Source organism: Phycobacter sedimenti (assembly GCF_038148855.1).
GTDB classification, from domain to species: Bacteria; Pseudomonadota; Alphaproteobacteria; order Rhodobacterales; family Rhodobacteraceae; genus Phycobacter; species Phycobacter sedimenti.
On sequence record NZ_JBBVGR010000001.1, the window covers coordinates 1 to 114535 of the forward strand.

104 protein-coding genes and 3 tRNA genes (1 of these 107 cut by a window edge) are annotated in these 114535 nt (G+C 60.4%); 58 read left to right on the forward strand and 49 right to left on the reverse strand.

From position 1 onward, the window contains the following. Positions 1-48 precede the first annotated feature (48 nt). Positions 49-138 (reverse strand) — tRNA-Ser (locus AADA15_RS00005). 119 nt (positions 139-257) lie between these two features. Between AADA15_RS00005 and AADA15_RS00010 the strand changes: the two genes are divergently transcribed. From AADA15_RS00010 to AADA15_RS00040, 7 genes are all read left to right on the forward strand, one after another. After that, positions 258-1109, forward strand: coding sequence for a DUF2059 domain-containing protein (locus AADA15_RS00010; RefSeq protein ID WP_341639493.1), 852 nt, complete (start codon positions 258-260; stop codon positions 1107-1109). A gap of 258 nt (positions 1110-1367) precedes the next feature. Further along, entirely contained in the window at positions 1368-1928 is a 561-nt protein-coding gene (rplU, locus tag AADA15_RS00015; protein ID WP_341639494.1) for a 50S ribosomal protein L21, read from the forward strand. Positions 1929-1939: 11 nt separating this feature from the next. Further along, positions 1940-2209: a 50S ribosomal protein L27 gene (gene rpmA / locus AADA15_RS00020; protein ID WP_341639495.1), complete on the forward strand. Its 270-nt coding sequence runs from the start codon at positions 1940-1942 to the stop codon at positions 2207-2209. Positions 2210-2455: 246 nt separating this feature from the next. Then, positions 2456-2998 carry a GNAT family N-acetyltransferase gene (locus tag AADA15_RS00025; RefSeq protein WP_341639496.1) on the forward strand — a complete coding sequence of 181 codons (543 nt, stop codon included), beginning with the start codon at positions 2456-2458 and terminating at the stop codon, positions 2996-2998. A 128-nt stretch (positions 2999-3126) separates the two neighbouring features. Continuing rightward, on the forward strand, positions 3127-4167 hold the full coding sequence (gene obgE, locus AADA15_RS00030) for a GTPase ObgE (RefSeq protein ID WP_341639497.1): 1041 nt from the start codon (positions 3127-3129) through the stop codon (positions 4165-4167). After that, positions 4155-5261: a glutamate 5-kinase gene (gene proB, locus AADA15_RS00035; protein ID WP_341639498.1), complete on the forward strand. Its 1107-nt coding sequence runs from the start codon at positions 4155-4157 to the stop codon at positions 5259-5261. The genes obgE and proB overlap by 13 nt, the downstream gene beginning before the upstream one ends. A gap of 70 nt (positions 5262-5331) precedes the next feature. Next, on the forward strand, positions 5332-6597 hold the full coding sequence (locus AADA15_RS00040) for a glutamate-5-semialdehyde dehydrogenase (protein WP_341639499.1): 1266 nt from the start codon (positions 5332-5334) through the stop codon (positions 6595-6597). Between the two features lie 66 nt (positions 6598-6663). On the opposite strand, the gene AADA15_RS00045 is transcribed toward AADA15_RS00040, so the two are convergent. Then, positions 6664-7260, reverse strand: a complete 597-nt coding sequence (locus AADA15_RS00045) for a histidine phosphotransferase family protein (protein WP_341639500.1) — start codon at positions 7258-7260, stop codon at positions 6664-6666. Positions 7261-7288: 28 nt separating this feature from the next. Between AADA15_RS00045 and AADA15_RS00050 the strand changes: the two genes are divergently transcribed. The 5 genes from AADA15_RS00050 to tsf all read left to right on the forward strand — a co-directional run bounded on the left by AADA15_RS00050 (position 7289) and on the right by tsf (position 11058). Beyond that, positions 7289-7471, forward strand: a complete 183-nt coding sequence (locus AADA15_RS00050; protein WP_341639501.1) for a DUF3553 domain-containing protein — start codon at positions 7289-7291, stop codon at positions 7469-7471. A gap of 104 nt (positions 7472-7575) precedes the next feature. Beyond that, positions 7576-8334 (forward strand): L-ornithine N(alpha)-acyltransferase, encoded by a 759-nt coding sequence (gene olsB / locus AADA15_RS00055; RefSeq protein WP_341639502.1) that lies wholly within the window; start codon positions 7576-7578, stop codon positions 8332-8334. A gap of 7 nt (positions 8335-8341) precedes the next feature. Continuing rightward, positions 8342-9181, forward strand: coding sequence for a lyso-ornithine lipid O-acyltransferase (gene olsA / locus AADA15_RS00060; RefSeq protein WP_341640055.1), 840 nt, complete (start codon positions 8342-8344; stop codon positions 9179-9181). A 155-nt stretch (positions 9182-9336) separates the two neighbouring features. Continuing rightward, complete coding sequence (gene rpsB, locus AADA15_RS00065) at positions 9337-10104, forward strand: 30S ribosomal protein S2 (protein ID WP_341639503.1); 768 nt, start codon at positions 9337-9339, stop codon at positions 10102-10104. A gap of 78 nt (positions 10105-10182) precedes the next feature. Next, on the forward strand, positions 10183-11058 hold the full coding sequence (gene tsf / locus AADA15_RS00070; RefSeq protein WP_341639504.1) for a translation elongation factor Ts: 876 nt from the start codon (positions 10183-10185) through the stop codon (positions 11056-11058). A gap of 457 nt (positions 11059-11515) precedes the next feature. Here tsf and AADA15_RS00075 read toward each other — a convergent pair whose 3' ends face one another. The 3 genes from AADA15_RS00075 to AADA15_RS00085 all read right to left on the reverse strand — a co-directional run bounded on the left by AADA15_RS00075 (position 11516) and on the right by AADA15_RS00085 (position 13879). Continuing rightward, positions 11516-12271 (reverse strand): LuxR family transcriptional regulator, encoded by a 756-nt coding sequence (locus AADA15_RS00075; protein ID WP_341639505.1) that lies wholly within the window; start codon positions 12269-12271, stop codon positions 11516-11518. After that, on the reverse strand, positions 12268-12720 hold the full coding sequence (aroQ, locus tag AADA15_RS00080) for a type II 3-dehydroquinate dehydratase (protein WP_341639506.1): 453 nt from the start codon (positions 12718-12720) through the stop codon (positions 12268-12270). The genes AADA15_RS00075 and aroQ overlap by 4 nt, the downstream gene beginning before the upstream one ends. 163 nt (positions 12721-12883) lie before the next feature. Continuing rightward, on the reverse strand, positions 12884-13879 hold the full coding sequence (locus tag AADA15_RS00085) for an NADPH:quinone oxidoreductase family protein (RefSeq protein WP_341639507.1): 996 nt from the start codon (positions 13877-13879) through the stop codon (positions 12884-12886). A 140-nt stretch (positions 13880-14019) separates the two neighbouring features. Here AADA15_RS00085 and AADA15_RS00090 point away from each other — a divergent pair, with 140 nt between their 5' ends. From AADA15_RS00090 to AADA15_RS00135, 10 genes are all read left to right on the forward strand, one after another. After that, complete coding sequence (locus tag AADA15_RS00090; RefSeq protein WP_341639508.1) at positions 14020-15195, forward strand: acyl-CoA dehydrogenase family protein; 1176 nt, start codon at positions 14020-14022, stop codon at positions 15193-15195. Between the two features lie 5 nt (positions 15196-15200). Further along, positions 15201-16316, forward strand: a complete 1116-nt coding sequence (locus AADA15_RS00095; protein WP_341639509.1) for an acyl-CoA dehydrogenase family protein — start codon at positions 15201-15203, stop codon at positions 16314-16316. 12 nt (positions 16317-16328) lie between these two features. Further along, on the forward strand, positions 16329-17144 hold the full coding sequence (locus AADA15_RS00100) for an SDR family NAD(P)-dependent oxidoreductase (RefSeq protein ID WP_341639510.1): 816 nt from the start codon (positions 16329-16331) through the stop codon (positions 17142-17144). 31 nt (positions 17145-17175) lie between these two features. Next, a complete protein-coding gene (locus AADA15_RS00105; RefSeq protein WP_341639511.1) occupies positions 17176-18186 on the forward strand; it encodes an NAD(P)H-dependent flavin oxidoreductase in 1011 nt (336 codons plus the stop codon). A 3-nt stretch (positions 18187-18189) separates the two neighbouring features. After that, positions 18190-18840, forward strand: coding sequence for a histidine phosphatase family protein (locus tag AADA15_RS00110; RefSeq protein ID WP_341639512.1), 651 nt, complete (start codon positions 18190-18192; stop codon positions 18838-18840). A gap of 11 nt (positions 18841-18851) precedes the next feature. After that, entirely contained in the window at positions 18852-19880 is a 1029-nt protein-coding gene (locus AADA15_RS00115) for a phosphotransferase family protein (protein WP_341639513.1), read from the forward strand. A 200-nt stretch (positions 19881-20080) separates the two neighbouring features. Continuing rightward, positions 20081-20848 (forward strand): enoyl-CoA hydratase/isomerase family protein, encoded by a 768-nt coding sequence (locus AADA15_RS00120; protein WP_341639514.1) that lies wholly within the window; start codon positions 20081-20083, stop codon positions 20846-20848. Between the two features lie 33 nt (positions 20849-20881). Then, complete coding sequence (locus AADA15_RS00125; RefSeq protein WP_341639515.1) at positions 20882-22093, forward strand: serine hydrolase domain-containing protein; 1212 nt, start codon at positions 20882-20884, stop codon at positions 22091-22093. Continuing rightward, the gene (locus AADA15_RS00130; protein WP_341639516.1) at positions 22090-24057 is read left to right on the forward strand and encodes an acetoacetate--CoA ligase; all 1968 of its coding nucleotides are present in this window, start codon (positions 22090-22092) and stop codon (positions 24055-24057) included. Before AADA15_RS00125 ends, AADA15_RS00130 begins: the two co-directional genes overlap by 4 nt. 14 nt (positions 24058-24071) lie before the next feature. Further along, positions 24072-24935: an acyl-CoA thioesterase gene (locus AADA15_RS00135; protein WP_341639517.1), complete on the forward strand. Its 864-nt coding sequence runs from the start codon at positions 24072-24074 to the stop codon at positions 24933-24935. A gap of 12 nt (positions 24936-24947) precedes the next feature. On the opposite strand, the gene AADA15_RS00140 is transcribed toward AADA15_RS00135, so the two are convergent. The 3 genes from AADA15_RS00140 to AADA15_RS00150 all read right to left on the reverse strand — a co-directional run bounded on the left by AADA15_RS00140 (position 24948) and on the right by AADA15_RS00150 (position 29664). After that, positions 24948-25715 carry an SDR family oxidoreductase gene (locus AADA15_RS00140; protein WP_341639518.1) on the reverse strand — a complete coding sequence of 256 codons (768 nt, stop codon included), beginning with the start codon at positions 25713-25715 and terminating at the stop codon, positions 24948-24950. Positions 25716-25956: 241 nt separating this feature from the next. Then, complete coding sequence (locus tag AADA15_RS00145; protein WP_341639519.1) at positions 25957-27693, reverse strand: SulP family inorganic anion transporter; 1737 nt, start codon at positions 27691-27693, stop codon at positions 25957-25959. Between the two features lie 750 nt (positions 27694-28443). After that, positions 28444-29664 (reverse strand): acyl-CoA dehydrogenase, encoded by a 1221-nt coding sequence (locus AADA15_RS00150; protein ID WP_341639520.1) that lies wholly within the window; start codon positions 29662-29664, stop codon positions 28444-28446. A gap of 107 nt (positions 29665-29771) precedes the next feature. Between AADA15_RS00150 and AADA15_RS00155 the strand changes: the two genes are divergently transcribed. Beyond that, the gene (locus tag AADA15_RS00155; protein WP_341639521.1) at positions 29772-30683 is read left to right on the forward strand and encodes a LysR family transcriptional regulator; all 912 of its coding nucleotides are present in this window, start codon (positions 29772-29774) and stop codon (positions 30681-30683) included. A 108-nt stretch (positions 30684-30791) separates the two neighbouring features. Here AADA15_RS00155 and phoB read toward each other — a convergent pair whose 3' ends face one another. From phoB to AADA15_RS00210, 11 genes are all read right to left on the reverse strand, one after another. Beyond that, a complete protein-coding gene (gene phoB / locus AADA15_RS00160) occupies positions 30792-31481 on the reverse strand; it encodes a phosphate regulon transcriptional regulator PhoB (protein WP_341639522.1) in 690 nt (229 codons plus the stop codon). 2 nt (positions 31482-31483) lie between these two features. Then, entirely contained in the window at positions 31484-32194 is a 711-nt protein-coding gene (gene phoU / locus AADA15_RS00165; RefSeq protein WP_341639523.1) for a phosphate signaling complex protein PhoU, read from the reverse strand. 23 nt (positions 32195-32217) lie between these two features. Continuing rightward, positions 32218-33012 (reverse strand): phosphate ABC transporter ATP-binding protein PstB, encoded by a 795-nt coding sequence (pstB, locus tag AADA15_RS00170; protein ID WP_341639524.1) that lies wholly within the window; start codon positions 33010-33012, stop codon positions 32218-32220. A gap of 12 nt (positions 33013-33024) precedes the next feature. Next, entirely contained in the window at positions 33025-34392 is a 1368-nt protein-coding gene (pstA, locus tag AADA15_RS00175; protein WP_341639525.1) for a phosphate ABC transporter permease PstA, read from the reverse strand. Beyond that, positions 34392-35870, reverse strand: a complete 1479-nt coding sequence (gene pstC, locus AADA15_RS00180; RefSeq protein ID WP_341639526.1) for a phosphate ABC transporter permease subunit PstC — start codon at positions 35868-35870, stop codon at positions 34392-34394. Before pstC ends, pstA begins: the two co-directional genes overlap by 1 nt. Before the next feature lie 101 nt (positions 35871-35971). Continuing rightward, complete coding sequence (locus AADA15_RS00185; protein ID WP_341639527.1) at positions 35972-37012, reverse strand: substrate-binding domain-containing protein; 1041 nt, start codon at positions 37010-37012, stop codon at positions 35972-35974. Positions 37013-37230: 218 nt separating this feature from the next. Next, positions 37231-38271 carry an ATP-binding protein gene (locus tag AADA15_RS00190; protein ID WP_341639528.1) on the reverse strand — a complete coding sequence of 347 codons (1041 nt, stop codon included), beginning with the start codon at positions 38269-38271 and terminating at the stop codon, positions 37231-37233. Between the two features lie 53 nt (positions 38272-38324). Further along, positions 38325-39509 carry a trans-sulfuration enzyme family protein gene (locus AADA15_RS00195; protein ID WP_341639529.1) on the reverse strand — a complete coding sequence of 395 codons (1185 nt, stop codon included), beginning with the start codon at positions 39507-39509 and terminating at the stop codon, positions 38325-38327. After that, on the reverse strand, positions 39510-40034 hold the full coding sequence (locus AADA15_RS00200) for a gamma carbonic anhydrase family protein (protein ID WP_341639530.1): 525 nt from the start codon (positions 40032-40034) through the stop codon (positions 39510-39512). It lies immediately after the preceding gene. Continuing rightward, positions 40031-40672: a guanylate kinase gene (gene gmk / locus AADA15_RS00205; protein ID WP_341639531.1), complete on the reverse strand. Its 642-nt coding sequence runs from the start codon at positions 40670-40672 to the stop codon at positions 40031-40033. Before gmk ends, AADA15_RS00200 begins: the two co-directional genes overlap by 4 nt. A gap of 84 nt (positions 40673-40756) precedes the next feature. Beyond that, a complete protein-coding gene (locus AADA15_RS00210; RefSeq protein ID WP_341639532.1) occupies positions 40757-41653 on the reverse strand; it encodes a YicC/YloC family endoribonuclease in 897 nt (298 codons plus the stop codon). A 267-nt stretch (positions 41654-41920) separates the two neighbouring features. Here AADA15_RS00210 and AADA15_RS00215 point away from each other — a divergent pair, with 267 nt between their 5' ends. Further along, positions 41921-42739 carry a PAS domain-containing protein gene (locus AADA15_RS00215; RefSeq protein ID WP_341639533.1) on the forward strand — a complete coding sequence of 273 codons (819 nt, stop codon included), beginning with the start codon at positions 41921-41923 and terminating at the stop codon, positions 42737-42739. Between the two features lie 186 nt (positions 42740-42925). Here AADA15_RS00215 and AADA15_RS00220 read toward each other — a convergent pair whose 3' ends face one another. After that, positions 42926-44308, reverse strand: a complete 1383-nt coding sequence (locus AADA15_RS00220; protein WP_341639534.1) for a class II 3-deoxy-7-phosphoheptulonate synthase — start codon at positions 44306-44308, stop codon at positions 42926-42928. Positions 44309-44495: 187 nt separating this feature from the next. Here AADA15_RS00220 and AADA15_RS00225 point away from each other — a divergent pair, with 187 nt between their 5' ends. Then, on the forward strand, positions 44496-45503 hold the full coding sequence (locus tag AADA15_RS00225) for a GlxA family transcriptional regulator (RefSeq protein ID WP_341639535.1): 1008 nt from the start codon (positions 44496-44498) through the stop codon (positions 45501-45503). A 10-nt stretch (positions 45504-45513) separates the two neighbouring features. Here AADA15_RS00225 and AADA15_RS00230 read toward each other — a convergent pair whose 3' ends face one another. Further along, complete coding sequence (locus tag AADA15_RS00230) at positions 45514-46623, reverse strand: PQQ-dependent sugar dehydrogenase (protein WP_341639536.1); 1110 nt, start codon at positions 46621-46623, stop codon at positions 45514-45516. Between the two features lie 197 nt (positions 46624-46820). Here AADA15_RS00230 and AADA15_RS00235 point away from each other — a divergent pair, with 197 nt between their 5' ends. The 5 genes from AADA15_RS00235 to AADA15_RS00255 all read left to right on the forward strand — a co-directional run bounded on the left by AADA15_RS00235 (position 46821) and on the right by AADA15_RS00255 (position 52071). Then, positions 46821-48014: an ABC transporter substrate-binding protein gene (locus AADA15_RS00235; protein WP_341639537.1), complete on the forward strand. Its 1194-nt coding sequence runs from the start codon at positions 46821-46823 to the stop codon at positions 48012-48014. Between the two features lie 102 nt (positions 48015-48116). Further along, entirely contained in the window at positions 48117-48905 is a 789-nt protein-coding gene (locus AADA15_RS00240) for an ABC transporter ATP-binding protein (RefSeq protein ID WP_192966587.1), read from the forward strand. Further along, the gene (locus tag AADA15_RS00245) at positions 48902-49735 is read left to right on the forward strand and encodes an ABC transporter ATP-binding protein (RefSeq protein WP_341639538.1); all 834 of its coding nucleotides are present in this window, start codon (positions 48902-48904) and stop codon (positions 49733-49735) included. The genes AADA15_RS00240 and AADA15_RS00245 overlap by 4 nt, the downstream gene beginning before the upstream one ends. A gap of 3 nt (positions 49736-49738) precedes the next feature. Continuing rightward, positions 49739-50749, forward strand: coding sequence for a branched-chain amino acid ABC transporter permease (locus AADA15_RS00250; protein WP_341639539.1), 1011 nt, complete (start codon positions 49739-49741; stop codon positions 50747-50749). After that, entirely contained in the window at positions 50746-52071 is a 1326-nt protein-coding gene (locus tag AADA15_RS00255) for a branched-chain amino acid ABC transporter permease (RefSeq protein ID WP_341639540.1), read from the forward strand. The genes AADA15_RS00250 and AADA15_RS00255 overlap by 4 nt, the downstream gene beginning before the upstream one ends. A gap of 62 nt (positions 52072-52133) precedes the next feature. Here the strand turns inward: AADA15_RS00255 and AADA15_RS00260 are convergent, their stop codons facing one another. Next, positions 52134-53681: a helicase HerA-like domain-containing protein gene (locus tag AADA15_RS00260; protein ID WP_341639541.1), complete on the reverse strand. Its 1548-nt coding sequence runs from the start codon at positions 53679-53681 to the stop codon at positions 52134-52136. 490 nt (positions 53682-54171) lie between these two features. Between AADA15_RS00260 and AADA15_RS00265 the strand changes: the two genes are divergently transcribed. Further along, positions 54172-54786, forward strand: a complete 615-nt coding sequence (locus tag AADA15_RS00265) for an invasion associated locus B family protein (RefSeq protein WP_341639542.1) — start codon at positions 54172-54174, stop codon at positions 54784-54786. 98 nt (positions 54787-54884) lie between these two features. Here the strand turns inward: AADA15_RS00265 and AADA15_RS00270 are convergent, their stop codons facing one another. The 4 genes from AADA15_RS00270 to AADA15_RS00285 are packed head-to-tail and all read right to left on the reverse strand — an operon-like array spanning position 54885 to position 59166. Further along, entirely contained in the window at positions 54885-56093 is a 1209-nt protein-coding gene (locus tag AADA15_RS00270) for a beta-ketoacyl-[acyl-carrier-protein] synthase family protein (protein ID WP_341639543.1), read from the reverse strand. 28 nt (positions 56094-56121) lie between these two features. Next, the gene (locus tag AADA15_RS00275) at positions 56122-56379 is read right to left on the reverse strand and encodes an acyl carrier protein (protein ID WP_341639544.1); all 258 of its coding nucleotides are present in this window, start codon (positions 56377-56379) and stop codon (positions 56122-56124) included. 47 nt (positions 56380-56426) lie between these two features. Beyond that, entirely contained in the window at positions 56427-57500 is a 1074-nt protein-coding gene (lpxD, locus tag AADA15_RS00280; protein ID WP_341639545.1) for a UDP-3-O-(3-hydroxymyristoyl)glucosamine N-acyltransferase, read from the reverse strand. A gap of 40 nt (positions 57501-57540) precedes the next feature. Further along, entirely contained in the window at positions 57541-59166 is a 1626-nt protein-coding gene (locus AADA15_RS00285; protein ID WP_341639546.1) for a L,D-transpeptidase family protein, read from the reverse strand. A gap of 361 nt (positions 59167-59527) precedes the next feature. Between AADA15_RS00285 and mepK the strand changes: the two genes are divergently transcribed. Continuing rightward, positions 59528-60097 (forward strand): peptidoglycan L,D-endopeptidase MepK, encoded by a 570-nt coding sequence (gene mepK, locus AADA15_RS00290; protein WP_341639547.1) that lies wholly within the window; start codon positions 59528-59530, stop codon positions 60095-60097. A 219-nt stretch (positions 60098-60316) separates the two neighbouring features. On the opposite strand, the gene AADA15_RS00295 is transcribed toward mepK, so the two are convergent. Next, positions 60317-60393, reverse strand: a tRNA-Arg gene (locus tag AADA15_RS00295). A gap of 174 nt (positions 60394-60567) precedes the next feature. Between AADA15_RS00295 and AADA15_RS00300 the strand changes: the two genes are divergently transcribed. Then, positions 60568-60641 (forward strand) — tRNA-Gly (locus AADA15_RS00300). A gap of 134 nt (positions 60642-60775) precedes the next feature. After that, positions 60776-61258 (forward strand): acyl-CoA thioesterase, encoded by a 483-nt coding sequence (locus AADA15_RS00305; protein WP_341639548.1) that lies wholly within the window; start codon positions 60776-60778, stop codon positions 61256-61258. A gap of 7 nt (positions 61259-61265) precedes the next feature. On the opposite strand, the gene pgl is transcribed toward AADA15_RS00305, so the two are convergent. After that, positions 61266-61937, reverse strand: a complete 672-nt coding sequence (pgl, locus tag AADA15_RS00310; protein ID WP_341639549.1) for a 6-phosphogluconolactonase — start codon at positions 61935-61937, stop codon at positions 61266-61268. Beyond that, positions 61934-63409: a glucose-6-phosphate dehydrogenase gene (zwf, locus tag AADA15_RS00315; protein ID WP_341639550.1), complete on the reverse strand. Its 1476-nt coding sequence runs from the start codon at positions 63407-63409 to the stop codon at positions 61934-61936. The genes pgl and zwf overlap by 4 nt, the downstream gene beginning before the upstream one ends. Before the next feature lie 144 nt (positions 63410-63553). On the opposite strand from zwf, the gene AADA15_RS00320 reads away from it, so the two are divergent. After that, the gene (locus AADA15_RS00320) at positions 63554-64507 is read left to right on the forward strand and encodes a radical SAM protein (RefSeq protein WP_341639551.1); all 954 of its coding nucleotides are present in this window, start codon (positions 63554-63556) and stop codon (positions 64505-64507) included. Between the two features lie 6 nt (positions 64508-64513). On the opposite strand, the gene AADA15_RS00325 is transcribed toward AADA15_RS00320, so the two are convergent. Continuing rightward, entirely contained in the window at positions 64514-64783 is a 270-nt protein-coding gene (locus AADA15_RS00325; RefSeq protein WP_341639552.1) for an usg protein, read from the reverse strand. A gap of 177 nt (positions 64784-64960) precedes the next feature. Here AADA15_RS00325 and gyrA point away from each other — a divergent pair, with 177 nt between their 5' ends. Further along, positions 64961-67708, forward strand: a complete 2748-nt coding sequence (gene gyrA / locus AADA15_RS00330; protein ID WP_437343156.1) for a DNA gyrase subunit A — start codon at positions 64961-64963, stop codon at positions 67706-67708. 127 nt (positions 67709-67835) lie between these two features. After that, positions 67836-68186, forward strand: coding sequence for a DUF6614 family protein (locus tag AADA15_RS00335; RefSeq protein WP_341639553.1), 351 nt, complete (start codon positions 67836-67838; stop codon positions 68184-68186). Positions 68187-68237: 51 nt separating this feature from the next. Here AADA15_RS00335 and AADA15_RS00340 read toward each other — a convergent pair whose 3' ends face one another. The 3 genes from AADA15_RS00340 to AADA15_RS00350 form a co-directional block, all read right to left on the reverse strand. After that, complete coding sequence (locus tag AADA15_RS00340; RefSeq protein ID WP_341639554.1) at positions 68238-69707, reverse strand: carboxypeptidase M32; 1470 nt, start codon at positions 69705-69707, stop codon at positions 68238-68240. Between the two features lie 5 nt (positions 69708-69712). Next, positions 69713-70861, reverse strand: coding sequence for a heme A synthase (ctaA, locus tag AADA15_RS00345; protein ID WP_341639555.1), 1149 nt, complete (start codon positions 70859-70861; stop codon positions 69713-69715). Between the two features lie 70 nt (positions 70862-70931). Then, complete coding sequence (locus AADA15_RS00350) at positions 70932-71678, reverse strand: RNA methyltransferase (RefSeq protein WP_341639556.1); 747 nt, start codon at positions 71676-71678, stop codon at positions 70932-70934. A 168-nt stretch (positions 71679-71846) separates the two neighbouring features. Here AADA15_RS00350 and AADA15_RS00355 point away from each other — a divergent pair, with 168 nt between their 5' ends. Next, entirely contained in the window at positions 71847-72479 is a 633-nt protein-coding gene (locus AADA15_RS00355) for a thiamine phosphate synthase (RefSeq protein WP_341639557.1), read from the forward strand. A gap of 19 nt (positions 72480-72498) precedes the next feature. Here AADA15_RS00355 and AADA15_RS00360 read toward each other — a convergent pair whose 3' ends face one another. Continuing rightward, a complete protein-coding gene (locus AADA15_RS00360; RefSeq protein ID WP_341639558.1) occupies positions 72499-73641 on the reverse strand; it encodes a HupE/UreJ family protein in 1143 nt (380 codons plus the stop codon). Here AADA15_RS00360 and AADA15_RS00365 point away from each other — a divergent pair. The 4 genes from AADA15_RS00365 to AADA15_RS00380 all read left to right on the forward strand — a co-directional run bounded on the left by AADA15_RS00365 (position 73640) and on the right by AADA15_RS00380 (position 77093). Beyond that, positions 73640-74440: a DUF4198 domain-containing protein gene (locus tag AADA15_RS00365; protein ID WP_341639559.1), complete on the forward strand. Its 801-nt coding sequence runs from the start codon at positions 73640-73642 to the stop codon at positions 74438-74440. The two genes, AADA15_RS00360 and AADA15_RS00365, sit on opposite strands and share 2 nt — an antisense overlap. Positions 74441-74491: 51 nt before the next feature. Continuing rightward, complete coding sequence (locus AADA15_RS00370) at positions 74492-75412, forward strand: PfkB family carbohydrate kinase (RefSeq protein ID WP_341639560.1); 921 nt, start codon at positions 74492-74494, stop codon at positions 75410-75412. Next, a complete protein-coding gene (locus AADA15_RS00375) occupies positions 75409-76326 on the forward strand; it encodes a pseudouridine-5'-phosphate glycosidase (RefSeq protein WP_341639561.1) in 918 nt (305 codons plus the stop codon). Before AADA15_RS00370 ends, AADA15_RS00375 begins: the two co-directional genes overlap by 4 nt. Positions 76327-76415: 89 nt before the next feature. Next, positions 76416-77093 carry a DUF502 domain-containing protein gene (locus tag AADA15_RS00380; protein WP_341639562.1) on the forward strand — a complete coding sequence of 226 codons (678 nt, stop codon included), beginning with the start codon at positions 76416-76418 and terminating at the stop codon, positions 77091-77093. Positions 77094-77170: 77 nt separating this feature from the next. Here AADA15_RS00380 and AADA15_RS00385 read toward each other — a convergent pair whose 3' ends face one another. After that, positions 77171-77944 (reverse strand): 3-hydroxybutyrate dehydrogenase, encoded by a 774-nt coding sequence (locus AADA15_RS00385; protein ID WP_341639563.1) that lies wholly within the window; start codon positions 77942-77944, stop codon positions 77171-77173. A gap of 335 nt (positions 77945-78279) precedes the next feature. Here AADA15_RS00385 and AADA15_RS00390 point away from each other — a divergent pair, with 335 nt between their 5' ends. Further along, positions 78280-80097 carry an extracellular solute-binding protein gene (locus tag AADA15_RS00390; protein ID WP_341639564.1) on the forward strand — a complete coding sequence of 606 codons (1818 nt, stop codon included), beginning with the start codon at positions 78280-78282 and terminating at the stop codon, positions 80095-80097. A 117-nt stretch (positions 80098-80214) separates the two neighbouring features. Further along, complete coding sequence (locus AADA15_RS00395; protein ID WP_341639565.1) at positions 80215-80457, forward strand: hypothetical protein; 243 nt, start codon at positions 80215-80217, stop codon at positions 80455-80457. Positions 80458-80468: 11 nt separating this feature from the next. On the opposite strand, the gene AADA15_RS00400 is transcribed toward AADA15_RS00395, so the two are convergent. After that, positions 80469-81092, reverse strand: coding sequence for a helix-turn-helix domain-containing protein (locus AADA15_RS00400; RefSeq protein ID WP_341639566.1), 624 nt, complete (start codon positions 81090-81092; stop codon positions 80469-80471). Positions 81093-81156: 64 nt separating this feature from the next. On the opposite strand from AADA15_RS00400, the gene AADA15_RS00405 reads away from it, so the two are divergent. The 5 genes from AADA15_RS00405 (at position 81157) to AADA15_RS00425 (ending at position 86849) form a co-directional block, all read left to right on the forward strand. Further along, a complete protein-coding gene (locus tag AADA15_RS00405) occupies positions 81157-82665 on the forward strand; it encodes a class I adenylate-forming enzyme family protein (protein WP_341639567.1) in 1509 nt (502 codons plus the stop codon). A gap of 17 nt (positions 82666-82682) precedes the next feature. Next, positions 82683-83351, forward strand: coding sequence for a DsbA family oxidoreductase (locus tag AADA15_RS00410; RefSeq protein ID WP_341639568.1), 669 nt, complete (start codon positions 82683-82685; stop codon positions 83349-83351). Between the two features lie 12 nt (positions 83352-83363). Further along, positions 83364-83738, forward strand: a complete 375-nt coding sequence (locus AADA15_RS00415) for a potassium channel family protein (protein WP_341639569.1) — start codon at positions 83364-83366, stop codon at positions 83736-83738. 145 nt (positions 83739-83883) lie between these two features. Further along, on the forward strand, positions 83884-85119 hold the full coding sequence (locus AADA15_RS00420) for an MFS transporter (RefSeq protein ID WP_341639570.1): 1236 nt from the start codon (positions 83884-83886) through the stop codon (positions 85117-85119). Positions 85120-85178: 59 nt separating this feature from the next. Further along, positions 85179-86849: a tetratricopeptide repeat protein gene (locus AADA15_RS00425; RefSeq protein ID WP_341639571.1), complete on the forward strand. Its 1671-nt coding sequence runs from the start codon at positions 85179-85181 to the stop codon at positions 86847-86849. A 1-nt stretch (position 86850) separates the two neighbouring features. On the opposite strand, the gene mfd is transcribed toward AADA15_RS00425, so the two are convergent. Both mfd and AADA15_RS00435 read right to left on the reverse strand, forming a co-directional pair. Then, positions 86851-90312, reverse strand: a complete 3462-nt coding sequence (gene mfd, locus AADA15_RS00430) for a transcription-repair coupling factor (RefSeq protein ID WP_341639572.1) — start codon at positions 90310-90312, stop codon at positions 86851-86853. Positions 90313-90365: 53 nt separating this feature from the next. Continuing rightward, positions 90366-90890, reverse strand: coding sequence for a component of SufBCD complex (locus tag AADA15_RS00435; protein WP_341639573.1), 525 nt, complete (start codon positions 90888-90890; stop codon positions 90366-90368). A 163-nt stretch (positions 90891-91053) separates the two neighbouring features. Here AADA15_RS00435 and hemB point away from each other — a divergent pair, with 163 nt between their 5' ends. Next, positions 91054-92052, forward strand: coding sequence for a porphobilinogen synthase (gene hemB / locus AADA15_RS00440; RefSeq protein ID WP_341639574.1), 999 nt, complete (start codon positions 91054-91056; stop codon positions 92050-92052). Between the two features lie 175 nt (positions 92053-92227). After that, complete coding sequence (locus AADA15_RS00445; protein WP_341639575.1) at positions 92228-92803, forward strand: lipid-binding SYLF domain-containing protein; 576 nt, start codon at positions 92228-92230, stop codon at positions 92801-92803. 79 nt (positions 92804-92882) lie between these two features. Here AADA15_RS00445 and AADA15_RS00450 read toward each other — a convergent pair whose 3' ends face one another. Then, the gene (locus AADA15_RS00450) at positions 92883-93755 is read right to left on the reverse strand and encodes an NAD(P)-dependent oxidoreductase (protein WP_341639576.1); all 873 of its coding nucleotides are present in this window, start codon (positions 93753-93755) and stop codon (positions 92883-92885) included. Positions 93756-93868: 113 nt separating this feature from the next. On the opposite strand from AADA15_RS00450, the gene AADA15_RS00455 reads away from it, so the two are divergent. After that, positions 93869-96355, forward strand: a complete 2487-nt coding sequence (locus AADA15_RS00455) for a penicillin acylase family protein (RefSeq protein WP_341639577.1) — start codon at positions 93869-93871, stop codon at positions 96353-96355. A gap of 6 nt (positions 96356-96361) precedes the next feature. Next, the gene (locus tag AADA15_RS00460) at positions 96362-97552 is read left to right on the forward strand and encodes a cation:proton antiporter (RefSeq protein WP_341639578.1); all 1191 of its coding nucleotides are present in this window, start codon (positions 96362-96364) and stop codon (positions 97550-97552) included. A 6-nt stretch (positions 97553-97558) separates the two neighbouring features. Here the strand turns inward: AADA15_RS00460 and hflX are convergent, their stop codons facing one another. From hflX to trkA, 4 genes are all read right to left on the reverse strand, one after another. Further along, positions 97559-98830: a GTPase HflX gene (hflX, locus tag AADA15_RS00465; RefSeq protein ID WP_341639579.1), complete on the reverse strand. Its 1272-nt coding sequence runs from the start codon at positions 98828-98830 to the stop codon at positions 97559-97561. Continuing rightward, positions 98830-99069, reverse strand: coding sequence for an RNA chaperone Hfq (gene hfq / locus AADA15_RS00470; RefSeq protein WP_008204623.1), 240 nt, complete (start codon positions 99067-99069; stop codon positions 98830-98832). Before hfq ends, hflX begins: the two co-directional genes overlap by 1 nt. A 133-nt stretch (positions 99070-99202) precedes the next feature. Then, on the reverse strand, positions 99203-100738 hold the full coding sequence (locus tag AADA15_RS00475) for a TrkH family potassium uptake protein (RefSeq protein ID WP_341639580.1): 1536 nt from the start codon (positions 100736-100738) through the stop codon (positions 99203-99205). Between the two features lies 1 nt (position 100739). Next, on the reverse strand, positions 100740-102116 hold the full coding sequence (trkA, locus tag AADA15_RS00480) for a Trk system potassium transporter TrkA (protein ID WP_341639581.1): 1377 nt from the start codon (positions 102114-102116) through the stop codon (positions 100740-100742). A gap of 102 nt (positions 102117-102218) precedes the next feature. Here trkA and AADA15_RS00485 point away from each other — a divergent pair, with 102 nt between their 5' ends. Further along, positions 102219-102704, forward strand: a complete 486-nt coding sequence (locus AADA15_RS00485; protein ID WP_341639582.1) for a hypothetical protein — start codon at positions 102219-102221, stop codon at positions 102702-102704. 70 nt (positions 102705-102774) lie between these two features. On the opposite strand, the gene ntrX is transcribed toward AADA15_RS00485, so the two are convergent. The 5 genes from ntrX to dusB all read right to left on the reverse strand — a co-directional run bounded on the left by ntrX (position 102775) and on the right by dusB (position 109998). Continuing rightward, complete coding sequence (gene ntrX, locus AADA15_RS00490) at positions 102775-104187, reverse strand: nitrogen assimilation response regulator NtrX (protein ID WP_341639583.1); 1413 nt, start codon at positions 104185-104187, stop codon at positions 102775-102777. Then, positions 104184-106466 (reverse strand): sensor histidine kinase NtrY-like, encoded by a 2283-nt coding sequence (locus AADA15_RS00495; protein ID WP_437343157.1) that lies wholly within the window; start codon positions 106464-106466, stop codon positions 104184-104186. The genes ntrX and AADA15_RS00495 overlap by 4 nt, the downstream gene beginning before the upstream one ends. Before the next feature lie 98 nt (positions 106467-106564). Continuing rightward, positions 106565-107932, reverse strand: coding sequence for a response regulator (locus AADA15_RS00500; RefSeq protein ID WP_341639584.1), 1368 nt, complete (start codon positions 107930-107932; stop codon positions 106565-106567). A gap of 3 nt (positions 107933-107935) precedes the next feature. Then, positions 107936-109015, reverse strand: coding sequence for a two-component system sensor histidine kinase NtrB (locus tag AADA15_RS00505; protein ID WP_341639585.1), 1080 nt, complete (start codon positions 109013-109015; stop codon positions 107936-107938). Next, positions 109012-109998, reverse strand: coding sequence for a tRNA dihydrouridine synthase DusB (gene dusB, locus AADA15_RS00510; RefSeq protein ID WP_341639586.1), 987 nt, complete (start codon positions 109996-109998; stop codon positions 109012-109014). Before dusB ends, AADA15_RS00505 begins: the two co-directional genes overlap by 4 nt. A gap of 181 nt (positions 109999-110179) precedes the next feature. Here dusB and AADA15_RS00515 point away from each other — a divergent pair, with 181 nt between their 5' ends. From AADA15_RS00515 to AADA15_RS00530, 4 genes are all read left to right on the forward strand, one after another. Further along, complete coding sequence (locus AADA15_RS00515) at positions 110180-111343, forward strand: bifunctional 2-C-methyl-D-erythritol 4-phosphate cytidylyltransferase/2-C-methyl-D-erythritol 2,4-cyclodiphosphate synthase (RefSeq protein WP_341639587.1); 1164 nt, start codon at positions 110180-110182, stop codon at positions 111341-111343. After that, a complete protein-coding gene (locus tag AADA15_RS00520; RefSeq protein WP_341639588.1) occupies positions 111340-111837 on the forward strand; it encodes a phosphatidylglycerophosphatase A family protein in 498 nt (165 codons plus the stop codon). The genes AADA15_RS00515 and AADA15_RS00520 overlap by 4 nt, the downstream gene beginning before the upstream one ends. Then, entirely contained in the window at positions 111834-112319 is a 486-nt protein-coding gene (locus AADA15_RS00525; protein ID WP_341639589.1) for a CinA family protein, read from the forward strand. The genes AADA15_RS00520 and AADA15_RS00525 overlap by 4 nt, the downstream gene beginning before the upstream one ends. Positions 112320-112470: 151 nt before the next feature. Continuing rightward, entirely contained in the window at positions 112471-113652 is a 1182-nt protein-coding gene (locus AADA15_RS00530; RefSeq protein ID WP_341639590.1) for an ammonium transporter, read from the forward strand. A gap of 58 nt (positions 113653-113710) precedes the next feature. Here the strand turns inward: AADA15_RS00530 and AADA15_RS00535 are convergent, their stop codons facing one another. Continuing rightward, positions 113711-114535 carry the 3' portion of an MmgE/PrpD family protein gene (locus AADA15_RS00535; RefSeq protein ID WP_341639591.1) on the reverse strand. Its footprint extends 471 nt past the window's final position, so 825 of the gene's 1296 nt are visible here — the last part of the coding sequence; the start codon falls outside the window, past its right edge; it ends in the stop codon at positions 113711-113713.

Sequence of the window (114535 nt, forward strand, 5' to 3'; positions counted from 1 at the left end):
CCTCAATCCCGTATTTGCGTATAGATTCATGTACTTGGATGGGGGTAGTGGCGGAGAGACAGGGATTCGAACCCTGGGTCCCCGTGAAGGGACAACGGTTTTCGAGACCGCCCCGTTCGACCACTCCGGCACCTCTCCGCGGGGGGTGAGCGGCGGTTTAATCAGGAATGTGCATGGGCGCAAGGGGGATTTTCCACGAAATCCGAGAAAGCGTCTTTTTCATTGCCTGCCGCGGAATTTCCCATAGTTTTGAACCCATGACCAAACAGACATTCCGACCCGCTCCGATCCTTGCCGCGATCCTGCTCGCTGCGCTTGCGCTGATGTTTCTGAGCACCGCGACCCGTGCTGCCGATCGGGCCCGGGTTGTGACATTCCTTGAGGTGACCGGCTTTGACGTTGCGCTGGACAGCATCGCCTTGTCCGCGGGAAGTGCCCCCCGGATGCTGGGCCTTGAGGCTGAGGATTTCGGACAGCAGTGGACCCGGATTTCCGAACAGGTCTTTGATCGGCGGAAAATGCGTGAACTGGCGCTTGATATCCTGGAAGGGACTCTGGATGATGGCGCCCTTGATCACGCCCAGGCGTTTTACGCCAGCGACCTGGGGCAACGCCTGGTTGCGGCCGAGAACGCAGCGCACAAGGTCGAAGACGATGAGGTCAAGCAGGAAGCCGGCCAGCGGATCATCTCGGATCTCGTGCGGGCAGGCAGCGACCGGGTTGCGCTGCTGCAGCGTATGAACAGGGCGATTGACACGGCGGATACCGCTGTGAAGGCCGTTCAGCAGATCCAGTTCCGATTCATCATGGCGGCCAGTGCAGCCGGCGTCATCGATCTGCAGCTCGATGCGGAGGGGCTACGCGCCTGGCAGGAAGAACAGGCTGCGGGGCTGCGGATGGCCTTGAACGCCTCTGCGATTGCCTCTTCTGCCTATACCTACCAGGGGTTTTCAGACGACGAAGTGCGCTCATATGTGCGAGCTCTGGAAGCGCCCTTGATGCAGGAGGTCTATGCGCTGCTGAATGCCGTCCAATACGAGATTACCGCCAACCGCTACGAAGAACTGGCATACCGACTTCAGGGGCTGGGGCAGGGTGAGGATATCTGAAGCCGACGCGCCTTGAGGCGGGGGGGCAAAGAGGCGGGGGCGCTGAGCGGCTCACACGTCCATCTTTCTGTTGACACACAAAGCCAGATGGTTAAAAGGCACGCATCCCGGCCTGGTTTCCCTGCGCCGGGGTTATTTTGTCATAACGACCTTTTCAAAGGTCGCGCTGTTCGAGGCGGCACCCGGCGCTCGCGCTGAAAGCCACCAACGCCTGAGTCTCAGGGGCCAAAGGACGCGGTTGAAAAAGGAAAGACGCACATGTTTGCGGTCCTCAAGACTGGCGGCAAGCAGTACAAGGTTCAGGCGGGCGACGTGCTCCGCGTTGAGAAACTTGCTGCAGATGCCGGCGAAACAATCCAGTTCGACGAAGTTCTGATGCTTGGTGGCGACGCACCGGTTGTCGGCGCTCCTCTCGTTGATGGCGCTGCCGTTAAGGCAGAGGTGATCGACCAGATCAAAGGTGAAAAGCTCATTCACTTCGTGAAGCGTCGCCGGAAGCACTCTTCCAAGCGCACCAAGGGTCACCGTCAGAAGCTGACCCTGATCAAGATCACCGAGATCGTGGCGTCGGGCGCAACCAAGGCTGCTCCGAAAGCTGCTGCCAAAGCCGCACCCAAGGCCGCTCCGGCCGCTGGCGCTGCGGATGACCTGACCCAGCTGACCGGTGTTGGCCCTGCCGCCGCCAAGAAGCTGAACGAGGCTGGCATCACCAGCTTTGCTCAGATCGCGGCCTTGTCGGCAGACGATATTGCTGCTATCGACGCTGTCAAAGTGAAGCCCGAATGGGTTGAACAGGCCAAAGATCTGGCCAAAGGCTAAGGAGATAGACAATGGCACATAAGAAAGCTGGCGGTTCCTCCCGTAACGGCCGCGACTCAGCCGGTCGCCGCCTTGGCGTGAAACTCTATGGTGGCCAGGCGGCCATCTCAGGCAACATCATCGTACGTCAGCGCGGCACCAAGTTCTGGCCGGGCGAAGGCGTTGGTCTGGGCAAGGATCACACTATCTTTGCAACCACCGACGGTGCTGTGACCTTCCACAAGGGCCTCAAGGGCCGCACCTTTGTATCGGTTCTCCCAGTGGCGGAGGCCGCTGAGTAAGCCGAACCCGACGTGGCAAGAAAATTTTGGGGGATCGGCGATTCAGCCGGTCCCCTTTTTGGTTTTCTCAATGGTTTTGAGGTATGGCCCGAAAAGGACGGTCGGGATCAAACATTGGTGAAAAACCAGAGTGGAGGAGTTGTACCGCGGCCGTCTGGCACGACACGGATCGATACCTATCTAGGGGCAAGGGGTTTCGTGAGCGAGACGCAGAGCGGATGAAGGTTTTTTAAGGAGGAGAGCGGAATGAGCTTGGATCAGATCGGCACGCAGCCCATCATCGAGACAGAGCGTTTCGTGCTGCGCCCTTTGCGCAAATCGGATGAGGGGTTGATTGCCCACTACGCGGGGGACGAGCGCGTTGCCCGGATGACCTCTTCGATTCCGCATCCCCTGCCGCCTGGCGCGGCAGAGGCCTATGTGAGCCGGGCCATGGGCGCGGACCGGGACGAAGACGTCTGGGCCATCGATGGTACGCCCTCGGGCGGGGATGAACTGAAGGGCGTGATCGGGCTCAAGCGGATGGACCGCAACCAGTCCGAGGTGGCCTATTGGGTCGCTCCGGCGTTCTGGAACACCGGCCTTGCCTCTGAGGCGCTTGAAGCGCTGGTGCGGGCAAATCCGCTTGGCAATGCGGCGATGTTCGCGTCGGTCTTTCAGGACAATCCGGCCTCGGCGCGGGTTCTGATCCATTGCGGCTTTGAATACCTCGGGGATGCCGAAACCTTTTGCGTTGCTCGCGATGCCACGGTTCCGACCTGGACCTACAGTCGCAAGCACGGCGTCTAATTTGCCGATTGGCCCCTGCGAAGGGATCGGGTAAGGCAATCAGAAAACCACGGGGGGCGCCAAAGGCGGCGCCGACCGATCATTGACTGGCGAGGGCGCAGAAGGCGTCCTTGCATGAAGGAGCAGACATGAAATTCCTCGATCTGGCAAAGGTCTATATCCGCTCTGGTGCCGGAGGGAATGGATGCATCAGCTTCCGGCGCGAGAAGTACATCGAATATGGCGGCCCGGATGGTGGTGACGGCGGCAAAGGCGGATCTGTCTGGGTAGAGGCCGTTGATGGCCTCAACACGCTGATCGATTTCCGGTACCAGCAGCATTTCTTTGCCAAGAACGGCCAGTCCGGCATGGGGCGGCAGCGCACCGGCAAGGATGGCGATGACATCATCCTGCGCGTTCCTGTCGGCACCGAGATTCTGGATGAGGATGAAGAGACGGTCCTCGCCGACATGACCGAGCTGGGCCAGCGGGTGCTGCTTGCCAAGGGCGGCAATGGCGGCTTTGGCAACCTTCATTTCAAGACCTCGGTAAACCAGGCTCCGCGCCGCGCCAATCCGGGGCAAGAGGGCGTGGATCGCACCATCTGGCTGCGTCTGAAGCTGATCGCCGATGCAGGGCTTCTGGGTCTTCCCAATGCAGGCAAATCCACCTTCCTTTCGGCCACCTCGAATGCACGTCCAAAGATTGCCGATTACCCCTTTACCACGCTGCACCCCAACCTGGGGGTTGTAGGCGTGGATAATGCCGAATTCGTGGTGGCGGATATTCCCGGCCTCATCGAGGGGGCGCACGAGGGACGGGGGATCGGTGATCGCTTCCTTGGACATGTGGAGCGCTGCGCAGTGCTGTTGCATCTGGTGGACGGCACATCCGATACGGTGGTCGAAGACTATCATACCATCATCGGAGAACTCGAAGCTTACGGCGGCGAACTTGCCGACAAGCCCCGGATTACTGCGCTCAACAAGGTGGATGCGCTGGATGACGAAGAGCGCGCCGAGGCGAAGGCCGCCCTTGAAGACGCGGTGGGAGGTCCAGTCTACATGATGTCCGGGGTCAGCCGTGAAGGTCTGACCGAGGTCCTTCGCGCCCTGCGCAGCCAGATCGACGAAGACCGCCTGCGGCTGAAGCCTCAGGAAGAGGAGGGGGACGCTCCGTGGCAGCCCTGAGCGACGCGCACCGGGTTGTGATCAAGATCGGTTCGGCCCTTTTGGTTGATCGACAAACCGGCAACATGCGCGCAGGCTGGCTGCATTCTCTGGCCAATGATGTTGCCTGGCTCAAGGGGCAGGGCAAGGATGTGGTGATCGTCTCGTCCGGGTCGATTGCCCTTGGGCGGGGGGTGTTGGGCCTGCCGCGCACTGAACTGCCGCTGGAGCAATCGCAAGCCGCCGCAGCGGTGGGTCAGATCCGCCTGGCGCGCGCCTATGAGGAAGCCCTTGCGCCCCATGGCATCACCACCGCGCAGGTTCTGGTCACGCTGGAGGACAGCGCGGACCGTCGCCGTTACCTCAATTCCCGCGCCACGCTGGAAACCTTGATCGGCCTTGGCGCCGTGCCCATCGTCAACGAAAACGACACCATTGCCACCGATGAGATCCGCTATGGGGACAATGACCGGCTGGCGGCGCAAGTTGCCGTGACCGTGGGCGCCGATACGCTGGTGCTGTTGTCCGACGTGGATGGGTTTTACAGTGCCAATCCCGCGCAGGATCCCGAGGCAAAGCGTTTTGACCGGATCGATGAGATCACGCCCGAAATCGAAGCCATGGCCGGCGATGGCGTTTCGGGGCTTTCCAAGGGCGGCATGATCACCAAGTTGGTGGCGGCCAAGATGGCCACCGCAGCAGGCTGCGCCATGGTGATCACTGAAGGGTCGGCTTTGAACCCACTGAAAACACTCGAAGACGGTGCACCCTGCACCTGGTTCACGGCGCAAGGGGATCCGCAAGTGGCGCGCAAGCGCTGGATCGCCGCGATGAAGACGCGAGGCGTCATCACCGTTGATGCCGGTGCGGCCCATGCGCTGATGAACGGCAAAAGCCTGCTGCCCGCCGGCGTGCGCTACGTAGAAGGAGACTTTGGCCGGGGTGAGCCCCTGGCCATCCTTGGCCCGGACGGGCGCAAACTGGGGCAGGGGCTGTCGCGCTATACCGGCGACGAGGCCCGTGCCATTCAGGGGCGCCAGTCAGCAGAGATCGAGGCAACGCTTGGCTATCCGGGCCGGGCGGCGCTGATCCACCGGGACGACATCGCCTTCTGATCCTCTTCTTTATGGAATTTCCCTCGGGTTTCGCAGTAGGGTCTGCGCGAGGGCGTCAAAGGCAGAACCGATGAAAGACAACAGTGACATCAAGGCCATCATGGCCGAGCTTGGCAAAAACGCAAAGTTTGCAGCTGCAAAACTGGCAACAGCCAGCGCCGAACGCAAGGAAAAGGCGCTTTTGGCCGCTGCCGATGCGGTCTGGGCGCGGCGGGCCGAGATTATTGCCGCCAATGCCAAGGATATGGATTTTGGCCGCGAAAAGGGCCTGTCGCCCGCGATGATGGACCGGCTGATGCTGGATGAGGCGCGCATCCAGGGCATTGTTGATGGGCTGCGGGCAGTGGCTGCACAGGGCGATCCCGTTGGTGCGGTTCTGGAAGAATGGACGCAGCCTTCGGGGCTCAGGATCCAGCGGGTGCGCACACCTTTGGGGGTTATCGGCGTGATCTATGAGAGCCGCCCCAATGTGACGGCCGATGCCGGTGCCCTGTGCCTCAAGTCCGGCAATGCCGTGATCCTGCGCGGCGGCTCCGAAAGCTTCCATTCGGCCCGTGCCATCCATGCCTGCCTGGTTGAGGGCTTGAAGGCAGCGGAACTGCCCGAGACGGCGGTGCAACTGGTGCCGACGCGCGACCGCGCTGCGGTGCAGGAGCTGCTTACCATGACCGACTATGTGGATGTGATCGTTCCGCGCGGTGGCAAGGGGCTCGTTGGATTGGTCCAGCGCGAGGCGCGGGTGCCCGTCTTTGCCCATCTGGAGGGGATCGTTCATATCTACATCGATAAAGCGGCTGATCCCCAAAAGGCGCTGGAGGTGGTCCTCAATGCCAAGACGCGGCGTACCGGCATCTGCGGCGCGGCGGAATGTCTGCTGATTCATCGCGATGTCGCCGCGACGATTGGCAAGGACGTGCTGACGGCTCTGGCGCAAGCGGGCGTGGAAATCCATGCCGCGGCGGGTCTGCCCGGCCCCGATGGTATGGTGGCGGCGACGGATGAGGACTGGGGCAAGGAATATCTCGATGCCATCATTGCTGCGCGCGAAGTTGCTGATATCGACGAGGCGATTGCCTTTATCCGCGCGCACCACTCGCAGCATACCGATTGTATCCTGACCGAGGACGAGACAGCGGTGAAAAAATTCTTTGCCGAACTCGACAGTGCCATCCTGATGCACAACGCCTCCACACAGTTTGCTGATGGAGGAGAGTTTGGCATGGGGGCCGAGATCGGGATTGCCACGGGCAAGATGCACGCCCGTGGCCCGGTAGGAGCCGCGCAGCTGACCAGTTTCAAGTATCTGGTACGGGGCAATGGAGCGGTCCGCGCCTGACCTTGCCTTAAACTGAAAACGCCACCCTCGCAGGGTGGCGTTCTGCGTTCGCAAAGGTGTGGCGCCTCAAAAGTGGATCGAGATCTTCTCAAGCATCGGATCGACCCGGATGCTGCGGCCTGCCTGTTCGGCCGCCAGCGGAAGCAATGCAAACTGGACCTGCGCTGGGGTGACTTCAATCTCGGCGGTTTTGTCGGTCAGGCGCGCCCACAAGGCCTCGTCCATGTTCACCTTGCGGCCTTCGCCAATCACCGTCCAGTGCCCATCCGCGCAAAGGATCGTGACCGTGCCGCCATAGGGCAGGGCGCTTTCCAGGCACAGCGCTGCAAGAAGGGCCATGCGCACCTCGCTACGGCTGGCGCCTTCGAGCGGCGCCCACTGAAAGGCCAGACGACCGCCCTTGCTGATGTCATCAAGAACCGAGACGATCTCGGCGCGGCCCATCTGCTGATCGCCAGCAGCGCCAAAGGCGATCCGAAAGAAACGGATACGGGCATTGGCATTCGTTACGCTGTCTGAAATCAGCTCCATCTCGGGACCAGAGACCTGGCCTGACATTCCAAGTAGTTCAAGCCCGTTGTTAATGGCGCCAATCGGGCTGATCAGATCATGACAGATCCGAGACCCTATCAAAGCTGGCAGATCTTCGTTATCTACAGCCATGTGAATTCCTCCGAATTGGGCCAGCTCCATGACCGACCTCAACGCAATCCTATCTCCGGGCATGTTCGTAAAGCATCCCGAGCACCCGGAATGGGGGCTCGGGCAGGTTCAGTCCAATGCCGCCGGCAAAATCACCGTAAACTTCAGGGACCAGGGCAAGCTCGTGTTCAACGCAAGCCAGGTGCCGCTCGTTCCGGTGTTTGAGCCATAATGGTTTACGAGAGGTTAATAAACCTCTTTCGATTTTGTTAAACTCTTGCGTGTTTCCCGGTGAATACGGTATGCGCCGGTTGGACGTGACAACCAAAGTCTCCCATGCCTCAACCTTCGCCTGAATTCTCTGTCCGCCTTGCCGAAACCGAGGAGGATCTGCGCGCGGCGCAGGCCCTTCGGTATGAGGTTTTTGTGTCCGAACTGGGCGGCGATGGAGAGCTTGTTGATCATGACGTCGGCCTTGAGCGGGACAGGTTTGACCCCTTTTTCGATCACATGCTGCTGACGGATACCGCAAGTGGTCAAGTGGTTGGGGTTTATCGTCTGCTGACAAGTGATCGGGCCGCCGAGATCGGCCAGTTCTATTCCGAGGCGGAATACGACCTGTCACCGCTCAAAGCGTCGGGGCGGCGCCTGTTGGAGCTGGGGCGCTCGTGCCTGCATCGCGATTACCGGGGCGGCGCCGGGATGTACCATCTGTGGAACGGCCTGGCCCGGTATGTGGCGGAGCGAGATATCGAGGTGCTGTTTGGGGTGGCGAGTTTTCCCGGTACCAATGTGGAGGCTCTGGCGCCGCCGCTGTCTCTATTGCATGAGCGCCACCTCGCGCCCGCGGAGCTGCGCGTGCGTTCCCGCTATTATCAGGCCATGGATTTGATCGATCCCGAGAGATTGGACCGGCGCAAGGCGATGATTGAGGTCCCTGCGCTGATCAAGGCTTACCTCAGGCTTGGCGGTTTTGTCGGCGCTGGGGCCTATATCGATCACGGTTTCAACACCACAGATGTTTGCCTGATCCTGGATACCGAGCGGATGAATGCGCGGCAGAAAAAGATCTATTCCGGTGGCAGGGACGGGTGAAGCGGATATGAACCCGGTCTGGCACAGCGATACTGATCCTGATCCCATCGTCATTGGTCCCTTGGGCTGGGTCCTGGTGGTGGTTCGCGTGCTTCTGCTTGGCGGCCTGGTCTTTGGTGGGCTTTTGATCCTCTTGATGGTTCGTCTGATCGAACAACCGATCTGCGGTCTGAACCGGCCGGTGACGCCGTTCATCACCCAGTTCGTCTGCCGCAATGCCTTTCGCATTCTCGGGATCGGCTTTTCCACGCGCGGGGAATTGATGCGGGAAAGGGGGGCGGTGGTGGCCAATCACACCTCTTGGCTGGATATTTTTGCGTTGAATGCCCGCAAGCGGATCTATTTCGTTTCAAAATCAGAGGTTGCCGGCTGGCCCGGTATTGGCTGGCTGGCACGGGCCACGGGAACGGTCTTCATTGACCGCGACCGTAAAAAAGCCAAGGAGCAGACGCTGGTGTTCGAGGAGCGCCTGAAAGCCGGTCACAAGCTGCTGTTCTTTCCGGAAGGCACGTCGACCGATGGCTTGCGGGTTCTTCCGTTCAAGACCACCTTGTTCGCAGCCTTCTTTAGCGATCATTTGCGTGACTTCATGTGCGTCCAGCCGGTTTCCGTAGCCTTCTTTGCGCCAAAGGGGCAGTCTGACCGCTTTTATGGCTGGTGGGGCGACATGGAGTTCGGCCCGCACCTGCTGAAAACGCTCGCAGCCCGACGTCAGGGGCGCGTTGAGCTCTTGTATCACCCGCCGCTTAGGGTGCGGGATTTTGACAGCCGCAAGGCTCTGGCTGCCCGCTGCGAAGAGATGGTGCGCGAGGGGCATGACTGTTTGCGCGCAGAGGTCGCAAAATAGGGCTTGCCCAGCATGAAAAGGTAGCCTATACGCGCGCCATCGAACCCGCAGGCGGGGTTTGGTCTGTTCAGGGGAGACATCCCTGACACGCCGCCGGTTGGAGCATCCGCTCTGAGACCCCCGCCGAGGATAAAACCGGAAAAGGAAAGAATAGCATGGCTCTTCCCGAGTTCACCATGCGTCAGCTGCTGGAAGCTGGCGTTCACTTCGGCCACCAGACTCAGCGTTGGAACCCCCGCATGTCGCCCTTCATCTATGGCGCACGCAACGGTATCCACATCATGGACCTCACCCAGACCGTTCCAATGCTGGATCAGGCGCTGCAGGTTGTCCGCGACACTGTCGCAAAAGGCGGCCGCATCCTGTTCGTCGGTACCAAGCGTCAGGCCGCACAGCCCATCGCAGAAGCAGCTGAAAAGTCGGCTCAGTACTACATGAACCACCGTTGGCTGGGCGGTACGCTCACCAACTGGAAAACCGTTTCCCAGTCGATCAACCGTCTGAAAGAGATCGACGAGCGCATGGAATCCGGTGCCGAAGGCCTCACCAAGAAAGAGCGTCTGGGCATGGAACGTGACCAGGCCAAGCTGCAGGCTTCGCTGGGCGGGATCCGCGAAATGGGCGGCGTGCCGGACCTGCTCTTCGTCATCGACGTGAAGAAAGAAGCGCTGGCGATCGCCGAAGCCAAGAAACTGGGTATCCCGGTTGTGGCTGTGGTCGATACCAACTGCTCGCCCGATGGCATTGATTACATTATTCCGGGCAACGACGACGCATCGCGCGCCATCGCTCTGTACTGTGACCTGGTGGCCCGTGCGGCCCTGGACGGCATGAGCGCTCAGCTGGGTGCGGCAGGCGTTGACCTCGGCGCCCTGGAAGAAGCTCCGGAAGAGGAAGCGGTTTCCGAGGAAGCCGAAGCCTGATCCTGGCCGTCACAGAATTGACATCAGGGGCAGGGTATTTCCTGCCCCAAATCCGTTTCGATTTGAGGAGAGCCTAACATGGCAATCACAGCTGCACTCGTGAAAGAACTGCGCGACGCCACCGGCGCCGGCATGATGGACGCCAAAAAAGCGCTGACCGAAACCAATGGCGACATGGAAGCGGCCGTTGACTGGCTGCGCACCAAAGGTCTGGCCAAAGCGGCCAAGAAATCCGGCCGTACCGCTGCAGAAGGCCTGGTGGCCGTTGTTGTCGAAGGTGGCAAGGGCGTTGCCGTCGAGGTCAACTCGGAAACCGACTTTGTCGCCAAGAACAGCGAGTTCCAGGCCATGGTTGCCGGCATTGCAAAGGCAGCCCTGGACGTCGACGATATCGACGGTCTGAATGCGGCCGATCTGGGTGGCAAATCCGTTGCCGACACGCTGACCGACAAGATCGCCACCATTGGTGAGAACATGACCCTGCGCCGCATGGCCAAGATCGAAGGCGACATCGTTGTGTCCTACGTGCACAACGCGGCTGCCGACGGCATGGGCAAGATCGGCGTTCTGGTTGCAATGACCGGTGGCGACGAGGCGTTTGGCAAACAGGTCGCGATGCACATCGCCGCGGTTAACCCTGCCGCGCTGAGCGCAGCCGACCTGGATCCGGCGGTTGTCGAGAAAGAAAAGCAGGTTCAGATGGACATCGCGCGCGAATCCGGCAAGCCGGAGCAGGTGATCGAGAAGATGATCGTCGGCCGCATGAACAAATTCGTGGCCGAATCCACCCTGCTGAACCAGCAGTTCGTGGTGAACCCAGACCTGACCGTGGAAGCAGCGGCCAAGGAAGCGGGCGCAACCATCACCGGTTTCGTGCGCGTTGAGGTGGGCGAAGGCATCGAAGTCGAGAAAGAAGACTTTGCTGCTGAGGTTGCCAAGGCAGCTCAAGGCTAAAACGCTCCGCGTATTCAAACGTTTCGAGAGCCGATGGGGAAACCTGTCGGCTCTTTTTATTGGCCGAGCCGGCGGAGGTGCAAACTGCCTTCAATCGACGAACAGAAAAACGCCATGTGATGTCGTCAGGATGTCAACGATGGTTCGTGCTACCTGTTGCGAAAGGGAAGAGGGAAATGGGGTCCCACTGATGGGGATGAATGGAACCCCATTAAACATGGCCGCCGACGTTGACTATAAACGCCGACAACCACACAGGTCGGAGAGCCCTGATATCGCAAGGATCGTTTCCCAAAGTTCCAAGGCCAAAGCCACCACTCACGGAACGGCTACAGATTGCAGCTTTGGTCACGATTTCGGTAGTCGTGAATTCCTTACCTATTTGACGCTATTTAGCGTCTTGCACTCAGTGTCAAATATTGACCTAGGGTCATCTTTGGCGGGCTTGGCGCGCCCGTTATGATTCCATGACGTACATCTGATTCTGGAGCGCGGCCTTCAGAACGGCCTGGGCTGTGGTCTCTACGGCCAAGGCGTCACGGGCCAAGCGAAGGTGTTTTTCGATCGTTGCCGGGGTAAGCCCCATAAGAAGAGCAATATCCTGGGTGGTCTTGCCGTCACCGACCCATTCCAGGGCTTCCCTTTGGCGTTTGGTCAGGCTGCGGTTCGGAGGGGTGTAGGGCAGGGTCAGAATCTTGAGATGAACCACGTTGTTCATCAAGACGATATCCTTGCCATGCTCGTCCCAGATCGCATCCACATCATCCTGAGATATCCCGGCCCTCGCAGCGAGGGAAATCGCCCCCTTGAAACGGGCCGATGTGGAATAAAAACTGACCGTATAGCCAGCGGTCATGTTCATTTTCTTGTTGAAGGCAATGACGCGCTCCGAGTCGGCGCCAAGTTTGCCCTCCTCGGTCATTTTCTGGATCAAACGCCAGCTGCCTGCACCTTCGTTTTCCAGGGCCCATCGCAACATAGGCGCGCTGGAATACAGGCCGTTGTGGATGAAACCGTTCAGATACTCCGGGGAGTGGTTTGACAGAATGACAAAATCCTCTGGATCCCCCAGAGAGGTCGGCGTCTTGTAGCGCGTATAGCCATAGATAAGCCTGTCAAAATCATATTCGGCCATCTGTTCGACGTGCGCGTGCCAAAGCTCTTCCAGAGTCTTGGCGCCACATACGACATGCAGATACTCCGACATGTTCATTCAGACTGTGCCTCCCTTTTCAAATGCTCGGCCAGGGCATCGATGGCAAACAGGTACCCTTGGGAGCCAAAGCCACAAATCTGACCGATAACCGCGCGCGAAATATGCGATTTGTGTCGGAATTCCTCGCGGGCATGGATGTTTGAAAGGTGAACTTCAACTGCAGGAAGTGCAACCGAAAAGAGCGCGTCCATCAGCGCAATTGATGTATGGGTGTATGCACCGGCATTCAGGATGATCCCATCGTGCACGCCGCGCGCCGCGTGAATTGCGTCTATCAATGCGCCCTCGTGGTTGGATTGCAGGCAGGTCATGTCAAGGCCACGGCCTGCGGCGTGAGCCACACACATGCGCTCAACCATGTCGAGGGTTTGAGATCCGTATACCTCAGGCTGGCGCGTGCCCAAGAGGTTGAGGTTGGGGCCGTTCAAGAGCAGAACACTCGGCATCTCGGATTTCCTGTGCAGTTTATATGGCGGAAACTACAGCACTAGTTTTGGGAATGCGACAAATGAAAAGGATGGTTTGGGGACTGTGTCTGATCTGAAACGGAGTTGCGAAAACGGCTCGGGCGTCGTGTCTGCGCAAGCCGTCTTCTTTACAGCGTAGGGGTTAGTCGTTGCGCAGCACGATCTTGCCGAGCGCTTTGCGGTCGTGGACCAGGTCCAAGGCTTTGCCAGCCTGCTCCATCGGAAAACTCTCGCTGATGCGGGGCTTTATTGCACCTTTCTCATACAGGGCGAAGAGTTCGGAAATGTTTTCCGCATGCCCTTTGGGGTCCCGGAACACGGAGGCCCCCCAGAAGACGCCTACAATGTCGCAGCCTTTGAGGAGCGGCAGGTTCATCGGGATCTGTGCAATGCCGGCAGGGAAACCGACGACGAGGAACCGCCCCTCCCAGGCCATAGACCGCAAGGCAGGCTCGCTATAGGCCCCGCCAACCGAATCGTAGACGACATTGACGCCGTCTTTGCCGGACAGGGTTTTGATTTGGTTGGAAAACTCTTTCTGCTCTTTTTTGTCGAGGCTGCGTTTGTAGACAAGTGTTTTGTCCGCGCCGGCTTCTCGGCAGAAGGCAGCCTTATCATCTGAAGATACGGCTGCAATGACCTGTGCCCCCATAGCCTTGCCCAGCTCGATTGCGGCAATGCCAACGCCCCCGGCCGCGCCCAGAACCAAAAGGCTCTCGCCAGGTTTCAGTCGGGCCCGGTCTTTCAGGGCATGGTAAGAGGTCCCGTAGGTAAAGATGAAACAGGCTGCGTCCTCATAGGGCATGGCGTCGGGGATCTTGATCGCACGGCCGGCGTCGATGCAAAGATGGGTGGCAAAGCCGCCGTGACCTGTCAGTGCCAGGATCCTGTCGCCAACCTCATAGTCTTTGACGCCCTCGCCAACGGCTGTAACGACCCCGGCGATCTCACCGCCCGGTGCAAAGGGGCGCGGTGGCTTCATCTGGTAGAGATCCTGAATGATCAGCGTGTCTGGAAAGTTGACACCGGCAGCCTTGATCTCGATCAGCAGTTCCCCCTTGCCGGGCGCCGGATCCGGGAATTCGCTCCAGACCAATGTCTCCGGTCCACCTGGCTCGTTGCTCATCATCGCTTTCATTGAGTTTTCCCTTTTGTGCCGCGCTCAGCTCCGAAATTACGTTAAGTCTTCTGCCGCCGGGGAGCGTTGTCAATGCAATAGCGAAATGCAATTCTGCTCTGCGAAACAAGTGACGTAACGTGGGACCATGGGGGGAGAGCATGACCACAGAGTCTGGCACTGAGTTTGCCGATGCGCCTGATTTTCGCAAGAAAATCCGCGCCTGGCTGGAGGAAAACTGCCCGGAAGATATGCGGGATGGCGCAGGTGGGGAGGCCGAAATCTGCTGGGGTGGGCGCAACTGGACCTTTGCGTCGGAGGGACAGAAGCTTTGGCTGGAACGCTGCGCTGCGGTCGGCCTGACCGTGCCGACCTGGCCCAGGGCCTACGGTGGAGCGGGGCTGAACCGGGATCAGGACAAGATTCTCAAGGAAGAGATGGCAGACCTTGGCGCGCGCTCGCCATTGGACAGTTTCGGAATATGGATGCTGGGTCCTGCGCTGCTCAAATTCGGCACCGACGCGCAGAAGAAGCGTTTTCTGCCGCCCATCGCCCGTGGGGAAATCCGCTGGTGCCAGGGATATTCAGAACCCGGTGCCGGGTCTGATTTGGCCGGGGTGCAATCCAGAGCAGAGGACAAAGGCGATCACTGGCTGGTCAACGGGCAAAAGATCTGGACCTCCTACGCGGACAGGGCGGACTGGATCTTCGCCCTGCTTCGAACCGACAAAGACGCACCGAAGCACAAGGGAATATCTTTTATTCTCATGGATATGCAAAGCGAAGGTGTCACGACACGTCCAATTCGACTGATCTCGGGCGCGTCCCCGTTCTGTGAAACTTTCTTTGACGATGTCAGGGTTCCCAAAGAACAGGTCGTCGGTGATGTGAACCGGGGCTGGGATGTTGCCAAATACCTGCTCACCCATGAGCGGGAGATGATCAGCGCGGGCGGTCAGACCATGGGGGCCGGGCGTCCCTTGGGTGCTGTCCTGGCCGAGAGTGAGACCGGAGCCAGCGATCCGGTGCTGCGTGCCGATGCCATGCGGACCGAAGTGGACGCACTGGCGATGGAACTCACCCTTGAACGCTACAAGGACCAGGCCGAAGGCGGTCAGGGGGTGGGCGATGCCTCGGCCATGTTGAAATACGCAGGCACGGAGTTGAACAAACGCAGGCTTGAACTGGTCATGGCTGCCGGCGGCAGTGACGCCCTGGCGTGGGAGGATGGCCGCGCGCCAAGCTGGCTCCGGACAAAGGCAAACTCGATCGAGGGCGGAACATCCGAGGTGATGCTCTCCATTATCTCCCGTCGAATTTTGGGTTTGGGAGCGTGAAAGACATGGCGAAACTCATTCAAACCGAAGAAGAAACCATGCTGCAGGATGCAGCGCGTGCTCTTCTGGAAAAATCCGCGCCCGTGTCCCGTCTGCGTGAGCTGCGCGATCAGGGGCGGACCAGGGATGACGCTCTTTGGCAGGAAATGGTTGCGGCCGGTTGGGCCGGGATCCTTGTTCCGGAGGCTGCGGGCGGTGTCGATATGGGCCATGCTGCTGCTCATGTTCTGGCGCGGGAAATGGGCCGGAACCTGACGGTGAGCCCGTTTCTCAGCACGGCCATCATCGCGGCGACAGTGTTGCGGCGGTGCGATGATACGCGCAGTCAATCGGCCTTGAGCGGGATTGCATCCGGTTCGCGCACCTACGCGCTTGCGCTTGACGAAAGCGTAAAGTTCAACCCTGAGCGTGTTGAATTCACGGCGGAAAAGCGTGGAAATGGGTACGTCCTGAGTGGTGAAAAACGGTTTGTGGTTGATGGCAGCAACGCCTCTCATGTCCTGGTGCTGGCCCAAAGCGAAGACGGGCTGTGCCTGTTTGATCTGCCCGCCGATCGTACGGGAGTGACCCGCAACAGCACGGCGATGATTGACAGCCGGGATGCCGCGCAACTGGTTTTTGACAATGTCGAAGTCTCCGGAGAAGAATTGCTGGGATCTGCCGGAGAAGGCGCGGCCCTGTTGCGGTACGGGCTGGAGGCGGGGCAGGCGGCGCTCGCGGCCGAAACCGGAGGGCTGTCGACGGCGGCCTTTGAGATGACAATCGGTTACCTGAAAGAGCGCAAGCAGTTCGGCGTGCCGATTTCCAGTTTCCAGGCCCTGCAGCATCGCGCCGCCCATCTTTGGTGTGAGATTGAACTGACGGTGTCGGCGATCCTGCACGCAGGACGGATGCTCGACAGCGACCCCGGAAATGCAACCCTTGCGGTATCCCTGGCCAAGGCGCGGGCCACCGACACGGCTCAGCTCGCGGTGCGTGAAGGGGTGCAGATGCATGGCGGGATCGGTATGACCGATGCCTATGACATGGGGTTTTACATGAAACGCGCGCGTGTGGCGGCGGAATGGCTCGGGGACTATGGCTATCACGCAGCGCAAGTGGCCCGTCTGCGTGGCTTTTGAGGGATCAATATGATGCAAGAACTCTTTTCACTGGAAGGAAAAACCGCGCTTGTGACGGGCGGCGCGACTGGCATTGGCCGAATGGCAGCAGAAGCTATGGTGCGGGCCGGTGCGCGGGTCTTGATCGCCTCGCGCAAGGGTGAGGCCTGCGAAGCGGTTGCAGCCGAGCTGAACGCGCTGGGTACACCCGGCCGCGCCGAAGGTTTTGCAGGAGACGTCGGGGATGTCGACGGCATTGATGCTCTGGTGGCTGAAGTGAAATCCCGAACCGACACGCTTCATATCCTGATGAACAATTCCGGCATCACCTGGGGCGCGCCTCTGGGGCAATTCCCGCATCATGCCTGGGAAAAGGTGATGAACGTCAATGTGACCGGCGTCTTTGACCTCACCCAAAAGCTCCTGCCGCTTCTGATCGAGTCGTCTGACGCGGACGACCCTGCGCGCGTGATCAACGTCGGTTCGGTCATGGGCGAGATTCCGATGGGCGATGGCGCCTACAGCTATTCGGCCTCCAAAGCGGCAGTCATCCACATGTCCAGGATCCTCGCGAAAGAGCTTGCCCATAAACACGTAACGGTAAATGCGCTCGCTCCGGGGCCGTTCGTGTCGCGCATGACCGCTTTTGCAACAGGCGATGAGGAAAAACGCGAAAAGGTGGGCCGGGATGTACCTTTGGGCCGCGTTGGCCGGGACGAGGATATAGCTGGTGCGGTTCTGTTCCTGTCGGGGCGCGGCGGGTCCTATGTGACGGGGGCCGTTATACCGGTGTCTGGTGGCATCAACGTGATGTCGGGCCATAATATTTTTGAAAGCGCGTTGACCTGAAACGTGAAGAAATTGTTCTAGAGGGCTGAAAATGAACGATACCACCTGGTCCCGAAACGAGGATCACCTACCGTCGGCCTTGCGCGGGCTGCGCATTCCGCTGATTGGCTCGCCGCTGTTCATCATCTCGGTGCCGGAACTGGTCATCGCGCAATGCAAGGCCGGGATCATCGGTGCCTTTCCGGCGCTGAACGCCCGCGAAGGCGAAGGTGAGCCGCCCTTGCTGGAGGCTTGGCTCAAACAGATCACCGAGGAACTGGACCGCCACAACCAGGAAAATCCGGACCGGCCGGCCGCGCCTTTTGCGGTGAACCAGATCGTCCACCGTTCAAACACGCGGCTTGATCGCGATCTCGAGATCTGCACCCGCTGGAAGGTGCCCGTCTGGATCACCTCTCTGGGGGCGCGTCCTGAGGTGAACGAGGCCGCGCATTCCTGCGGCGGCGTGGTTCTGCATGATGTGATCAACAACCGCTTTGCCAAAAAGGCCATTGAGAAGGGGGCCGACGGGCTGGTGGCCGTGGCGGCCGGGGCTGGCGGGCACGCAGGGCAACAGTCGCCCCTTGCCTTGATCCGCGAAATCCGCAGCTGGTTTGACGGCCCTCTGGCGCTTTCGGGTGCGATTGCGACCGGCGAATCCCTGCTTGCGGCGCGCGCCATGGGGGCGGATTTTGGCTATGCCGGCTCCCCCTTCATTGCCACCCACGAGGCCAACGCCCAAAGCGAGTACAAGCAGATGATCGTCGATGGCGGTGCCGAGGACATTGTCTATTCTTCCCTGTTTACAGGTGTTTGGGGAAACTATCTCAAACAGTCCGTCACCAAGGCTGGCCTTGATCCAGACAACTTGCCAACGGCCGAATCCTCTTCGATGAACTTCGGAAGCGGATCGTCCAAGCCCAAAGCCTGGAAAGAAATCTGGGGTTCTGGGCAGGGGATCGGCGCAGTCAAAGAGGTCTGCTCGACGGGCGACTTGGTGGATCGGATCGACCGGGAGTTTCGCGCAGCTGGTGCGCGGCTGGCTGCCGAGTTTAAGGGCTAGACCATGGCCGAGATACTGGTGGTGCGTCATGGTCAGGCCTCTTTCGGGGCAGGCAACTATGATGAACTGAGCGATCTTGGCCGCAGACAGGGACAGTTGCTTGGTGAGACGCTGCGCGCCATGGGCTGGCAGCCGGACCGAGCGATCACCGGGAGTCTTGCGCGCCAAAAGCAGACGCTTGACGCGATGGGATTTTCTGTTTGCGCTGAAGAGCATAGCGGATGGAATGAATATGATTTCCACGACCTTTTGCATCAGCGTTTTGGTGGTCAGGCTCCCGACGATGTGATCACTGACCGTAAAACGCACTTTCGAGCTTTGCGTGACACCCTGGCGGAATGGCAGGATGGCGGAGTGGAAACGGCGAAGGAATCCTGGGCGGAGTTTGCCGCGCGGGTGGAGGCCGCGCGCAAGCATGCAGCCGACACGGAGGCCGAACGGATCCTGGTGATCAGCTCGGGCGGTGTGATCGCGCGGCTGGTGGCTGCGACTCTGGAGGTGCCGGATCGCCAGATGATCGCCCTGAACCTGCAAGTAAAGAACACCTCCGTCACCCGGTTCATCTCGTCTAAAGGACGATTTTATTTGCATGAATTCAATTCGGTGCCACAGTTTCATGATGCAGAGCGCGCTGAACTGATGAGCTACAGCTGAGGGAGCAGGACATGAGCAGCGATACCCAGACATTGGACATTGACGCCATCAGGCGGTTCCTGGGCGGACGCCTGGCCGGGTTTGACGGGGCGGTAGAGGTTGAGAAATTTGCGACGGGCCAATCCAATCCGACCTTTTTGCTCAAAACCTCGGCTGGAAACTACGTCTTGCGCCGCAAGCCGCCGGGGGTGTTGCTGAAATCGGCCCATGCCGTTGATCGGGAATTCCGGGTGCAAAAGGCCCTTGCGGGCACAAAGGTGCCGGTCGCCAAGGTGCATCTGCTTTGCGAGGACGATAGTGTCATCGGCTCCGCTTTTTATATCATGGAGCACGTCGCCGGGCGCAATTTCACCGATCCTGTAATGCAGGATCTGGACCCTGCAGAGCGCGGGGCCGTGATTGACGACATGAACCGTGTGCTTGCGGCCTTGCACGATGTTGATGTCGACAGTGTGGGTCTTTCGGACTATGGCCCGCCTGGCAACTATTTTGAGCGTCAACTCGGGCGTTGGACCAAACAATACCGGGCGTCCGAAACCCGCGTCATCGCCGAAATGGATGAATTGATCCAGGCGTTGGAAGCGGCCATGCCAAGGGACGACGGCCAGCGTGGATTGGTCCATGGCGACTACCGGATCGACAACATGATCTTCAGCGCGGATGCGCCCAAATGCCTTGCCGTGCTCGACTGGGAGCTCTCGACGATCGGTCATCCTTACGCGGACTTGGCCGGTGTTATCATGCAATGGCAGATGCCGCCGGGGCAGGAGGGGCGTGGCCTTGCCGGGATTGATCGCAAGGCGCTTGGCCTGCCATCTGATGAGGCCTTTATCGAGGCCTATTGCCGCCGCCGGGGCCTGCCGGGAATCGATAACTTCGGCTTCTACCTGTCCTTCAGCTTCTTCCGGATGGCGGGTATTCTGCAGGGCGTGTTGAAGCGGGCTCTGGATGGCAATGCGTCAAACCCGGAGCGGGCCGAAAAACTGGGCGGGTTTGTCCCGATATTTGCGCAAAGCGGCCTGCAGGCGTTGAAACGCTGACAGGTGGCAAAGCGCCGCGCGGTTTTGCGCGTTTCGGAGCGAGGAGAGATGCGGCCCGTTCTGTGCGTATTGTGCGCAGTGCCGGGCGTGATTGCGTGGTTTTACGTATGCCTTAACTCTCGACCCTTATGCATCCACTGCGCATTATGGACATAACAGGCGGCTCGCCAGATCTGTGGCCGCCCGGGAGGATAATTCAGATGACACAGTCGGATTGGCTGAACACAAAGAACCTTGGCGAAGGGGTTTTCGAGTTGCAGCTGGGGCGTGGCCCGGTCAACGCGCTGAGCGCCGAGTTCCTGATGGATTTTGCAGGAATGATCGCCGATTTGGGGCAGGACACGGCCGTTCGGGCGATCATCCTCAAAAGTCCGTTCAAGGTTTTTTCCGCGGGTGTCGACCTGAAAGAAGCCAAGGATTTTGACCTTGACCAGCAGCGCGCCATGGTGCGGGGGCTGAACGAAGCGGTCCTTGGTCTTTACAGCTGCCCAAAACCCGTTGTTGCCGCAGTCGGTGGGGCTGCAATCGCGGGCGGTTTGTTTTTTGTTCTCGGTTCGGACGTGCGGGTCGGTCATTCCAAATCGGCCTATGGGCTGGCCGAAGTGCGCGTGGGGGTCGATTTTCCGGTTGGCCCGCTTGAGGTCGCAAAGGCGACGCTCGATACCAATACCCAAAGACGTATGATGCTGACCGGCCAGCCCATCGGCCCGATCGCGGCCCGAAACTATGGCTTTGTCGATATCATCGCCGAAGACATGGAAGATCTTGAGATCTACTGCCTGCGGGAGGCGCGCAAGCTGGCAGAGCTGCCGCCCGAGACCTATGCATCCGTAAAGATGCAATTGCGCGGTGAAACCATCGGCCGGATCAAGGCAGCCATGGCCGCAGGCGGCAATGCACCCGAACAAGGGTGGTTCAGGGATGAAACAGCCCCGGCAATGGAACGCATGGTGCGGGGGGATGGCTGACACAAAGCCAAGGCAACAATTGGGGGAGCAAAGATGGACCAAGGCCGCTTGGAGCGTGTCAAGGCATGGCAGCAACGCTATGTGGATGAAAGAAAATATGCGGGCAGCTCGGTTCTGATCCAGCAGAACGGGGAAGAGGCGTTATTCCACGCCGCGGGCCTGCGCAACGTCCACGAGGGGCTTCCCTTTGCTCGCGATACGGTGGTTCGGATCTATTCCATGACCAAGCCGGTCACTTCGCTCGCGATCATGATGCTTTTGGAACGCGGTTTGTTTCACCTTGATGCTCCGGTGTCCGATTTTCTGCCGGAGTTCAATGAGATGATGGCATTGGTTCCAGGCGCAACGGCCATCGACCAGACCGAAGCGAGCCGCGCGCCGACCCTGCATGAGCTGCTGACTCATACCAGCGGCCTCAGCTACCCGTTCAATCCCGGCGTTCTGCCCGCAGCGATGAACGAGCGCGGATTGATGTTCAAACCAAACCAGGGAAGCCTCGCTGCGATGGTTGCCGAACTGGCGACCTATCCGCTTGCCTTTCAGCCGGGGACGCGCTGGGAATACTCTGTCAGCATCGATGTTCTGGGGCGGGTTGTCGAAGTGGTCTCGGGCAAGTCCCTGGGAGACTTTTTTCAGGACGAGATCTTTGGGCCTCTCGGCATGCGCGAAACGGGGTTCCGCGTAGCTGACGGCACCGGTGATCGCTTCGCCTCCCTCTACACGCCGCTTGCAGGGGATGCGATGGCGCTGAATGCCGCCAGGTCCGGTGGCGACACCCTGCGTCTGACAGACAGCCACGGTGGCTCTCCGTTTGAAACCGCCGACATGATGTCCGGCGGTGGCGGGCTGGTTGGGACGATTGACGACTATATGAAGTTTGCCGAGATGCTGCGCCTGCGCGGCGCCTGTGATGACGGTTTTATCATCAGCCCGCAGACTGCTGATTTCATGATGAGAAACCATCTCCCCGGCGACATCGCCTCGATGGGTCCGCAAAGCTTTGCCGAACAGCCGATGGAGGGGATGGGCTTTGGTCTTGGCGGTGCCGTGGTGCTGGATCCGGGCCGGGCGCGTTGTCCGGGCTCTGTGGGAGATTTCAGCTGGGGCGGCATGGCGTCGACGTTCTTCTGGGTCGACCCTGTGCTCGATCTGTCGGTTGTTTTCTTTACGCAGCTGTCGCCCTCCAGTTCCTATCCGTCCCGCGCCGAACTGAAGGCCCTGGTTCATGGGGCGGTCTGCCGATGAGCGAGATCATGAACCGCGAGAACCTTTGGACCCCAAGCGCGGCACGCGCGCAATCAAGCCGCATGGCCGCGTTTCAGGACTGGCTCGCCGTAGAAAAATCCCTGAGGTTTCAAGACTACAATGCGCTGTGGGACTGGAGCGTGTCCGATCTTGACGGGTTCTGGAGTGCGCTGGCGGAGTTCTTTGAGCTGGAGTTTGATACCGCTGCGTCATCCGTTCTGGGGAGCCGCAGCATGCCCGGCGCCGAATGGTTTCCGGGTGCCGAACTGAACTGGGCCCGTCATATGCTGAGGCAGGCTGGAAAAACGCCAAATTCTCAGGCACTTGTGGTCCACTCTGAAACTTTTGGCCGTACCGAACTGACTTGGGCCGAGCTGGCCGCACAGGTGGCCAGCGTCGCCAGTCATCTGCGCGAGATGGGGGTCGGGCAGGGCGATCGTGTGACCGCCGTGCTGCCCAACACGGAAACCGCCATCATCGCCTGTCTTGCCGCAACCAGCCTCGGCGCAATCTGGTCGCTTTGTGCGCCGGATATGGGGCATGTCGCCATTCTGGACCGTTTCCGGCAGATCGAACCAAAGGTCCTGATCTATCAGGATGGCTATGTTCACGCGGGCAAGACCATTGATCGCCGTGAAGTGCTGGGCACCATCGCCGACGGGTTGCCGAGCGTCGCGCAAACCATCGTTCTGCCCGTGGTCGGTGATGTTCCAAGCGGTGCACGGGACTGGCGTGATCTGGTGGGGCGCGACACGCCTTTAAGCTTTGAGCCGGTGCCCTTTGATCATCCGCTATGGGTGGTCTATTCGTCTGGCACGACAGGCAATCCCAAACCCATCGTGCATGGGCATGGCGGGATCCTCCTCGAGGGTGCCAAACAATCCCTGCATCAGGACCTGAGCGCGGACAGCCGGTTCTGCTGGATGACCTCCTCTGGCTGGGTCATGTGGAACGCGCAATTCGTGGCCTTGGGGCAGGGCGCGACGACCCTTCTTTACGACCGGGCCCCAAACCACCCTGATATGCTGGATCTGTGGCGGCGCGCTGCCGAGGAAAGGATCACCTACCTTGGCGTCGGCGCGGCCTACATAACCGCCTGCGTAAAGGCTGGGATCAGGCCCGGAAAAGAACTGGATCTGTCGGCGCTTGTGTCGCTTGGCACCACCGGCTCGCCCTTGACGTCGGATGGCTATGACTGGGTGTATTCCGAGGTCATGCAGGACATCTGGCTTGCCCCGATTTCAGGCGGGACAGACCTGTGCGGTGCTTTTGTCTGCGGCAATGTCATGCTGCCCGTGCGCGCGGGAGAGATGCAGTGCCGGGCCCTTGGCAACGCGGTGCGCGCTTTTGATGAGGCGGGAAAAGAGGTCATCGGCGCAGTTGGCGAGTTGGTCTGCACCGAACCTTTGCCTTCCATGCCCCTGTTTTTCTGGGGAGATGAGGATGGATCGCGGCTGCACTCCAGTTACTTTGACACCTATCCCGGCATTTGGCGCCATGGAGACTGGATCGAAATCACCCCCGAGGGTGGATCGGTGATCTATGGCCGTTCGGATGCGACGATAAACCGGCGCGGACTCAGGCTCGGATCTTCGGAGATTTATCAAGCAGTTGAAGGGCTCCCTGAGGTTCTCGACAGCCTGGTGGTTGATCTCGAATTTCTGGGCCGCGACAGTTTCATGCCCCTCTTTGTTGTTCTGGCCGAGGGACACGTTCTGGACGAGGCCTTGTTGGACAAGATCAAATCAGCCATCCGCAGCTCGGTCTCTGCGCGGTTTGTTCCGGATGAAATCAATGCGGTGCCAGAAATCCCGCGCACGCTTTCGGGAAAGAAGCTGGAAGTTCCCGTGAAAAAGCTGCTACTTGGGGGGGATCCTGCGAAAGTGGTGAACCGGGACTCGATGGCCAACCCGGCCAGCTTCGAGACCTTCATCGCCTATGCAAAATCGCGGGAGACCACTTGAGAAAGGCGGCGTAAATGTCTGATGCTGGGAAGGTTTTGCTCAATCTTCTGGATCTGGAGCGGCTGGATACAAATCTGTATCGTGGCATTGGATCGGGCGGCGAGACGCCAACGCGGATTTACGGTGGACAGGTCATCGCCCAGGCGCTGACGGCGGCCTATGCGACGGTTCCAGACCGTTTGTGCCATTCCCTGCACGCCTATTTCATTCGACCTGGCGATCCCGCGAGCCCGGTGATCTACCAGGTCGACCCGGCCCGTGACGGCGGCAGCTTTACCACGCGCAGGGTCACAGCCATCCAGAACGGCAAGCAGATCCTGAACCTTGCGGCATCCTTTCACAAGGAAGAACCGGGCTGGAGCCACCAGCACACGATGCCGGATGTTCCGCCGCCCGAGGGCTTGCAGAACCGGGACGAGTTGCATCAATCCCATGTGCACCGCATCGCAGAGCATATGCGCGACGAATTCACCCGTGCACGCCCCTTTGAGATCCGGGATATCCAGCCGCGAGACCCGCTGGATCCGGAAGTTTCAAGTGATATCAACCATATGTGGATCAGGATGGAGGCGGCCAAAGGGGCAGGGCCACAGTTGCAACATGTTCTGATGGCCTATGCCTCTGACTTTGGATTGCTCGGCTCTGCGCTCAGACCGCACGGGATCACCTGGTTCAAGCCCGAGGCGATGACAGCCAGCCTTGATCACGCGATGTGGTTTCATGCGCCGGTTCAATTCGAGAACTGGCATCTTTACACGATGGATTCCCCATTTGCGGGAAATGGGCGCGGGTTCAATCGGGGCTCGATCTATACCCGCGACGGTCAGCTGGTCGCCAGTGTTGCACAAGAAGGCCTGATGCGACCGATCAACCGCTGAAACGTTAGAAATTCATGTGATATCATAGCGATCGCGCAGCTTTTGCATGCCGGTGATCCAGCGGTCATAATCGGCCGTCTTTGCCTGCATGTAGTCTTTCACCTTGGGGTGTGGCAGGACAAGAAAACGATTGCTTTCAATGGCTTCAACGCAGGCGTTTGCAACATCTTCCGGCTCGAGCAGTCCATCGACGCTGGCCACACTGTTTTCCATCCCGCGGGTCATTTCGGAGCGGACGGCCTGCGGGCACAGAACCGAGACTCCAATTCCCTGGTCGCCATATGTGATCGCCAGCCATTCGGCGAAACCCACCGCAGCGTGCTTGGTAACCCCGTAAGGGGCTGCGCCGATCTGGTTCAGCAGGCCGGCTGCCGATGCCGTGGTGAGAATGTAACCGCCGCCGCGTTCCAGCATACGCGGCACAAGATGGCGAGCCGTCCAAACATGGGACATGACGTTGATGTCCCAAATCCTTTGCCAGGCGTCATTTTCCACCTCAAGGCCGCCGAGGGTCAGGATCCCGGCATTGGCGCAAAACAAATCAATCGGAGCGATCTGGTCTTCGATATCCTGAATGAGCGAGGCGATACTGTCTTCGCAGGAAACGTTCACAGTCTTGGCGATGCCGCCGATCTCAGCAGCGGTGCGTTCCGCGCCCGCAGCGTCTATATCTGCGCAGACAACATGGGCCGCGCCAAGGGTGGCAAACCTGTGCGCAAGTCCTTTGCCAATGCCACTGGCAGCTCCGGTGACGACGATACAGCGATCCTTGAGTTCCATGACAATCCTTGCGCGTTTCCATAGCACAAGCAGGCTAGCTGGCGTTTGGTGATCTGCCAATCCTATGTGACGGAACGGAACGCACAGGGGTTACATAATACTGATTATGAGATTCACGTTTGTAGCCGCAAAGCAGTAATGTCACCCATTGGCAAAGCAGAAGTGTCACTCTCCTCGCATAAGGCAACGAGGACGAGCGGACATGGGATGGGTGATGATGAGCCAGCTGTGGACGAACCGTTCAGTCCTGCCCTTCTGGAGCGGTCAGCGCCTCGTAGGCTTCATGCTGGGACAGGAACACATGACCTGACAAAGCATCCAGGAAATGGCTGCGTTTCAAGCGGTCCATCACCGGACCTTTCACTTCGGACAGGTGCAACGTAACCCCCATGTCCGACAGTCGCTGGTTGATCTCTTCCAGGGATTCCAAGGCGCTGAGGTCGATCTCGTTCACAGCCGAGCACATCAGCACGACATGTTTCATGTCCTGCGGTGCGGACTGGACGCGTGCCAGGACCATATCTTCCATCCGGCGCGCATTTGCGAAATACAGGCTTTCGTCGATCCGCAGCGTGACAACGCGGGGGTCCGTCAGAACGTGATGGCGATGAATGTTGCGGAAATGCTGGGTCCCGGGCACCTGCCCCACTTCGGCCACGTGCGGCCGTGATGTTTTCCAGACGAACAGCAGCAGCGAGACCAGCACACCGGCGGCAACCCCGGTTTCGACCCCTACGATCAATGTCAGCAGAATGGTGCTGAGAACCGCAGCAAAATCGGCTTTGGAATAGGTCCAGGCGGTCTTGAGGATCTTGAGGTCGACCAGTGACAAGACGGCAATGATGATCGTCGCGGCCAGCGTCGCCTTTGGAAGGAAGTACAGCAGCGGCGTCAGGAACAGCGCTGCGAATGTAAGCCCGACTGCCGTGAATGCACCGGCAGCAGGTGTGCGCGCGCCCGCATCGAAATTGACCACCGAGCGTGCAAAACCGCCCGTCACCGAATAGCCGCCGGACAAGGCCGATGCCAGGTTCGCAGCGCCAAGCGCCTTAAGTTCTTGGTTCGGTTGAATTTTTTGACGGCGTTTTGCGGCCAGTGTCTGTGCCACCGAGACGCTTTCGACGTATCCGATGATTGTGATCAGCGCAGCCGGACCAATGAGCGCCGGGATCAGCGCCCAATCGATCATGGGCAGCCCAAGCGGAGGCAGACCGGTGGGGACCTCACCGACCACGGAAACGCCCAAGGCAGGCAGATCCATGCCCCAGGACAAAAGGATGGTGCCGATCACTGCGAAGACGGGTCCGACGCGGGCCGCAGTCCCGGCCGCTGCCCTTGAAAGCCCCAGGCGGGCATGCAGGACATTGGCCATATGGCGGCGCACCCAGAACAGAAAACCCAACGCAGCAAGGCCGGTCGCAAGGGTCCAGGGATTGAGGCCGGTCAGCCCCTGCCCCAAAGACATCAGGATTTCCGGCAGGTTGTGACCATGGGCCGGAATACCAAGGATATGTTTCAGCTGGCTGACTGCGATCAGGATCCCGGATGCAGTAATGAAACCTGCAATCACCGGATGGGACAAAAGGTTCGCAACCACCCCGAGCCGCAACGCGCCCATGGCGACCAGCATCAGCCCCGATAGCAACGCCAGAACCGCGGCGGCGGCTGTGAACTCGGCAACTGTGTCGAGACCCAGTGGGGCCAGAGCGGATGCACTCATCAAGGAAACCACGGCGACCGGCCCCACTGCCAAAGCGCGAGATGTTCCAAAGATCGCATAAGCCACCAAAGGCAGGATCGAAGCGTACAGCCCGACCTCAGCCGGAAGTCCGGCCAACAGCGCATAGGCCAGAGATTGCGGAATAAGCATGATCGTCACAATCACGGCCGCCGTCATATCACCGGAAAAATCGATACGATCATAGCGCCGCCCCCAATCCAAAACCGGGAAGAGGCGCTGCAGATCAATGCGGGACATGGGCGATGGCATGGCTATGGCTTTCTTTGGAACCTCGGAGCCCGTCAGGTGTTAACGGATCCGGCTCAACATATTCACAAAACGATATATATGTGAACAACCAAAGGGGAAAGGCCTGTTGTTAAAATTATTCCGACAACTTGCTCGACTTCATCACATCTGGTTTGTTAATAATGGGTTACGAGTGGGGGGAACCGCAAAATCATCCCGAGCAATGACCCTGTCGTCTTGCAAAAATGCCGGGGCGTTTTTGCGAAATAAGCCTTGCATCTTTGCAGGCATCGGGTGTTTCGAGGATTGTTCAAAACAAGCTGAACAGTATGTCTTGCACATTTTCCCGTTCGGCCGGTTCAAGGGCGTGGCAAAATGGGGCCTCTGCTTTTTGCAAGGCTGGAAGTCCGAAGACCAATGCTCGTATTCAGTTATTCAAGGCCTGTTGGCTGCGTCTTAACAGGCTTTTCGCTGAGCTTTCCGCCAGCGGCAGGTTTTCCACGCGAAATTGATATGTGGCTTAACCTTGTCGTTAATCGTTTCGGATACGATCCCGGGCGGCGGCAATTGGGCGAACCCTGTGCATCCTTTGCGGAACTACGGTTGTGGACGCCATCCGCAAAAAAGCATGATAGCTTTGCGATAGTGCAAGAATTGTAGTGGGCAGAGACAGGATTGATATCCTGTCCTCGGGACAACGGGCCCATGGTCAAAAAGGCCCTCAGCCCCGGCCAGAACCGGGGCAAAGAGTGATAACCTTTAAAAGAACGCCTGCAGCCCGGTTTGCGCACGCCCCAGGATCAGCGCGTGCACATCATGGGTACCCTCGTAGGTGTTAACCGTTTCGAGGTTCACCATGTGGCGGATGACCTGGAATTCGAGGCTGATGCCATTCCCGCCGTGCATGTCCCGGGCCATCCGGGCGATATCAAGTGCCTTGCCGCAGTTGTTGCGTTTGACGATCGAAATCATCTCGGGCGCGGCGTTGGCTGCATCCATCAGGCGGCCCACCTGCAAGGAGGCCTGCAGGCCCAGGGCGATCTCTGTCTGCATATTGGCCAGTTTCAACTGGAATAGCTGCGTATTGGCCAGCGGCCGACCAAACTGCGTGCGATCCAGGCCATATTGACGGGCGGCGTGCCAGCAGGCTTCGGCCGCCCCCATGGCGCCCCAGCTGATACCATAGCGCGCGCGGTTGAGGCAACCAAACGGACCTTTCAGACCTTGCACATGCGGCAGCAGCGCGTCCTCGCCGACTTCGACACCATCCATGACGATTTCGCCAGTGATCGAGGCGCGCAGCGACGCCTTGTTCTGGATCTTCGGTGCAGACAGACCCTTCATGCCTTTTTCCAGCACGAAGCCACGAATCTTGCCGCCGTGTTCTTCGGACTTGGCCCAGACCACGAAGACGTCCGCGATCGGGGCATTGGAGATCCACATCTTGGATCCGGTCAGCTTGTAGCCGGTGGCGGTTTTCTCGGCGCGAGTCTTCATGCCGGCCGGGTCGGATCCTGCGTCGGGTTCGGTCAGGCCAAAGCAGCCGATCCATTCACCGGAGGCGAGTTTCGGCAGGTATTTCTTGCGCTGCTCTTCGCTGCCGTAGGCGTAGATCGGATACATCACCAGCGAGCTTTGCACCGACATCATCGACCGATAGCCGCTGTCCACACGCTCAACCTCGCGGGCCACCAGACCATATGAGACATAGCCTGCGCCGAGCCCGCCATATTCCTCGGGGATGGTTGTTCCAAGCAGACCCATTTCCCCCATCTCGCGGAAGATCTCCGGGTCGGTCTGTTCTTTTTCATAGGCTTCGGTGACGCGCGGCTGCAGTTTTTCCTGGGCATAGGCGCGGGCTGAAGACGCAATCATCCGCTCGTCTTCGCTCAGCTGATCCTCAAGGCGCAGCGGGTCTTCCCAGTTGAAGCCGCCAAGATCGGGCTTGTCCTTGGCCCGCAGTTTAGGTGCATCGGTCATCGTCTTGCCCCGTGATTGGTTGAAGGGTGAGTTCCCGCGCACCCTAACGGCGGGTTAAGAAAAAAAACAGCGAGACTTTGGCAAGAAAGTATGAGTATAGGTCATACATGAGCGCTCCCCGTCGATTTCTTCCCTCGATTTCCTCCCTGCGCGCGCTTGAAGCGCTTGACCGGCTGGGCAGTGCCTCCGCTGCGGCCGGAGAGCTGTCGCTGACCCAGGGTGCAGTCAGTCGCCAGCTGCAGGCGCTGGAGCGGCAGCTGGGTCTTGATCTTGTGGATCGGGCCCAGAAGAAGCTGTCTCTGACGCCGCAAGCGCAGGAATACGCTGCGGAAATCCGGATTTCTCTTAATCAGATCGCGCAGGCGACACTGCGCCTGCAAACCGCACCGCTGACCGGAACGCTGAATCTTGCGATTCTGCCGGCCTTTGGAATGCGGTGGTTGATGCCCCGCCTGCCCGAATTTGCCCGCCTGCACCCGGATGTGACCATCAATATGACCACCCGGCTGGAACCCTTCAGCTTTGCCGCGGAACCCTTTGATGCCGCGATTCATTTTGGTGAGGCTCAATGGCCCGGCACCGAGGCGATGCTCTTGAAAAGCGAGCAGCTTTTGCCGGTCTGCGCCCCGGATCTTGGGCGCGCGCAGGATCTGGGCGGTCCGGACGGGATCCTTTCGCTGCCGTTGCTGCACATTCAAACCCGCCCCGAGGCCTGGTCCGACTGGTTCAAGGCGCATGGCGTGACCCCGCCTGCGATCGTTGCGGGTACCATGTATGATCAATTTTCAACGATAACTCAGGCCGCTCTGCACGGTCTGGGGGTGGCCTTGATGCCGGATTACCTGGTGGAGCAGGATATCGCGACGGGGCGGTTGATGGCCCTGCACCCTGCCCCAACCGAAACCCGCGGTGCCTATTACCTGGTTTGGCCCGCCAGCAAATCACGCATGCCGGCGCTCATGAAATTCCGGGATTGGCTGGCGACAAAGGCGCAGCCCGAAGACCCTCTGCCGCGATGAATGACCGGGGGTGCATCCTGTACACCCCCTGTACACCGCCCGTGCACCGCCCGTGCACCGCCCTTACGCCGTGCTCGCGCCGGTTTGCGAACCCTGGTTGCAGCGGTCCTAACCGAGCGCGTAGCCCGCGCCGCGCACGGTGCGGACCGGATCATTGCCGCCATGCTGGGTCAGTGCCTTGCGCAACCTTCCGATGTGGACGTCCACGGTGCGGGTGTCGACGTAGATGTCACGCCCCCAGACCCGGTCCAGCAGCTGCTCACGGCTCCAGACCCGCCCCGGTTTTTCCATGAAAGTCGAGAGCAGCCGAAATTCGGTCGGCCCCAGTTTCAGAGGCTGGTCCGAGCGGCTGACCTTATGGGTTTCCGCATCCAGCACGATATCGTCGAATTCCAGCCGCATGCCCACGGTCGAGGGGCGTACGCGGCGCAACTGGGTGCGCACCCGGGCCATCAGTTCGATCACCGAATAGGGTTTGACGACATAGTCATCGGCGCCCGTTTCCAGCCCGCGCACCTTGTCCACCTCTTCGGAGCGGGCCGAGAGCATGATGATCGGGATGTTGCGGGTTTCCGGACGTGTTTTCAGGCGGCGGCAGACTTCGATGCCGCTGAGGTTGGGCATCATCCAGTCCAGAACGATGATATCCGGGGTGTCCTCCTCGACCAGAAGCAATCCCTCTTCGCCATTCTCGGCACGGATCACGCGAAACCCATCCGCCTCAAGATTGTAGGCCAGTACCTCGCGCTGCGCCAGTTCGTCTTCGACGACCAGGACGGTTGGCTGCTCGGCTGCCATGGTCAGACCTCCTGCGGCGTGGTCGAGGTGGTGTCGGCCTTGGGCCGGTCCTCTTCCGGACGGCTGCCGGTGACCAGGTAGATCAGCTCTTCGCAGATCGAGGTCACGTGGTCGCCCATGCGCTCGATGTTCTTGGCAATGAAATGCAGATGCATGCAGGGGGTGATGTTGCGCGGATCTTCCATCATGTGGGTCAGGAATTCGCGGAACAGCGCGTTGTACATCTGATCGACGTCGCGGTCGCGGGTGATCACGTCATGGGCCAATTCTACATCGCGCTGGATATAGGCATCAAGCGCGTCCTTCAGCATCAGTTCGACCTCGCGCGCCATGCGGCGCAGGGCGGCGGCGCTGTCTGCACTGTCATGACCCTGAATGAGAACGCCGGTACGTTTCGCGATGTTCTTGGCGTAATCGCCGATGCGTTCGAGGTTGCCGGCAATCTTCATCACCGACAGGACCACGCGCAGGTCCACTGCTGCCGGGGCGCGGATCGCGATGACGCGGGCGGCTTCCTCGTTGATCAGCTCTTCGAGACCGTCGATGGCCTTGTCATCGGCGCGCACCTTTTGCGCCAGTTCTTCGTCGCGGGTTTCCAGGGCGCGCGCGGATTCCATGATTGCGGCTTCGACGAGGCCGCCCATTTTCATGATCCGGGCCTGGATCGCCTCAAGGTCCCGGTCGAATGCGGATGCGATATGTTGCTCTACCATGTCTCAGTCCTTGATTGCGCGGATCAGCCGATCCGGCCTGTGATGTAGCTTTCGGTGCGCGGATCTTCGGGATTGGTGAAGATCTGGCCCGTGTTGCCGAACTCGACCAGACTGCCCAGATGGAAGAAGGCGGTTTTCTGGCTGACGCGGGCGGCCTGCTGCATCGAGTGGGTGACGATCACCACCGAATAGCTGGCGCGCAGCTCGTCTATCAGCTCTTCGACCTGGGCCGTTGCGATGGGGTCCAGTGCGGAACAGGGCTCGTCCATCAGCAGGACCTCGGGTTCGGTGGCAACGGCACGGGCGATGCACAGGCGCTGTTGCTGACCGCCCGAAAGACCAGTGCCGGGCGCGTGCAGGCGATCCTTGACCTCGTCCCAGATCGCGCCGCGACGCAAGGATTTCTCCACGATCTCGTCCAGTTCCGCCTTGTTGCGGGCAAGGCCGTGGATACGCGGACCATAGGCCACGTTGTCGTAGATCGATTTCGGGAAGGGGTTCGGTTTCTGGAACACCATGCCCACCTTGGCCCGCAGCTGCACCGGATCCACGCGCTTGTCGTAGATGTCCTCTCCGTCCAGGAGGATTTCTCCGGTCACGCGGCAGATGTCGATGGTGTCGTTCATCCGGTTCAGGCAGCGCAGGAAGGTCGACTTGCCACAGCCCGAGGGGCCGATGAAGGCGGTCACCGTATTGCCCTCGATCTCGACATTCACGTCCTTGATCGCATGGGTGTCGCCGTAATAGACGTTGACGTTCTTCGCCGAGATTTTGGTCGTATTGGTCACGGTCTTGTCCAGTGTGCTCATGTCGTTCATATCGATGCCCCTTTACCAGCGGCGTTCAAACCGGCGACGCAGGATCACGGCCACCGTATTCATGGTTACAAGGAAAACCAAAAGGATAATGATGCCGCCCCAGGCGCGTTCGTAAAACGCAGGGTCGGCGCGCTTTGCCCATTCATAGATCTGGGCGGGCATGGCCGAGTTCGGTGACAAAAAGCCGTCGGCAAGTGTTTCCGGCGCGTTGGAAGCGATGAAACCCACCATGCCGATCAGCAGCAGCGGCGCGGTTTCCCCAAGCGCCTGCGCGAGGCCAATGATGGTGCCGGTCAGGATGCCGGGCGCGGCCAGCGGCAGCACGTGATGGAACACCGCCTGCATCTTCGAGGCGCCAACCCCAAGGGCGGCATCTCGGATCGAGGGCGGTACCGCCTTCAGCGCGGCGCGGGTGGAGATGATGATGGTCGGCAGGGTCATCAGCGTCAGCACCAGTCCCCCGACGAGCGGCGCCGACATCGGCAGGTGCATGTAGTTGATGAACACGGCAAGACCCAGGATGCCGAAGACGATGGAGGGCACGGCGGCAAGGTTCGAGATGTTCACCTCGATGATATCAGTGATCCAGTTCTTGGGCGCGAATTCCTCAAGGTAGATCGAGGCGGCAACCCCGATGGGCAGCGCCAGCGCCAGCACCACCAGCATCATGAACAAGGAGCCCATCATGGCAACCCCGATCCCGGCCGCTTCGGGACGCTGGTCAGAAGCATCGGCGCCGATGATGAAATCGATGTTGAAGGTCTTCTCGATCACTTCAGCGGCCACCAGGGCATCCACCAGATCCAGCTGAGCGGGAGAGATGTTCTTGTCGTTCTCGATGGTCTCGCGGCTGACGCGGCCTTTCAGATATCCATCGACGCGGCTTTGGGCGAGAAAGCGGAATTCGACCGTCTGGCCGATCTGGTCCGGGTTTGCCAGCACATAGGCGCGCAGTTGGGCTGCGGCGTCCTTGGACAGGAGGCCGGCCAGATCCTTGGACTTGAGGCTCGTCTCGATCCCGAGATCTTCGACCACGTTCTCCATGGCGCCCTTGATCAGGGGGGCGTAGCCAAAGGTCGTGACTTTCTTGATCTCCTCAAGGTTCCGGTTGCCCTTCTTGTCGAGCTTGCTTTCCAGCAGCTCAACCTGCAGCGTGATGAAGGTCTGCTGAAAGGCTCCGGTGCCGCGGCTCACGATGGTGGTGACCAGGACAACCAGCATGATCAGGCCGACCACGATGGCAGCGATGCCATAGCCGCGAAAGCGCATCTCGGCGGCATTTCGTTTGCGGGTGCGCGCGTTCTGCGTCAGCAGGGAGCCGCCTTTGGACGGCTCTGTTGCGCCGCCCTGGGTGCTGGGGGTTTGGCTGATATCGGTCATTAGTCGTACTGCTCCCGGTATTTGCGCACGATGTAGAGGGCCAGAACGTTGAGCCCCAGCGTCAGAACGAAAAGGGTAAGCCCAAGGGCAAAGGCCACCAGCGTTTCCGGGCTGGCAAAATCCGTGTCGCCTGTCAGCTGGCTGACGATGCGCGTGGTGATCGTGGTCATGCTTTCCAGCGGGTTGGCCGAGAATTTCGCAATGGCCCCCGCCCCCATCACCACGATCATGGTTTCACCGATGGCCCGCGAAGCCGCCAGAAGGATCGCGCCGACGATGCCCGGCAGCGCCGCTGGCAGAACCACCTGCCGCACGGTTTCCGATTTCGTGGCGCCCAGCCCCAAAGAGCCATCGCGCATCGCCTGCGGCACCGCATTGATGATGTCGTCAGACAGGGACGACACAAAGGGGATCAGCATGATGCCCATCACAACGCCAGCCGTCAGCACAGATGTGGCGCCGCTCATCCATTCGACGCCCAAGGCGCCGTTTTCGCCCTGGCCGAAGATCCGCACCAGTAGCGGGCCGACCGTGAGAAGCGCGAACAGACCGTAGACGATGGTCGGAATGCCGGCCAGGATCTCCAGCAGCGGCTTGGCAAAGGCGCGCACCGCGGGGCCGGCGTATTCCGAAAGGTAGATGGCCGCAAACAGCCCGATCGGAACTGCGACCAACAGGGCAATGAATGAAATGTAGAGCGTCCCCCACAAAAGCGGCAGGATCGACAGTTCGCTGTCGCCGCGGAAGTTCGGTGCCCAGGTGCCGCCAAAGAAGAAGTCGGTCCAGGAATGCAGGGCAAAGAAGTTGCGTGTTTCAAACAGCATCGAAAGCACGATGCCGACGGTTGTCAGGATCGCGAGCGAGGCCGCCAGGATCAACAGCGCCATCACCGCCCGTTCGACAGTGTTGCGTGCTCGGAAATCCTTGTTCGTCTTTCTGTAGGACAGGCCCAAACCGGCCACCGCCACGAGGGCGACCACGAAGACCATGATCGTATGCCCTGTTGCGGCACTGCTTCGATAGGTCAGTGCGGCGTCGAACACCTCGGGACGGACGTCAGAGCCAAGCGCGATCCCGACCTCCCCAAGGCGGCCGCGGATGTCAGACACATCAGAGCGCATGTTGCGCACCTGTTCGGGGGTCAAGGCGCCCTCGGCCACCGCGATATCCAGCCCTTCGGCAACGCGCCGCACGTCGCTCATCACCAGACCCAAAGTCGTTCCTTCGGGGATCGCCTCTGACGGGATCATCCCGGAGACGCGGTTCTCGATCAGCATCGGCTGCGCCAAAAGCCAGACGACCAGAACGCCGAAGGCCGGTACCAGCGTGCTGAGGCCGACATGGTATCCGTAATAGGCAGGCAGGGAATGAAGCGCCCTTGCATCTCCGCCAGCGGAGGAAAGCGCGCGCTGGCGACCCAGGACATACCCGATGGCCGCAATGGCGCACAAAAGAATGACAAGCCAGAAAGTCGGCATCAACTGCTCCGTTTTGTGGCGGGTTTTGACAAGTCTGTCCCGAGGGACTGAAAAGGCCGGAGGATCACTCCCCCGGCCAAATCGCATTCAGCAAGGGGGGCTTAGGAGTTGCCGCCCATTACGTCTTCGTTTGCAACCGCTTCCTGGGTCTTGGCCAGTTCAGGGTCGGACACCAGGCCGTATTCGGCCAGCGGGCCATCGGGGCCTGCAACTTCGTCGGCGATGAAGAATTCAGCAAATTCCTTCAGGCCGGGGATCACGCCGATATGGGCCTTCTTCACGTAGAAGAACAGCGGACGAGACACCGGGTATTCGCCGGTTGCGATGCTTTCGGTGGACGGAACGACGCCGGACATGGTTGCGACCTGCAGCTTGTCGGTGTTGTTCTCGTAGAACGCGAGGCCAAAGACGCCGATACCGTCCTTGTTGCTCTCGATGCGGGCCAGGGTCTCGGTGTAGTCGCCATCGATGTCGACCGACACGCCATCGGTGCGCAGGGAGATACAGGCTTTTTCAGCTGCTTTCTTGTCGCCGCCGTTGGCTTCTTTCAGAACGTCGAAGGCGCCGGTGGCTTCACAGCCGGCCAGGATCACCTTGTCTTCAAAGACTTCGCGGGTGCCGTGCTTGGTGCCGGGGATGAAGGCCTGCAGCGGCTGTGCCGGGAAGGCCGGATTCACGTCAGCCCAGGTTTTGTTTGGGTTGGCGACCATCTTGCCGTCGACCAGAACTTCGTTGGACAGAGCCAGGAACCAGTCGGTCGGGGTGAATTCAAAGCCGTTGCCGTTGATGTCGGAGGCAAAGACGATGCCGTCATAACCGATGCGCACTTCGATGATGTCGGTGACACCAGCTTCGGCGCAGGCCTTGATCTCTTTTTCCTTGATTTTGCGCGATGCGTTGGCAACGTCGATGGTGTTTTCACCCACGCCTTCGCAGAAGCGCTTGAGGCCGGCCGAAGAGCCGCCGGATTCGACAACCGGTGTCGGGAAGTCGAAGTTTTCGCCAAAGGCTTCGGCGACGATCGAGGCATAGGGCAGCACGGTCGAGGAGCCGGCAACCTGCACCTGGTCACGTGCGGCGGCGGCAGTGGCCGAAACGGCAGCGATTGCCAGGGCGGAAGCGGACAGTTTCACAAAGGACATCTAGGTCTCCATGAGGTTTTGAAGGTTCACGATCACCCCCACGATGATCTTGTGCCTTCTGCTAACGGCGTCTGATGAGGCTTTTGTGACAGCTATGTAACAGCTGTATGACAATGCGCGGTTCGGGGGCGCTTTTGTAACAGAAAACTTTAGCCCCCAGACGCCATCACGCTGGGGGCAAGTCGATCATTCCACTCTGCTGGTACCAAATTTCCCTGCTATCGCGGAAGGATAACCGTGAACGTGGCCCCTGCTCCCAGATCGCTTTCCACCCGAAGCCTGCCCCGGTGCCGGTTGATGATGTGTTTTACAATTGCCAGCCCCAGCCCGGTTCCACCCAGTTCCCGCGAGCGGTGGCTGTCGGCGCGATAGAATCGCTCGGTCAGGCGCGGCAGGTGCACCGGATCGATTCCCGGCCCATTGTCGATGACCTGAACCCGCGCGGCCGGCGCGCGCAGCGCCGGGTCACGGTCCATCGGGGTCAGGATGACGCTGACCTGTTTGCCGCCGTACTTGATCGCGTTCTCGACCAGGTTGGTAAAGACCTGCTGCAGCTGGTCCGCATCCCCCTTGACGAACACCGGCTCATCGGGCGCGTCAAGGCTTAGCGTGACATCGCCGGCATCGGCCAGCGGCTGCATGGATTTCAACGTGGACTGCAGGTGGGCGGTGAGATCGAGCTGCTCCTTGGGTCGCATGCGTTCCTCGCTTTCGACCCGGTTCAGCGACAGAAGATCGCCGACAAGACGGTTCATCCGGTTCGCCTCGCCTTCCATGATCGTCAGGAAGCGATCCCGCGCAGCCGCATCATCGCGCGCCGCGCCGCGCAGGGTCTCGATGAACCCCATCAGAGCGGTCAGCGGCGTGCGCAATTCGTGGCTGACATTGGCCACGAAATCGCGGCGCATCTGCCCGGCCTGTTCGCGCTCGGTCACATCGGTAAAGCACAACAGCACGGCGCCGCCACTGACGGCGCCGATACCAGGGACATAACGCAGGCTCACCTCAAACGTGGTGTCCTGCGCCCCGTCATTTGACAAATGCCGCGCCGACCGGGCTGCCTTGTCGTGCAAGGACGCCTCGATCGCGGCTGTTACATTGGGCTGGCGCAGGACGGTGGCAAAATGCCTGCCCTTCAGCTGCTGCCCCAGCAGGGTGGTGCCTGCCGCATTGGCGCCGATGAAGCGTTCGGTCTGGTCCACCAGAACCGCGGGCAGCGGGATGGCTTCCAGAAACCCTTCGATCAACTCTTGCGTCATGGCACTCTCCGATAGCGGTTCAGCCCCAGTACCTGCCCAATGTAACGGTTTTGCTACGCGCCGCGCGCGGCCTCGACAGCCCCGGTAAAGACGGCAAGCAAAGCGTCAGGCTCTTCAAGGCCAACCGAGACCCGGAAGAATCCTTCGCTCAGGCCCAGGCCTGCACGCTCGTCCGCCGTCAGCGCCCGGTGCGAGGAGGACGCCGGATGCGACAGGGTGGTGCCCACATCCCCAAGGGTCGGCGCAAAGCTGAGACCGTCTGCCGCGCGGGTGAATGCATTGGCCGCCGCGCGCCCGCCCTCCAGTTCGAAAGATACCATGTTGCACCCCTGCCCCTTGAGCAGATCCATGGCGCGGGCGTGGTCGGGATGGTCCTTGCGGGTCGGATAGATCACGCGCTTGACGCCCGGCAGGCCGGCCAGGTGGTCGGCCAGTGCCGCAGCCGTGGCCTGGCTGCGTTCGAACCGAAGTTCAAACGACAGCATGCCGCGTTCCGCCAGCCAGCAATCAAACGGGCTGGGCGTCATGCCGGTGGTGACCGAAAAGACCCGCATCCGGTCATTGAGCGCCGGATCGCGCGCCACCACGTAGCCCAGCATCACGTCCGAATGGCCCGCCAGCAGCTTGGTGATGGAATGGATGACGATATCGGCGCCATGATCAAACGGCTTGAACCCGCGTGGCGTGGTGAAGGTATTGTCCACCACCAGCAGGATCCCCTTTTCCTTGCACAGGGCGGCCAGACCGTCGATGTCGGCAACGGCCAGGGTCGGGTTCGACACGGCCTCCACCAGCACCATCCGGGTTTCGGGGCGGATCGCGGCGCGCACGGCCTCCACATCGGACGGATCCGCCAGAGAGGTCGCGATACCGAGGCGCGGCAGGTCTTCCTTCATCAGGCGCAGGGAACGACCATAAAGCTGATTGCCGCCGATCACATGGTCACCGGCCTTTGTAATACCCATCAATACGGCAGAGACTGCCGCCATGCCGGATCCGGTGACGACACCGCCAGCCATGCCTTCCATCGCATCGAGCCGCTTGGCCACCACATCGGCGTTCGGGTGGCCCTCGCGCGAATAGGTGTAGCCGTGCACGCGGCCCTCGTACTGGTCATCCAGCGCATCGGGCGTCTCGCTGGCATAAACCACCGAGGGGCTGAGCGGCGTCACCACCGGGCGGCTTGCACTGTGAGGAAGCGGATCGGGCCGCATCAGCGAGCCTTTGGAATTTCTCATTTAGTCTACCTTCTTCATTTCGTCGCGAAAGCGGCGCATGTTCTCCTGATAATGCAGGGCGCTCCACTTCAGCTTCTGGATCGTGGCTTCATCCACCTCACGAACGACCTTGCCCGGCGCGCCCATCACGAGGGAGTTGTCCGGGATTTCCTTGTTTTCGGTGATCAGGGCGCCGGCACCGATCAGGCAGTTCTTGCCGATCTTTGCCCCGTTCAGAACGGTGGCCCCCATCCCGATCAGGGAGTTTTCGCCAATCGTGCAGCCATGCAGCATCACCTTGTGACCGATGGTGCAATTCTTGCCGATGCTCAACGGGAACCCAGCGTCAATATGCATGACGACGTTCTCCTGCACGTTCGACCCTTCGCCGATACGGATCTCTTCATGATCGGCGCGGATGGTACAGCCGAACCAGACCGAGGATCCCGCCTCCATCACCACCTTGCCGATGAGGTTGGCATCGGGGGCAACCCATGTGTCTTCGTGAATGTCGGGGCGGTCGGAGCCAAGAGCGTAAAGAGTCATTTCATCTCCTCGAATTCTGCTTGCAGGCCACGCACATGGTCGACCAGATGCGGCTGCTGGATGCGGCGCAGACGGGTTGCGGTGATGATCGTGCGCAGCGCCTGTTCCGTGGCATCCAGATCATCGTTGATCAGCACGTGGTCATAGCTCCCCCAGTGGCTGATTTCATCCCAGCTTTTCTCCATCCGGCGCTTGATCGTGGCCTCGTCGTCCTGGGCCCGGCTTTCCAGGCGGCGGCGCAGCTCGTGGATCGACGGCGGCAGCAGGAAGATCGACAGCGTGTGCTGGCCCAGGTCCGAATTGCGGATCTGCTGGGCGCCCTGCCAGTCGATGTCGAACAACACATCCTGACCATGGTTGATGGCATCACGCACCGGCCCCTTGGGAGAGCCGTAGAAGTTGCCGAACACATGCGCATGCTCCAGCATCTCGCCTTCTGCGACGGCAGATTTGAAGGCCTCAACGGTGCTGAAATGGTAATCCTGCCCGTCCACCTCGCCGGGGCGCGGGGCACGGGTGGTTGCGGAGACCGAAAAGCGGATGCTGTCGTCCCAGGCGCGAAGGCGCTTGGCCAGAGTGGATTTGCCGGCGCCCGATGGCGATGACAGGATGATCAAGAGGCCACGGCGATCCGCCATCTGCTGCTCTCCCTTGTTGTTATGTTCAGGGTTCTTTCTACGGCGATCACCGCAGCAGGTTCAATGGACGAGACGCAAATGACATCATTCCACGTTCTGAACCTGCTCGCGCATCTGGTCGATCACGGTCTTCAGCTCCAGTCCCACTTTGGTCAGATCGCTGCTTTGGGATTTTGAACAGAGCGTGTTTGCCTCGCGGTTGAACTCCTGCATGAGAAAGTCCAGCTTGCGCCCGATGGGGCCTCCACCCTGAAGCAGATCACGGGCGGCTGCAGTGTGGGCCGTCAGGCGGTCGATTTCTTCCGTGACGTCGGACTTCACCGCAATCAGGGCCAGTTCCTGGGTCAGACGATCCGGATCGACCCCGTCCGCGTTCTGCAGAACCTTCTCTAGATTCGCGCGCAGGGCCTCTGCCATCCGGGGCTTGCGCTCTTCCGCCAGTGCGGCTGCCGCCACTCCAAGTTGTTCGATTTCATCGATTTGCCGCGCCAGAACCTTAAGCAATTGGGCACCTTCCTGTTCGCGCATCTCCGCAAGGCTCGCCACAAGTGTTAAGAATTCCTCTTTGAGTGCGGCAACCAGAGGCGCCGGATCATCCTGCGGCGAGGCGTGTTCAAGCACACCGCGCAGCGCCAGAAGATCGGCCGCCGACGAAGGTTTCAGATCGACCCCCATGTTCTGGGCGGCCGTCTCTGTCTGGCTCAGCGCCTCAAGAACGGAGGTCAGAACCGCGGGATTGACGGACAACGGGGCCGCCCCCTCCTCGGAGCGGCTCATCTTCAGGGAAACAGTCACGTTCCCGCGGGACAGCCGTTTCGAAATCTCAGCGCGAACAAAGGGTTCCAGCCCGTCAAGCCAATCCGGAATGCGCAACCTCAAGTCGAGCCCCTTTGCGTTCACGGACCGGATTTCCCAGCTCCAGCCGTGCGCCCCGAGGCCACCCTGGCCGGACGCGAACCCCGTCATGCTGTTAACCGTCATGCGCTCTGCCCCTTATTTTTGCCTTCGTGGCAAGATGTCCATCATGGGCCTAATACGGGCAAAGGATAGCAGGCAACCCCATTCGTATAGGTCCGCTCACCTTCTCCGTTAACCATTGCTTGAACAAATAGTCACAATTTGAATTACATTGTGCCATATTAACGGAGAAGTAAGGATTATGGTGGATGTTGTTAAGCAGTCTTAAGAATGCTTGAACGCCCACCGCAACCAACTGGCCCCGCGCCGGTGCAAGCAAAGGATGAGGAAATGTTTTTCGGTGGTCGCAAGAGCTCTGGACACGGCAAGGGTCACGATAAGGTGGTTCCGATGAACAACTTCCGCAGCCGCACACCGGTGTCGGCCTTGCGCCAGGCAGAAGCCTACTGGACAGCATTGCGCCGCGGGGATGACATCCCGAGCCGTTCGCAGATTGACCCGCGCGGGCTGGAGAACATCCTGTCCCAGACGTTCATTCTGGAGCGGGTGGCGCCGGGGATCGCCCGTTTCCGTCTGGCGGGCCAGAAAGTCAACGACATGGCTGGAATGGAAGTGCGCGGAATGCCCATCACGGCGTTCTTCACACCGGATGCCCGCAAGCAGCTGAGCGCGGCCTTGGAGCACATGTTCGACGCGCCGGCGATCATCGAGCTGGAACTGAAGACTGAGGCAACCCGCCTCCATGGCTCCCGCGAAGCGCGCATGCTCCTGCTGCCGCTGCGCAGCGATCTTGGAGACGTGAGCCGGGCGCTGGGTGTGTTCGTGTCTGAAGGCAACCCCACGGGCGTCTCGCAACGGTTCTCGGTTTCGTCCATCGAAATGCGCACCGTGGCCCAATCGGCCGAGGAAGGCACATTCAAGGCCAAGCCGCGTGAGCAAAAGGAAGACGTCAATTCGCCGAACCCCGGCTTTGAGGCTCTCGAAGCGCGGTTTGCGCCCGAAAAGTCGATCCTGGACGAAGCGCGCTCGCTTGCTGATCGGTCCACTTTTGGGGTGACCGCGCAAAGCGAAGAGGCGGCAACGCCTGCAACAAACGGCAAGACCAATAAACGCGGCTCTCATCTGCGTCTGGTGGTCAGCCGAGACTGATTGAATACTCCGGAGCATCTCCGGTCCAGATTCTGGTCGTAGGTCATAGCGCCAGAAATTACGCCCCGCGGAAGAATTCCCGGGGCGTTTCCTTTTGCGGCTTCGTCGGCTGACCGTGATGTCCAAAAAGGAAAGCCGCCCCTTGCGGCGCGGCTTCCCGGTTTACACTGATGGCCCCGGCCGAGCTCAGCCGGCTTCGGCCTGTGCCGCGTTTGAGGCGCGTTCCTCGCGCAGGCTCGACAGTTCCTTTGCCACCAGAAAGGCCAGTTCCAGAGATTGGCTGGCATTGAGGCGCGGATCACACGCCGTATGGTAGCGATCACTCAGGTTCTCGTCCGTGACCGCGCGCACGCCACCGGTGCATTCGGTGACGTCCTGGCCCGTCATCTCGAAGTGCACACCCCCCGGGATGGTGCCTTCGTCGGTATGAACGGCAAAGAAATCCTGAACCTCACGCAGCACGCTGTCGAAGGGGCGCGTTTTGTAGCCAGAGGTGGACTTGATGGTATTGCCATGCATCGGATCGCACACCCAGGTCACCTTGGCGCCTTCTTCCTTTACGGCTTTGATCAGCCGCGGCAGATGCTCCTGGGCCTTGCCGGCGCCAAACCGCGCGATCAGAGTCAGGCGGCCCGCCTCGTTGTCGGGGTTCAGCTTGGACATCAGGACCTTCAGATCCTCGGCGGTGGTGGTTGGCCCGCATTTGAGCCCGATCGGGTTCAGGACACCGCGGCAGAACTCCACATGGGCACCATCGGGCTGACGGGTGCGATCACCGATCCAGATCATGTGACCCGAGCCCGCAAGCCATTTTCCGGAGGTCGAATCAAGCCGGGTCAGGGCCTCTTCGTACTCCAGCAGCAGACCTTCGTGGCTGGTGTAGAACTCCACCGTCTGCAGGGTATGGGCCGTGTCGCTGTTGACCCCTGCCGCCCGCATGAAGTCGAGCGTGTCGGTGATCCGGTTGGCCATCTCGCGATAGGCTTCGGCCTTTTGACTTTCGGTAAAGCCGAGCGTCCAGGCGTGCACCTGATGCACATCCGCGTAGCCCCCGGTGGAGAACGCCCGCAAGAGGTTCAGCGTGGCGGCCGCCTGGGTGTAGGCCTGCAGCATGCGCGCGGGATCGGGAATGCGCGACGCCTCGTTGAAGGCCAGATCATTGATGATATCGCCGCGGTAGCTGGGCAGTTCCACACTATCCACGACTTCTGTTGGCGCGCTGCGCGGCTTGGCGAATTGCCCGGCCATGCGGCCGACCTTCACCACCGGCACCTTGGCGCCATAAGTCAGCACCATCGCCATCTGCAGCATCACCTTGAAGGTGTCACGGATCGCATCGGCGCTGAACTGATCAAAGCTCTCGGCGCAATCGCCGCCCTGAAGCAGGAAGGCCTCTCCGCGCCCGGCCGCTGCCAGGTGCTGTTTCAGCCGCCGTGCTTCGCCGGCAAAGACCAGCGGCGGATATTTTGAAAGCTGCGCCTCGACGGCCGAAAGGGCCGCCGCGTCGGTATAGTCGGGCATCTGAACCCGCGGTTTCTGGCGCCAGGTCGATTTTTGCCACTCACTCATCGCTTTTCTCCGCTCAAGAGGTCTTCTGGTAACACGGGGTACACGTATACAAAACCCGGGATCGGGTGACCAGTTCAGAATTTGAATGACTTGACCGGGCCGCTCTCCTGTGGGCACGGTGGCAGCCAGCCAGAAGAAAACCGACTCTCTGCGCATGTTTCCAGTCTCGTTAGGGAGCCTGCTGCCTATGCAAATCCGACGCAAACGTGTCGACATCAAACCCATGAGCGTCGAACCCAGGCGGTTCGTCTTTGTCCTGCTGGATCAGTTCACCCTGCTGTCCTTTGCCTCGGCGGTGGAATGCCTGCGCATTGCCAACCGTATGAGCGGGCAGCAGCTTTATGCCTGGTCGCTCCTCGGTGAGGGCGGCGGCACGGTCACCTGTTCGGCCGGCACCACGTTCCAGCTGGACGGTGACCTGTCCGAGTTGCAGCGGGACGACACCATCCTTCTGTGCGGCGGCATCGACGTGCAGGAGGCAACCAGCAAGAAGCTGCTGTCCTGGCTGCGCCGCGAGGCGCGCAAGGGGCTGATGGTGGGCGGTCTTTGCACCGCGTCCTTTGCCCTGGCCAAGGCAGGTCTGCTGGATGGCAAGCGTGCGACGATCCACTGGGAGAATGCCGACAGTTTCTCGGAGGAGTTCGATGAGGTCGAATTGACCAAATCGGTTTTCGTGGTGGATGGAAACCGCATGTCCACCGCAGGGGGCACCTCGTCGATCGATCTGATGCTGAAGCTCGTTGCCAGCGACCACGGCGAGGAGTTGGCCAATGCGGTGGCGGACCAGCTGATCTATTCGTCGATCCGCACCGATCAGGACACCCAGCGCCTCTCGATCCCGACACGGATCGGCGTGCGGCATCCGAAACTGTCGATGGTCATCCAGATGATGGAAGCCAATATCGAAGAGCCGATCAGCCCCTCGATCCTGGCGCAGGATGTGGGCATGTCCACCCGACAGCTGGAACGTCTGTTCCGCCGCTATCTCAACCGCAGCCCCAAACGTTATTACATGGAGCTGCGCCTGCAAAAGGCCCGCAACCTTTTGATGCAGACCGATATGAGCGTGATCAACGTGGCTCTGGCCTGCGGATTCGCCTCACCCTCGCATTTTTCCAAATGCTACCGTGCCCATTACGACACTACTCCCTACCGGGAGCGTGGAAGCAAGGCGGTCAGGGTGCCGTCGGGCTAGATGCTGCGCCTCATTTACCCCTGTGGATGCGAAGCAGTGCGCCTTCGGTCTCGGACAGAAACCAGATAGATCCGTCCGGGGCTTCCTGAATGTCACGGATGCGGCCGGTATAATCGTTTTGCAGCCGCTCGACCTCGCGCAATGGCGTGCCGGACAACCTTGAAATCATGTCGAATTTCAGCGAGGCGACAAAGAAATCCCCGCGCCACGCGGGCCACATTGCCCCGGAATAGGCAATCATGCCCGAAGGCGCGATCGAAGGATCCCAGTACCACCGGGGCTGCTCCATCCCGGCCTTCGACGTGCCGTCGCCGATCTTGGCGCCGGAATAGTGGCGCCCGTAGGAAATCACCGGCCAGCCGTAGTTGGCCCCCTTGCGGATCAGATTCACCTCATCGCCGCCCCGCGCCCCGTGTTCTGCGGTCCAGATCTGACCTTGCCCGTCCAGGGTCATCCCTTGCGGATTGCGATGGCCGAGGGACCAGATTTCAGGTTGGGCGCCCGGCGTTGACGCAAAAGGATTGTCGTGCGGGATTGTGCCGTCCCGGTTGATCCGCAAAACCTTGCCTTGATGCAGGGCAAGGTCCTGGGCGCTGGGCCGATCCCCGCGATCCCCGACCGTCAGCAGCAGAGTGCCGTCCGCGGCCTCTACGACGCGGGAGCCGAAATGGCGGCCGCCGGTTGCCCCCGGGGCGGCCTCGAACAGGGTTTCCACCTCCGTCAGCCGGTCATTCCGGGGGGCAAGAATCGCCCGGGCCAGGGCCGTGTTTGCGCCGCGCCCCTGACGTTTGGCAAAGGTCAGAAAGACCTCGCGGCTTTGGGTGAAATCCCGCGGAACCATGATGTCCAGAAGCCCGCCCTGCCCGTCTGCCGCGACCGCAGGCAGGCCTTCAATCCGCGTGCGGCGGCCGTCCTTCAGGTGATACAAAGCCCCTTCGCGTTCTGTTACCAGCAGATCGCCACCGGGAAGAAAGGCGAATGCCCATGGAATATCAAAGCCTTCGGCCATCCTGTCCACCTGCAAAGGGCCTTGCGTGCTGTTGAGGGCACGGACATCCGAAGCGGGCACGCCAGACCCGAGCGACAGGCCCAGAACAAGGACCGACCAGAATATTCGCATTGCCATCTTCCCCTTTCATTTGGAACACTGTAAACGCACGCCCCAATCGGGCCAAATCGACAAAAACGCGCCCGGTTTTGGAGGAGTAAGACCCCGGCACGCAACGCGCCAAGCAATGTCCAAATGGACTTCCCTTTTCGTCAGAGCTTGCCTAGGGTCCAATGTGAACTGAAATGTTCCAACACGGGAGTTAAACAATGAAAAAACTTATGATGGCAACTGCCGCAGCTGCTTTGACGGCTGGCACGGCATTCGCTGGCGGCCACGCCAAGGAAGTCAAACTGGGCGTCCTGCTGGGCTTTACCGGCCCGATTGAATCGCTGACCTCCGCAATGGGAGCCGGTGCTGAAATGGCGATGGAAGAAGTCACCGCCTCCGGCAAGCTGCTGGATGGGGCTTCGGTCACCTCGGTGCGCGCCGACACCGGCTGTATCGACAACGGTCTGGCCGTGGCCAACGGTGAAAAGCTGATCGCAGATGGCGTCAACGGCATCATCGGCGGCGACTGCTCCGGCGTGACCGGCGCAATCCTGCAGAACGTCGCGATTCCGAACGGCATGGTGATGATCTCTCCGTCGGCAACCTCGCCGGGTCTGACCAGCATGGAAGACAACGGTCTGTTCTTCCGCACCGCACCTTCCGACGCCCGCGAAGGTGAGGTGATGGCCGAGATCCTGCAGGAGCGTGACATCAAGTCGATCGCCCTGACCTACACCAACAACGACTACGGCAAGGGTCTTGCCGACGCGATCAAGACTTCCTTCGAGAAGGTCGGCGGCGAAGTCACCATCGTCACCGCCCATGAAGACGGCAAGGGCGACTACTCGGCCGAAGTCGCATCGCTGGCCTCTGCCGGCGGCGATATCCTGGTGGTTGCAGGTTACCTCGATCAGGGTGGCCTGGGTATCATCCAGTCGGCCCTCGACAGCGGCGCCTATGAAACCTTCGGCCTGCCCGGCGGCATGATCGGCGACAGCCTGCCCAAGAACGTTGGCGCGGACCTCGACGGCTCTTTCGGCCAGATCGCAGGCTCCGACTCCAAGGGCGCCGAAGTCTTTGCTGAGCTGGCCAAAGCGAAGGGTTTCGACGGCACCTCGGCCTACGCACCTGAATCCTACGACGCGGCAGCCCTGTTCCTGCTGGCCATGCAGGCCGCAGGCTCCATGGATCCGGCCGAATACGGCGCCAAGATCATGGACGTCGCCAACGCACCCGGTGAGCCGATCAACCCCGGCGAACTGGGCAAGGCGCTGGAAATCCTCGCCGCTGGCGGTGACATCGATTACCAGGGCGCAACCGGCGTTGAGCTGATCGGCCCCGGTGAGAGCGCAGGTTCCTACCGCGAGATCGAGGTCAAGGACGGGATGAACACCACGGTGAAATTCCGCTAATCCTGAACCGGATACCGAAAACAACAGATCAGCCCGGCATCGTCCGGGCTGTTCCAAATTTAAAGACTGCAAAAAAAACAAGCAGTTGGGGGATGAAATGACATGATCGTCGTCGAGGACTTGCACAAGCACTTCGGCGGGTTCCATGCGGTTGATGGCGCATCGCTGGAAATCGCAAAGGGCTCCATAACCGGTTTGATCGGGCCAAATGGCGCGGGAAAAACCACTCTTTTCAACGTGATTGCGGGTGTTCTTGAACCTACCTCCGGGCGGGTCACCATGGATGGTGAGGATATCACCGGCCTGCCGCCGCACGAATTGTTCCACAAGGGCCTGCTGCGCACCTTCCAGATCGCGCATGAGTTTTCCTCGATGACCTGCCGCGAGAACCTGATGATGGTTCCGGGCAACCAGTCGGGTGAGAGCCTGTGGAACACCTGGTTCGGCCGCAAACGCATCGCCGATGAGGAACGTGCCCTGCGCGCAAAGGCCGACGAGGTGTTGGAGTTCCTGACCATCAGCCATATCGCCGATCTGAAGGCGGGCGAAGTGTCCGGCGGGCAGAAGAAGCTGCTGGAACTCGGCCGCACCATGATGGTGGATGCCAAGATCGTCTTCCTCGATGAGGTTGGCGCCGGCGTGAACCGGACGCTCCTCTACACCATCGCCGATGCGATCAAGCGCCTGAACGAGGAACGCGGCTATACCTTCGTCGTCATCGAACATGACATGGAGTTCATTGGCCGCCTCTGTGATCCGGTGATCTGCATGGCCGAGGGCAAGAAACTTGCCGAAGGCACCCTGGACGAGATCAAGGCCAACGAACAGGTGATCGAAGCTTACCTGGGCACCGGCCTGAAAAACAAAGATAAAATAGGGGCAGACGCATGAGCGGCAACCCGTATCAGGACGATCGTGGCAACAAGGATTCCACGATCACCAACACCCATGGCGTGGGCACGATGCAGCCCGCCCACCGCAAAAGCGGCCCCACCACAAAGGTCGAGGGCGACAGCCCCTTCCTGATCGGCGATTGCATGACTGGCGGATACGGCAAAGGGCCGGATATCCTGCACGACTGCACCATCGCCGTGAACCCCGGCGAGATCGCCGTCATCGTCGGCCCCAATGGCGCCGGCAAATCCACCGCGATGAAGGCGGTTTTCGGCATGCTGAACGTGCGCTCCGGCTCGGTGCGACTGGATGGTGAGGACATCACCCAGCTCACCCCGCAGGACCGCGTGGTCAAGGGGATGGGGTTTGTGCCGCAGACCAGCAATATCTTCACCTCGATGACGGTTGAGGAAAACCTGGAAATGGGCGCCTTCATCCGCACCGATGATTTCAGTGACACGATGGAGCAGGTCTATCACCTCTTCCCGATCCTGAAGGAAAAGCGCAACCAGCCCGCGGGCGAACTATCAGGCGGTCAGCGTCAGCAGGTGGCCGTGGGCCGCGCGCTGATGACCCAGCCCAAGGTCCTGATGCTGGACGAGCCCACCGCGGGCGTCTCGCCCATCGTTATGGACGAGTTGTTCGACCGCATCATCGAGGTCGCCCGTACCGGGCTGCCGATCCTGATGGTGGAGCAGAACGCCAAACAAGCCCTTGAGATCGCGGACAAAGGTTATGTCCTCGTCCAGGGCCGCAACGCCTATACGGGCACCGGTCAGGAACTGCTGGCCGATCCCGAAGTGCGCAAATCCTTCCTGGGGGGCTGAGGTATGGAACTCCTGAACGCCCTTGTGGCCTTTACAAACTTCGTTGGCGTGCCAGCCATCGCCTATGGCAGCCAGCTTGCCATCGGCGCGCTGGGGGTAACGCTGGTTTACTCCGTCCTAAGGTTCTCGAACTTTGCCCATGGTGACACCATGGCTTTCGGCACCATGGTGACGATCCTCTTTACCTGGTGGTTCCAGTCTGCCGGGGTGTCCTTTGGACCGCTGCCGACCGCTCTTCTGGCCTTGCCGCTTGGCATTGCGGTGACGATGCTTTTGGTGCTGGTCACCGACCGCACGGTCTATCGCTTTTACCGCGAGCAGAAGGCGAAACCGGTGGTTTTCGTCATGGTCTCGCTTGGCGTCATGTTCATGATGAACGGCCTTGTCCGTTTCATCATCGGCCCCGGCGACCAGCGCTTTGCCGATGGCGAACGGTTCATCATTTCGGCGCGTGATTTCAAGAAGATGACCGGCCTGGATGAAGGGCTGGCGATCAAGACCAGCCAGGGCATCACGGTCGTCACGGCTGTGATCGTTGTGGCCCTTCTGTTCTGGTTCCTGAACAAGACCCGCACCGGGAAATCCATGCGCGCCTATTCCGACAACGAAGATCTGGCGCTTCTGTCCGGGATCAACCCGGAACGGGTGGTGATGTACACCTGGATGATCGTCGCCGCGCTGGCGACCATCGCCGGGGTTCTGTACGGGCTCGACAAGTCGTTCAAACCCTTCACCTATTTCCAGCTTCTGCTGCCGATCTTTGCCTCTGCCATCGTGGGTGGCCTAGGCAGCCCCATCGGGGCCATCGCGGGCGGATTTATCATCGCCTTTTCCGAAGTGATGATCACCTACGCCTGGAAGAAGGTCGCGACTTACGTGTTGCCGGAAAGCATGGCACCTGACGGATTGGTCCAGCTGCTGAGCACGGATTACAAATTCGCGGTCTCCTTCGCGATCCTGATCATTGTCCTGTTGTTCAAACCCACGGGTATCTTCAAAGGAAAATCGGTATGAGCGATACAGTGAAACATTCCCTGCTGTTCGCCTTTGTCGGGGTCCTGATCCTGCTGGAAGGTTCAACGACATTCGGCGGCATCTTCTCGGGCTCCTGGAACTCGGCGCTGGTGATCCTGAACATGGGCCTCATCTCGGCCATCATGGCGCTCGGGGTGAACCTGCAATGGGGCTTTGCGGGCCTCTTCAACGTGGGCATCATGGGCTTTACCGCCCTTGGCGGCCTTGCGGTGGTGCTGGTCTCCACCAATCCGACGCCGGGCGCCTTTGCCGCTGGCGGCATGGGCATCCTGATGGCGCTGGTGATGGGCGCGCTGACGGTTGTGGGAGCGGTTGCGATCTACAAGGTGATGAATCCGGGACTGGCGCGCACTCTGGTGCTGCTGGTGGTGTTGATCGCGGGTTTCTTTGTCTATCGCGCCATCTTTGACCCTTCGGTCGAGGCGGTCGAGGCGATCAATCCCGCGCTGGAAGGCAACCTTGGTGGCCTTGGCCTGCCGGTGCTGCTGGCCTGGCCTGCGGGCGGTCTGCTGGCTGCCGGTGCGGCCTGGCTGATCGGCAAGACGGCGCTTGGCCTTCGCTCGGACTACCTGGCGATTGCCACCCTCGGGATTGCGGAGATCATCATCTCTGTCCTCAAGAACGAGGACTGGCTGTCGCGCGGTGTCAAGAACGTGGTCGGCCTGCCCCGCCCCGTGCCGTACGAAGTGGATTTGCAGAACGATCCTTCCTTTGTAGAGCGCGCGGCGGCCTTTGGACTGGACCCGGTCGAAGGCTCCACGATTTTCGTCAAGCTGGGCTATTCGGTGCTGTTCACCGTGGTGCTGCTGGCGCTTTTGTGGATGGCGCAGATGGCCCTGCGCAGCCCCTGGGGCCGCATGATGCGCGCGATCCGCGATAATGAGGTCGCGGCCGAAGCCATGGGCAAGGACGTCACCCGCCGTCATTTGCAGATCTTTGTGCTGGGCTCGGCGATCTGTGGCCTTGCCGGCGCGATGATGACCACGCTCGACAGCCAGCTGACGCCGGGCACCTACAACCCCCTGCGCTTCACCTTCCTGATCTGGGTGATGGTGATCGTCGGTGGATCCGGCAACAACTTTGGCGCTGTGCTGGGCGGCATGCTCATCTGGTTCTTCTGGATCAAGGTCGAGCCCATGGGCATCGAGCTGATCAAGCTGCTGACCACCTTCATGGCCGATGACAACTGGCTGAAGGCTCATCTGATCGAGAACGCATCGCACATGCGGCTCTTCACGATGGGCTTGATCCTGCTCTTGGTCCTCAGGTTCAGCCCAAGGGGCCTGATCCCGGAAAAGTAAGCCTGAAACAAAAACGCCGCCCCGACCCGGGCGGCGTTTTCCTTTGCAGGGGTGGACCTGCCTCAACGACCCTTGAACAGGCCGCCAAGGATCCCGCGCACGATGCGCCTGCCTGTGGTGCCTTTCAGCTCCTTGATGACGGCCTCTTGCAGGGCCGAGCCGAAGGTGTCCTTCGGCTTGCCATAGCTGCGCGCGCTGGAGCGGCTGACCCGCCCGCCGGAATATCGCCGGGCGGCGTTGAATTCCCGCGCCATCGGGTCGTCGGCGGCTTCGGCCTGGTCCTCGGCAGCTTCGGCTGCGCGGGCCGCAGCTGCGGCGCGCTGCGCCAGGATTTCATGGGCAGAGTGGCGATCCACCGGCGTGTCGTATTTTCCGGCCATGTCCGATGCCGCCAGAATGGTCTTGCGCTCTGCCGCAGAGATCGGCCCAAGCTGCGTCGAGGGCGGGCGGATCAGGGTCCGCTCCACCACGCCGGGCACGCCCTTTTTCTGCAGCATGGAGGTGACAGCCTCCCCGACGCCCACCTCGCGGATGGCCTCTTCGGTGGAGAAGCGGGGATTCTCGCGGTAGGTTTCCGCCGCAAGTTTCAGGTTTTTCCGATCCCGCGCGGTGAAGGCCCGCAGGGCATGCTGGATCCGGTTGCCCAGCTGCCCCAGAATGTCTTCGGGGATGTCGCCGGGATGCTGGGTGATGAAATAGACACCCACGCCCTTGGAGCGGATCAGGCGCGCCACCTGCTCCACCTTGTCGACCAGCGCCTTTGGGGCGTCATCGAACAGAAGATGCGCCTCATCGAAGAAGAAGACCAGTTTGGGTTTGTCCGGATCGCCCACTTCGGGGAGGTCCTCGAACAGCTCGCTCAGCAGCCACAACAGGAAGGTGGCATAAAGCCCAGGCGCCGCCATCAGCTTGTCCGCGGCCAGGATGTTAACCATCCCGCGCCCCGTCGTGTCGCAGCGCATCAGGTCTGACAGGTCCAGTGCGGGTTCGCCGAACAGTCTGGCACCGCCCTGGTTTTCAAGCACCAGCAGGCGCCGCTGAATGGCGCCGATCGAGGCGGGCGAGACATTGCCATACCGCAGGGACAATTCCGCGCGGTTCTCACCGATCCAGAGCAGCAAGGACTGCAGGTCCTTCAGATCCAAGAGCGGCAGGCCTTCCTCATCGGACAGGCGGAATGCGATATTGAGGACCCCTTCCTGTGCCTCGCTCAGTTCCAGCAGTCGCGACAACAGGAGCGGACCCATTTCCGCCACCGTGGTGCGCACGGGATGACCCTGCATACCGTAAAGGTCCCAGAACGTGACCGGCGTGTCGTGGTAGCCAAACCCCTCAAAGCCGATCTTGCTGGCACGGGACATGAAGGCGTCATGGAGCTTTTGATCGGTGCTGCCGCTTTTGGCGAGGCCCGAAAGATCGCCTTTGACGTCCGACAGGATAACCGGCACACCAGCGTTCGAGAACCCTTCGGCCAGGATCTGCAGCGTCACGGTCTTGCCGGTGCCGGTCGCCCCGGCAATCAGGCCGTGTCGGTTGGCGTATTTCAGGGAAAGCCCTTGGGGAGATCCATACTCCTCTCCTCCGCCGCCAATGAAAATCTCGTCTGTCATGCGCAAAGATCCTGCTCGTTTTGCCAGTTTCCCGGCTTTGGTACCGTTACAATACTTAATTAACCTTTTTTGTGGATAACTAGAACTGCCCGCCCACGCAAATACGGATGTGAGGGCGGTCATTTCCTCCCTGTCAGACTGGCCGTGCCGTTGTGCACGGCCCTTTTTTTTGCGCCCAATGTCCTGAACGGCCGTGAAATATGCAAAAATAGGCATGAGTCTGTTTGTGTCACTTTTTTTGCCATTGGATGTTGACCGCAGCCCAGCCCTTTCGTAACGTTCCTACCAATAACTAAGTCGGCCAGTCCGACGGGGAGACACAAATATAAAAAAGGGAACCTTCACGGTTCCCTTTTTTATTTGTTTTCATTGCCTTCCAATCTGTCCGGCCTCGTATACATTTCCTTGCCGATGCTTGGATAATGACCTGACACCCGATGTGCATCATGGTAGATCGTTCTGTGATTGTCCTGACACGAAAGAGGCACACATGATCAAGTCCCTGACCAGAATCGCTTTTGCGACGCTCCTAGCGACCACCGCGCCCTTGGCTGCCCAGGAAGCCCAAAATGCGGCCGACGGGGCTGGCGAATCAACTGCGGATCAGATGCTCGACCTGGGCCAGCCGGTCGATGACGGAACGCCCCAGATCGGTGATCGTTATCTCAAGGAAGAATTCGGGGACTGGGATCTGGCCTGCATCAAGACCGAGGCAGACGAGGACCCCTGCTCCCTGTTGCAGATCCTCACCGACCCGAACGGCAACCCGATGGCCGAGGTTTCCATGTTCCGCATCTCTCAGGAGGGCGGACAGGCTGTTGCCGGTGCGACCGTGATTGTTCCACTGGAGACCCTTCTGACCACGGCCCTGACGATTTCCGTCGATGGCGCACCCGGGAAACGCTATAACTATTCCTTCTGCAACCAGCTTGGCTGTGTTGCCCAGATCGGCTTTACCCAGGGCGACATCGACGCCTTCAAGAAGGGTACTGAAGCGATCTTCTCCCTGCGCCCTGCCCCTGCCCCGGATCAGCTGATCGAAATGAAACTGTCCCTTGCCGGGTTCACTGCCGGGTATGACGTTGTGGACGTCGTGAGCCAGTAAACCACCACGTCAGAATTTTGACGAACGTAGAAAAGCCACCGAAGCGGACCAGCTTTCGGTGGCTTTTTTTGTAGAAAGCGACTGGGCCGTCGCCGCGCTCAGATCCGTTTGACGGCCAGAACCGCGTTCAATCCACCAAAGGCAAAGGCGTTGCTCAGCGCGACTTCGACCTCTGCATCGCGGGCCTCGTTCGGGACCACGTCCAACGCGCATTCAGGATCCGGCTCCTGGTAGCCTATGGTCGGTGCGATGACCCCGTCCCGAACCGCCATGATGCAGGCCAACAGCTCGACCGCGCCGGTGCCGCCGATCAGATGCCCGTGCATGGATTTGGTCGATGAGATCATCAGCTGGTCGGCATGTGGGCCAAAAACGTCCGCCACGGCAGCGCATTCGGTCTTGTCGTTGGCCGCCGTGCCGGTGCCATGGGCATTGATGTACCCGACCTTGTCGGCCGCGACCTGCGCATCCTGCAAGGCGCCTGCGATCGCCCGCGTGGCGCCCTGTTTGCTGGGCATGACGATATCGGCCGCATCCGAGGACATGGCAAAGCCGATCACCTCGCACAGGATTTCGGCGCCGCGGGCCCGGGCGTGGTCATAGTCTTCGAACACAAAAATGCCGGCGCCTTCCCCCTGCACCATGCCATTGCGGTTGGCGCTGAAGGGGCGGCAGGCATCGCGGGACATCACCCGCAGCCCTTCCCAGGCCTTGACCCCGCCAAAGCACAGCATGGATTCAGAGCCGCCCGTCACCATCGCGGGCGCCATGCCGCTGCGCACCATCTGAAACGCCTGGGCCATGGCGTGATTGGACGAGGCGCAGGCGGTTGACACGGTAAAGCTCGGCCCCTTGAGGTTGAACTCCATCGAGACATGGCTTGCCGCAGCATTGTTCATGAGTTTGGGCACCACGAATGGATGCACCCGGTTCTTTCCGTCCTCGTAGACGGACCGGTAGTTGTCATCCCAGGTCGATACCCCGCCCCCTGCCGTGCCCAGAACCACACCCGATCTGGCAGAGAGTTCACCGTGAAATTCGATCCCGGATTGGGTGATCGCCTCTTTTGCTGCGGTCAAAGTGAATTGGGTGAACCGGTCATAAAGGCTCATCTGCTGGCGGTTGAACCGCCCTTCGGCCTCGAAGCCCCGCACCTGACCGCCAATCTTGATCGCAAGGCGATCAACGTCGCGAAATTGAAGCGCTCCGATCCCGCAACGTCCTTCGCGCATCGCCTCAAGGGTGTCCGGCACGCTGTGCCCAAGCGCGTTGATCGTGCCCGCGCCGGTGATGACTACTCGTTTCATGGATGTCGTCCTTGCCCGCCCGCGCGGATCAAGCCTTTTCCGTCATCAGTTTCTCGATGCCAGCCACAATGGCCGCGACATTCGAAATGTCAAAATCGCTTTCTTCGGGCGCATTTGCGTTGAAGGGGATCGAAATGTCGAACTCTTCCTCGATTGCAAAGATGCTTTCGACAAGCCCCAGGCTGTCAATCCCGAGATCTTCGAGCGTGCTTTCGGGGGTTACATCCGATAGTTCAAGCACGGCCTGCTCTGCAATGATTTCGATGACCTTGTCCTGAATGCTCATGGCGGTCTCCTGATCCTTTGGCTGGCGCAGATGTAGTCACTGCGCCGTTATTTGAAAACTGCCTTCTTGAGCGCCTCAATGTCGCGCATCAGGCGGGGCAGCCGACGTTGTGCCTTATAGACCTCGGTATGTGTCTCCATTTTGACAGCCGGGTAGCCCATCATGACGCGCCCCGCAGGCACGTTGGACAGGATCTTGGTGCCGCCGCCGGCAATCACACCGTCGCCGATGAAGATATTGTCGACCACGCCGCACTGACCGCCCAGAACCACGTTGTTGCCGATATCGACCGAGCCTGAGGTGCCGGTCTGTCCACACAGCAGGCAATCGCGGCCGATGCGGGTGTTGTGGCCCACATGGACAAGGTTGTCGAGCTTGGTTCCGTCGCCGATCACCGTGTCGCGGATGGTGCCGTTGTCCACCGTGCAGTTTGCGCCCACCTCGACATCATCGCCAATGGTGACCGAACCGAGGGAATGAATGCGCAGCCAGCTTTGCGGTCTTGCATCGCCAGTGTCCTTCAGCGTCTTGCGCACGTTCTCGGCACCCGACACTTCGGGCGTCACATAGGAAAACCCGTCTCCGCCGATCCGTGCACCGGGCTGGGCGCGGAAACGCGCGCCGATCGTGACCCGGGCCCCGATCGAGACCATCTCGCGCAGCTGCGCGCACGGCCCCATGGTCACATCCGATCCGATATGGCACTGCGGCCCGATCACGGAGCCATCGCCGATCGTTGCACCCGCGCCAATAACCGTCAAAGGTCCGACACTGACATCTGCGCCCAGCTGAGCGGAAGGGTCAATCACGGCTGAAGGGTGAATGCCGCCGCCAAAGCCCTGCCCCGGATCCATCATGGAGGTCAGCCCGGCCATGGCCATGCGCGGACGCGCAGCGAAAATGGCGGCCTTCAAGCCCATTGCCCGCCAATCGGCGCCGTCCCAGACCAGCGCGGCCTGAGCCGCGCCCTGGGCCAGGTTCTCGGCATATTTCGGGGATGTGGCCACGGCCAAATCACTGGCCCCGGCATCCTGGGGTTCTGCGGTTTTGGAAATGACGAGGGTGTCGTCCCCGTCGCATTCAGCGCCAAGCGCATCGGCAATCTGCCGGACAGTGTACATAAGAGCCCTTCCTCACATCCAGTGTTGGCGGGCCCCCAGTTTACCCCTGCACGCCGGGCAAAGCCACACCAGCCCGCTGCAGAGCGTCCCATACCTTTGCGTCACGCCCGTAGACGTCGCGCCGGAATTCGGCCCGTCCTTTGCCAGTGACATAAGCGGTCCGATAGATAATGTGAACAGGCACCTGCTGCTCCAGATCCACTTTGGTTTCTTTGCCGGATTTCAGGATCCGGTGGAAAAACGCTTCTGGATCCTCGGTTTGGCGCGCCAGCAGTGCATAGGCAAACTCGAATGGCTGCGCCAGACGAATGCAACCGTGGGAAAAGGCCCGTACCTCGCGGCTGAACAGGTTCTTGTGCGGCGTATCGTGCAGGTAGATGTTGTACTTGTTCGGGAACATGAACTTCACCAGCCCCAAGGCATTCCGGGTGCTCGGCGGCTGACGCATGGCGTAGGGGAAATTGCGCGCCGTGTACTGTGAGAAATCGGCCGAGCTGCGATCAACCACACGCCCGCGGCTGTCGGTGATCTGGATGTGACCGACGGCATTGGGGTTGTTCTGCAGCTTGGGCAGGTATTCCTTGGTGATGATCGAGCGTGGCACGTGCCAGCTCGGATTGATCACCATATGCTCCATCACGTCGGAAAACTCGGGCGAACGGCGGTCGTGCTGGTTCTTGCCGATGACTGAGCGCGTCTCAAAGGTGACATCGCCATTGTCGATGATCTTTGCGGTGAAATCGGTCTGGTTGACCAGGACATGGCGATCGCCCCGGTCGGGCGTCAGCCAGCGCTCGCGCTCCATGGCGACGATGACGGATTTCAGCCGCTCCGAAACCGGCTGGTTGATCTCTGCGATGGTTCCGGTGCCGGCAACCCCGTCCTGCTCCAGCCCGTGATCGGATTGGAACTGCTGCACGGCCAGTTCCAGCTCGTGATCGTACCGCGCCGTGGCGCTGCGCGGCAGGTAACCCATGGTGACCAGCCGGTCGCGCAGGGCGATCACGGCGGGACCTGTATCACCGGGTTCAAGCTTTGCGTTCGGCACAGTCGCGCCCCAGCCGCCCTTTGCGGCCAGTGCTTCGAGGCGGAATTTCTCCCGCATCAGCGCGCGATACTGCGGCGATGCTGGAACCAGGGCCCGCATATAGGCCATGGGCTGGCTGTCGCGGATGCCGACAAGGTACTTGACCGGATCGGTGCGATGCTTCTCTCGCACGATCCCGTCGTCGATGGACTGCGGGTTCAGCAATCCGGTCTGAAGGTCGACAGCGTAATCGACAAAGGCGCGGCTCAACGCGGCTTCGAGCTGCCCGAGGTTTCGAACCGTGCGTGCATCGCGCATCATTGCAACCAGCTCTTGGGCAAGGCGGCTGCGATCCGGCAACCCGTGCGCAGAGGACTCTTCCAGCGCCCGGAGCAAGGCCGCGCGCCGATCCCTGGAGGCCGCGTCATTTCCCGTCCACAACGGGGCATAGCCATTTTCACGGTAGAACTGAGCAACCGCGTCGTCCTGTGATGCGCTGGCGGCAACGGCCTGCTTGAACGCGGTGATCTGCGCTGAGGCCCCCTGCGGAGCAACTGCGAGGCCGGCTCCGAACACGGCCAGCGCGAACAGGCTGGCTCTGAAGGATGGCACAACACTATGGAACGGCGATGATGTCATGGAAAAACAAGCCCCTTCGGATCGGTTATTTTTATCTTGGCTCAGATCACGTGAAATTCTGGTAAAAAAACTTGGCGCCACTGTCTATTCACATTTCGTAAACCATTGCCTGAGATTCTACTTTTGGTCTTCAATGGTTCCATGACCAGAGCAAAGAGCGCCTATTGAAGGGGAAAACATCGAGCAACGTCCCCTTTTGCGCAAAAACTTGCCGAAAAAACGGCGCAAAACGGGGCCTGACCAATCGAATCTTGGATCGTGATTCCCGCTGTGGCATACAGCCCGCGTGTAGGATAACACGAGCCTCCCGTAACATCGGGATATGGCAGGATAAAACATCGTTCGGGATGGCGAGAATAACATGGCAGAAGCTAATGGTACGGGGCTAACCCGTCGGGCACTATTGGGCGCTTTTGCAGCGACAGCCGTCACTGCAGCTCCAACCTTTTCCAATGCAGCAGGCTTTTTGCGGGGGGGTGGTGATATCCGCCGCATCCGCATGTACTCCGGTCGTACCGGGGAACGTCTGGACATGGTCTACTGGATTGAGGGCAAATACATCAAAGACGCGGTGCGTGAGATCAACCACTTCATGCGCGATTGGCGAACCGATGACGTGAAAGAGATCGACCTGCGCACGATCGATATCATGGCGGCGGCACACAATCTGCTGGACGTGAGCGAGCCTTACATGTTGTTGTCGGGTTACCGCAGCCCCAAGACCAACGCGATGCTGCGCAACCGGTCGCGTGGTGTGGCGAAAAACTCCCTGCACATGCGTGGCCAGGCGGCCGACCTTCGCCTCTCTTCCAGATCCGTGTCACAGATGGCCAAGGCAGCCATGGCGTGCCGGGCGGGTGGTGTCGGGAAATACCACCGCTCCAACTTTGTTCACATGGACTGCGGGGTGGTCCGCGACTGGAGCGGTTGAGCCATCGGAAGACAAACGCAGATCCTGATTTGGTCTAGGATTTTAGGAGGGCGTCCCTGGGGCGTCCTTTTTTGATTTTTGGCCTGTCGGACATTCTCACTCGACCAGAGCAATGCGCTTTTTCACAAGTGGACGGCGGGACCTGGAACCGAATGCGCCACAATTGGCAGAAGTTGGAGCGCTGACACGCAGCGGCGGGCGAAACTGTTGGGGGGGGGGTGGCGCACCTGAGAGGATTCGAACCTCTGGCCTCTGCCTTCGGAGGGCAGCGCTCTATCCAGCTGAGCTACAGGTGCGTGTCTGATCGGCGGTATACCCGTGGTTCCCTCATGCTGCAATCCCAAAATTCGGCTGTCATCGTATCAAGTTGGCATCACGCTAGCCTGCCCTCATCGGCCAATTCACAGGCAGATGTCGGCTGCGAATTCGTCTTGCGAAGGCGCCGGGCCGATGCTAACCACAACAGCATCGCGGGTGTAGCTCAATGGTAGAGCAGCAGCTTCCCAAGCTGACGACGAGGGTTCGATTCCCTTCACCCGCTCCAGGCCGTTTTCCACATTCTGATGTCCTGTCAGTATCCCCTCACCGCTGATGCGCCGTGACCGCGACGTAGGGGAATGGCCTGAACCGAGTGCGAGGGCATTGAAAAGCACTGTCTGCCTCTTTACCCAAGACCGTATGACACTCAGATATCTGACCCCGCTTGACCCGGATGAACAGTTGGCCAATGGGCTGGACCGCCCCTGCCCGCTTGCCGTGGCAGACAAGGTACGGTTCTCCGAACTCGATATGCTGCGCCATGTGAACAACAAGGCCTATTTGGGGTGGTTCGAAACCACGCGCGTCACCTATTTCGAAACCTTTTGCCTGTCTCATTTTGCGGGAATGCCCGAGCCGCGCACCGTAATGCGCAATGCGAACGTGCATTATGTCAAAGAAATGGTCGAAGGCGAAAGCTATATCACCACGGCGCGGGCACTCTCCTTCCGGCGCACGTCTTACGTGATGGAACAGCAGATCTGGTCCACAGACCTGCGGGCGCGACTTGAGGCCGTGATGGTCTTGCGCACCCCCGACGGCACGGCGGGCTACCCCATCCCAGCCACACTGGCAGCCCAGTTTCGTGATCTCGACGGGGCCGAGGATCTGAGCGGCGGGTAAGCGCTCTTCAGGGGGCCCAGTGGACCTCGGTGCCGGACAGTACCGCCTGGATTGGAGCTTCTTCGGGTGGCAATGACAATGCCCGCTCCAAGGCGATCCGTTTTGCTTCTCCGAAAATAACCAGATGTTTGCACAAAGCGCCGTTCAAGACCGGCGCGGTGAGGCTGACGCGGGCTTCGGGTTGGCTGTCGGGGCGCAAGACCGCAAGCGGGGATGCGGAATGCGAAAGCGCATCTCGCAGGCCCGGGACCCCGGGAAACAGCGACGCGGTGTGCATGTCTTCCCCCATGCCAAGCAGCAGAACCGAAAGCGGCAGTTCGGGCGCAATCATGGCCTCAACCTCCGCAAGAACGTCTTCGGGCGCGCGGTCCGGCACGTAGAATGGCAAGAAACGGGCGGCGGAGGCCGGTCCGCTCATCAGTCTGGTCCGGATCATCCGCGCATTCGAGCGATCACTGTCGGAGGGTACCCAGCGCTCGTCGCTCGCCATGATGTGCACCCGGTTCCAGTCGATCGGGGCAGCGCAGAGATCGTCAAAAATCGGCCCCGGCGTTGACCCGCCCGCCACAGCGAAAGAGGCCGTCTCGTGATGCAGAAGGTGCGTGTCAAGATCGTCGGCCAGACGTTTGGCAACATCGATGGCCAGGATCTCCTGATCGGGATACTCTTGAATATTCATGGGTTTATTCCTCTCCATTCACGTCCGTCCCTGCGCATCAGGAGGTCGGCATCACCGGGGCCGGTGCTGCCGGTGTCATAGGGTTTCGGGACATCGCCGCGTGCCTGCCAGCCGGCAATGATCGGATCGGTCCAGGCCCAGGCGGCCGCCACCTCGTCGCCCCGCATGAACAGTGTCTGATTGCCCCGGATCATATCGGTGATCAGACGCTCATAGGCATCCGGCGGGTTTTGCCCATCCGCCCCGAGAGCGGTGGCAAAGCTCATGTCCAGGGGCACGTCGATCAACCGCATGCCACCGGGACCGGGTTCCTTGATGGTCACGCTGAGGGTGATCCCCTCATTCGGTTGCAAGCGGATCTTCAGATGGTTGGCATGGCGCCCCGCATCCGCGCCAAAGATCGAGTGCGGCGCGTCCTTGAACAGCACATTGATTACCGAGGAGCGCGCCACAAGGCGTTTTCCGGTGCGCATGTAGAAGGGCGTGCCAGCCCACCGCCAATTGCTGATATGGGCCTTGAAGGCGATATAGCTTTCGGTCGTAGAGCGCGGATTTCCAACGGTTTCCCGGTAGTTCAGGTCCTGCCCGTCATGCCCCGGCCCGGCGCTGTACTGCCCGCGCACGATATGGTGCGGCTTGAGCGGCTCCAGGGCGCGGATGACTTTGAGCTTTTCGTCGCGCACGGCATCAGGATCGAACTTGGCCGGGGGCTCCATGGCAATCAGGCACAAGAGCTGCATCAAATGGTTCTGCATCATATCGCGCATGGCGCCGGCGCGGTCATAGTATTCTTCGCGCCCGGCGACGCCAACGGTTTCGGCCACCGTGATCTGGATGTGATCCACATACTGGCTGTTCCAGAGCGGTTCGAACAGCATATTGCCAAAACGGATCGCCATCAGGTTCTGGACGGTTTCCTTGCCCAGATAGTGGTCGATGCGAAAGATCTGGTTTTCCGAGAAATACCCCGCCAGGGTGGCGTTCAGCTCCTGCGCCGAGGCAAGATCATGTCCAAAAGGTTTTTCAACAACAATCCGGCTTTCCGCATCTGACAATCCGTGGGCCTGCAGCCGCTGTGCCAGCGCTCCAAAAAGGCTGGGCCCGACCGAAAAATAGAAAACACGGATCGGATTGTCTTTTCGCGCCTTGATGATGTCGGACAGTTCGTTCCATCCCCTTTCTTCGCGGGCATCCATCGAGATGTAGCTGATCCGGTCCAGGAAGGCAGGCATGGCGCTTGCGTCAGGGTCATGCTCTCCGAGCGTGGCCTGCACCGCCTCTGCCACAAATTCACGGTAATCCTCGCGGCTCATCTGTGAGCGGGCGGCGCCGATGATGCGCACGGCGTCAGGGAAATGTCCGCCACAGAACCGCCGGTACAGGGCGGGCAGGATCTTGCGCTGTGCAAGATCACCGGTGCCACCAAAGATGACCATATCAAACGGGTCGACCGGAATCACACGAGGGGCCATGGGGCTTGGTCCAATACCTTTTGCCGGGCCATCAAAGCGGGAGATGCGCTTCACATCCCCGTCAGTGCTGCATACGGCGTCTTTCACTTTCGGGTCACTATAGGCTAGCCTTTCAGGAAAGGAACGGCTCATGAGGACACTCGCGTGAAAGATCTGCCTAAACCCGCCGCAAATATGGGAAAATTTCAAGACAGGCTTGTGACGGCGGATGGCAGTGAACGGGCCGTTGTTGCACTCACCAAGCCTGAAACGCTTTGGTTCAACACGGGCACCCTTTGCAATATCGAGTGCACAAACTGCTATATCCTGAGTTCGCCCCGCAACGATGCACTGGTCTACCTGTCAACGGCCGAGGTCCAAAGCTATCTGGACCAGATTGAGGCGCGGGGCTGGCCCATCCGCGAAATCGGCTTCACCGGGGGCGAACCCTTCATGAACCCCGATATGTGCGCCATGGCCGAGGCTGCCTTGTCGCGCGGCCACGAGGTTCTGATCCTGACCAATGCGATGCGGCCGATGATGCGAAAATCGGTGCGCAGGGATCTGCTTGAATTGCAGCGCAGCTTCCCCGGCAAGCTGACCTTGCGGGTATCGCTCGACCATCACACCGCAATGGCTCATGATCGGGAACGCGGTCCGGGTAGCTTTGAGAAAACATTGCAAGGGATGGACTGGCTGCGCGACAACGGGTTTCAGATGGCCGTGGCCGGACGGATCGTCTTTGCCGAAAGTGTAAGCGAGGCCCGCTCCGGGTTTGCCAGCCTCTTTGCGGAGCACGGCTTTGCCATCGATGCCTCGAATCCTGGGCAGACGGTGCTGTTTCCCGAGATGGATGAAAACGTGGAAGTGCCTGAAATCACAACGGCTTGCTGGGGGATTCTGAACAAATCACCCGAGGATGTCATGTGCGCCTCTTCCCGGATGGTGGTGAAACGCAAAGGCGCAGATGCGCCGGTCGTGCTGGCCTGTACCCTCTTGCCCTATGCCCCGGAATTTGAACTTGGCGCCACTTTGGCCGAGGCCGAGGCACCGGTTGCGCTGAACCATCCGCACTGTGCCAAGTTCTGCGTTCTGGGCGGAGCAAGCTGTTCCGCCTGACCGGTTTCAGTGAATGGTGAATTCACCCGTCACATGGCGCCATTCCCCGGCGCTGATCATCTTGCGGTGGGTAAAACGCACCGAATGCAACGGTCCCTCGATCTCGCGCTGCCAGAACTCGATGAATTTGAACATCCGGTCATGGTCCGGGGCCAGATCATAATCCTGCCAAAGAAAGGTGTTCAGGACATGGGGATGGTCCGGCATGTGATAGATGAATTCGGCAGTGGTCAGGCCGTAGCCTTTGAGCATGAGTTCGGTTTCGCTCTTCTCCATCTGTGGTCTCCTCTTTCGAAGGCCCCCCAAGGGAAATCCTAGGCCGCAAGAGGTTAACAGTCCCCAAAGACATGGATCGAGCCCTGCCAGGGGTGCAGTCAGCTTGCGCCCCACATGCGGTGTCTGATAGGGTGGCCTGACACAAGACAGACCCCCACAGAAGAACGGGCAGCAAACGTGAGCGATACGCCGGAAACTCCTGAAAACATGGATGAAAACCAACCGTCGAAGTCGGTTTACGAGGGGCCGACAGTGTCCATCGAATCCGAGATGCGTACCTCCTATCTGGATTACGCCATGTCGGTCATCGTCAGCCGGGCCATTCCCGACCTGCGCGATGGATTGAAACCGGTGCACCGGCGCATTCTCTATGCGATGCACGAGACGGGAAATACCCACGAAAAGGCCTATCGGAAGTCGGCCCGCCCGGTCGGTGACGTCATGGGTAAATACCACCCCCATGGTGACAGCGCGATCTATGACGCGCTGGTGCGGATGGCGCAGGATTTCTCGATGTCGCTGCCGCTGTTGGATGGTCAGGGCAACTTCGGCTCCATGGATGGCGACAACCCGGCGGCCATGCGTTACACCGAGGTGCGGATGGACAAGCCCGCCGCCTTCATGCTGTCCGACATCGACAAGGAAACGGTCGATTTTCAGGACAACTACGACGGCAAGGACCGCGAACCGACTGTTCTGCCGGCCCGTTTTCCGAACATGCTGGTCAATGGTGCCGGCGGGATCGCCGTGGGCATGGCAACGAACATTCCGCCGCATAACCTTGGCGAAGTGGTGGATGCGACGCTTGCCCTTATCGAAGATCCCGATCTGACCAGCGAACAGCTGATCGAATATGTGCCCGGACCCGATTTTCCCACCGGGGGCGTGATGCTGGGCCGGTCTGGCGCGCGCAAGGCCTATCTGGAGGGGCGCGGCAGCGTCATCATCCGCGCCAAGACCCGTGTCGAAGAGATCAGGAAAGACCGCTACGCTATTGTTGTGGATGAGATTCCCTATCAGGTGAACAAGGCGTCCATGATCGAGAAGATTGCCGAACAGGTGCGCGAGAAAAAGGTCGAAGGCGTTGCCCATGTGCAGGATGAATCCGACCGCAACGGGGTACGTGTCGTTGTCGAGCTGAAACGTGACGCGACGGCAGAGGTTGTCCTGAACCAGCTTTATCGTTTCACGCCCATGCAGACGCATTTTGGTTGCAACATGCTGGCGCTGAACGGCGGCCGCCCCGAACAGCTGACCCTGCGCCGATTCCTGACCTCCTTCATCGACTTCCGTGAAGATGTGGTCGCGCGCCGCACCGCCTACCTCCTGCGCAAGGCGCGTGAGCGCAGCCATATCCTGTGTGGTCTGGCGGTTGCCGTCACCAATGTGGATGAGATCGTCGCCACCATCCGCTCTTCGGCGGATGCGGCCGAGGCGCGCGAAAAGCTGATGACCCGGCGCTGGCCGGCGATGGATATCGCCGACTACATCCGCCTGATCGATGATCCCACCCACACGATCAACGAGGATGGCACCTACAACCTGTCGGAAACCCAGGCCCGCGCCATCCTGGAGCTACGCCTGCAGCGCCTGACCCAGATCGGCGTCAAGGAAGTCACCGACGAACTTGAAGAGCTGGCAGGCAAGATCAAGGAATACCTCGAGATTCTGGGATCCCGCGAGCGGATCATGGGCATTATCGCCGATGAGCTGCGCGAGGTGCGGGACAGCTTTGCCGTGCCGCGCCGCACCGAGATCGTCGACTGGTCCGGCGACATGGAGGACGAGGATCTGATCGAGCGTGAGGACATGGTGGTGACCGTGACCTCGGGCGGCTATATCAAACGCACGCCGTTGGCCGATTTCCGCGCCCAGAAACGGGGCGGCAAGGGCCTTTCTGGCATGCAGACCAAGGAAGAGGATGTTGTGACCACCCTCTTCGTGGCCAATACGCACACGCAGCTCCTGTTCTTCACCACCGATGGCATGGTCTACAAGCTGAAGACCTGGCGCCTGCCGCAGGGCGGTCGCACCTCGAAAGGCAAGGCGATCGTCAATATCCTGCCGATCCCCACGGGGGTGTCGATTGCCGCAATCATGCCGGTGGACCGCGCCGAGGATGAGTGGGCCGATCTGCAGATCATGTTCGCCACCTCTGCAGGAACTGTGCGCCGTAACCGCCTGTCGGATTTCACGAATGTCATGCGCAACGGCAAGATCGCCATGAAGTTCGAGGACGAGAACGCCGACACCAAGCTGATCAATGCGCGGATCTGTTCCGAGGATGACGACATCATGCTGGTGACGAACACGGGCCGCGCGATCCGCTTCCCCTCGACCGAGGTGCGCGTGTTCAACAGCCGCAACTCGGTGGGTGTTCGCGGGATCAAGCTGAACAAAGGCGACGAAGTCGTCTCGATGTCGGTGATCCGCCACTCGAAATACACACCCGAACAGCGGACGGCCTACCTGAAAATGCGTCGCGCCATGGCCGGGATTGCGGATGATGCGGAATCTTCGGATGAGGATGTGATCGCAGATCCCAACTTCTCGACCGAGCTTTATGCCGAAATGTCTGCGGCCGAGAACCTGATCCTGACCATCACCAAGGGCGGCCAGGGCAAGCTGAGTTCGAGCCACGACTACCCGGTACGCGGTCGCGGCGGCATGGGCGTCACCGCCATGGACAAGGCGATGCGCGGCGGCGAGCTCGTTGCCTCCTTCCCGGTTGAACTGGAGGACCAGATCATGCTGGCGACCTCCAAGGGCCAGTCGATCCGGGTGCCGGTGGACGGGATTTCCTTCCGATCCCGTTCGGCCGGCGGTGTGCGCGTCTTCAACACCGGCAAGGGCGAAGAGGTGGTCTCGGTTGCCTGGATCGCCGACAGCGGCGATGAGGACGACTCCGAAAGCCCCGACAGCTAAAAGGCGCGTTCGATCAACTCAATGCACGACGCCGTCCCGGTCAGGGGCGGCGTTCTTCTTTTACGGATGGGTAATCTATTTCTGGCACTTTGGCGGGAAACAGTCTTTGCGCGGGAGGAGCCGCCCGATGAACCTTTATCACTGCTATATCGACCTGCACCACGAAGCCAAGGCGCTTGCCTTCTCCAGTGCGGTGGACCAGTGGATGACCTATTTGAAAGAGCGCAAGGTGATCAGGGGCTGGCGCCTGTTGCGCCGGAAACTGAACCTTGCCAGCGATTCCTGCCGCGATTTCCTGCTGGAGATCGAGTTCGAGAATATGACCCAGCTGGACCAGGCCTTTCGGGTGCTGGGCGAAAAGGACGAGGAGATCGAAAGGCTCTATGCCAACGTTTCAGCCCTCGTCTCCCGGTCCGATTTTGGCCTCTATCGCCCCTTCCCGGACCCGGAGCGCGCCGAGCGAATGGCACTGATCTGAAATGGCAGGGCATGAAGGATCAAGGCCGGGCGCAGTGCCCGGCCTTTTTTTTTACAGCTGATAGATCGAAGAGAATTTTTCGTCGAGATAGGTGATCAGAGGCGTATGATCCGGCTCCATCCCCGCCGCCTGTGAAATCGTTTCGCGCGGGCTGCGCAGCCCGCCGTGGCGCTGCAGCCTGTCACCCAGCCATCCGGTCGCGGCAGAGGTATCCCCCTTGGCCAGATGGTGATCCAGATCCGGCACATCGCGGCGCAGGGCCTCGTGCAGGCAGCCGGCGTAGACATTTCCAAGCGAGTAGGTCGGGAAATATCCGAACAGACCGACAGACCAGTGCACATCCTGCAAACAGCCATTCGAGGGCTTGTCCACGGCATACCCGAAGTCGGCATTGAACCGGTCATTCCAGGCCGCCTCGAGGTCTGACACTTCGAGATCTCCCTGCATCAATGCCCGTTCCAGATCGAAGCGCAGCATGACATGCAGGTTATATTGCAGCTCATCCGCCTCGGTGCGGATATAGCCGTTGTGAACCCGGTTCACCGCGGCGTAAAACGCATCCGCATCCGCGATGCCGAAATCCCCAAATCTCTCTTTCATCTGATCGAACAGCCAGCCGGTAAAGGCGCGGGAGCGCCCCAGTTGGTTCTCGTAGATCCGGCTCTGGCTTTCGTGCACCCCCATCGACACGCCGCGCCCCAGCGGGGTCAGCAGGTAGTCGCGGCTGATGTTCTGCTCATAGGCGGCGTGGCCGACCTCGTGGATGGTGGAATAGAAACAGTTGAAAGGGTCGCTTTCGCTGGTGCGCGTGGTAATGCGCACATCCAGCCCCGAGCCGGAGCTGAAAGGATGTACCGCCTTGTCCACGCGCCCGTGGGCCATGTTGTAGCCAAAAGCGCGCGCCAGTTTGCGGGCGAGCTTCATCTGCTCGGCTTCGTCGAACGTGCCTTCCAGCCCCTTCGGCGCCGGCCGATCCAGCACGCGGGCGCGCAAGTCCACCAGGGCGGGCCGCATCGCATCAAAGATCTCTGCGATTTCCGATGACGTGGTGCCCTGCTCATAGTCGGCCACCAGCGCATCATAAAGATCCCCGCCCTGTGCCAGTGCCCCGGCCTCTTGCCGTTTCAGCGCGACGACTTCTTCCAGGACGGGCACAAAGGCCGCGACATCTTCGTCTGCACGAGCCTGCGCCCATTTCCCTTGTGCCTCGGAGGTGACCTGAGCCAGCTGTTTGGCCAGATCAGCCGGCACCTTGATCGCGCGTTCGTAGCTGCGCCGGATTTCCCGCAAGTGCGCCGCGCCCACCTCATCCGGGGCCTTGGCCGCCTCAAGCCACTCACCGACCTGAGGCGCGCTGCGGCGGGCGTGAAGAACCGCCTCGAGCGCGGCCATCTCAGTGCCCCGCTGGCTGGCCGCGCCGCGTGGCATCATGGTCTCCTGGTCCCAGCCGAGGCGGCCAGAGATCTGTGCAAGCGCCTGTGTATCGCGCTCATAGGCCATCAGCTGTTCGAAAGCAGTCATGGGCGTCAGTTGTCCTTGATCGAGGTTGCAATGGGATAGGCGGCCAGGAAGCGGGCCCGCAGGATCAGCACCCACAGAATGACCGCCATGACCTGATGCAGGATGGCGGCCTGCCAGGGGGCTGCGTAAAGCACGGTCACGATGCCAAGAACCACCTGCACCGACAGTGCTGCAAAGGCAGCGTTGAACGCCAGCCGCGTCCGGGCATGGGCGCTGCTGCGGCCCCGAAGCCAGACCACAACGCCAAAGGCAAACAGAAGGTAGCCGCAAACCCGGTGAATGAACTGTACCAAGCCGGGATTTTCAAAGAAGTTTTTCCAGATCGGCTCCAGCATCAGCGGGTTCGGGGGAATGATCTGCCCCCCCATGAGCGGCCAATCGGTGTAGGAACGGCCGGCATCGATGCCTGCAACCAGAGCCCCAAGCAGGATTTGCAGGAATGCAAAGTGGAGCAGCCCCGTGGACAGGCCAAAGAGCTTGGCTTCCTTGGCGCGGCGCGCCTGCATCAATTCGCGCTCTTCCCGGCCAAGCTGGAAGACGTACCAGGCAATGAGGCCCAGGATCACGAAGGCCAGCCCCAGATGCGTGGCCAGACGGTAGGAGGCGACCGAGGTCATCCCCTCGCCCTGCGTCACGCCAGAGGCCACCATCCACCAGCCGATCGCGCCCTGGACGCCGCCAAGGGCTCCGGGCAGGATCAGGCGACCGGTCCAGCCTGCGGGGATCTTGCGGGCCAGCAGGAACCCGAAGAAGCCGACCGCCCAGACCAGGCCGATCACCCGGCCAAGCTGGCGATGGCCCCATTCCCACCAGTAGATCTCTTTGAAATCAGAGAGTTCCATCCACTGGTTGTGGATCCGCCATTGATCGATCTGCTTGTATTTCTCGAATTCGGACTGCCAGTCGGCCTCGGTCAGGGGCGGAATCGCGCCGGTGACGGGACGCCATTCGGTGATCGACAGGCCCGAATCCGTGAGGCGCGTAAGACCGCCGACGGCGATCATCACCATGACCAGGGCAAAGAGCACCATCAACCAGGCCCGGATTGCACGGCGTGCGCCGCCCCTGCCCCGGTCGATCGCCCCCGGCAGGGCCGCCGCCTGTGCGGGCTGCGCCTCGCCCACCTCTTCAAAGATACTGCGCTTGCTGCTCATGCTCGTCTCTCTTGATTGCGGGTCACGCTTGCGGGCGAGATATAGATCATCCCAAGGCCCCGGTCAGGGGTCATTCGCCATTTTTCTTCCAGCGGACCATCTGCCGCATGATGCCATGCAGCATCTGCACATCGGCGCGCGTCAGGCGCATGCGGCTGAACAGGTTGCGAAAAACGACTTTCATGCCTGGCGCCTTTTCCGGCGGGAAGAAATACCCGGCTTCTTCAAGGCGATCTTCGTAGTGTTTGACCAGCGCCTCGACTTCGACGCCCGTGGCCCAGTCGGATTTGCCGATGTCAAAGACTTCGTGCTGTACTTCGTCGGCCTGACGGCGCCACTCATAGGCGGTCAGCAAGACACATTGGCCGAGGTTCAGCGAGGGGAACTCAGGGTTTACAGGCACCGTGATGATGGCATTGGCCTTGGCGATATCGTCATTCTCAAGCCCTGCCCGTTCGGGGCCGAACATCACCGCGACCTTTTCCCCGGCGCGGATTTTCTCAAGAGCCAATTTCATTGCTGCTTCAGGGCTGTAGACCGGTTTCGTAAGCTCCCTCGGGCGAGCGGTCGTGGCAAAGACAAAGGAGCAATCCTCAAGCGCGCCCGGCACGTCCGGTGCCAGCTGCGCTTCGTCCAGCAGGCGTCCCGCACCCGAAGCCATGGCGACAGATTTCGGGTTGGGCCAGCCATCGCGCGGCGCCACGATCCGCATCCGGTCCAGACCAAAGTTCCACATGGCGCGCGCGGCGGCGCCGATGTTCTCTCCCATTTGCGGGCGAACCAGAACAAAGGCGGGCTGTGGCATATCGCTGGGCATATCGTTCTCCGTTGGCCTCAAAGGGCAGTTGCGGTGCATTTGCCCTGCTCTAATCGGCGGCGGCGGGATGGGCAAGACATGCCGCGTCATCGGGGTTTGAGGATCCGATCCTTGCGTCCGTCGCAAGATCGGTTAAACACCTGCAGACACAGAACAGGAGCGCCCGTCATGACCACCGCCGCGGACACTGTAGAGAAGCCTCAGATCTATCTGATTTCACCACCCAGTTTCGAGCTGGGCCGGTTCCCGGATCAATTGGCGAAGGCGCTCGACAGTGTTGAGGTCGCCTGCGTGCGCCTTGACATGGCCAGCCGCGATGAAGACACGCTGAGCCGGGCCGGTGACGCGCTGCGCGAGGTCTGTCATGCCCGGGATGTTGCCATTGTGATCACGGATCACCAGATCCTGGCGGAGCGCCTTGGCCTTGATGGGGTGCACCTGAGCGATGCGTCAAAATCCGTGCGCAGCGCCCGCAAGGCGCTGGGTGCAGATGCCATCGTCGGCAGTTTCTGCGGTGCATCGCGCCATGACGGCATGTCTGCGGGCGAAGCGGGCGCCGACTATGTCAGCTTTGGCCCGGTAGGTGCGTCCGGCCTTGGCGACGGCGCGCAGGCCGAACTGGAACTGTTCCAGTGGTGGTCGGAAATGATCGAGGTGCCAGTGGTCGCCGAAGGCGGCCTCACCCAAGAGCTGATCGGGACCTATGCGCCGGTGACCGATTTCTTTGGCATCGGGGATGAAATCTGGCGGACCGAAGACCCGACCGGAACCCTTCAGTCGTTCATCAAGGCGATGGGCTGATCCGCCCTGTTGTCGCAGGTTACAGCCAGACACGTTCCACAAACCAGTAGCCGCCGATCAGGGCGATCGTAACGGATGCGGGGATGGCCACGCGCCCGCGGTATTTCGGGTGCGTTCCGAACCAGTAGCCCACCGTCAGAAACGCCAGCGCAATCACTGTCAGCTGCCCAAGCTCCACCCCGACATTGAAGCCGATCAGGGCGGGGATGAATTGCGATTTTGGTAGGCCAAACTCGGCCAGCACGCTGGCAAAGCCCAATCCGTGCAAAAGCCCGAAGCCGAAGATGATCAACGTGCGCCAGCTGTGCAGACGCCGGGAAAAGATGTTCTCTACGGCCACGAACACGATCGATGCGGCAATCAGCGGCTCGACAATATCAGGGTTGACCTTGACCAGCCCCAGCGCACCGCAGGCCAGTGTTATCGTATGGGCGACCGTGAAGGCGCTGACCTGCCAGATCAGGGGCCGCAGGCGCGTACTGAGGAAAAACAGCCCGAGGACAAACAGGATATGATCCAGTCCTTTGGGCAGGATGTGATCGAAACCCACTGGAATATAGGCAAAAAAGGCCTCTTTCGGGCTAAGCGCCGAGCCTCCGGAGAATGCGATCGGACCGGTGGTGTCGCCGCCTTGCAGATACCCCGTATAAGGCTCTTCGACGCCGTTCTGGCGCAAGACCACCGCCCCGGACCCGGTGGGCCACGTCAGGGTCAACGCCGTTGCTCCGGGCGGCAATGACGCACTCACGTCAAGATAGCTTTCTCGCGGCACGTCGAGGTCTCCCACGGGGGCAACCCGAACCTCCACAAGGTTCAGCGGGACCGGCACGCCGGCCTCCAGCCCGATCGTGGCGATCCAGTCTTCGGCAAAGAGTTGCAGCATGGGGCGCAACTCATCCGGCGCAAGCGCCCGGAGAAGATCATAATCCCCGGCCTGCCCGGCCTCTTCGGTGTTCTGGTGCGTGTCCAGATCGATGCCCGCCACAAAAGCCTCGGCATTCAGGCGCAATTGCATCTGCAAAGTCCCGTCCTCGATCGCGAAATCCGCAATTGTGGGCGTCACCTCATGGGCATGACCCCGCGCGGCAAACCCGAAGGCCAAACTTGACAGCACCCCGATAAGTGCCAAGTTGATGCGGAGGAAAACAAAAAGTCCGGTCATGAAAAATCGCCTGTTGTCATTCGTTCTTATTGCTAACGGTCTGGCGGGATCAATTCCAGCCTTTGCCCATGAATTCTGGATCGAACCCAAGAGTTATCAAGTCTCGGCCGGAGAGCCGGTGACAGCCGATCTTGTCAATGGCCAGTCCTTCAAGGGCGCACGGCTGCCCTATTTCGAAAAACGGACGAAACGGTTCGAGGTCATCTCAGGTGCGCAGCGACTGGAGTATCAAGGCCGGATGGGGGATCTTCCCGCGCTTTCCTTGCGAGCTGCCGAGCCCGGTCTCCTGACGGTCGTGCACGAAACCGAACCTGAAACGCTGAACTACAAGGACTGGGAGAAATTCGACGCCTTCGCCCAGCACAAGGGTTTTGCAGATATTCGGGAGCGGCACGGCGAAAGGGGGCTGCCCTTTGAGGATTTCACTGAGCGTTACAGCCGTCATGCCAAGGCCCTGATCGCGGTTGGCAGCGGTGCCGGCACCGACAGCCTGCGTGGATTGGAAACGGAATTCGTGGCCGAGGCGAACCCCTACACCCTAGAGGCAGACACCCTGCCCGTTCGGATTTACTATCAGGGCGAGCCGCGCGCTGGTGCCCAGATCGAAGTGTTCGAGCGGACACCGACAGGCGAGGTCACGGTTTTCCTCCTGCGCAGCGACACCGGCGGGCGCGCAGAAATCCCTGTCAAACCGGGGCACAGTTACCTCCTGGACGCCGTCGTGCTGCGCCCTGCGGATGCAGACAGCGGCGCCGTTTGGGAAACCCTCTGGGCCGCTTTGACCTTTGCCGTCCCCTGAGGCGGGATCCCGCTTGCGGGCGGCATCGAAAGGCGGCATGAGGGGGACATGATGACGCATCAAAGACCTCTTCAGCCGAATGCCACGCCGACCCGGATCCTGTGTATCGGCTCGGTCCTCTGGGACATTATCGGCCGATGCACGGCGGAAATGCGGCGCGGTTCGGATATGCCGGGTCGCATCAGCCGACTGCCGGGGGGCGTTGCGATGAACATCGCGATGACCCTGGCCCGGTTCGGCATGTCGCCGGTGCTGCTGAGTGCCATCGGCCGTGACGCCGAAGGGGAAGAGCTGATCGCGGCCTGTGGCCACCTTGGCCTTGATGTCAGCCACATCTACCGCTCCGAAGATTTGCCGACGGACAGGTACATGGCCGTGGAGGGGGCAAATGGTCTGATCGCGGCCATCGCGGATGCGCATTCCCTTGAAGCCGCCGGAGCAAAGATCATTCGCCCGCTGCTGGACGGGTCGTTGGGCTCGGACGCAAAGCCCTACTCGGGGCCAATCGCCCTTGATGGTAACCTGACCCTCTCGCTGCTGGATGAAATCGCCGCCAGCCCCGCCTTTGCAAGCGCTGATCTGAGAGTGGCGCCGGCTTCTCCCGGAAAGGCCGAGCGGCTGCGTCCGTTCCTGTTGCGCGGGCGCGGAACGCTTTACGTCAACCTCGAGGAAGCCGGGCTACTGTGTCAGGACCGGTTCACAGACAGCGAGGTCGCCGCCAGGGCTCTGCTGGCGCGGGGCGCTGCGCGGGTTCTGGTAACGGACGGCAGCCGCTCGGCCACCAAAGCGGACGGGCGGGACATCCACACGCAAGAGCCTCCGCAGGTCACGGTGGCCCGCATCACCGGTGCTGGCGATACCTTCATGGCCGCCCATATTGCAGCCGAAAGCCGCGGTGAGCCTGCGGATCAGGCCCTCACCTCTGCTCTGGCTGCAGCCGCAAGTTACGTTTCAGGAGAACCCCCGCTGTGATCCCCATCCAATACTCTGCCGAAGTGACCAAAGCCCGCACCGAGGGCCTGCCCATCGTGGCTCTCGAAAGCACGATCATAACCCACGGCATGCCCTACCCACAGAACGTCGAAACCGCCGCCCTGGTGGAACAGGACGTTCGCGATACCGGGGCGACACCGGCAACCATGGCCGTGATCGAAGGGGTCCTTCACGTCGGGCTGGAGCCGGAGACGCTGGAGGCGCTTGGGCAGGCCAAATCCGTCGCCAAAGTGTCTCGGGCGGATATCGCCGCCTGTATTGCAACCGGGGGAACCGGGGCAACGACCGTGGCCGCCACCATGATCGCGGCGCGCATTGCCGGGATCGAGGTGTTTGCCACTGGCGGCATCGGGGGCGTGCACAAGGGGGCCGAGACCAGCTTTGACATCTCTGCCGACCTGCTGGAGCTTGCCCAGACCCCGGTGAGTGTTGTCGCGGCCGGCGCAAAGGCAATTCTGGATGTGCCAAAAACCCTGGAAGTTCTGGAAACACAAGGGGTTCCGGTCATCTCTTACGGTCAGGACTCCTTTCCGGCCTTTTGGTCCGCACGCTCGGAGCTGACCTCCCCTTTGCGGATGGACAGCGCCGCAGAGATCGCCCGCGCCCATGCCATGCGCCGCGCCATGGACCTCCCCGGCGGGCAGCTGATCGCAAATCCGATTCCGGCTGAGGCCGAAATCCCCGCAGAGGCCCTTGCGCCCGTGATTGCCCAGGCTCAGGCCGAAGCCGACCAACAGGGGATCGCCGGAAAACAGGTGACGCCCTTCCTGCTGCAACGCATTTTCGAGCTGACCGAGGGGCGTTCTCTGGTGGCAAATATCGCCCTGGTGCGCAACAACGCGCGTCTGGCCGCGGAAATCGCCCGAGAATTGAACGCAATCGCGCGCGGATAAGGGATTTCCCCGCCCGCCCCATTGCCCTCTTTCAAAACAGTGCATAGGTTCGCGGAAACGCCACTCCCACTGCGGTACGACCACACGCGATGACCACGCCATTCGATCAAGAACCCTATCGCAAACCGGGCCTTCTGGCGCGGCTCCGCTCTTCCTTTTTCACAGGTATAGTGGTCATTGCCCCTGTTGGACTGACCCTGTGGCTCCTGTGGACCGTTATGGGCTGGATCGATGGGGTCGTTCTGCCGCTGGTGCCTCATAACCTGCGACCGGAGCAGTATATCGGCATCAACCTGCGTGGCGTCGGTCTGATCATCTTTCTTCTGTTCACTATCATGGTGGGATGGGTCGCCAAGGGCATCATCGGCCGTTCGCTGATCACCTTTGCCGAAAACCTGGTGGACCGCATGCCGGTGGTCCGGTCGATCTATTCCGGGATCAAGCAGATCTCCGAAACGGTGTTTGCCCAGGCCGAAAGCAGCTTTGACAAGGCCTGCCTGATCGAATACCCGCGCCGCGGGATCTGGGCGATCGGCTTTGTATCGACCAAGGCAAAGGGTGAAATCGCGACCCGGGCGCAAACCTCAGGCGGGTTGATGAGCGTCTTTATTCCGACCACACCGAACCCGACCTCGGGTTTCTTGCTGTTTGTGCCGGAAGAGGATGTCACCATGCTCGACATGAGCGTTGAAGATGCCGCAAAGCTGGTGATCTCGGCCGGCCTTGTCTATCCCAACGCCAAGGACCCAAGCAAACCTGCTGCATGACGATCAGGCGTTTGTGACGGGGCATTGCATGAAAAAGGCGGATCGATCTCTGATCCGCCTTGTTTCGTTGAGCCGGTTTACAGCGCGGTCCAGCCCCCGTCGACGCTGATCGTGGTGCCCGTGATCTGAGCCGCGGCATCGGAGCACAGGAAGACCGCCGTCCCGCCAAGCTGCTCGACCGTGGCGAACTCCCTTGAGGGCTGGCGCTCCAGCATGACCTTTTTGATCACCTCTTCGCGGCCCATGTTGTATTTCTCCATGGTGTCCGGGATCTGCGCCTCGACCAGAGGCGTCAGAACATAGCCCGGACAGATCGCGTTAGCGGTGATCGGCTCTTCGGCGGTTTCCAGGGCGACGGTCTTGGTCATGCCGACAATCCCGTGTTTTGCCGCGACATAGGCCGATTTGTAAGGAGAGGCGGTAAGTCCATGAGCGGACGCAATATTCACCACCCGTCCCCATCCTGCCGCACGCATCATCGGCAAGGCGGCCGCAGTTGTGTGAAACGCCGAACTCAGGTTGATCGCAATGATGGCATCCCATTTGTCCAGCGGAAACGCGTCAATCGGTGCCACATGCTGGATCCCGGCATTGTTCACAAGAATATCGCAGGCCCCGGCTTGTTCGATGAGCGCACGGCATTCTTCACCCTTTGACATGTCCGCCTTGATGTAGCGTGCGGAAACGGAAAACTCCTTGGCGATATCGGCGGCTAGCGCGTGATCCTCATCCCGATCGGTGAACGAGTTGAGCACCACATTTGCCCCCGCCCGCGCCAGTTCGCGTGCAACCCCGAGGCCGATCCCGGAATTGGAGCCGGTCACAACCGCCGTTTTGCCCTTCAATGTCATGGTTCAGCTTTCCTTCGCTCTGAATTGGTTGCGGGCACTTTGCCACGTGGCGCCCGTGAAGAAAACGCGTAGGACTACTGACCCAGAGGAATTTGATGCGTCGATTACATCAAGGATTTGCCTGAAACAGCGGAGGGCGCGAAAGAAAAAAACGCCCGCACGAAGCGGGCGTTAAGTTATTGAGGCAGGTTTCATACAGGCAAGAAACCTATCGAGCAGTGACTCCGTTATACGCAATTTATTGCTTCCCTCCAAGCCAAAAATTTGAAAAGAACAAGATTAGCCTCTACCGTTAAGGTTCAGCAAAATAAGGATAGAATGGGATTGTTGCCAAAGTGAGACCAGAATATTTCTCTGCGGCACGGGCCCTCGTTGCGGGAATCGTCCTCGTTGCCTCAACCGGTTTTGCATCTGCAGAATCAGCGCATGCCATTGCAATGTATGGAAAACCTGCGCTCGAGGCTGACTTTGAATCTTTACCGTATGTTAACCCTGATGCCCTAAAGGGCGGCCGCTTGGTGGTTGGAAACACAGGTGGTTTCGATACGCTGAACCCCTTTTCCCAGAAGGGTACCCCTCCCTGGCAACTCAGGTTCTGGAGCTACGAAAGCCTGATGGGCCGGTCGTGGGACGAACCTTTTACGCTTTACGGCTTGTTGGCCGAATCACTTGAAGTACCCGATGATCGCTCATGGGTGGAGTTCACTCTGCGCCCGGAGGCCCGGTTTTCCGATGGCAGCCCCGTCACGATCGAGGATGTCATCTGGTCCTATGAGACCCTCGGTACCAAAGGGCATCTGCGCTACCGTGGCTTCTGGTCCAAGGTCGAACGGATCGAACAGACCGGCCCCCGCAGCGTAAAGCTGACGTTCAATACAGAGGATCGCGAGCTGGCCCTGATCGCGGGTCTGCGCCCGATCCTGAAAAAGGACCAATGGGCGGGCAAGGATTTTGCAGCCTCCGGGTTGACCGAGGCCCCCATCGGGTCCGGCGCCTATGTGGTGAGCGATTTTGAGCCGGGCCGCTTTGTCACTCTGACCCGAAATCCCGACTATTGGGGCGCCGATTTGCCGTTTCGCCGGGGAACGCAGAATTTCGATGAGCTGCGCATCGACTTTTTCGGAGATGAGACGGTCCTGTTCGAGGCTTTCAAGGCAGGCGAGCTGAGTGCCTACCGGGAGTTCAATCCAGAAAAATGGCAATCCGCCTATGATTTCCCGGCTGTCCGGCGCGGCGATGTGGTGAAAACGGAAATCCCGCATCAGCGCCCTTCCGGCATCACGGGGCTGGCCATAAACACCCGCAGGGCTCCGTTGAACGATTGGCGCGTGCGCGAAGCCCTGTTGCTTGCCTTCAACTTTGAATACATCAATGGGACGGTTACGGGCGGCCTGCAGCCGCGCATTTCGTCCTATTTCTCCAACTCAGCGCTAGCCATGCAGCCCGGCCCCGCCACCGGAAAGGTGCGCGCCCTGCTGGAGCCCTATCGGGCTGATCTTCTGCCCGGCGCGCTTGAGGGGTACGCCCTGCCGCAAAGTGACGGCACCAGCCGCAATCGCAAGAACCTCCGCCGTGCTGTCGCGCTGCTGGCCGAGGCCGGTTGGCAGGTTCAGGACGGTGTGTTGAAGAACGCGGATGGACGGTCGCTGGAACTGTCGGTCCTGTTGCGACAGGGAGATGCCCAAATGAAGACCGTGGTTGAATTGTACGGTCGCGCGCTTGATCGTCTCGGCATCAGATTGACCCCGGAGCTCGTTGATAATGCTCAATATGTGATGCGTCAAAACGCATTTGACTTTGACCTTACGCGCATCCGCCGCGAACTGTCCCTCAGTCCGGGAAATGAGCAGCGTCTCTATTGGGGGAAGGCCGGTGTAAACCAGCCGGGCAGCCGCAATCTGATGGGAATCGACAGCCCGGCAGTGGAGGCGATGATCGATCATTTGCTGACCGCCCAAAGCGCGGAGGACTTTACAGCAGCTGTCCGTTCGCTTGATCGCGTTCTGATTTCCGGCCGCTACGTTATTCCGATCTGGCAATACGACAGAGGCCGGATCGCCCATGTGAAGGCCTTGCGCCACCCGGAAAAATCACCGATCTACGGCGACCGTAGCGACTATTTTCCCGATGTGTGGTGGTACCAGCCGGAATGAGCGGGGCCGCCTGTCACAAACCCCGCCCCGGGCTGGCGTAACAGAATTGTTTCATTTTTTTCCAGTTTTGCTACGATACCTTCGGGTCGTTGGTATGGTTGCGTGGGGAGAAACAAAATGACAGAGCATTTTGCGACTGCCAGTTGGGCCGTGCGCTTCCCTCGCGCCAAGCAGCGCTTCCCCTATCTCCAGCGTCGTCTTGCGCCCTGTCCTGTCCGAGATAAGGATGGGTTCATAGCCTACCTTGCGCAGTCCCATCACCTGACCCTCACAGAAGCGCGGGAAGAGGCGGACGATTTCCTGTTCTGGGAGAGCCTGCATGCCGAGCTGGAAGTGGACTTTGAAGCGGACCTGATTTGAAAATCAGTCGCTTAGGTCAAGGATGTCACCCACAGAATGGTTGCATCTTCCGGGCTTGTTGAAATCACGTTATGCCCCATCGCAGCGTCGTAATAGGCGCTGTCGCCGCGGCGCATTTCGACCGGCTCGTAGAACTCCGTATAGAGCATGATCACGCCGGTCAGCACGTATAGGAACTCTTCCCCGTCATGGCGCACCCAGCCGTCGAATTCTTCCATCGAGCGGGCACGCACACGGGCCCGATACGGCAGCATCTGCTTGCGAGTCAGCCCGTCCGCCAGCAGCTCATGTTCGTAGGTCGCAGTGGCCTGCGCCGAACCTTCTCCGGACTTGGTCACCGTCATGCGCCCATTCACCTGCTCGCGCTGTGGCGGCGTGAACAGTTGCGGCACCGAGATCTGCAACCCCACCGCAAGTTTCTTCAGGGCATCGTACGTGGGTGACATCTGCCCGTTTTCGATCTTGGAGAGGGTCGAGCGGGCCAGACCGGCCTGATTGGCGGCATGTTCCAGGGTCCAGTCGCGGGCCTTGCGCAACTCGCGCACCCGTGCCCCCAGGTCTAGGGGCTCGGCTTGCGCGCTGTCCCCGCCTGCGCGGGCAATGGTGATCAGGGTTTTGGGGTCGCGATCCGTCATGCGGTTTCTATAGGGCGCGCCGCCACCGCTTGCAACGCGGCACGTGTCACGCTAGCCAAGGTTCATGATATCGGAATATGACACCGGCCCTTTTGCGCCTTGCCCTGAGCCATTCAATCTGGCCGCCCATGTGCTGCGTCACGCAGAGGACCAGCCTGACAAACCTGCGCTTGAGGTTCTTGGGGCGAGGTCCTCCACGTCCTGGACATATGCTCAGCTCGAAGCCGCTGTGCGCGGGACCGGCACAGGGCTGCTGAAAGCTGGATTAAGGCCCGGCGATATCATCCTGATGCGCCTTGGAAATACCGTGGATTTTCCAATTGCCTATCTTGGAGCGATTGCCGCTGGATTGGTGCCAGTTCCAACCTCGGCCCAGCTGACCGAACCCGAAACCGCCAGGATGATCGCAGATCTGGATGTGGCTGCGGTGCTGCGTGACCCGAGCGTGGCCAGCGCCGGACATGCGCGGCAGATCCATTTGCCTGACCTGCAAGCGATGCGCGGCCTTCCGCCCTGCGACTATGACATGGGGGATCCGAACCGTCTGGCCTATGTGGTCTTTACCTCGGGAACCAGCGGGTCTGCCCGGGCGGTTGCACATGCCCACCGGGCGATCTGGGCGCGACAGATGATGGTACATGACTGGTATGACCTGAAGGCAGATGACCGGCTGATGCATGCCGGGGCCTTCAACTGGACCTTCACCCTCGGCACTGGGCTCATGGATCCATGGACGATGGGCGCAACGGCACTTATCCCTGAGCCGGGAACTCCGCCAGAGGCCCTGCCTGCGCTTTTGCGCCAAAGCCGCGCCAGTGTTTTTGCCGCGGCGCCAGGCGTCTACCGCAAGCTCTTGACCCATGGTGGCGATCTGTCCCTTCCGGATCTTCGGCATGGGCTATGCGCTGGGGAAAAGCTGTCCCTTCACCTTTCAGAGCTCTGGACACATCGCACGGGCACCGCCCTTTACGAGGCTTACGGGATGTCGGAGTGCTCGACCTTCATTTCCTCCTGTCCGGACCACCCGGCCCGCGGAGAGGCGTTGGGACGGCCGCAAACCGGTCGCCGCGTTGCCATCCTGGGCCCTGACGGACCGGTTCCGCGCGGCGCAGAAGGAACCATCGCCATTCATCGCAGCGATCCGGGATTGATGCTCGGCTATCTGGGCGCCCCGCAGGAAACCGAGGCCCGCATGCAGGGTGACTGGTTCCTGACCGGGGATCAGGGCGCCATGGCTGTGGACGGGCAGATTACCTACCTTGGGCGCGCAGATGACATGATGAACGCCGGGGGCTTTCGTGTATCCCCGATCGAGGTGGAAACCGCCCTTTCGGCCCATCCCGGCATAACCCAGGTCGGCGTCACCACCGTCGAGATCAAGGAAGACACCCATATCATCGTGGCTTTTTACACAGGTCCTCACGATCTTGAGATCAAGGCGCTGGAGACCTTTGCAGCGGAGCGGCTGGCGCGCTACAAGCAGCCCCGCGCCTATGTGCGCGTCGAAGCTCTGCCTGTCGGCGCAAACGGAAAGCTGCTGCGGCGCGCCCTGCCCGCCCATTTCACCCGATAGCCCCGAAGGAGCGCCTCATGACGCAAGATACGATGGTCAAGCTGGACATTCTCTCTGATCCGATTTGCCCCTGGTGCTATATTGGCAAGGCCCATCTCGACAAGGCCCTCGCCGAGGTTCCGGATCATCCCTTTGTGATCGAATGGCATCCCTTTCAACTCAATCCGGACATGCCGGATGAAGGCATGGACCGGCGCGCCTACCTGGAGGCAAAGTTCGGCGGCAAGGATGGCGCGGTCCGGGCCTATGCCCCAGTTGTCGATCATGTCGAGAAAGCCGGTTTGTCCGTTGATTTCGAGGCGATGCAGCGCACTCCTAACACGCTGGATGCACATCGTCTGATCCACTGGGCCGGGATCGAAGGCAAACAGACCGAAGCGGTTGATGCTCTTTTTGCGGCCTATTTCACCAAAGGTCAGGATATCGGGGATCCCGAAATCCTTGCCGATATCGCGTCGGATATCGGGATGGAGCGTGACGTGGTTCTCAAGCTGCTTGAAGGCGACAGCGACCGTGAGACGATCAGAACCCGCGACGCACACTCCCGCAAGATGGGCGTGACCTCGGTCCCCACCTTCATTGTGGCAAATCAGCACGCAGTTCCCGGAGCCCAGCCGCCCGAGTTGTGGAAGCAGGTGATCGAGGATATTCTGCGGCAAATCAAATCCGCCCCCGACGCCGAGTAGATTGCGCCGCTCATGCAGTTCAAACGTTCCAGTATCTTCGCCACCCTGATTGGCATCATTGCACTGAGTACGGCGTATTTTCACTACTTTGAAGACTGGAGCATTCTCGACAGTCTGTTCTTTACGGTGGTCACCATTTCCACCGTGGGATACGGCAATCTGGTCCCCGTCACGGTGGCCGGAAAAATCGGAACGATGGTTGTCATTTTCAGCGGGCTTGGCGTTTTTGCCCTGGCGATGCGCGAATTTGCCCTCTACCAGATCCAGAAACGCGAAGAACAAAGCGAATGGCTGGTGGCGCGGCTGGGTCGGCACCACCACGAGGCGCCACCAGCCAACGAAGACGACTGTCCCGATCCGGCCCCTTTCGAGCCGGGAAAACGCTAAGGCAACGGCTGTCGCGCAGCCGCGCACAGACTCCTGTGCGGCCTCGGTTATGGCACCGCCCGGATATTCGTGATACCGCGCCTCTAGCGCCGCCCGGATTGGATCCGATTTCCGGATCCCTCTGAAGTGGTGCAAGAGGTCATTCATGTCACAATCCCTTTCAAGCCCCACATCAAATCCGATGTCCAAGGGCGAATTCGTCGCCCTCATCGCGATGATGTTTGCAACCATCGCCTTTTCGATCGATGCAATGCTCCCGGCCCTGCCGGAAATTGGCCAAACACTCAGCCCTGATCATGTGAACCGGGCGCAGCTGATCATCACCTCCTTTGTCCTGGGCATGGGGATCGGTACGTTCTTTACCGGCCCGCTCTCTGACGCTCTGGGCCGCCGCCCCGTCATCTTCGGGGGCGTTCTGCTGTATATCCTGTCTGCGGCGGCTGCCTGGGCGGCCGAGTCGCTTGAGCTTGCGTTGCTGGCCCGTCTGACGATGGGCCTTGGAGCGGCCGGCCCGCGCGTTGTGGCCATGGCCGTCGTCCGGGACCTTTACTCGGGCCGTGAAATGGCGCGTGTGGTGTCGGTGGCCATGATGATCTTCACGCTGGTTCCAGCCGTTGCGCCTCTGCTTGGTGCCGGGATCATTGCGTTTTCGAGCTGGCGCGGAATTTTCGTCGCTTTCGTGGGGTTTGCGGTCATTATCGCCCTTTGGATGGGACTGAGACTGCCGGAAACCCTGGCGCTTTCCGACCGGCGCCCCATTCGGATTTCACTGATGACCGGCGCACTCAGGGAGATGATCTCCCATCCGACGGTGCGCCTGTCCATCCTGGCCCAGTGCCTGTGTCTGGGGATGCTGTTCACCATGATCACCCTGGTGCAACCGGCCTATGATGTCGTTTTTGACCAGGCCGAGAGCTTTCCATACTGGTTCTTTGTCGTCGCTCTCATTGCCGGCACCGGAAGTCTGCTGAACGCCATGCTTGTTGTCCGCCTTGGCATGCGCCGTATGGTGACGATGGCATTGGCTGTTCAGATCGGCTTGTCCGCCACCATGCTGGTTCTCGAGACCCTGCCGCTGGACAACACGGTGGCCTTTGGGCTGTTCGTGGCCTGGCAGACAAGCGTGTTCTTCATGGCGGGCGTCACCCTTGGCAACCTCAACGCCATGGCGATGGAGCCGATGGGGCATATCGCGGGTATGGCGGCCTCGGTCATGGGCGCGATTTCGACCGTCGCCGCAGCCGCGATCGCCGCGCCGGTGGGGCTATTGTTTGACGGATCCCTGCTGCCCCTGACCGCCGGTATCCTGGCGATGTCCCTGCTCGGGTTCCTTGTGATGCTCCATATGGCCCGGGTTGAGGCCCGCCTGCCCACCTTATAACGGCTTGCGAGAAAAGTGCGACTTCCCTAACCTCTCCAACAGTTTGGAGAGGTTTTTTCATGGAAGACTCTTATTACGATCTGGGTGATTATTCCTGTCCGGTGACCACCGCGTCCCCGGACGCGCAGCTTTGGTTTGATCGGGGCCTGATCTGGACCTATGGCTATAATCATCAAGAGGCCTGTGCCTGTTTCCGCCGCGCGATCGAGGCGGACCCGGGCTGCGCCATGGCCTACTGGGGCCTCTCTTATGCGTCCGGACCGAATTACAACATGCCATGGGAGCTACACGATCCGGCAACCCGGGCAGAGGCGCTGGCCACTGCCTATGACGCCACCCAGGCCGCGTTGGACCGGCTTGAGGGGTGTCGCCCGGCGGAAAGGGTCCTGATCGAAGCATTAACGGCCCGCTACCCCCGGCGTTTGCCCATTGACGATATGCACCCATGGGATCATGCCTTTGCCGATGCAATGCGCGCGGGGTTTGCCGAGGTCCCGGATCATCTGGATCTGCGCTGCGTCTACGTTGAAAGCCTTCTGAACCTCACGCCCTGGAAAATGTGGGATCTCAAGACCGGCACGCCAGCAAAGGGGGCATCCACGCGTGAGGCGCAAGAGGTTCTGGAGGTCGCGTTTGATCGCAATCCGTCTGCGATGCGCCATCCGGGCCTACTGCACCTTTACGTTCATCTGATGGAGATGTCGCCCACGCCGGAAAAGGCCCTGAAGGCCGGGGATGTCTTGCGCACACTGGTTCCGGACGCAGGCCACCTGGTTCACATGCCCACCCATATTGACGTGTTGTGCGGATCCTACCGGGACGTGGTCCACTGGAACGAAAAGGCGATTGAGGCCGATCTGAAGTATTACGCCCGCGAAGGCGCCCATAACATCTATACGGGCTACCGGATGCACGACTATCACTTTGCGATCTACGGCGCTCTATTCCTTGGACAAATAGAGCCCGCCCTGCGCGCCAACACAGGCCTGTGGGAGACGGTCCCCGAAGACATGCTGCGCATCGAAAGCCCGCCCATGGCGGACTACTTCGAAAGCTACATGGCGATGCATCCCCATATCCTGATCCGCTTTGGCCGCTGGGAAGAGGCCAAGGCGCTGGAGTTGCCGAAGGATCAGGACCTGTTCCGCACCCTGACCGCGAGCACGCATTATGCCCGCGGACTTGGCCATGCCGCCACTGGTGACGTGGGCCGCGCCGAGGAGGAAGAGCGCCTGTTCCTCGCCGCCAAGGACCGCGTGCCCGAAACCCGCCTTCTGCACAATAACCGCGTTGTCGATCTTCTTGAAATCGCGCGGGAAATGCTGCGAGGTGAGATCGAGTACCGCAAAGGGAACTTTGAGGCGGCCTATGCGCATCTGCGCCGCTCGGTCGCGCTGGATGACAACCTGCCCTATGACGAACCCTGGGGCTGGATGCAGCCAACGCGTCATGCGCTTGGGGCGCTGTTGTTCGAACAGGGCCACATCACCGAGGCCGAAGCGGTTTACCGCGCAGACCTGGGGCTGGACGGCAGCCTGCCGCGGGCATCGATCCATCCGGATAATGTCTGGAGCCTCAAGGGCTTGCACGACTGTCTCAGAGCGCGCGGAGAGCAGGTTGAAATCCAGCACATCAGGTTGAAACTGGATCTGGCGCAGGCACGATCCGACGGTGTCATGGCCTCCTGCGGCTGTGCTCAGGTTGCCATGACACCGGGATGCTGCGGATAGGTCAGCCCCGAGCGGCCTTGGCCTTTTTCTTTTCGGCGACCAGTTTCTCTGCCAGATCCCGCGCGATGGCGAAGGCGCCCTTGATCTTGTCGGCGTCCTTCTTCCAGTCGCGCCGCACGACGATCTTGTTGTCCTTGACCTTGGCGAGGCCTTTCTGATCCTGGATGAAGGCCACCAGCCCTTCGGGGGAGGCGTATTTGTCGTTGTGGAACTGGATCGTTGCCCCCTTTGGGCCGCCATCCAGTTTTGCAATCCCGGCCCGCTTGCACATCGCCTTGATGCGAACAACCAGCAGCAAGGTATTGACCTCTTTCGGCAATTTGCCGAAACGGTCGATGAGTTCGGCGGCAAATCCTTCCAGTTCAACCTTTGTGGTGAGCGAGGACAGGCGACGATAGAGCCCCAGGCGCACATCCAGATCGGGCACATAGTCCTCGGGTATCAGTACAGGCACGCCCAGATTGATCTGCGGCGCCCATTGGTCTTCGCTCTCGGTCAGCCCCTCCATCTCGCCGGATTTGATCTTGGCAATCGCCTCTTCCAGCATGGACTGATAAAGCTCATAGCCGACGTCGCGCATCTGGCCGGATTGCTCCTCCCCCAGAAGGTTGCCTGCACCGCGGATGTCAAGATCCTGACTTGCTAGGGTAAATCCGGCACCCAGAGTGTCGAGCGAGCCAAGCACTTTCAGTCGCTTTTCAGCAGTATCCGTCAGCCGCGCGCGGGGTTTCGTGGTGAGATACGCATAGGCGCGTGTCTTGGAGCGCCCCACCCGGCCCCGGATCTGGTAGAGCTGCGCAAGACCGAACATGTCCGCGCGATGCACGACCATGGTGTTGGCAGTCGGGATGTCGAGGCCGGATTCCACGATGGTGGTCGCCAGCAGGATGTCATACTTGCCGTCGTAAAAAGCATTCATGCGGTCATCCAGCTCTCCGGCAGCCATCTGGCCATGTGCGACCACATAGGTGAGTTCCGGAAGCTGCTCCTTCAGGAACTCTTCAACCTCGGCAAGGTCCGAGATGCGCGGCACCACATAAAAGCTTTGCCCGCCACGATAATGTTCCCGCAACAGCCCCTCGCGAATGGTGACAGCGTCGAATTCGCTCACGTAGGTGCGGATCGCCAGACGATCCACAGGGGGCGTGCCAATGATCGACAGGTCCCGCACGCCGGTGAGGCTGAGCTGCAGGGTCCGCGGAATGGGGGTCGCGGTCAGGGTCAGGACATGGATATCGCTGCGCAGTTGTTTCAGCCGTTCCTTGTGGCCGACGCCGAAATGCTGCTCCTCATCAATAATGAGCAGCCCGAGGTTCTGGAACTTGATCCCCTTTGCCAAAAGCGCGTGGGTGCCAATCACGATATCGACGGTGCCTTTGGCCATGCCCTCGCGGGTTTTGGCCGCTTCTTTTGCACTCACAAAACGGGACAACTGCCTGACTTCAAGCGGAAAACCACGAAACCGCTCGGCAAAGGAGGCCGCGTGCTGGCGTGCCAGCAGCGTGGTCGGCGCAATCACCGCCACCTGAACGCCCGACATCGCCGCGACAAAGGCGGCGCGCATTGCAACCTCGGTCTTGCCGAACCCCACGTCGCCGCACACCAGCCTGTCCATGGGCCGCCCCGAGGTCATATCCTCCATCACGTCCTGAATGGCGCGCAGCTGATCCTCTGTCTCCTCATAGGGGAACCGCGCCGAGAATTCCTCCCAGGCGTGAGGCGGCGGATCCATGATCGGCGCCTTGCGCAGGGCGCGTTCGGCAGCGATACGGATCAGCCGGTCGGCCATCTCGCGGATCCGCTCTTTCAGCCTGGCTTTCTTGGCCTGCCACGCACCACCGCCAAGCCGGTCAAGCAGGCCTTCGTCGTGGCCGTATTTGCTCAGCAGTTCAATATTTTCGACCGGCAGGTAAAGCTTTGCCTCTTCGGCATATTCCAGAAGCAGGCATTCATGGGCCGCGCCCGCCGCCGTGATCACCTCAAGTCCCTGGTAGCGCCCGATCCCGTGATCCACATGCACCACCAGATCGCCGGGGGACAGGGACTGCGCCTCGGTGAGAAAATTCTCGGCCTTGCGGCGCTTCTTGGGCGCGCGGATCAGGCGATCCCCAAGAACGTCCTGCTCCGAAATCACCGTCAGGCCCGGCGCTTCGAACCCGTGTTCCAGTGCCCAGACCGCAAGATGCAGCCCCGACTTTCCAATCCGGGTCCCATTGGCGATGGGGATCGCCTCGGCCAGACCTTCATCTTCGATCAAACCGCTCAGACGTTCCCTTGCCCCGTCCGAATAGGAGGCGACAACCACGGGTCCATCCTGAAGCCGTGATTTAACATGCGCAACCAAAGCCCCGAAAAGGCTGACGCTTTCCTGTTGGCGTTCGGGCGCGAAATTGCGGCCGATCCGCCCGCCTGCATCGACCACCCCGGGGCCAGAGGCCTGAGGGAGCGGATGAAACTGGATCGTGCGATGGTCTGCCGTTGCCATCTCCCAGGCGGTATCGTTCAAATACAGCAGTTCTGGCGGGGTCGGCTTGTAGACGGTGTCCATCCGTCCCTTTTGCGCCATCGCCAGTTTGCGGGTCTCATACTGGTCGGCAACGCTGTCCCAGCGGGCCAGCCGTGCCGGCGTCACCTGATCGTCCAGAGTGATCGTGGCATCAGGAAGGTAGTCAAACAGGGTTTCCAGCTTTTCGTGAAAGAACGGCAGCCAGTGTTCGATCCCCTGGTGTTTGCGCCCCGCGCTCACAGCCTCGTAGAGGGGATCGTCGGTGCCGGCCGCGCCGAACTCGATCCGGTAATTCTGACGGAACCGGGTGACGGCGGCCTCGTCCAGGATGACTTCCGAAACCGGCGCCAGTTCAATCAGATCCAGCTTTTCCGTGGTGCGCTGGGTTGCAGGGTCAAACCGCCGCGCGCCGTCCAGAACATCGCCGAACAGATCAAGCCGAACCGGGCCTGCTTCACCGGGCGGAAAAATGTCGATGATACCACCACGGATAGCATAGTCGCCTGGCTCCATCACAGTTGGACTTTGGGAAAACCCCATGCGAACCAGAAACTTGCGAAGAGCTTCTTCATCTATCCTGTGATCCACTCTTGCTGTGAACGCCGCCTCTCTCAGCGTGGCGCGCGCCGGAATGCGCTGGCTGGCCGCATTGAGCGTCGTCAGCAGGACAAATTCGCTCGGCATTTTCTGCACGAGGGCGGCCAGGGTGGCCATGCGCGCGGCTGAGATATCCGCATTGGGAGACACGCGGTCATAGGGCAGACAGTCCCAGCCCGGGAAGACAAAGACCGGCATCTCAGGTGCAAAGAAAGACAAAGCGGCGCGCATCGCCTCCATCCGCTTGTCATCGCGGGCCACATGCAGCACCGGCCCACCGGATTTCTGCACTTCCTTCAGGATCAGGCGGGCATCGTAGCCTTCGGGGGCACCGCCCATGGTAACCGCACGTTGCGCCATACTATCCGTGTCCTCTTCTTTTGGTCTTGGGGGGCGTCGGGGAAACGCAATGGTTACCCAAAGGCTCCAAGCCGAAGGTTCTGATACATGCCCCACATCGCAGTGATGAAGATAAAAAGCATTCCAAGGGCTTGTATGGCCAGTCGACAGGTTGCCAGGCGCCGGTACAGCGCATCCTCTTGCGCCGCGTCCCGACGGATCGATCGGGCCGTCGCCAGATTGATCAGCCCGACAATGGACATTGGAAACAGCAACAGGAAAACCGCCTGCGCAAATTCCACATCCAGCAAGAACCCCAGGGTACCAAGCGACGACAGCACGAAACAGACAATTGCAAGAATCCAAATGCCTGCCACATCAGAGATATACAGCAATCTGTTGATGTTAATCCGCACAAGATCATGAAGGTCTTGTCCTGCCTGCCCGCCCATCCGGCGCGCCCGGTGAACCATGTCGATTGGCACGCCCAGGATCCAATGGCTGGCCGAGGACCAGAGCACGGCCAAAGCGATCCAGTACCACAGGTTCGAAAACGATCGCAGATCGATCATCTCTGACAGTGTCTGCAGCAGATCCAAACCTTACCCTTTCCCGGTCTCGTCCCTCTTGCGCCTATATCCACTGACGCGCCGCGCGACACAAGCCCTGTGGTTTCTCCTGCCAAAGGCGCGGCGAATGTGCCACTTGCCTCCGCGCGCCGTTCCGTGCGACCCAAGGGCAGCAAACAGACGAGAGACCACGATGAAGCCGACTGTCGCCCCCTTTCCCGCCGCCCGCCTGCGCCGCACGCGTGTTTCCCCCGCCATTCGGGGCCTGGTGCGCGAAAACACTTTGACGACCGATGATCTCATCTGGCCAGTCTTCGTGCGGGACGGCGAAGGCATCGAGGAACCGGTGGTCTCCATGCCGGGCGTTGCGCGGCGTTCGGTCGACAAGATCGCAGAGGTCGCGGTCGAGGCCCAGGCGCTTGGCATCCCGGCCATCTGCCTTTTTCCCTATACCGATCCGGCCCTCAAGACCGAGGATTGCGCCGAGGCCTGGAACCCTGAAAACCTGTGCAACCGGGCCATCAGAGCGATCAAGGCGGTCGCGCCCGACATCGCCGTGATGACTGACGTTGCCTTGGATCCCTACAATATCAATGGCCACGACGGTTTTGTCGTGGATGGGGAAATCCTGAATGACGAGACTGTTGAAGCTCTGGTGAAGATGACGCTGGCTCAGGCTGAGGCAGGCGCGGATATCATTGGCCCGTCGGACATGATGGATGGGCGTATTGGTGCGATGCGCAGCGCGCTGGAACAGGCCGGGCACCGCAATGTGGCGATCCTCTCCTACTCCGCGAAATATGCGTCCGGCTATTACGGGCCGTTCCGCGATGCCGTTGGCGCCTCGGGTGCGCTGAAAGGGGATAAGAAGACCTACCAGATGGACCCCGGAAACTCGGATGAAGCGCTGCGGCTGATCGAGCGGGACCTGCAGGAAGGTGCAGACATGGTCATGGTCAAGCCGGGGATCGCCTACCTCGATATCTGCCATCGTGTCAAAACTGCCTTTGGCACCCCGACCTTTGCCTATCAGGTGTCTGGCGAATACGCGATGATCCAGGCAGCCGCCCAAAACGGGTGGATCAACGGCGAACAGGTGATGCTCGAAAGCCTTTTGGCTTTCAAACGTGCAGGTTGCGACGGGATCTTGACCTATTTCGCCCCCGAAACGGCCCGCATTCTGAACGGTTGATCAGCAGCGGCCCAAAGGCTGCTGTCTGCGGAATAGCGATATGCTGCTCAAGTCGGTATCGGCGCGTCATGACGTGGATGACAGGCGTCCTGTTTGCGCCTATAGTTGCGCGAAAGCCGGAAAACCGGCCTTGGATGACACAGTTTCAACGACAACGTGACAGGCAGATAATCACATGAGCAGACACGCTTCCTCCCGCGTTACACGCCGCGGTTTCACCTTGGGGATTCTTGGCGCAGCCGGAGCGGTTGCCGCTTGCGGAAACGGGGTTGGCACAAACAACGCGGCAACGATCGATGCCCGCGTGGACGCAACGCTGAACCAAATGTACCGCCAGTATCCCAACACCATCGATCTGGCCGAAAAATCAACCGGCATGCTGGTGATGCCGCTTGTGACCGAAGCCGGGTTTCTGGTTGGCGGCGCCTACGGGCGCGGTGCCCTGCGGATCAACGGTGTGACCGTCGATTACTATTCGACCGTCAAGGGCAATGCCGGCCTTCAGATTGGCGCGCAGCAATATGCGCATGTGCTGTTCTTCATGACCGATGACGCCCTTGCAGGCTTCCGCCGCTCCTCCGGCTGGGCGGCCGGCGCGGATCTGGAATATGTCGTGCGCGATGACGGCAATTCGGTGACGGCTGACACCAACACGCTGACCTCACCCATCCTTGCTGCGGTGTTCGCTCAGGCCGGGCTGCGCATCGGCGCGACCCTGGAAGGCACCAAATACACGCGCATCATTCCCTGATCCTGACGGCCGGATACGGATTTCAAAGAAAAGGCGCGCCCATCCCGGCGCGCCTTTTCAATGTCTTGGCATAGATCGTTCAACCGCTTTCACGCAGCCGTTTGAACAGGGACGAAGTATCCCAGCGCCCGCCACCCATCTTTTGAACATCCTTGTAGAACTGATCGACCAGCGCCGTGACCGGCAGGCTGGCCCCGGTTTCATCGGCCGCGTCAAGACAGATCCCGAGGTCCTTGCGCATCCAGTCCACGGCAAAACCATGCTCGAAATGATCGTCAATCATCGTCTCGTACCGGTTCGCCATCTGCCAGCTGCCCGCTGCACCCTGGCTGATCACTTCGACCACCGCGCGCCCGTCAAGGCCCGCCTTTTCGGCAAAGTGCAGCGACTCCGCCAGCCCTTGCACAAGGCCCGCAATGGCGATCTGGTTGCACATCTTGGTCATCTGTCCCGCGCCGCTGTCGCCGATGCGGCGGCAAATCCGGGCGTAGGCATCAATGACAGGCTCTGCCTTGGCGTAGGCGTCAGCGTCCCCCCCGCACATGACGGACAGGACACCGTTTTCAGCGCCCGCCTGACCACCCGAGATCGGCGCATCGACAAATGCAATACCCCGCGCCTTGGCCGCCTCGTAGAGTTCGCGGGTGACCTTGGCCGAAACCGTCGTGTGATCGACAAAGATGCTGCCTGGCTCCATCCCGGCAAAGGCGCCCTCCTCGCCGAGGCACACCGAGCGAAGATCGTCATCGTTTCCGACGCAGGACATCACAAAATCCGCGCCGGTCGCCGCTTCGCGTGGCGTCGGCGCGCTGGCGCCGCCGTGCTCCCTGGCCCAGCTTTCTGCCTTGGCAGCGGTCCGGTTGTAGACCGTGACGTCATGCCCGGCGGCTTTCAGATGGCCCGCCATCGGATACCCCATGACACCCAACCCCAGAAACGCAGTTTTTGCCATTTGCTTTTCCCTCGTGCTTTCTTCGCATATGTTGGCGACACCCTAGCATCGGTGGCGCCGGGTGCAATCGTGGCGGGGCCCCAAATCAAGAAAACAAACGGAAACCAAGCTACATGGCCCTCCTCTTTCGCTGGCTGCTTCGTCTGACCACCTCCTTGATTCTGCTGGGGCTGATGGCAATTCTTCTGGCCTATTACTTTGCCTCGCAGTCTCTGCCGGATTACAGCAAGACGATCGCCCTGCCCGGCCCGACTGCGCCCGTGGAAATTGTGCGCGACAACGCCAATGTACCCCATATTTTCCCCAGTATCGGGGCCAGTGACGAAGATGCTTTCTTCGGACTTGGGTATGCCCACGCTCAGGATCGCTTGTGGCAGATGGCCGTGCTGCGACGTACCGCCCAAGGCAGGCTGTCCGAGGTTTTCGGGCTTCGCACCGTGGAAACCGACACCTTTGTGCGCCGCCTCGACCTCTATCGTCTGGCGCAACAATCCGTGGCCGTCCAAACCCCCGAGGCAACGGTGGCGCTACGCGCCTATTCCGCAGGTGTGAACGCCCGGCTGCAGGAAATCAACGAAGACGCCCTGGGGCGAGGCGCGCCAGAGATGTTCCTGTTTCCCATGCCCCTGGCCCCCTGGCAGCCTGCCGACAGCATTGCCGTCATGAAGCTCATGGCGCTGAAACTCTCCGGCCACATGCGCGAAGAGATCCTGCGAGCTCGAACCTCGCTGGCCCTTGGCGCCCCCGAGCGACTGCGCGATATCCTGCCGGATGCGCCCGGCTCAGGCACCGCAGCCTTGCCGGAATATGCAGCTCTCTTTCCCGGGCTGCCCCGGCCTTCTTTGGGGGACAGGGCGCAAAGCCCTCAATCCTTGGCGTCCCTATTTCCACTTGCCCCGCGCGGGCGCGGCGGAGCCTCCAATGCCTGGGCTGCCGACCCCAGCCGCTCGGCCACTGGCGGAACCCTTCTGGCCAATGACCCCCATCTTGGGCTCAGCGCCCCCGGGATCTGGTATCTGGCCCGCCTGGAACTGGCCACGGGCGGGGTCATCGGCGGAACCATCCCCGGTGTGCCCGCGGTCATCAGCGGACGTTCGGACACGCTCGGCTGGGGGATCACCTCATCCTACATGGATGATCAGGACCTCTTCATCGAAAAAATCAACCCCGAGAATGCCGAAGAGTACTTGAGTTCAAACGGTTACACACCCTTCGTGACGCGCCGTTCCATCATCACGATCAAGGATGCGGCTCCCATGACCCTGACACTGCGCTGGACGGAGAATGGCCCCGTCCTGCCGGGCACCATGTTCGATCTTGCCGAAATAACACCTGCAGGCCATGTGGTGAGCCTGGCCTGGACGGCGCTGAGCGCCGAGGACACTTCGGTGAGCGCGGCCATTGGCCTGATGCGCAGCACAACGGTGACCGATGCCATTTCGGTGGCCGAGGCCTATATCGCCCCGTCACAGAACCTGGTTCTGGCGGACCGGAAAACCATTGCGATGAAGACCATAGGCGCCATTCCTCAGCGCGACGCCAGGCACCAGAGCAAGGGACGCATGCCCAGTCAGGGGTGGCGCCGGGAAAACCTGTGGCAAGGCCGTGCGCCCTATGCCGCAAACCCGGAATTCGTCAGCCCACGCGGCGGGCTGCTGGGCAACACCAACAACAAGGTGCTTGAACGCCCCTTCCCCAATCACGTCTCTTTCGACTGGGGAGACACCCAGCGGATTCACCGCTGGCGCAAGCTGATGCAGAACCGGGAGGTTCATACCCGCGACAGTTTCATCGAGGCACAGCTTGATACGGTGTCCTTCTCGGCCCGCGCCTTGTTGCCGCTCATTGGGGCTGATCTGTGGTTCACCGGTGAAGCCGCGCCGGAAGGCAGTCGCGAGCGGCAGCGCCACACGGCGCTCAATCTGCTGTCCGAATGGAATGGCGAAATGAACGAGCACCTGCCCGAACCGCTGATCTATGCCGCCTGGGTACGGGCGCTGCAGAACCGTCTCATTGCAGATGAACTTGGCCCCCTTGCCGCGGCGTTCAAACATGTGGACCCTCTGTTCATCGAACGGGTCTACCGCGATATCGAAGGGGCTTCGATCTGGTGCGACGTCCGTCAAAGCGCCCCCAAGGAAAGCTGCGTGGACATGGCGCGCCTCGCACTCGACGATGCTTTGCTGTGGATCGAGGAACGGTATGGCACTGCGCTTGAATCCCTGCGTTGGGGAGATGCTCATCAAGCCACCCACGATCACGAGGTCCTTGGTGACGTGCCATTACTCCGGTTTCTTGTGAACATCCGTCAATCCACCAGCGGTGGGGACAATACCCTGCAACGTGGCCGCACCTCCGGAGAGGCCCCGGATCCCTTCCAGAACGTGCATGCGGCCGGTTATCGCGGCGTCTATGACTTCGCCGATCCCGACAGCTCGGTCTTCATTACCGCAACGGGTCAATCGGGGCATTTCCTGTCGCGCCACTACGATGACATGGCGCAGCTCTGGCGCCGTGGGGAGTACGTCCCGATGTCACTGGATACAGAATTGGCCCGGGCTGCCGCTGTCGGCACCACCCGGATCCTGCCGAGGGACTGACAAACCATGGAAGATCAAGCTGTTCCGTTGATCGTGTTTGGTCTCCTGTTCTTTGCAGGCCTGGCCGCCGACAGGGTCGGACGACGATTTCATTTGCCACGGGTGACGCTGCTTCTCGGGTTCGGTCTGGTTGTCGGACAGGCCGGTTTCGATCTCTTGCCCCGCGCGCTGACGTCGCTTTATCCGGTTGTTGCCGTCGTGGCGCTGAGCGCAGTGGCCGTCCTCCTGGGCAGCGCCCTGTCGGTGCAGAACCTGAGGGAACACGGCCGTGTCGTTCTGCTGGTCTCCCTTTCGGTCGTTGTCGTCACGCAGCTTGTGGTCAGCACCGCCCTATGGGTCATGGGGCTTCCGCTGATCCTGACAATTCTTCTTGGCGCCATGGCGACGGCGACCGATCCTGCCGCGACCTACGATGTCATCGAACAATCGGGACAGGATACGAGTTTCACACGCACCCTCAAAGGGTTGGTGGCCATAGATGATGCGTGGGGACTGTTGGCCTTCACCCTTGCGCTGGTCCTGATAGAAATGGTCAGCGGATTTGGGCCCGGCGGCGCGACCCTGGCGGATGCCGCCTATGAGGTGTTCGGCTCCATCCTGTTGGGCTGCGTGATCGGCGTGCCCGGCGCGCTCCTGACCGGACGCCTGTCGGATGGCGAACCCCTGAGGATCGAAGCCCTGGGCCTCGTGTTCCTCACGGCAGGCCTTTCATTGATGCTGGGGCTGTCTTATCTGATTGCCGGAATGACGGTCGGCGCGGTGATCGTGAACCTCGCCCGTCACCACACCCGGGCCTTTCACGAGATCCGCAATTTCGAATGGCCCTTCATGATCATCTTTTTTGTCCTGGCCGGCGCCACACTCGACCCGGCCGCCCTGTCGACTGTTGGACTGGCGGGTATCGGATATGTGGTTTTCCGGGTTCTGGGCCGGGTCCTTGGTGGATTGCTGGGAGGCTGGATTGCTGGCGCGCCCAAACGGCAGGGTCCCTATTTCGGAGCCGCGATGCTGCCACAGGCCGGGGTGGCCATCGGCATGGCCCTGGCCGCGTCAGAGCGTTTCCCGGAATATGCTGCGTCCCTCATGGCCCTTGCCATCGGCACCACCACCGCCTTTGAACTGATCGGCCCGATCGTGGCTTCCCGTACCCTGTCTGCGCAATCAAGATCCACAGAAAAGCGGCAGGACGCACTGTAACGGCCGTTACAATGCGTCGTACTGCGCCTTCTGCTTCGGTGTCCAAAGCACGGTGATATCAAAGCCTTTGTCGGTCTGGTCTTCGGAAAGCACAACATCCTGCCGGAACAGCCATGCGCGCTGCATGCCTTGCGAAAAATCAAGGCTCAGAACGTCCTGATGCTTTTTGCCCTGCAATCTTTCAGCAATATCCCGCAGCAGACCGTCGATCCCTTCGCCGGTCAGGGCTGAAATGGCATGGATATCGTCCTCGCGCGCGGCCCGCTCCCGGCGGGCGGCGGCCTCGTCCTCCCCGAGGTTGTCGAGCTTGTTCCAGACCTCGATCAAGGTACGCTCTTCATCCACCCCGAGAGACGCCAGAATCGCCGTCACATCCCTGGCCTGGTTCTCGCTTTCCGCGTGGCTGATATCGCGCACATGCAGGATCACATCGGCTGCGAGCACCTCTTCCAGCGTCGCCCGGAAAGCGGCAACCAGTTCGGTCGGAAGGTCCGAGATGAACCCGACGGTGTCAGACAGGATCACCTCTGGTCCATCCGGCAGAACAAGACGCCGCATCGTCGGGTCGAGCGTGGCAAAGAGCATATCCTTGGCCATCACCTCAGCCCCGGTCAAGCGGTTGAACAACGTGGATTTTCCGGCGTTGGTGTAGCCAACAAGCGCAACGATCGGGTACGGCACCTTGGCGCGGGCTTCGCGGTGCAGGGTGCGGGTCTTGACTACCTTGTCCAGCTGCCTGCGCAGGCGGACAAGTTGATCATCGATGGCGCGGCGGTCGGCCTCGATCTGGGTTTCGCCAGGTCCACCCACGAACCCCAGGCCGCCCCGCTGACGTTCAAGGTGGGTCCAGGCGCGAACCAACCGCGTGCGCTGATAGCTGAGCGCTGCCATTTCCACCTGCAACACGCCTTCACGCGTGCGGGCGCGGTCAGAGAAAATTTCGAGGATCAGACCCGTCCGGTCCAGGATCTTGACCTTCCAGGCCTTTTCCAGATTGCGTTGCTGCACAGGCGAAACCGGGCCGTCGATCAGAACCAGTTCGACGTCTTCACCTTTGAGGCGCTGCGCCAGCTCTTCAATCTTGCCAGAGCCGAACAGCATTCCGGCATGTGCTTTGGGCAAGCGCACGATTTCTGACCCGGCCACGTCGAGATCAGGCAAAGCCCGGGCCAGCGCCACGGCTTCCTCAAGGGCAGGCTGCGGGTCGCGCCTGTCCAGGTCGGATTTTATTTCTGGATGCAGCACCCAGGCGCGGGTGCGCTTCCTGTCATGCTCCATCAAGAGGCGTCTTCACCTTCATAAAGGCTGATCGGCTGAGCAGGCATGATTGTCGAAATTGCATGTTTGTAAACCAGCTGCGACTGTCCATCGCGACGCAGCAGGACGCAAAAGTTGTCAAACCAGGTGATTACTCCCTGCAGCTTCACACCATTGATAAGAAAGATAGTAACCGGAACCTTGGTTTTGCGAACGTGATTCAGGAAGGCATCCTGAAGATTCTGTCTGTCCGAAGCCATTATTGTTATCTCGCCTTTTTTTCTTGCTACGCGCTGCGGACCAACGCGCGTTTTCAAGTCCAACTATGGACGCAGTCCCTGCAGGTTTCCACCCGAAAAAGACCCGTTCGCTTCGCAGGTTAACCAGCTTTGCCTAGCTACGCCAGAGATTTGGCGACAAAAGCGCGATGATCGCCAATGTTTCAAGCCGACCAAGAACCATTGCGAAACACAGAACCAGTTTCGCGGCCGGTGCCAGTTGCCACAGCAAGATTGGCTCGCTCGCCGCGACATCGGTCAAAGGGCCTGTCGTGGACAGGGCCGATATGGCGAGGATCAACGATGTCTCAAAGTCGGTGCCAAGCGCGGCCAAAGCTGTGCTGATCACCGCAAGGGACAGGGCAAACAGCATGAAAAAGACCCAGGCCACGAATGCACCGTTCTTTTGCAGCCGCCTGTTGCCGACCCTTTCACCGCTTACCGACGAGGGATGAACCAGCCGCTCCATTTCGCCGAGGCCATTGAGATAAAGCGCATAGACCCGCAGGAGCTTCACCCCACCAGCCGTGGTCGCCACCCCGCCCCCGATCAGCGCAAGGCCCAGAAGGATCATGCCCGGCGTATCCAGGCCGGACCAATCCTGCGCCGTCTGCCAATCGGCGCTTTCAAATCCCGTCGTCGACAGAAACGACATGACCGTAAAGAGCGCGCCCCAGAAGGCCCTCAGCGCTTGAAAACCGTCCTCGGTGCCTGTCACCTCCAGGGTGGCCAGCCAGTGCCGCATGAACAGCAGAAGCGGCACCCCAAAGACAATAAGAAGACCCGCCCGGAATTCCGGATCCCGATCCAGGCGGCCATGGCCATTCGTGACGGTGTCACCTGAAAAGGTGAGCCGCGACAGGGCAAAGAACATGAACAGGAACATCACCATCTCGCCGGCAACACCGTTGCTGGCCTGATGTGTGCCCCCAACGGCGGATATCCCGGACGTGGCCATGACCGACATCGCATGCGTCAGCCCGGGCAAGGCTTTGCTGCCGGTGATCATCAGCAGGGTCCACAACACCAGGGTCAGACCGCCGTAAACCGGCGTCAGGGTGCGCGCCACCGTCAGCAGGCGCCGACGCGGGTCGGCCTGCTGCATCTGGGCCGGACTGCCCGCGCCGCCGCCCGGCTCTCCGCGGGCGGTGACCTCGAACCCTCCCAGAAACAGCGGCGCAAGGATTGCCGAGGCCGCAATCCACATCAACAGCCCACCCAGCCAGCCAACGAGGGCGCGCCACAGGTGAACGCTGGGCGGCAGCCGTGCCGGATCAGAAAATACGTCGGCACCGGTTGTGGTTACGGCGCTGACCATGTCGAAATAGGCATTGAGAAAGCTTGTGTTTTTTAGCGCGTCTTGCACCGGCACGGCGAGGAACACCGGCAAAATCGCAAAGGTTGCCAGAAGCGAGAGCAATTGCCCCGGCATCCCGAAACGCGGCGTCCGGTTGCCCAGCGAAAGAGCGATGACGGAAACCGCGAACAAGCCCAAAAGGCCTGAAAAGAAAAAGCTTTGCGAGGTCGGGTGATCGTTCAGGATCACCGCATGAATGGCCGGAACCCACATGGCCAGACAGGCGATGCCCCAGATCAGCAGGAACAGCGGCAGCCGAAGGAGCCCCATTGGTGCCTGTTTGCGGCGCACCATGTCAGAAGTAATCGATCGAGACCTGCATCAGCCTCTCGACCTCTGGTACATCGGCCGCCATGGCAAAGAGCGCGATGACATCGCCCTCTTCGACCCGCAACTCTCCGCTGGGCGGCAGCATTTCGCCGCCTTTCAGAATTCCGCCGACCAGTACGCCCTCGGGAAAGGGAATGTCCCGGATCGCCTGCCCGGCCAGCGGCGTCGTTCCCATCACCTCGGCCTCGATCACCTCGGCCTCGGCATCTCCGATGGAGTAGACCTGACGCACCCGCCCATAGCGGATGTGCTGCAGGATTGAACTCACAGTGGTTGATCGCGGGTTGATGTAGGCGTCAATGCCGAGGTGCGACATCAGGGGCAGCAGCGTCGGGTCATTGATGAGCGCAACCACAAAGGGGCAGCCTTCGGACTTGGCCCGCACCGCCGCCAGCATGTTGGTCTTGTCATCATCGGTCACGGCCAGCATGGCATCTGCACGGCCGATCCCCGCCTCGACCATCAGCGACCGGTCCAGCCCGTCCCCATGCAGAACGATGGTCCGCTCAAGGGTTTCGGCGGCGCGCTCTGCACACTTGCGGCTTTTCTCGATGATCTTGGCCCGGATGCGCCCGGTTTTTGATTCCAGCGCCTTTGCGACCTCAAGCCCGACATTGCCGCCACCCACGATGACGACACGATCCTGGCGTTTTTCTTTTTTACCAAAGACTTCTATGGTTCTGTTCACATCTTCGACATGGCAGAACACATAGGCACTGTCACCGACGAACAGCTGGTCGCCCGGCTCTGGCGCAAAAAGCGTTCCCTCGCGGCGCACCCCGACAACGATGGCTCTCAGTGTCGAGAACAAATCGGTCAGCTGCCGCAAAGGTGTGTTCACGATGGGGCAGTCTTCGTCGATCTGCACCCCCAGGAGCTGTGCCTTGCCGCCCATGAAGGTTTCCGTGTCAAACGCCGCCGGGGCCGACAGGCGCTGGATTGCGGCGGCGGCAACCTCCCGTTCGGGGCTGATCACCACGTCGATCGGCAAATGGTCGCGGCGGTAGAGATCGGAATAGATCGCGGTGAGGTAGCTTTTGGCACGCAGACGGGCGATCTTGCGCTGGATGGAGAACACCGAATGGGCAACCTGACAGGTCACCATGTTGACCTCATCCGAATGGGTTGCGGCGATGATCATATCCGCATCCCGCGCACCCGCGCGCTCAAGCACATCGGGATATGAAGCAAAGCCCGCAACCCCCTGAACATCCAGAGTATCCGTCGCGCGGCGAACCAATTCGGGATTGTTGTCCACGACCGTCACATCGTTCAATTCACCCGACAAATGTCGTGCGATCTGCCAGCCCACCTGGCCGGCGCCACAGATGATAACCTTCATGATCCATTCCCTTGGGCGCGATCTTGCCGTTTTTGAATGACAGAAGGGGCCGAGGCGGTCAAATCAATTGTATCGCGGGCAGTTCCACGGCAAGCTGCGCACATGTTCAAGACCAAGAATTCCGCCAAACCCATTGTCCTGCTGAGCCTTCTGACTGTGACTGTCGCAGCCTGTGGCCCGATCCCGGTCTACTACCGCGAAGGGGCAAGCGTGACCCGGCTTGAGGAAGAGAGCCTCTCTTGCAAGGTGGCCGCCTTGAAAGACGCGCCGGTTGAAAACCAGATCAGACAACACCCCCCAAGATACTACCCCGGCGAGAGATACTGCGCGGATGGCCGGTGCTGGACGCGCCCGGGGTACTGGGTCGACGGGCAGATTTACACGGTGGATGTGAACCTCGGCCTGCGCCGGCAACTGGAACAAAGCTGCATGGAGAAAAAAGGCTACCGTCAGGTATCCCTCAAGCGGTGCACCATGGACGAGGTTTCCACGCGCCTTGCCTCACAGCCCAAACGCCTGCCTCCGCTGAGCGAGGCGGCCTGTGTCTGGAAAAGCCCCGACCAGCAGCTTCATATCCTGACACCCTGAAAAGACAGGGAACCCTTCCAGCCTGCGCCAGGCCATCAATGAGGCATGGCGCACCTTTTGCTGAGCGGTCTCAGACCGGATCGCTCTCCCTCTCCTCAACATGGGCAATCCGGGCCCCGGCCTTGTTCGAGGTCACCACCCCAAGCGATTTCAGCTTACGGTGCAGCGCAGAGCGCTCCATCCCCACAAAGGAGGCCGTACGGCTGATGTTCCCGCCAAAGCGGTTGATCTGCGTCAGGAGGTACTCCCGCTCAAAGGCCTCGCGCGCTTCGCGCAAGGGCAATGTCGCCAATGCGCCGGACAAGACGACACGCCCTTCGTCTTCGACCTTTTCCTCTTCCCGCGGAAGATCCCGGGCATCGATCGGCTCGCAGCCGTCCCCGAGGATCAGGATCCGCTCCACCAGGTTCTTGAGCTGACGCACGTTCCCCGGCCAGGTCATGGTCTGCATCAGCGCAACCGCCTCGTCCGTCAGTTGCCGCAGCGGCAATCCCTGTACCGCGTTGAAGATACGGATAAAATGCTCGGCCAGAACCGGAATATCCTCGCGCCGATCAGCCAAAGACGGCACCGCGATCGGAACCACATTCAACCGATGATACAGCTCCTGACGGAACCGCCCCGCTTCAATTTCGGCATCCAGCGACTTGTTTGTGGATGAAATCACGCGCAGATCGACGCTCAGCTTTTCGGTGCCGCCAACCCGGCAGAACTGCTGGTCCACCAGAACCCGCAAGATCTTGGACTGCGTCCCCGCAGGCATATCCGCAACCTCGTCAAAGAAAATCACGCCCCCGTCGGCCTGCTCCAACAGTCCGGGCTCGATCCCTTTCTCGGGAGTTTCGCGGCCGAACAGCACCTCTTCCATCCGCTCCGGCTCGATGCTCGCGCAGTTGACGCTTACAAAAGGTCCGGAGGCGCGCGTCGAATTCGAGTGGATGTACCGGGCAGCAATATCCTTACCCGCCCCGGCCGGACCGGTCAGCATCACGCGGCCGTTGGATTTTGTAACCTTGTCCAATTGGGAGACCAGGGCGCGGAAAGCCGCCGAACTGCCGATCATCTCTGCGGCCCCTGTTTCCTTGCGGCGCAAGTCCGTGTTCTCGCGGCGCAGACGCGATGTTTCCATCGCACGACGGATCACCACCATCAACTGGTCGATGTTGAAGGGCTTTTCAATGAAATCATAGGCGCCCTGTTTGATCGCAGCCACGGCGATTTCGATATTGCCATGGCCTGAGATGATGACAACGGGGACCTCGGGGTGGTCACGCTTTACGGTCTTGAGGATATCGATCCCGTCCATATGGCTGTCCTTGAGCCAGATATCGAGGATCAAAAGCGCTGGCTCTGACTCGTTGATCTTTGCCATGCATTCATCTGAATTTGCGGCCTTTCGGGTCGCAAACCCCTCGTCCTCCAGAATGTCGGAGATCAGCTCGCGGATGTCACGTTCATCATCGACGATTAGAATATCACTCATGTCAGACCTACTTTCACTGTATTCCTGTTTGCTTCCGCTACCGGGAGGCTCTGCGGAAGGCGGATCTCCGCCATGGCTCCAAAATGGGACTGCCCTTCAAACACGGGCGCATCCGTGAGGATGAGAGAGCCGCCATGCTCCTCGATAATCTTTTTCACGATGGGCAAGCCGAGCCCGGTACCCTGGGTTCGCGTGGTCACATAGGGTTCGAAGAGACGCGCGCGATCTTCGGGAAGCCCGATGCCATTGTCGGCAATCGTCACGACGTAAGATGAGGTGCCGCCGCGGCGCACCGCGACCCGGATCTCTGGCTTGAAACCATCAGGAGCACCTTTTTCCCGAAGTGTTTCAATGGCTTCACCAGCATTCTTGATCAGGTTTGTCAAAGCCTGCCCAACCATCGTGGCATCAAGGTCAGCAAACAGCGGTTCATCCGGAAGATCCGCCGTGATCCTGACCCCTGGCTGACCTGTCTGTTGCAGTACCACGGCATCCCGAACCAGTGCCACCAGGTTCTCTTCGTGGCGTTCAGGTTCGGGCATGCGGGCAAATTTCGAAAACTCATCGACGATACGTCGCAAGTCATTGGTTTGGCGAACAATTACATCGGTCATGGATTGCAGTTGATCGCTGTTTTCTTCCCCAAGTTTCGGGGCAAATTTCCGCTTGATCCGCTCCGCGCTCAGCTGGATCGGCGTGAGCGGGTTCTTGATTTCATGGGCAATGCGCCGGGCCACATCGCCCCAAGCCGCCATTCGCTGGGCGCTCACCAAGTCGGTCACATCGTCAAAGGCCACCACATAGCCTTCGAGCTGCCCATCATCCGAGCGCCGCAGCGACATGCGGACCAACAGGTTTTCCAGGCGACCATGACGCGTGACCTTTATTTCCTCCTGGGCGGTTTCCACATCGCCTGCTTTCAGCGTTTCGAACAGGTGTCCGAATTCCGGGACCGCTACAGCCAGGGCAAGCGACTGCCTGTCGCCGTGCCAGTCCAGTAGCCGCTCGGCCGAGCGGTTCACGAAGGTCACACGCCCCTCGGGATCCAGCCCGACAACGCCAGACGTGACAGAGGACAGCACCGAGTCAAACAACCTGCGGCGCCGTTCGATCTGATCGGTGTTTTCAAGCAGGGTGTGTCGCTGCTGTTTAAGTTCGCGCGTCATCTTGTTGAAATACGTGCCAAGCTGGGCAATCTCGTCGCTGCCATCCTCTTCGGGCACCTGGACATCCAGATTACCACCGCCCACACGGCGCGCCGCAACGGTGAGGCGCCCGACCGGCCCCGAAAGCCGTTCGGCAAACCACATCCCCAGCCACATCGCGGCGAGGATCAGGATCAGCGCAAAGCCGATATAGAGAAGGCCAAATTCAAACAGCACCCGGCCCCGTTCGCGCTCCAACTGCTGGTACAGGTTGGCCGTTTGCTGGGTATCATCAAGAAGGTTCAGCAGTTCGCCGTCAACATCGCGGCTGATATACAAGAAACGGTCGACAAAGGCGTTGAGGCGCACAATGGCGCGGAACTCGTTGTTATCCCAGTCCTGGATGACGGCCATGCCGTCCTCGGTTGCCGTGGCGATATCGGTCGGTTCCGGCTTTTCGAAATCGAATTCATAGGATCTTTCGCCGCGCGCGCGGATGGTCCCCAGTCCGTCGATGACATAGGCTTCCCGCAAGCCCCGCTGCACCTGCAGCTGACCTTGCGACAGAACCTGGCGCAGTTCCGCATCGTTCATGAAAAAACTGCGCGAGCGACTGGTGTCGAGATAGCGGCCAAGCGCTGCGCCATCTTCGATCAGATCTTCTCGCTGTTCAGCCTGATAGGCCTCGGCTGCGGCAAGGGAGGTTCCGATAACCTGACGTACCCGCTGCGAAAACCAGCCCTCCAGACCAACGTTCACTGTCAGCATCGCAAAGATCGCCACAATGACCGTTGGAACCAGGGCGAGAAAGCCGAAGGCACCGATCAGACGCAGGTGCAAACGTGAACCGGCTGATTTGGCACGCCTGGCCGCAAAGAGACGCACGATCTGAGCAAGGACCAATGCGGCAATGGCCATGATATAGACCATATCCGCAAGCAGGATCAGCCGCAGTGACAGCGAAGACGCCCCATGCCCCAGCGGTCCGAAGATCAGGAACGTGGCAAAGGCCAGAATTGGGCCGAGAAGAACAAGCCCCAATGTCCCTATATTGCGGGCCTTGCGGGTCCTGCGCCACCGCTCCATCTGAGCAAAGGTGCGAAACCCCCAGCGAAGATGTGACTTATCCGCCACTTGATGCTCTCACCCCGATGTACGGCCATACTGGCCAACCGCTAGATATCGTGGCCCAACCAACACCCATGCAGGATGACCACGCCTATGTGGCGATATTACATCAGTTTGCGGCGGCGTGTCACCTCAATATCGAGGTCGGTAATCTTCTTTCGCAGCGTATTTCGGTTGATACCAAGCAATTCGGCGCATTTCGCCTGGTTTCCGCCGGTGGCTGCCAGGGAAATCTCGATCAAGGGCGTTTCAACCTCGCGCAGGATTCGGCTGTAAAGCCCCGGCGGCGGCAGCATGTCTCCGTGCAGGTCGAAGTAACGCTGCAGATGGCGCGCCACAGATTCGGTGAGCTTTTCATTTACGGCTCCCCTTACCATTGGCTCGGCGCCAGTCTGCGGCCCAAGCGCGGCGGCGACATCGGACTTTCCAATCTCTTCGCTTCGCGCTGTAAGCGCAAGACGGCGCACGACATTTTCCAGCTGGCGAACATTTCCCGGCCAGGCGAAATGGCGCAAGAGCTCCCTTGCCTCCTCACTGAGCGTCCGGTGCGGTGCGCCCTCGTTTTCAGCCCGGATCAGGAAGTGCTCAGCCAATAGCGCGATATCTTCGACACGCTCGCGCAAGGACGGGACGTGCAGCTCGGTTCCGCACAGACGGTAGTAGAGGTCGGCGCGCAGCTCACCCGCCTCCATCGCCGGGGACAGGTCCCGTTGGCTTGTCGCCATGAACCGCGGGGAATGGTCGCCCGTTGCATCCATCATCCGCACCAGGCGCGCCTGCGCCTCGTCGGGGAGATCGAGCAACTCATCAATCAAGAGCGTGCCGCCCTTTACTTGGGACAACAGACGCGAAGGACCTTCAAGTTCAATCAGATCTGCGGCCGTAGCAGAGACGAACGGCAGGGTGCGACGGTCAGAGAAATCATGGATAGCGCGCGCAATCAAAGACTTGCCGGTTCCACTTTCTCCGGTCACCAGAAGCGGCATATCGGTATTCATCACACGGGCGATCAGACGATAGAGCGCCTGCATCACCTCGGTACGCCCCACCAGCGGCAGCTCTTCGGGGCGCTCCTCGGCATCGGCACGCGGGCCGCTGGATGTGGTGCGCTTTTCCGACAGAGCCTTGGCCGTGCGTTTCATCAGCTCGGGGAGGTCGAACGGTTTGGGAAGATAATCATAGGCATCCGCCTCGGCCGCCTTGATCGCCGTCATGATCGTGTTCTGCGCCGAAATCACGATCACAGGAAGGCCCGGGCGGTCCTCGGCAATCTTGGGCAGCATCTCCAGCCCGTTGCCATCGGGCATCATCACGTCCGAGATGACCACATCACCTTTCCCTTCCGCGACCCAGCGCATCAGCGTCGTCAAAGACGACGTGGCATGAACCTTGCATCCCGCGCGCGTCAGCGCCTGCGTCAAGACCGTGCGAATGGTGCGGTCGTCGTCAGCGACCAGAACTGTGCCATCCATGGATTAGCTCTCCTGCGATTGTGAGGGGCGCGGCTCGCGCGACAAAGACAGCCGGAACACCGTATGCCCCGGCTCTGAGCTTACCGAAATCCAGCCATCGTGGTCTGAAATGATCTTGCTGACCAAGGCCAGCCCAAGCCCTGTTCCGTTTTCCCGGCCCGAGACAAACGGATCAAAGACATCGTCCTTGATGGCTTCCGGCAGGCCTGGGCCATCGTCGATGATTTCGATCTGCAGCGGCAGCAACTTACCGGTTCCATCACTGCGGCGCAGCCGGAAAGAGTGCTCGTAGAAAGTGCGTATGCGGATTTTTCCGCCTTCTTTCCCAGCGGCTTCCGAGGCGTTCTTGAGCAGGTTCAGCACGACCTGCAACAGCTGATCCGCGTCTCCCCAGGCCGGTGGCAAAGAGGGGTCATACTCTTCGGTGATGGTCATGTTGGCGCCAAACCCCAAAAGCGCCGACCGGCGGGCCCGGTCCAGCACATCATGCAGGTTCACGGGTTTGAAATCCGGGGTGGAAAGATTGCCGAACTGCTCCACCTGTTCAAGAAGCTTCACAATGCGGCGGCTCTCGCTGACGATCAGGTCGGTGAGTTCCAGATCCTCGGCACTGAGGTTCATGCTCAGAAGCTGCGCAGCGCCTGTTATGCCTGCCAGCGGATTCTTGATCTCATGGGCCAGCATCTCGGCCATTCCAATGGCAGATTGGGCTGCCGATTTTGCCGAATGGTTCTGGGTCATGCGCCCTGCGAGTTCACGCGGGGACAACAACAACAGCATCATGCCTTCATGCCCGCTGACCGGTGCAATCTGCACCCCGCACTGCAGCGGGGCCCGTGTGACCGCGCCCACGTCGATGTCATTCACAAACAGAGGCGTGCCCGCAACCCGGCTCCGCTGAAACGCATCCGCTATGGGCGCTTCGAACCGAAGCTGATCCCAAACCCGGCTTCCTTTCAGGGACTTGCAAGAGGTGTTGAGAAAACCCTCCGCTGCCGAATTCGCCTCCGCAATGCGGTCTTCTGCGTCGATCAGAAAAGCCGGCACAGGCAGCGAGGCCCAAATCGCGCCATCCTCGATCATGCTGCAGCCTCCTGCGCGCATTGCCCCAGTGCGATCCGGAGCAGGTGCAGAACCGCTTGCGGGTCCCGTTCGGTCAAAACCGAACGGCGCAAGGTGGGTTCGGTCCCGGCCTCATCCATGTACCACCCCAAATGCTTGCGCGCGACACGAAGCCCAAGATCGACGCCATAGAAGCTCAACATGGCCTCGTAATGCCCTGAAACCAAATCGATTAAATCGCCTCCCTTTGGCACCTCGGGCGCCTTTGTACGCCAGATGCCATGGGCGATTTCAGCCAGAAGCCATGGCCGCCCCTGCGCCCCGCGCCCCACCATCACGCCATCGGCACCCGATTCCGCCAATGCCGTCTGTGCGCTTGTCACGCCGGTAATGTCGCCATTGGCCAGCACCGGAATGCTCACTGCTTCCTTGATCTGCCGAATCGCGGCCCAATCCGCAGATCCCTTGTAGAACTGGCATCGGGTGCGGCCGTGGATGGTAACCATCTGAACGCCTGCCTCCTGGGCACGACGAGCAACATCAGCGGCATTGAGCGATCCCTCGTCCCAGCCAAGCCGCGTTTTCAGTGTGACCGGCACATCAACCGCTGCCACCACCGCCTCGATCAGCGAAAGCGCATGGTCAGGCGTCTTGAGCAGCGCCGATCCGGAATACCCATTGGTGACCTTCTTGGCCGGGCACCCCATGTTGATGTCAATCATCCGCGCGCCGCGGTCCGCAACCTGACGGGCGGCCTCGGCCATCCAGTGCGCCTCACGCCCGGCAAGCTGCACGGCCGTGTTCTCGACGTCGGCGCTCAACTCGGCCCGCTCGCGCACGCCGGGCTTGGCCTGGACCATCTCCTGGCTCGCGACCATTTCGCTTACCGTGAGCCCGACACCGAATGAACGCACAAGATCCCGGAACGGCCGATCTGTAATGCCGGCCATGGGCGCCAATGCTATGGGCGGGGTCATGGATATAGGGCCGAGGGTGAAGGACAACTGCTTAATCCTTGTGCGTTTGTGACTTTTCTAACCGATGACAGGGGTGTTGGAAATTCAAATGGGCCTCCAACCTCTCGAAATCCAGCGATGCTGCCTATTTTTTAATCACCCCCATCTGGGCGATTGCCTCTGGAATGTGCTGGCCATAAACACTCGAAAAGCAATCAAAGGACCACCCATGAGCACTGCCGCATTGATCGTCGCCGCCGGGCGCGGCACCCGTGCAGGGGGCGGATTACCCAAGCAGTGGCGCCCCCTCAAGGGGCGCCGCGTCATAGACTGGACATTGGCAGCTTTTCGGCAGGCCGGAATTGGCACAATTGCCCTCGTTCTTTCGCCGGATGACGCCGAGGCCTGGGCTGAATTCAGCGATCAACCCGGAATCGTTCTGGCGGTTGGCGGCGATACCCGCGCGGCCTCGGTCCTGAGTGGGCTGGAGGCACTGCGGGGACGGGGTGTCACCCGCGTTCTGATACACGACGCCGCGCGCCCCTGCGTGAGCCAGGATCTTATTGCCTCAGTGGAGCGGGCGCTGGAAGATGAAAAAGCCGCCGCGCCAGCCCTCGCTGTCACCGATGCATTGTGGACAGGCCGCGACGGCGTCGTGACGGGCACGCAGGACCGCACGGGCCTTTTTGCGGCCCAGACGCCGCAGGGGTTTCACTATGACGCAATTCTCGCCGCCCATATCGCCCATTCCGGCGAAGCAGCCGATGATGTGGAGGTTGCCCGGCACGCAGGCCTTGAGGTCAGCATCGTTCCGGGCGAGGCTGACAATATCAAGATAACCACCCCCCAGGATTTTGCCCGCGCAGAGGCAATCCTGAAAGGCAGGCAGTCAGACAGAACCGAAGGCGAAATCATGGATATAAGGCTAGGCAACGGCTACGACGTGCACCGTTTTGGCAGTGGCGATCACGTGATCCTCTGCGGCGTGGAGATTCCGCATGAAAAAGGTCTGCAAGGGCATTCCGACGCAGATGTCGGCATGCATGCGATCACCGACGCCCTGTATGGCGCCCTCGCCGAGGGCGATATCGGCCGCCACTTCCCTCCGTCGGACCCGCAGTGGAAGGGCGCGGCCAGCGAGATCTTCCTGAAACACGCTGCCGATCTCGTCCGCAGCAAGGGGTTCTCGATCTCGAACGTGGACTGCACCCTCGTCTGCGAATACCCCAAAATCACCCCACATTCCGCAAAGATGCAGGGCGAAATTGCACGCATTCTTGGCGTGGATGCAAATCGCGTCTCCATCAAGGCCACCACATCCGAACGGCTCGGCTTTACGGGACGCGGAGAGGGGATCGCGGCGCTTGCAACAGCCGCGCTGGTGAAACCATGAGGATCGCAACAGCCATCGGGACAGTGCTGGGGGTCGGTTATCTGCGCCCCGCCCCGGGCACATGGGGATCCCTGGCGGCTTTGCCTCTGGCTTATGGGCTCCACCAATGGGGCGGCTTTCCGCTGCTGGCGGCTGCCACGGTCATCTGTATCCTCGCCGGGCTTTGGGCCGCGGCCGAGATGACCCGTGGCCAGGAAGATCTTGACCCATCCGAGTTCGTCATGGACGAATTGGCAGGTCAGTTCCTGGCGCTTTGGGCGATATCCTATCCGGCCTGGGCGCATGGCATCGATATCACGGCCCTGTGGCCGGGCTGGGTCTCGGCCTTTGTGCTATTCCGCCTGTTCGATATCCTGAAACCCGGCCCCGTGGGCTGGGCGGATCGCAAGAAGGGGCCCTTTGGCGTGATGATGGACGATGTGATTGCCGGCCTTCTGGCCGCCATTGGTGTGGGCCTCTTGGCCGGGCTGTCCCATGGGGTACTGGGCCTATGAGAGTTGATGTCGCCGAACTGATCCGGCTGGCAACCCAAAAAGGCATCACCATCGCCACCGCCGAAAGCTGTACCGGCGGTATGGTCGCCGCAGCCCTGACGGATATTCCGGGATCCTCTGCCGTGCTGGATCGCGGTTTCATTACCTATTCGAACACCGCCAAGATGGAGATGCTCGGCGTCAGGCAGGCGACCCTGGCCCGCGTCGGCGCGGTCAGTGAAGAGGTGGCCCGCGAGATGGCCGAAGGCGCGCGGGCGCGCGCGGGCACGACCCTTGCGGTATCGGTTACCGGGATCGCAGGCCCGGGCGGCTCTGAGTTCAAACCGGAAGGCAGGGTGTGTTTTGGCCTCGCCGCCGAAGGGGCTGAGACACAGGTCGAAACGGTTGAGTTCGGAGCCATTGGGCGCAGCAATGTCCGAACCGCCAGTTGTGATCACGCCCTTTTCCAGCTCCTGAAGTGCGCTTTGAACTTCGACCAATAATCAAGCTCAACTCGGTTTTTAACGTCTAATTTTTAGGCGATTTGGGAATTGGTGCAATTTCCGGCACCTGATGCACCCTATTCGCTTCTTTTTTCATCACTCATCGGATTTCACCGCCTCCAACCACACAATATGGATGGAGGGATCGCAAATGAACGGAGCTGATACGGCCTGGATCATTGTGGCGACGGCTTTGGTGCTCTTTATGACGCTTCCTGGCCTCGCATTGTTTTACGGCGGGCTGGTTCGTGCCCGAAATGTGCTCAGTGTATTCATGCACTGCTATGTAATCGCCTGTTTGATGAGCGTTCTGTGGCTCGCGTTCGGCTATTCGATTGCCTTTGGTGGCGGAACCGGCGGCTATTGGGGCGGTCTCGACAAGATGTTCCTCAATGGCGTGACGGCCGACAGCCTGTCGGGCACCCTGCCCGAGGTTCTGTTCTTTGCCTTTCAGATGACCTTTGCCATCATCACCCCCGCGCTCATCGTCGGCGCCTATGTCGAACGTGTGGGCTTTTCCTTTGTGCTTACCTTCTCAGGGCTGTGGATGCTCTTGTGCTATGCGCCGGTGGTCCACTGGATCTGGGGCGGCGGCATGCTGGCCGATGGTGGTATCTTCGGTGAAACCGGAGTGCGGGACTTTGCCGGCGGCATCGTGGTGCATGAAACCGCAGGTCTGGCCGCGATCATCATCGCCGTGGTCCTTGGCCCCCGCAGGAATCGCACAACCCCGCCGCACAATCCTGGTTACGTGGTGATCGGTGCCGCCATGCTCTGGGTCGGCTGGTTTGGCTTTAATGGCGGCTCGCAACTGGCTGCAGACGGCGGTGCAGCCATGGCACTGACCGTGACGCATATTTCTGCCGCAACCGCATCGCTGACCTGGGCGCTTTGGGAAAAGATCAAATATGGCAAAGCCTCGGTTGTGGGCCTCGTCACCGGCACCATTGCCGGCCTCGCCTCCATCACCCCGGCCAGCGGTTTCGTCGGCCCCGTTGAGGCCCTGATCATCGGCGCCGTCGCCGGCATCCTGTGCCAGGAAGCGGTGAACCTGGTGCGCAATGTGCTGAAGATCGACGACACGCTCGACGTCTTTGCCGTGCACGGCGTCGGCGGCATCTTCGGCACAATCATGATTGCCGTCTTCGGCGCAGGCACCTGGGCTGCGCAACTGGGTGGCCTTGCGGTTGTTGGCATCTTTACAACCGTCGTGACCATCGTTCTGGTCAAAGTGGTTGCCGCCTTCACCACACTCCGGGTGGATGCCGAGACCGAGACCAACGGGCTGGACATCTCGGCCCATGGCGAACGCGCCTACGATCTGTCCAGCTAAGCGACAGCTCTGGCAAAACAGTAAAGGCAGGTCCAGACTATCGGGCCTGCCTTTGTTTTTATGCAAAGAGTTTCGAGAAAGCGGCCACCGAACCGCCCTGCCCCAACACGGCCCACGCCCGCTCTGCGGCGTCGCGTCCGATCAAGGAGGCCGCCTTGGCCCGCACCCTCTGTTCTCGCACCTCGAGGCTGGCGGGCTGTTGAAGATCGTGACTGACCTCGAGCCGCTCCCCGTCTTTCTTCAGCAAGACCACAGTGGCTTGCGTTTCGCTCAGATTATCGTCGGCTGTCACATCAATACGGGCGCGCAACGCGACCAACCTGGGATCCGCGCAGATCGCATCGCTGTAGCTTTCGAGCCGGGCCGTATCGATTCCAAGCGCCTGCATGGCGAGCACCGTTCGATAGGAAAACTTGGCGCCAAGGCCGCTATCCGGTTCTGGCTGATTGCAAACCGATATCCAGCGCGGATGCGTCTTCACCTCCAGTCGGGCAATCTCGGGGGCAGCCAGGTCCAGCTCGCGCGCGGCTTCAAGGGCGGCATGCAAACCATGGCAGCAGGCGTGAAACTTGTGACTGACTGTTTCAAACAGCCAGACCTCGCCCAGCCCATTCAACATCTCGCGCACATTTCCCTCGCCATGATGGATGGCGCCAAACCCGAACGGACCTTCCAGGGCTGTTGCATTGGCCGCAAACCCCGCCGCCACGAGCTGTGCGGCCTCAACACCTGCGGAGGCAGCAATCCCGGCATTATAGGGTTTTCCCATAGTCCCAAATTGCGCTTTGAGCCCTGCCGCACGGGTCGCGGCCAAGCCAAAGGCCCCCGCCATCTGCGCCTCGGAGAGCCCCAACAGGCGCCCTGCCGCAGCGGTGGCCCCAAA

Coding starts and splice junctions, on each gene's coding strand:
- AADA15_RS00190 (WP_341639528.1), bottom strand. CDS start 38,271: ATGACGCAAGAGTTGATCGAAGGGTTTCTGGAAGCCATCCCGCTGCCC.
- pstB (WP_341639524.1), bottom strand. CDS start 33,012: ATGAACGACATGAGCACACTGGACAAGACCGTGACCAATACGACCAAA.
- AADA15_RS00010 (WP_341639493.1), top strand. CDS start 258: ATGACCAAACAGACATTCCGACCCGCTCCGATCCTTGCCGCGATCCTG.
- AADA15_RS00075 (WP_341639505.1), bottom strand. CDS start 12,271: ATGAACATGTCGGAGTATCTGCATGTCGTATGTGGCGCCAAGACTCTG.
- AADA15_RS00145 (WP_341639519.1), bottom strand. CDS start 27,693: ATGTCCCGCATTGATCTGCAGCGCCTCTTCCCGGTTTTGGATTGGGGG.
- AADA15_RS00370 (WP_341639560.1), top strand. CDS start 74,492: ATGACGCATCAAAGACCTCTTCAGCCGAATGCCACGCCGACCCGGATC.
- AADA15_RS00415 (WP_341639569.1), top strand. CDS start 83,364: ATGCAGTTCAAACGTTCCAGTATCTTCGCCACCCTGATTGGCATCATT.
- zwf (WP_341639550.1), bottom strand. CDS start 63,409: ATGGCCCCTCGTGTGATTCCGGTCGACCCGTTTGATATGGTCATCTTT.
- AADA15_RS00525 (WP_341639589.1), top strand. CDS start 111,834: ATGAGAGTTGATGTCGCCGAACTGATCCGGCTGGCAACCCAAAAAGGC.
- AADA15_RS00155 (WP_341639521.1), top strand. CDS start 29,772: ATGAGCGCTCCCCGTCGATTTCTTCCCTCGATTTCCTCCCTGCGCGCG.
- ntrX (WP_341639583.1), bottom strand. CDS start 104,187: ATGAGTGATATTCTAATCGTCGATGATGAACGTGACATCCGCGAGCTG.
- AADA15_RS00195 (WP_341639529.1), bottom strand. CDS start 39,509: ATGAGAAATTCCAAAGGCTCGCTGATGCGGCCCGATCCGCTTCCTCAC.
- AADA15_RS00120 (WP_341639514.1), top strand. CDS start 20,081: ATGACACAGTCGGATTGGCTGAACACAAAGAACCTTGGCGAAGGGGTT.
- AADA15_RS00210 (WP_341639532.1), bottom strand. CDS start 41,653: ATGACGGTTAACAGCATGACGGGGTTCGCGTCCGGCCAGGGTGGCCTC.
- AADA15_RS00335 (WP_341639553.1), top strand. CDS start 67,836: ATGAACCTTTATCACTGCTATATCGACCTGCACCACGAAGCCAAGGCG.
- olsA (WP_341640055.1), top strand. CDS start 8,342: ATGAACCCGGTCTGGCACAGCGATACTGATCCTGATCCCATCGTCATT.
- AADA15_RS00085 (WP_341639507.1), bottom strand. CDS start 13,879: ATGAAAGCGATGATGAGCAACGAGCCAGGTGGACCGGAGACATTGGTC.
- AADA15_RS00140 (WP_341639518.1), bottom strand. CDS start 25,715: ATGGAACTCAAGGATCGCTGTATCGTCGTCACCGGAGCTGCCAGTGGC.
- rpsB (WP_341639503.1), top strand. CDS start 9,337: ATGGCTCTTCCCGAGTTCACCATGCGTCAGCTGCTGGAAGCTGGCGTT.
- AADA15_RS00505 (WP_341639585.1), bottom strand. CDS start 109,015: ATGATCGAGGATGGCGCGATTTGGGCCTCGCTGCCTGTGCCGGCTTTT.
- phoU (WP_341639523.1), bottom strand. CDS start 32,194: ATGGTAGAGCAACATATCGCATCCGCATTCGACCGGGACCTTGAGGCG.
- AADA15_RS00485 (WP_341639582.1), top strand. CDS start 102,219: ATGTTCAAGACCAAGAATTCCGCCAAACCCATTGTCCTGCTGAGCCTT.
- AADA15_RS00385 (WP_341639563.1), bottom strand. CDS start 77,944: ATGACATTGAAGGGCAAAACGGCGGTTGTGACCGGCTCCAATTCCGGG.
- AADA15_RS00235 (WP_341639537.1), top strand. CDS start 46,821: ATGAAAAAACTTATGATGGCAACTGCCGCAGCTGCTTTGACGGCTGGC.
- phoB (WP_341639522.1), bottom strand. CDS start 31,481: ATGGCAGCCGAGCAGCCAACCGTCCTGGTCGTCGAAGACGAACTGGCG.
- AADA15_RS00095 (WP_341639509.1), top strand. CDS start 15,201: ATGGCGAAACTCATTCAAACCGAAGAAGAAACCATGCTGCAGGATGCA.
- AADA15_RS00255 (WP_341639540.1), top strand. CDS start 50,746: ATGAGCGATACAGTGAAACATTCCCTGCTGTTCGCCTTTGTCGGGGTC.
- AADA15_RS00410 (WP_341639568.1), top strand. CDS start 82,683: ATGACGCAAGATACGATGGTCAAGCTGGACATTCTCTCTGATCCGATT.
- AADA15_RS00260 (WP_341639541.1), bottom strand. CDS start 53,681: ATGACAGACGAGATTTTCATTGGCGGCGGAGGAGAGGAGTATGGATCT.
- AADA15_RS00305 (WP_341639548.1), top strand. CDS start 60,776: ATGACACTCAGATATCTGACCCCGCTTGACCCGGATGAACAGTTGGCC.
- AADA15_RS00405 (WP_341639567.1), top strand. CDS start 81,157: ATGATATCGGAATATGACACCGGCCCTTTTGCGCCTTGCCCTGAGCCA.
- AADA15_RS00445 (WP_341639575.1), top strand. CDS start 92,228: ATGAGCAGACACGCTTCCTCCCGCGTTACACGCCGCGGTTTCACCTTG.
- AADA15_RS00215 (WP_341639533.1), top strand. CDS start 41,921: ATGTTTTTCGGTGGTCGCAAGAGCTCTGGACACGGCAAGGGTCACGAT.
- AADA15_RS00530 (WP_341639590.1), top strand. CDS start 112,471: ATGAACGGAGCTGATACGGCCTGGATCATTGTGGCGACGGCTTTGGTG.
- AADA15_RS00365 (WP_341639559.1), top strand. CDS start 73,640: ATGAAAAATCGCCTGTTGTCATTCGTTCTTATTGCTAACGGTCTGGCG.
- trkA (WP_341639581.1), bottom strand. CDS start 102,116: ATGAAGGTTATCATCTGTGGCGCCGGCCAGGTGGGCTGGCAGATCGCA.
- pgl (WP_341639549.1), bottom strand. CDS start 61,937: ATGAATATTCAAGAGTATCCCGATCAGGAGATCCTGGCCATCGATGTT.
- ctaA (WP_341639555.1), bottom strand. CDS start 70,861: ATGAGCAGCAAGCGCAGTATCTTTGAAGAGGTGGGCGAGGCGCAGCCC.
- AADA15_RS00105 (WP_341639511.1), top strand. CDS start 17,176: ATGAACGATACCACCTGGTCCCGAAACGAGGATCACCTACCGTCGGCC.
- AADA15_RS00110 (WP_341639512.1), top strand. CDS start 18,190: ATGGCCGAGATACTGGTGGTGCGTCATGGTCAGGCCTCTTTCGGGGCA.
- AADA15_RS00150 (WP_341639520.1), bottom strand. CDS start 29,664: ATGACCGATGCACCTAAACTGCGGGCCAAGGACAAGCCCGATCTTGGC.
- AADA15_RS00340 (WP_341639554.1), bottom strand. CDS start 69,707: ATGACTGCTTTCGAACAGCTGATGGCCTATGAGCGCGATACACAGGCG.
- AADA15_RS00380 (WP_341639562.1), top strand. CDS start 76,416: ATGACCACGCCATTCGATCAAGAACCCTATCGCAAACCGGGCCTTCTG.
- AADA15_RS00350 (WP_341639556.1), bottom strand. CDS start 71,678: ATGCCCAGCGATATGCCACAGCCCGCCTTTGTTCTGGTTCGCCCGCAA.
- AADA15_RS00285 (WP_341639546.1), bottom strand. CDS start 59,166: ATGACATCATCGCCGTTCCATAGTGTTGTGCCATCCTTCAGAGCCAGC.
- AADA15_RS00025 (WP_341639496.1), top strand. CDS start 2,456: ATGAGCTTGGATCAGATCGGCACGCAGCCCATCATCGAGACAGAGCGT.
- AADA15_RS00130 (WP_341639516.1), top strand. CDS start 22,090: ATGAGCGAGATCATGAACCGCGAGAACCTTTGGACCCCAAGCGCGGCA.
- AADA15_RS00460 (WP_341639578.1), top strand. CDS start 96,362: ATGGAAGATCAAGCTGTTCCGTTGATCGTGTTTGGTCTCCTGTTCTTT.
- AADA15_RS00185 (WP_341639527.1), bottom strand. CDS start 37,012: ATGTCCTTTGTGAAACTGTCCGCTTCCGCCCTGGCAATCGCTGCCGTT.
- AADA15_RS00400 (WP_341639566.1), bottom strand. CDS start 81,092: ATGACGGATCGCGACCCCAAAACCCTGATCACCATTGCCCGCGCAGGC.
- olsB (WP_341639502.1), top strand. CDS start 7,576: ATGCCTCAACCTTCGCCTGAATTCTCTGTCCGCCTTGCCGAAACCGAG.
- AADA15_RS00475 (WP_341639580.1), bottom strand. CDS start 100,738: ATGGTGCGCCGCAAACAGGCACCAATGGGGCTCCTTCGGCTGCCGCTG.
- AADA15_RS00045 (WP_341639500.1), bottom strand. CDS start 7,260: ATGGCTGTAGATAACGAAGATCTGCCAGCTTTGATAGGGTCTCGGATC.
- AADA15_RS00125 (WP_341639515.1), top strand. CDS start 20,882: ATGGACCAAGGCCGCTTGGAGCGTGTCAAGGCATGGCAGCAACGCTAT.
- AADA15_RS00200 (WP_341639530.1), bottom strand. CDS start 40,034: ATGACTCTTTACGCTCTTGGCTCCGACCGCCCCGACATTCACGAAGAC.
- AADA15_RS00040 (WP_341639499.1), top strand. CDS start 5,332: ATGAAAGACAACAGTGACATCAAGGCCATCATGGCCGAGCTTGGCAAA.
- AADA15_RS00395 (WP_341639565.1), top strand. CDS start 80,215: ATGACAGAGCATTTTGCGACTGCCAGTTGGGCCGTGCGCTTCCCTCGC.
- gmk (WP_341639531.1), bottom strand. CDS start 40,672: ATGGCGGATCGCCGTGGCCTCTTGATCATCCTGTCATCGCCATCGGGC.
- AADA15_RS00135 (WP_341639517.1), top strand. CDS start 24,072: ATGTCTGATGCTGGGAAGGTTTTGCTCAATCTTCTGGATCTGGAGCGG.
- AADA15_RS00090 (WP_341639508.1), top strand. CDS start 14,020: ATGACCACAGAGTCTGGCACTGAGTTTGCCGATGCGCCTGATTTTCGC.
- hflX (WP_341639579.1), bottom strand. CDS start 98,830: ATGGAGCATGACAGGAAGCGCACCCGCGCCTGGGTGCTGCATCCAGAA.
- AADA15_RS00450 (WP_341639576.1), bottom strand. CDS start 93,755: ATGGCAAAAACTGCGTTTCTGGGGTTGGGTGTCATGGGGTATCCGATG.
- hfq (WP_008204623.1), bottom strand. CDS start 99,069: ATGGCTTCGGACAGACAGAATCTTCAGGATGCCTTCCTGAATCACGTT.
- AADA15_RS00115 (WP_341639513.1), top strand. CDS start 18,852: ATGAGCAGCGATACCCAGACATTGGACATTGACGCCATCAGGCGGTTC.
- AADA15_RS00230 (WP_341639536.1), bottom strand. CDS start 46,623: ATGCGAATATTCTGGTCGGTCCTTGTTCTGGGCCTGTCGCTCGGGTCT.
- AADA15_RS00325 (WP_341639552.1), bottom strand. CDS start 64,783: ATGGAGAAGAGCGAAACCGAACTCATGCTCAAAGGCTACGGCCTGACC.
- AADA15_RS00515 (WP_341639587.1), top strand. CDS start 110,180: ATGAGCACTGCCGCATTGATCGTCGCCGCCGGGCGCGGCACCCGTGCA.
- AADA15_RS00050 (WP_341639501.1), top strand. CDS start 7,289: ATGACCGACCTCAACGCAATCCTATCTCCGGGCATGTTCGTAAAGCAT.
- AADA15_RS00455 (WP_341639577.1), top strand. CDS start 93,869: ATGGCCCTCCTCTTTCGCTGGCTGCTTCGTCTGACCACCTCCTTGATT.
- obgE (WP_341639497.1), top strand. CDS start 3,127: ATGAAATTCCTCGATCTGGCAAAGGTCTATATCCGCTCTGGTGCCGGA.
- AADA15_RS00425 (WP_341639571.1), top strand. CDS start 85,179: ATGGAAGACTCTTATTACGATCTGGGTGATTATTCCTGTCCGGTGACC.
- tsf (WP_341639504.1), top strand. CDS start 10,183: ATGGCAATCACAGCTGCACTCGTGAAAGAACTGCGCGACGCCACCGGC.
- pstA (WP_341639525.1), bottom strand. CDS start 34,392: ATGACCGATATCAGCCAAACCCCCAGCACCCAGGGCGGCGCAACAGAG.
- aroQ (WP_341639506.1), bottom strand. CDS start 12,720: ATGCCGAGTGTTCTGCTCTTGAACGGCCCCAACCTCAACCTCTTGGGC.
- rplU (WP_341639494.1), top strand. CDS start 1,368: ATGTTTGCGGTCCTCAAGACTGGCGGCAAGCAGTACAAGGTTCAGGCG.
- AADA15_RS00100 (WP_341639510.1), top strand. CDS start 16,329: ATGCAAGAACTCTTTTCACTGGAAGGAAAAACCGCGCTTGTGACGGGC.
- AADA15_RS00220 (WP_341639534.1), bottom strand. CDS start 44,308: ATGAGTGAGTGGCAAAAATCGACCTGGCGCCAGAAACCGCGGGTTCAG.
- AADA15_RS00270 (WP_341639543.1), bottom strand. CDS start 56,093: ATGAAACGAGTAGTCATCACCGGCGCGGGCACGATCAACGCGCTTGGG.
- hemB (WP_341639574.1), top strand. CDS start 91,054: ATGAAGCCGACTGTCGCCCCCTTTCCCGCCGCCCGCCTGCGCCGCACG.
- pstC (WP_341639526.1), bottom strand. CDS start 35,870: ATGCCGACTTTCTGGCTTGTCATTCTTTTGTGCGCCATTGCGGCCATC.
- AADA15_RS00245 (WP_341639538.1), top strand. CDS start 48,902: ATGAGCGGCAACCCGTATCAGGACGATCGTGGCAACAAGGATTCCACG.
- AADA15_RS00225 (WP_341639535.1), top strand. CDS start 44,496: ATGCAAATCCGACGCAAACGTGTCGACATCAAACCCATGAGCGTCGAA.
- AADA15_RS00265 (WP_341639542.1), top strand. CDS start 54,172: ATGATCAAGTCCCTGACCAGAATCGCTTTTGCGACGCTCCTAGCGACC.
- mfd (WP_341639572.1), bottom strand. CDS start 90,312: ATGGCGCAACGTGCGGTTACCATGGGCGGTGCCCCCGAAGGCTACGAT.
- AADA15_RS00500 (WP_341639584.1), bottom strand. CDS start 107,932: ATGGATGGCACAGTTCTGGTCGCTGACGACGACCGCACCATTCGCACG.
- rpmA (WP_341639495.1), top strand. CDS start 1,940: ATGGCACATAAGAAAGCTGGCGGTTCCTCCCGTAACGGCCGCGACTCA.
- AADA15_RS00360 (WP_341639558.1), bottom strand. CDS start 73,641: ATGACCGGACTTTTTGTTTTCCTCCGCATCAACTTGGCACTTATCGGG.
- AADA15_RS00240 (WP_192966587.1), top strand. CDS start 48,117: ATGATCGTCGTCGAGGACTTGCACAAGCACTTCGGCGGGTTCCATGCG.
- mepK (WP_341639547.1), top strand. CDS start 59,528: ATGGCAGAAGCTAATGGTACGGGGCTAACCCGTCGGGCACTATTGGGC.
- AADA15_RS00250 (WP_341639539.1), top strand. CDS start 49,739: ATGGAACTCCTGAACGCCCTTGTGGCCTTTACAAACTTCGTTGGCGTG.
- AADA15_RS00420 (WP_341639570.1), top strand. CDS start 83,884: ATGTCACAATCCCTTTCAAGCCCCACATCAAATCCGATGTCCAAGGGC.
- AADA15_RS00275 (WP_341639544.1), bottom strand. CDS start 56,379: ATGAGCATTCAGGACAAGGTCATCGAAATCATTGCAGAGCAGGCCGTG.
- AADA15_RS00520 (WP_341639588.1), top strand. CDS start 111,340: ATGAGGATCGCAACAGCCATCGGGACAGTGCTGGGGGTCGGTTATCTG.
- lpxD (WP_341639545.1), bottom strand. CDS start 57,500: ATGTACACTGTCCGGCAGATTGCCGATGCGCTTGGCGCTGAATGCGAC.
- AADA15_RS00355 (WP_341639557.1), top strand. CDS start 71,847: ATGACCACCGCCGCGGACACTGTAGAGAAGCCTCAGATCTATCTGATT.